Origin of the sequence: Micromonospora sp. WMMD882 (assembly GCF_027497255.1) — a bacterium.
Classification (GTDB): Bacteria; Actinomycetota; Actinomycetes; order Mycobacteriales; family Micromonosporaceae; genus Micromonospora.
On the sequence record NZ_CP114903.1, the window covers coordinates 2,876,292 to 2,990,044 of the forward strand.

At 74.2% G+C, this 113,753-nt stretch carries 102 protein-coding genes, 3 tRNA genes and 5 pseudogenes (2 of these 110 cut by a window edge); 36 read left to right on the top strand and 74 right to left on the bottom strand.

The annotated features are described in order from the left end of the window. Positions 1–621: the 3' end of an alkaline phosphatase D family protein gene (locus O7606_RS11675; RefSeq protein WP_281599082.1), read on the top strand. The gene continues 1,140 nt to the left of window position 1, outside the view; only the last 621 of its 1,761 coding nucleotides appear in the window; the start codon falls outside the window, past its left edge; it ends in the stop codon at positions 619–621. A gap of 35 nt (positions 622–656) precedes the next feature. On the opposite strand, the gene O7606_RS11680 is transcribed toward O7606_RS11675, so the two are convergent. From O7606_RS11680 to O7606_RS11690, 3 genes are all read right to left on the bottom strand, one after another. Then, positions 657–1,280: an HAD-IA family hydrolase gene (locus O7606_RS11680; protein ID WP_281599083.1), complete on the bottom strand. Its 624-nt coding sequence runs from the start codon at positions 1,278–1,280 to the stop codon at positions 657–659. Then, positions 1,280–4,864, bottom strand: a complete 3,585-nt coding sequence (smc, locus tag O7606_RS11685; RefSeq protein WP_281599084.1) for a chromosome segregation protein SMC — start codon at positions 4,862–4,864, stop codon at positions 1,280–1,282. The genes O7606_RS11680 and smc overlap by 1 nt, the downstream gene beginning before the upstream one ends. A gap of 347 nt (positions 4,865–5,211) precedes the next feature. Next, the gene (locus O7606_RS11690) at positions 5,212–5,406 is read right to left on the bottom strand and encodes a hypothetical protein (protein WP_281599086.1); all 195 of its coding nucleotides are present in this window, start codon (positions 5,404–5,406) and stop codon (positions 5,212–5,214) included. A gap of 373 nt (positions 5,407–5,779) precedes the next feature. Between O7606_RS11690 and O7606_RS11695 the strand changes: the two genes are divergently transcribed. Further along, complete coding sequence (locus O7606_RS11695; protein WP_281599088.1) at positions 5,780–7,009, top strand: CAP domain-containing protein; 1,230 nt, start codon at positions 5,780–5,782, stop codon at positions 7,007–7,009. 61 nt (positions 7,010–7,070) lie between these two features. Here the strand turns inward: O7606_RS11695 and mutM are convergent, their stop codons facing one another. From mutM to rsmD, 8 genes are all read right to left on the bottom strand, one after another. Next, a complete protein-coding gene (gene mutM / locus O7606_RS11700) occupies positions 7,071–7,928 on the bottom strand; it encodes a bifunctional DNA-formamidopyrimidine glycosylase/DNA-(apurinic or apyrimidinic site) lyase (protein ID WP_281599089.1) in 858 nt (285 codons plus the stop codon). Beyond that, positions 7,921–8,802, bottom strand: coding sequence for a ribonuclease III (gene rnc / locus O7606_RS11705; RefSeq protein ID WP_281599090.1), 882 nt, complete (start codon positions 8,800–8,802; stop codon positions 7,921–7,923). The genes mutM and rnc overlap by 8 nt, the downstream gene beginning before the upstream one ends. Beyond that, positions 8,799–9,785 (bottom strand): phosphate acyltransferase PlsX, encoded by a 987-nt coding sequence (locus O7606_RS11710; protein WP_281599624.1) that lies wholly within the window; start codon positions 9,783–9,785, stop codon positions 8,799–8,801. Before O7606_RS11710 ends, rnc begins: the two co-directional genes overlap by 4 nt. A gap of 114 nt (positions 9,786–9,899) precedes the next feature. Further along, positions 9,900–10,073 carry a 50S ribosomal protein L32 gene (gene rpmF, locus O7606_RS11715; RefSeq protein WP_281599091.1) on the bottom strand — a complete coding sequence of 58 codons (174 nt, stop codon included), beginning with the start codon at positions 10,071–10,073 and terminating at the stop codon, positions 9,900–9,902. Between the two features lie 5 nt (positions 10,074–10,078). Beyond that, a complete protein-coding gene (locus tag O7606_RS11720) occupies positions 10,079–10,642 on the bottom strand; it encodes a YceD family protein (protein WP_281599092.1) in 564 nt (187 codons plus the stop codon). A gap of 109 nt (positions 10,643–10,751) precedes the next feature. Beyond that, a complete protein-coding gene (locus O7606_RS11725; protein ID WP_281599093.1) occupies positions 10,752–11,249 on the bottom strand; it encodes a hypothetical protein in 498 nt (165 codons plus the stop codon). A 153-nt stretch (positions 11,250–11,402) separates the two neighbouring features. Next, positions 11,403–11,891, bottom strand: a complete 489-nt coding sequence (gene coaD, locus O7606_RS11730) for a pantetheine-phosphate adenylyltransferase (protein ID WP_281599094.1) — start codon at positions 11,889–11,891, stop codon at positions 11,403–11,405. Beyond that, positions 11,888–12,451, bottom strand: a complete 564-nt coding sequence (rsmD, locus tag O7606_RS11735; RefSeq protein ID WP_281599096.1) for a 16S rRNA (guanine(966)-N(2))-methyltransferase RsmD — start codon at positions 12,449–12,451, stop codon at positions 11,888–11,890. The genes coaD and rsmD overlap by 4 nt, the downstream gene beginning before the upstream one ends. Before the next feature lie 307 nt (positions 12,452–12,758). Between rsmD and O7606_RS11740 the strand changes: the two genes are divergently transcribed. Further along, positions 12,759–14,009, top strand: a complete 1,251-nt coding sequence (locus tag O7606_RS11740; RefSeq protein WP_281599097.1) for a hypothetical protein — start codon at positions 12,759–12,761, stop codon at positions 14,007–14,009. A gap of 101 nt (positions 14,010–14,110) precedes the next feature. Here the strand turns inward: O7606_RS11740 and recG are convergent, their stop codons facing one another. Both recG and O7606_RS11750 read right to left on the bottom strand, forming a co-directional pair. Continuing rightward, positions 14,111–16,309: an ATP-dependent DNA helicase RecG gene (recG, locus tag O7606_RS11745; RefSeq protein WP_281599098.1), complete on the bottom strand. Its 2,199-nt coding sequence runs from the start codon at positions 16,307–16,309 to the stop codon at positions 14,111–14,113. Further along, positions 16,306–17,955: a DAK2 domain-containing protein gene (locus O7606_RS11750; protein ID WP_281599099.1), complete on the bottom strand. Its 1,650-nt coding sequence runs from the start codon at positions 17,953–17,955 to the stop codon at positions 16,306–16,308. The genes recG and O7606_RS11750 overlap by 4 nt, the downstream gene beginning before the upstream one ends. A 177-nt stretch (positions 17,956–18,132) precedes the next feature. Between O7606_RS11750 and rpmB the strand changes: the two genes are divergently transcribed. Continuing rightward, positions 18,133–18,324, top strand: coding sequence for a 50S ribosomal protein L28 (rpmB, locus tag O7606_RS11755; RefSeq protein WP_011905179.1), 192 nt, complete (start codon positions 18,133–18,135; stop codon positions 18,322–18,324). Positions 18,325–18,433: 109 nt separating this feature from the next. Here the strand turns inward: rpmB and O7606_RS11760 are convergent, their stop codons facing one another. The 4 genes from O7606_RS11760 to O7606_RS11775 form a co-directional block, all read right to left on the bottom strand. Further along, a complete protein-coding gene (locus O7606_RS11760) occupies positions 18,434–18,901 on the bottom strand; it encodes a GNAT family N-acetyltransferase (RefSeq protein WP_281599100.1) in 468 nt (155 codons plus the stop codon). Positions 18,902–19,025: 124 nt separating this feature from the next. Further along, positions 19,026–20,024: a hypothetical protein gene (locus O7606_RS11765; RefSeq protein WP_281599101.1), complete on the bottom strand. Its 999-nt coding sequence runs from the start codon at positions 20,022–20,024 to the stop codon at positions 19,026–19,028. Beyond that, positions 20,024–20,560, bottom strand: coding sequence for an RNA polymerase sigma factor (locus tag O7606_RS11770; RefSeq protein ID WP_281599102.1), 537 nt, complete (start codon positions 20,558–20,560; stop codon positions 20,024–20,026). Before O7606_RS11770 ends, O7606_RS11765 begins: the two co-directional genes overlap by 1 nt. A gap of 83 nt (positions 20,561–20,643) precedes the next feature. Beyond that, positions 20,644–21,582, bottom strand: a complete 939-nt coding sequence (locus O7606_RS11775) for a thiamine-phosphate kinase (protein WP_281599103.1) — start codon at positions 21,580–21,582, stop codon at positions 20,644–20,646. Positions 21,583–21,775: 193 nt separating this feature from the next. On the opposite strand from O7606_RS11775, the gene O7606_RS11780 reads away from it, so the two are divergent. Both O7606_RS11780 and O7606_RS11785 read left to right on the top strand, forming a co-directional pair. After that, on the top strand, positions 21,776–22,009 hold the full coding sequence (locus O7606_RS11780) for an Lrp/AsnC ligand binding domain-containing protein (RefSeq protein ID WP_275034338.1): 234 nt from the start codon (positions 21,776–21,778) through the stop codon (positions 22,007–22,009). Beyond that, complete coding sequence (locus O7606_RS11785; RefSeq protein ID WP_281599104.1) at positions 22,010–22,723, top strand: DUF3515 family protein; 714 nt, start codon at positions 22,010–22,012, stop codon at positions 22,721–22,723. Between the two features lie 74 nt (positions 22,724–22,797). Here the strand turns inward: O7606_RS11785 and O7606_RS11790 are convergent, their stop codons facing one another. Together O7606_RS11790 and O7606_RS11795 are read right to left on the bottom strand one after the other, a co-directional pair. Beyond that, positions 22,798–23,892, bottom strand: coding sequence for a D-alanine--D-alanine ligase family protein (locus tag O7606_RS11790; protein ID WP_281599105.1), 1,095 nt, complete (start codon positions 23,890–23,892; stop codon positions 22,798–22,800). A gap of 248 nt (positions 23,893–24,140) precedes the next feature. After that, positions 24,141–24,359: a hypothetical protein gene (locus O7606_RS11795; RefSeq protein WP_281599107.1), complete on the bottom strand. Its 219-nt coding sequence runs from the start codon at positions 24,357–24,359 to the stop codon at positions 24,141–24,143. Between the two features lie 675 nt (positions 24,360–25,034). On the opposite strand from O7606_RS11795, the gene O7606_RS11800 reads away from it, so the two are divergent. Next, a complete protein-coding gene (locus tag O7606_RS11800; RefSeq protein ID WP_281599108.1) occupies positions 25,035–25,886 on the top strand; it encodes a helix-turn-helix transcriptional regulator in 852 nt (283 codons plus the stop codon). After that, positions 25,883–26,095, top strand: coding sequence for a DUF397 domain-containing protein (locus O7606_RS11805; RefSeq protein WP_281599109.1), 213 nt, complete (start codon positions 25,883–25,885; stop codon positions 26,093–26,095). The genes O7606_RS11800 and O7606_RS11805 overlap by 4 nt, the downstream gene beginning before the upstream one ends. 160 nt (positions 26,096–26,255) lie before the next feature. Here O7606_RS11805 and O7606_RS11810 read toward each other — a convergent pair whose 3' ends face one another. The 4 genes from O7606_RS11810 to O7606_RS11825 form a co-directional block, all read right to left on the bottom strand. Beyond that, complete coding sequence (locus tag O7606_RS11810) at positions 26,256–27,176, bottom strand: putative protein N(5)-glutamine methyltransferase (protein WP_281599110.1); 921 nt, start codon at positions 27,174–27,176, stop codon at positions 26,256–26,258. Positions 27,177–27,282: 106 nt separating this feature from the next. Next, positions 27,283–28,446 (bottom strand): cystathionine gamma-lyase, encoded by a 1,164-nt coding sequence (locus O7606_RS11815; protein ID WP_281599111.1) that lies wholly within the window; start codon positions 28,444–28,446, stop codon positions 27,283–27,285. 11 nt (positions 28,447–28,457) lie between these two features. Further along, positions 28,458–29,456, bottom strand: coding sequence for an NAD(P)H-dependent glycerol-3-phosphate dehydrogenase (locus O7606_RS11820; RefSeq protein WP_281599113.1), 999 nt, complete (start codon positions 29,454–29,456; stop codon positions 28,458–28,460). After that, positions 29,453–30,232, bottom strand: a complete 780-nt coding sequence (locus O7606_RS11825; protein WP_281599115.1) for a lysophospholipid acyltransferase family protein — start codon at positions 30,230–30,232, stop codon at positions 29,453–29,455. Before O7606_RS11825 ends, O7606_RS11820 begins: the two co-directional genes overlap by 4 nt. Positions 30,233–30,343: 111 nt before the next feature. Between O7606_RS11825 and cofC the strand changes: the two are divergent. From cofC to O7606_RS11850, 5 genes and pseudogenes are all read left to right on the top strand, one after another. Beyond that, positions 30,344–30,940, top strand: a pseudogene (gene cofC, locus O7606_RS11830) (2-phospho-L-lactate guanylyltransferase); the annotation flags it as partial. A gap of 174 nt (positions 30,941–31,114) precedes the next feature. Then, on the top strand, positions 31,115–31,315 hold the full coding sequence (locus O7606_RS11835) for a cold-shock protein (protein ID WP_281599117.1): 201 nt from the start codon (positions 31,115–31,117) through the stop codon (positions 31,313–31,315). A 314-nt stretch (positions 31,316–31,629) separates the two neighbouring features. After that, positions 31,630–33,906 (top strand): RNA degradosome polyphosphate kinase, encoded by a 2,277-nt coding sequence (locus O7606_RS11840; RefSeq protein WP_281599626.1) that lies wholly within the window; start codon positions 31,630–31,632, stop codon positions 33,904–33,906. Positions 33,907–33,930: 24 nt separating this feature from the next. Continuing rightward, positions 33,931–35,484, top strand: coding sequence for a CYTH and CHAD domain-containing protein (locus O7606_RS11845; RefSeq protein WP_281599119.1), 1,554 nt, complete (start codon positions 33,931–33,933; stop codon positions 35,482–35,484). Continuing rightward, entirely contained in the window at positions 35,472–36,353 is an 882-nt protein-coding gene (locus O7606_RS11850; RefSeq protein ID WP_281599628.1) for an NUDIX hydrolase, read from the top strand. Before O7606_RS11845 ends, O7606_RS11850 begins: the two co-directional genes overlap by 13 nt. 72 nt (positions 36,354–36,425) lie before the next feature. Here the strand turns inward: O7606_RS11850 and O7606_RS11855 are convergent, their stop codons facing one another. The 3 genes from O7606_RS11855 to leuC all read right to left on the bottom strand — a co-directional run bounded on the left by O7606_RS11855 (position 36,426) and on the right by leuC (position 39,408). After that, positions 36,426–37,184: an HU family DNA-binding protein gene (locus O7606_RS11855; RefSeq protein WP_348651165.1), complete on the bottom strand. Its 759-nt coding sequence runs from the start codon at positions 37,182–37,184 to the stop codon at positions 36,426–36,428. Positions 37,185–37,357: 173 nt separating this feature from the next. Then, positions 37,358–37,945, bottom strand: a complete 588-nt coding sequence (leuD, locus tag O7606_RS11860) for a 3-isopropylmalate dehydratase small subunit (protein WP_281599121.1) — start codon at positions 37,943–37,945, stop codon at positions 37,358–37,360. 17 nt (positions 37,946–37,962) lie between these two features. Then, the gene (gene leuC, locus O7606_RS11865; protein ID WP_281599122.1) at positions 37,963–39,408 is read right to left on the bottom strand and encodes a 3-isopropylmalate dehydratase large subunit; all 1,446 of its coding nucleotides are present in this window, start codon (positions 39,406–39,408) and stop codon (positions 37,963–37,965) included. Positions 39,409–39,457: 49 nt separating this feature from the next. On the opposite strand from leuC, the gene O7606_RS11870 reads away from it, so the two are divergent. Next, the gene (locus O7606_RS11870; RefSeq protein WP_091458257.1) at positions 39,458–40,144 is read left to right on the top strand and encodes an IclR family transcriptional regulator; all 687 of its coding nucleotides are present in this window, start codon (positions 39,458–39,460) and stop codon (positions 40,142–40,144) included. A 69-nt stretch (positions 40,145–40,213) separates the two neighbouring features. On the opposite strand, the gene O7606_RS11875 is transcribed toward O7606_RS11870, so the two are convergent. The 4 genes from O7606_RS11875 to O7606_RS11890 form a co-directional block, all read right to left on the bottom strand. Continuing rightward, a tRNA-Glu gene (locus tag O7606_RS11875) sits at positions 40,214–40,289 on the bottom strand. A gap of 149 nt (positions 40,290–40,438) precedes the next feature. Further along, positions 40,439–40,511 (bottom strand) — tRNA-Glu (locus O7606_RS11880). A 138-nt stretch (positions 40,512–40,649) separates the two neighbouring features. Next, positions 40,650–40,721 (bottom strand) — tRNA-Gln (locus O7606_RS11885). A 129-nt stretch (positions 40,722–40,850) separates the two neighbouring features. Then, positions 40,851–41,651: a fumarylacetoacetate hydrolase family protein gene (locus tag O7606_RS11890; protein ID WP_281599125.1), complete on the bottom strand. Its 801-nt coding sequence runs from the start codon at positions 41,649–41,651 to the stop codon at positions 40,851–40,853. Positions 41,652–41,801: 150 nt separating this feature from the next. On the opposite strand from O7606_RS11890, the gene O7606_RS11895 reads away from it, so the two are divergent. Both O7606_RS11895 and O7606_RS11900 read left to right on the top strand, forming a co-directional pair. Then, entirely contained in the window at positions 41,802–42,998 is a 1,197-nt protein-coding gene (locus tag O7606_RS11895; RefSeq protein WP_281599126.1) for a hypothetical protein, read from the top strand. A 145-nt stretch (positions 42,999–43,143) separates the two neighbouring features. Continuing rightward, positions 43,144–43,983: a 3-methyladenine DNA glycosylase gene (locus O7606_RS11900; protein WP_281599630.1), complete on the top strand. Its 840-nt coding sequence runs from the start codon at positions 43,144–43,146 to the stop codon at positions 43,981–43,983. A 47-nt stretch (positions 43,984–44,030) separates the two neighbouring features. On the opposite strand, the gene O7606_RS11905 is transcribed toward O7606_RS11900, so the two are convergent. The 7 genes from O7606_RS11905 to O7606_RS11935 form a co-directional block, all read right to left on the bottom strand. Continuing rightward, positions 44,031–44,525, bottom strand: coding sequence for a cellulose binding domain-containing protein (locus O7606_RS11905; RefSeq protein WP_281599127.1), 495 nt, complete (start codon positions 44,523–44,525; stop codon positions 44,031–44,033). 339 nt (positions 44,526–44,864) lie between these two features. Further along, positions 44,865–45,290, bottom strand: coding sequence for an alternative ribosome rescue aminoacyl-tRNA hydrolase ArfB (gene arfB / locus O7606_RS11910; RefSeq protein ID WP_281599129.1), 426 nt, complete (start codon positions 45,288–45,290; stop codon positions 44,865–44,867). Between the two features lie 46 nt (positions 45,291–45,336). Beyond that, positions 45,337–46,206: a trypsin-like peptidase domain-containing protein gene (locus O7606_RS11915; protein ID WP_281599131.1), complete on the bottom strand. Its 870-nt coding sequence runs from the start codon at positions 46,204–46,206 to the stop codon at positions 45,337–45,339. Between the two features lie 45 nt (positions 46,207–46,251). Further along, entirely contained in the window at positions 46,252–47,211 is a 960-nt protein-coding gene (locus O7606_RS11920) for a VWA domain-containing protein (protein ID WP_281599132.1), read from the bottom strand. Beyond that, positions 47,208–48,380 (bottom strand): DUF58 domain-containing protein, encoded by a 1,173-nt coding sequence (locus O7606_RS11925; RefSeq protein ID WP_281599133.1) that lies wholly within the window; start codon positions 48,378–48,380, stop codon positions 47,208–47,210. The genes O7606_RS11920 and O7606_RS11925 overlap by 4 nt, the downstream gene beginning before the upstream one ends. Next, positions 48,377–49,417: an AAA family ATPase gene (locus tag O7606_RS11930; protein ID WP_281599134.1), complete on the bottom strand. Its 1,041-nt coding sequence runs from the start codon at positions 49,415–49,417 to the stop codon at positions 48,377–48,379. Before O7606_RS11930 ends, O7606_RS11925 begins: the two co-directional genes overlap by 4 nt. Before the next feature lie 163 nt (positions 49,418–49,580). Further along, complete coding sequence (locus O7606_RS11935) at positions 49,581–50,147, bottom strand: hypothetical protein (protein WP_281599135.1); 567 nt, start codon at positions 50,145–50,147, stop codon at positions 49,581–49,583. A 685-nt stretch (positions 50,148–50,832) separates the two neighbouring features. Between O7606_RS11935 and O7606_RS11940 the strand changes: the two are divergent. Then, positions 50,833–51,503: pseudogene (locus O7606_RS11940) on the top strand (endonuclease/exonuclease/phosphatase family protein). A 54-nt stretch (positions 51,504–51,557) separates the two neighbouring features. Here O7606_RS11940 and cimA read toward each other — a convergent pair. Further along, positions 51,558–53,138 (bottom strand): citramalate synthase, encoded by a 1,581-nt coding sequence (cimA, locus tag O7606_RS11945; protein WP_281599136.1) that lies wholly within the window; start codon positions 53,136–53,138, stop codon positions 51,558–51,560. A 347-nt stretch (positions 53,139–53,485) separates the two neighbouring features. Here cimA and O7606_RS11950 point away from each other — a divergent pair, with 347 nt between their 5' ends. Both O7606_RS11950 and O7606_RS11955 read left to right on the top strand, forming a co-directional pair. Then, entirely contained in the window at positions 53,486–53,938 is a 453-nt protein-coding gene (locus O7606_RS11950; RefSeq protein ID WP_281599138.1) for a PRC-barrel domain containing protein, read from the top strand. A gap of 58 nt (positions 53,939–53,996) precedes the next feature. Then, entirely contained in the window at positions 53,997–54,737 is a 741-nt protein-coding gene (locus tag O7606_RS11955; RefSeq protein ID WP_281599139.1) for a tyrosine-protein phosphatase, read from the top strand. Positions 54,738–54,900: 163 nt separating this feature from the next. Here the strand turns inward: O7606_RS11955 and O7606_RS11960 are convergent, their stop codons facing one another. Then, positions 54,901–55,998: a branched-chain amino acid aminotransferase gene (locus O7606_RS11960; protein WP_281599140.1), complete on the bottom strand. Its 1,098-nt coding sequence runs from the start codon at positions 55,996–55,998 to the stop codon at positions 54,901–54,903. A gap of 174 nt (positions 55,999–56,172) precedes the next feature. Beyond that, positions 56,173–57,204: a 3-isopropylmalate dehydrogenase gene (locus O7606_RS11965; RefSeq protein WP_281599141.1), complete on the bottom strand. Its 1,032-nt coding sequence runs from the start codon at positions 57,202–57,204 to the stop codon at positions 56,173–56,175. A gap of 220 nt (positions 57,205–57,424) precedes the next feature. Between O7606_RS11965 and O7606_RS11970 the strand changes: the two genes are divergently transcribed. Together O7606_RS11970 and O7606_RS11975 are read left to right on the top strand one after the other, a co-directional pair. Then, a complete protein-coding gene (locus O7606_RS11970; protein ID WP_281599142.1) occupies positions 57,425–58,270 on the top strand; it encodes an FAD:protein FMN transferase in 846 nt (281 codons plus the stop codon). A gap of 594 nt (positions 58,271–58,864) precedes the next feature. Continuing rightward, entirely contained in the window at positions 58,865–59,227 is a 363-nt protein-coding gene (locus O7606_RS11975) for a hypothetical protein (protein WP_281599143.1), read from the top strand. A 124-nt stretch (positions 59,228–59,351) separates the two neighbouring features. Here the strand turns inward: O7606_RS11975 and serA are convergent, their stop codons facing one another. The 5 genes from serA to O7606_RS12000 all read right to left on the bottom strand — a co-directional run bounded on the left by serA (position 59,352) and on the right by O7606_RS12000 (position 67,553). Next, complete coding sequence (serA, locus tag O7606_RS11980; RefSeq protein ID WP_281599144.1) at positions 59,352–60,950, bottom strand: phosphoglycerate dehydrogenase; 1,599 nt, start codon at positions 60,948–60,950, stop codon at positions 59,352–59,354. Positions 60,951–61,300: 350 nt separating this feature from the next. Further along, on the bottom strand, positions 61,301–62,314 hold the full coding sequence (gene ilvC, locus O7606_RS11985; protein WP_281599145.1) for a ketol-acid reductoisomerase: 1,014 nt from the start codon (positions 62,312–62,314) through the stop codon (positions 61,301–61,303). A gap of 101 nt (positions 62,315–62,415) precedes the next feature. Further along, positions 62,416–62,931: an acetolactate synthase small subunit gene (gene ilvN / locus O7606_RS11990; protein WP_281599146.1), complete on the bottom strand. Its 516-nt coding sequence runs from the start codon at positions 62,929–62,931 to the stop codon at positions 62,416–62,418. After that, positions 62,931–64,784, bottom strand: coding sequence for an acetolactate synthase large subunit (locus O7606_RS11995; protein WP_281599148.1), 1,854 nt, complete (start codon positions 64,782–64,784; stop codon positions 62,931–62,933). Before O7606_RS11995 ends, ilvN begins: the two co-directional genes overlap by 1 nt. A gap of 306 nt (positions 64,785–65,090) precedes the next feature. After that, positions 65,091–67,553 carry a bifunctional diguanylate cyclase/phosphodiesterase gene (locus O7606_RS12000; RefSeq protein ID WP_281599632.1) on the bottom strand — a complete coding sequence of 821 codons (2,463 nt, stop codon included), beginning with the start codon at positions 67,551–67,553 and terminating at the stop codon, positions 65,091–65,093. A gap of 180 nt (positions 67,554–67,733) precedes the next feature. Here O7606_RS12000 and ilvD point away from each other — a divergent pair, with 180 nt between their 5' ends. Beyond that, complete coding sequence (gene ilvD / locus O7606_RS12005) at positions 67,734–69,581, top strand: dihydroxy-acid dehydratase (protein ID WP_281599149.1); 1,848 nt, start codon at positions 67,734–67,736, stop codon at positions 69,579–69,581. Between the two features lie 96 nt (positions 69,582–69,677). On the opposite strand, the gene O7606_RS12010 is transcribed toward ilvD, so the two are convergent. From O7606_RS12010 to O7606_RS12020, 3 genes are read right to left on the bottom strand one after another with little or no spacing between them, the layout of a single operon-like run. Next, the gene (locus O7606_RS12010) at positions 69,678–71,486 is read right to left on the bottom strand and encodes a hypothetical protein (protein WP_281599150.1); all 1,809 of its coding nucleotides are present in this window, start codon (positions 71,484–71,486) and stop codon (positions 69,678–69,680) included. Then, complete coding sequence (locus O7606_RS12015; RefSeq protein ID WP_281599152.1) at positions 71,483–71,734, bottom strand: hypothetical protein; 252 nt, start codon at positions 71,732–71,734, stop codon at positions 71,483–71,485. Before O7606_RS12015 ends, O7606_RS12010 begins: the two co-directional genes overlap by 4 nt. Then, positions 71,731–72,042 carry a DivIVA domain-containing protein gene (locus O7606_RS12020; protein ID WP_281599634.1) on the bottom strand — a complete coding sequence of 104 codons (312 nt, stop codon included), beginning with the start codon at positions 72,040–72,042 and terminating at the stop codon, positions 71,731–71,733. The genes O7606_RS12015 and O7606_RS12020 overlap by 4 nt, the downstream gene beginning before the upstream one ends. Before the next feature lie 291 nt (positions 72,043–72,333). On the opposite strand from O7606_RS12020, the gene O7606_RS12025 reads away from it, so the two are divergent. The 5 genes and pseudogenes from O7606_RS12025 to O7606_RS12045 all read left to right on the top strand — a co-directional run bounded on the left by O7606_RS12025 (position 72,334) and on the right by O7606_RS12045 (position 75,735). Continuing rightward, complete coding sequence (locus tag O7606_RS12025) at positions 72,334–73,215, top strand: helix-turn-helix transcriptional regulator (protein WP_281599153.1); 882 nt, start codon at positions 72,334–72,336, stop codon at positions 73,213–73,215. Further along, positions 73,208–73,402 carry a DUF397 domain-containing protein gene (locus O7606_RS12030; RefSeq protein ID WP_281599154.1) on the top strand — a complete coding sequence of 65 codons (195 nt, stop codon included), beginning with the start codon at positions 73,208–73,210 and terminating at the stop codon, positions 73,400–73,402. The genes O7606_RS12025 and O7606_RS12030 overlap by 8 nt, the downstream gene beginning before the upstream one ends. A 163-nt stretch (positions 73,403–73,565) precedes the next feature. Further along, a pseudogene (locus O7606_RS12035) lies at positions 73,566–73,617 on the top strand (hypothetical protein); the annotation flags it as partial. A gap of 227 nt (positions 73,618–73,844) precedes the next feature. Continuing rightward, the gene (locus O7606_RS12040; RefSeq protein WP_281599155.1) at positions 73,845–75,161 is read left to right on the top strand and encodes an AAA family ATPase; all 1,317 of its coding nucleotides are present in this window, start codon (positions 73,845–73,847) and stop codon (positions 75,159–75,161) included. Continuing rightward, positions 75,142–75,735: an RloB family protein gene (locus O7606_RS12045; protein WP_281599156.1), complete on the top strand. Its 594-nt coding sequence runs from the start codon at positions 75,142–75,144 to the stop codon at positions 75,733–75,735. The genes O7606_RS12040 and O7606_RS12045 overlap by 20 nt, the downstream gene beginning before the upstream one ends. Before the next feature lie 176 nt (positions 75,736–75,911). Here the strand turns inward: O7606_RS12045 and O7606_RS12050 are convergent, their stop codons facing one another. The 7 genes from O7606_RS12050 to O7606_RS12080 form a co-directional block, all read right to left on the bottom strand. Further along, complete coding sequence (locus tag O7606_RS12050) at positions 75,912–76,280, bottom strand: nucleotide pyrophosphohydrolase (RefSeq protein WP_281599157.1); 369 nt, start codon at positions 76,278–76,280, stop codon at positions 75,912–75,914. Between the two features lie 58 nt (positions 76,281–76,338). Next, on the bottom strand, positions 76,339–76,998 hold the full coding sequence (locus tag O7606_RS12055; protein WP_281599158.1) for a hypothetical protein: 660 nt from the start codon (positions 76,996–76,998) through the stop codon (positions 76,339–76,341). After that, positions 76,973–77,374, bottom strand: a complete 402-nt coding sequence (locus tag O7606_RS12060; protein WP_281599160.1) for a PadR family transcriptional regulator — start codon at positions 77,372–77,374, stop codon at positions 76,973–76,975. The genes O7606_RS12055 and O7606_RS12060 overlap by 26 nt, the downstream gene beginning before the upstream one ends. Positions 77,375–77,477: 103 nt before the next feature. Then, complete coding sequence (locus tag O7606_RS12065; protein WP_281599162.1) at positions 77,478–79,937, bottom strand: glycoside hydrolase family 2 protein; 2,460 nt, start codon at positions 79,935–79,937, stop codon at positions 77,478–77,480. Next, positions 79,934–80,818 carry a carbohydrate ABC transporter permease gene (locus O7606_RS12070; RefSeq protein ID WP_281599163.1) on the bottom strand — a complete coding sequence of 295 codons (885 nt, stop codon included), beginning with the start codon at positions 80,816–80,818 and terminating at the stop codon, positions 79,934–79,936. The genes O7606_RS12065 and O7606_RS12070 overlap by 4 nt, the downstream gene beginning before the upstream one ends. Further along, complete coding sequence (locus tag O7606_RS12075) at positions 80,815–81,816, bottom strand: sugar ABC transporter permease (protein ID WP_281599164.1); 1,002 nt, start codon at positions 81,814–81,816, stop codon at positions 80,815–80,817. Before O7606_RS12075 ends, O7606_RS12070 begins: the two co-directional genes overlap by 4 nt. Positions 81,817–81,897: 81 nt before the next feature. Next, the gene (locus O7606_RS12080) at positions 81,898–83,190 is read right to left on the bottom strand and encodes an extracellular solute-binding protein (protein ID WP_281599165.1); all 1,293 of its coding nucleotides are present in this window, start codon (positions 83,188–83,190) and stop codon (positions 81,898–81,900) included. A gap of 315 nt (positions 83,191–83,505) precedes the next feature. Here O7606_RS12080 and O7606_RS12085 point away from each other — a divergent pair, with 315 nt between their 5' ends. Further along, positions 83,506–84,525, top strand: coding sequence for a LacI family DNA-binding transcriptional regulator (locus O7606_RS12085; protein ID WP_281599166.1), 1,020 nt, complete (start codon positions 83,506–83,508; stop codon positions 84,523–84,525). 24 nt (positions 84,526–84,549) lie between these two features. Beyond that, positions 84,550–84,918 (top strand): annotated as a pseudogene (locus tag O7606_RS12090) (PH domain-containing protein); the annotation flags it as partial. Positions 84,919–85,019: 101 nt separating this feature from the next. Here O7606_RS12090 and O7606_RS12095 read toward each other — a convergent pair. Beyond that, positions 85,020–85,943 (bottom strand): 2-hydroxyacid dehydrogenase, encoded by a 924-nt coding sequence (locus O7606_RS12095; RefSeq protein ID WP_281599168.1) that lies wholly within the window; start codon positions 85,941–85,943, stop codon positions 85,020–85,022. An 18-nt stretch (positions 85,944–85,961) separates the two neighbouring features. After that, entirely contained in the window at positions 85,962–87,665 is a 1,704-nt protein-coding gene (locus tag O7606_RS12100; RefSeq protein WP_281599169.1) for a hypothetical protein, read from the bottom strand. Positions 87,666–87,832: 167 nt separating this feature from the next. Between O7606_RS12100 and O7606_RS12105 the strand changes: the two genes are divergently transcribed. Both O7606_RS12105 and O7606_RS12110 read left to right on the top strand, forming a co-directional pair. After that, entirely contained in the window at positions 87,833–89,005 is a 1,173-nt protein-coding gene (locus O7606_RS12105; protein WP_281599170.1) for a PQQ-dependent sugar dehydrogenase, read from the top strand. A gap of 53 nt (positions 89,006–89,058) precedes the next feature. After that, positions 89,059–90,591 (top strand): metallophosphoesterase, encoded by a 1,533-nt coding sequence (locus tag O7606_RS12110; protein ID WP_281599171.1) that lies wholly within the window; start codon positions 89,059–89,061, stop codon positions 90,589–90,591. 622 nt (positions 90,592–91,213) lie between these two features. Here O7606_RS12110 and gatB read toward each other — a convergent pair. The 6 genes and pseudogenes from gatB to ligA form a co-directional block, all read right to left on the bottom strand. After that, entirely contained in the window at positions 91,214–92,710 is a 1,497-nt protein-coding gene (gene gatB, locus O7606_RS12115) for an Asp-tRNA(Asn)/Glu-tRNA(Gln) amidotransferase subunit GatB (RefSeq protein ID WP_281599172.1), read from the bottom strand. A gap of 197 nt (positions 92,711–92,907) precedes the next feature. Beyond that, positions 92,908–93,081, bottom strand: a pseudogene (locus O7606_RS12120) (DUF397 domain-containing protein); the annotation flags it as partial. Positions 93,082–93,138: 57 nt separating this feature from the next. Next, on the bottom strand, positions 93,139–94,614 hold the full coding sequence (gene gatA / locus O7606_RS12125; protein WP_281599173.1) for an Asp-tRNA(Asn)/Glu-tRNA(Gln) amidotransferase subunit GatA: 1,476 nt from the start codon (positions 94,612–94,614) through the stop codon (positions 93,139–93,141). Then, positions 94,611–94,916 (bottom strand): Asp-tRNA(Asn)/Glu-tRNA(Gln) amidotransferase subunit GatC, encoded by a 306-nt coding sequence (gene gatC, locus O7606_RS12130; RefSeq protein ID WP_281599174.1) that lies wholly within the window; start codon positions 94,914–94,916, stop codon positions 94,611–94,613. Before gatC ends, gatA begins: the two co-directional genes overlap by 4 nt. A gap of 100 nt (positions 94,917–95,016) precedes the next feature. After that, positions 95,017–97,935 (bottom strand): bifunctional diguanylate cyclase/phosphodiesterase, encoded by a 2,919-nt coding sequence (locus tag O7606_RS12135; RefSeq protein ID WP_281599175.1) that lies wholly within the window; start codon positions 97,933–97,935, stop codon positions 95,017–95,019. A gap of 198 nt (positions 97,936–98,133) precedes the next feature. Further along, positions 98,134–100,269: an NAD-dependent DNA ligase LigA gene (gene ligA / locus O7606_RS12140; RefSeq protein WP_281599176.1), complete on the bottom strand. Its 2,136-nt coding sequence runs from the start codon at positions 100,267–100,269 to the stop codon at positions 98,134–98,136. Positions 100,270–100,405: 136 nt separating this feature from the next. Here ligA and O7606_RS12145 point away from each other — a divergent pair, with 136 nt between their 5' ends. Beyond that, on the top strand, positions 100,406–100,912 hold the full coding sequence (locus O7606_RS12145; protein WP_281599178.1) for a type II toxin-antitoxin system PemK/MazF family toxin: 507 nt from the start codon (positions 100,406–100,408) through the stop codon (positions 100,910–100,912). Between the two features lie 62 nt (positions 100,913–100,974). Here O7606_RS12145 and O7606_RS12150 read toward each other — a convergent pair whose 3' ends face one another. From O7606_RS12150 to O7606_RS12180, 7 genes are all read right to left on the bottom strand, one after another. Then, entirely contained in the window at positions 100,975–101,976 is a 1,002-nt protein-coding gene (locus O7606_RS12150; protein ID WP_281599179.1) for an ADP-ribosylglycohydrolase family protein, read from the bottom strand. A 97-nt stretch (positions 101,977–102,073) separates the two neighbouring features. Next, on the bottom strand, positions 102,074–102,439 hold the full coding sequence (locus O7606_RS12155; RefSeq protein WP_281599180.1) for a VOC family protein: 366 nt from the start codon (positions 102,437–102,439) through the stop codon (positions 102,074–102,076). A gap of 35 nt (positions 102,440–102,474) precedes the next feature. Then, positions 102,475–103,482 carry a methionine synthase gene (locus O7606_RS12160; protein ID WP_281599181.1) on the bottom strand — a complete coding sequence of 336 codons (1,008 nt, stop codon included), beginning with the start codon at positions 103,480–103,482 and terminating at the stop codon, positions 102,475–102,477. Positions 103,483–103,558: 76 nt separating this feature from the next. Continuing rightward, a complete protein-coding gene (gene mnmA / locus O7606_RS12165) occupies positions 103,559–104,632 on the bottom strand; it encodes a tRNA 2-thiouridine(34) synthase MnmA (RefSeq protein ID WP_281599182.1) in 1,074 nt (357 codons plus the stop codon). Positions 104,633–104,718: 86 nt separating this feature from the next. After that, positions 104,719–105,891: a cysteine desulfurase family protein gene (locus O7606_RS12170; protein ID WP_281599183.1), complete on the bottom strand. Its 1,173-nt coding sequence runs from the start codon at positions 105,889–105,891 to the stop codon at positions 104,719–104,721. A 92-nt stretch (positions 105,892–105,983) separates the two neighbouring features. Continuing rightward, the gene (locus O7606_RS12175) at positions 105,984–106,646 is read right to left on the bottom strand and encodes a class F sortase (protein WP_281599184.1); all 663 of its coding nucleotides are present in this window, start codon (positions 106,644–106,646) and stop codon (positions 105,984–105,986) included. Further along, positions 106,643–107,473 (bottom strand): DUF4397 domain-containing protein, encoded by an 831-nt coding sequence (locus O7606_RS12180; RefSeq protein ID WP_281599185.1) that lies wholly within the window; start codon positions 107,471–107,473, stop codon positions 106,643–106,645. Before O7606_RS12180 ends, O7606_RS12175 begins: the two co-directional genes overlap by 4 nt. Before the next feature lie 413 nt (positions 107,474–107,886). On the opposite strand from O7606_RS12180, the gene O7606_RS12185 reads away from it, so the two are divergent. Together O7606_RS12185 and O7606_RS12190 are read left to right on the top strand one after the other, a co-directional pair. Next, positions 107,887–108,495 carry a sigma-70 family RNA polymerase sigma factor gene (locus O7606_RS12185; RefSeq protein ID WP_281599187.1) on the top strand — a complete coding sequence of 203 codons (609 nt, stop codon included), beginning with the start codon at positions 107,887–107,889 and terminating at the stop codon, positions 108,493–108,495. Beyond that, complete coding sequence (locus O7606_RS12190; protein ID WP_281599189.1) at positions 108,446–109,369, top strand: anti-sigma factor; 924 nt, start codon at positions 108,446–108,448, stop codon at positions 109,367–109,369. Before O7606_RS12185 ends, O7606_RS12190 begins: the two co-directional genes overlap by 50 nt. Positions 109,370–109,508: 139 nt before the next feature. Here O7606_RS12190 and O7606_RS12195 read toward each other — a convergent pair whose 3' ends face one another. From O7606_RS12195 to O7606_RS12210, 4 genes are all read right to left on the bottom strand, one after another. Continuing rightward, a complete protein-coding gene (locus O7606_RS12195) occupies positions 109,509–110,468 on the bottom strand; it encodes an electron transfer flavoprotein subunit alpha/FixB family protein (protein WP_281599190.1) in 960 nt (319 codons plus the stop codon). A gap of 11 nt (positions 110,469–110,479) precedes the next feature. Further along, positions 110,480–111,259, bottom strand: a complete 780-nt coding sequence (locus O7606_RS12200) for an electron transfer flavoprotein subunit beta/FixA family protein (protein WP_281599191.1) — start codon at positions 111,257–111,259, stop codon at positions 110,480–110,482. A 721-nt stretch (positions 111,260–111,980) separates the two neighbouring features. After that, complete coding sequence (locus O7606_RS12205) at positions 111,981–112,388, bottom strand: hypothetical protein (RefSeq protein ID WP_281599192.1); 408 nt, start codon at positions 112,386–112,388, stop codon at positions 111,981–111,983. A gap of 2 nt (positions 112,389–112,390) precedes the next feature. Next, positions 112,391–113,188, bottom strand: a complete 798-nt coding sequence (locus tag O7606_RS12210) for a GNAT family N-acetyltransferase (protein ID WP_281599193.1) — start codon at positions 113,186–113,188, stop codon at positions 112,391–112,393. Between the two features lie 40 nt (positions 113,189–113,228). On the opposite strand from O7606_RS12210, the gene O7606_RS12215 reads away from it, so the two are divergent. After that, entirely contained in the window at positions 113,229–113,621 is a 393-nt protein-coding gene (locus O7606_RS12215) for a DUF202 domain-containing protein (RefSeq protein WP_281599195.1), read from the top strand. An 82-nt stretch (positions 113,622–113,703) separates the two neighbouring features. Continuing rightward, positions 113,704–113,753: the 5' portion of a DUF202 domain-containing protein gene (locus O7606_RS12220; RefSeq protein ID WP_281599196.1), read on the top strand. 253 nt of this gene lie beyond the right edge of the window; only the first 50 of its 303 coding nucleotides appear in the window; it begins with the start codon at positions 113,704–113,706; the stop codon falls past the right edge of the window.

Here is a 113,753-nt window from a genome sequence, read left to right on the forward strand (position 1 = left end):
AACGAGAAGCTCGCCGGATCCCGCCGCCCCTGGGTGGCCGGCGTCTCGGAGAAGCTGCGCCGGGCGCTCGACCTGGAGCACTGGGCCGCCTTCCAGCGGTCCTTCGACGCGCTCGGGGCGCTGTTCGCCCGGATCGGCGCCGGGTCGCCCGGCCAGCCCGGCGACCGGGTCGGAGCCGGCCCGGCGTACGCGCCACCGGCCTCGATCAGCGTGCTCGGCGGGGACGTGCACCACTCGTACGTCGCGCGGGCCCGCCTCGGGGCCGACGTGACGACCCCGGTGCACCAGTTGACCTGCTCGCCGATCCACAACCAGGTGCCGGCCGGGATGCGTCCGCTGATGCGGCTCGGCTGGTCACCGGGGCCGGCGGCGGCGGTCCGGGCGCTGGCCCGCTCGGCGGGGGTGCGCCGTCCGACGGTGCGCTGGAAGAAGCTGGACGGGCCGTACTTCGGCAACGCGGTGGGCATCCTGCTGCACCGGGGCCGGGCCGCCGAGGTGACCATCGAGGGCACCACCAGCGACGGGCGGCTGCGTCCGGTGGCGCGCCAACGGCTGACCGCCCCACCGACCGGCCGGCCGGCCGCCGCCACGGCCAGCGCGACCAGCGCCGCCGGGGGCTGAGCCGTACCGTCGGGGTGGGCGCGGCGTGGTCCGCGTCAGTACGCCAGCGCGGCGCGCACGTAGCGCAGCCCCTCCGGCCCGCTCCACCGGTACGCCGGCAGCCCGGCCACCCGGGCCCCACTGACCATGCGGTCGTCGTCGTCGACGAAGAGCACCCGGTCCGGCGGGGTACGCAGCGCCCGGCAGGCCGCCCGGAAGTACTCCTTCGACGGCTTGTGCACGCCGACGACGGAGGAGTTGACCACCACGTCCAACTCGTCGGTGAGGCCCAGCGCGGCCAGGTCCGCGTCGAGCAGGTCGGTGGCGTTGGTGGCCAGGCCGACCGGGAGCCCGGCGGCCCGCACCTCGCGGACCAGGGAGAGCACGTCCGGGTCCACCTCGCCGCGGTACGCCTGCCACTCGTCCACCGCCGCCCGGGCCCGCTCCCGGTCGTCGCCGGCCGGACCGGCCAGCGCGTCCGCCACGCTGGTCATCCAGTCGGCGTGACTGACCTGGCCGACCAGCACCGGCTGGAGCCGCCCCCAGTGCATGGCGATGTCGGTGAGCACCCCCGGGGTGAGCCCGTGCCGCTGCTCCACCCCGGCCGCGACCGCCGGGTCGAAGCGCCGCAGGACGCCGTCGAGATCCACCAGGAGCGCCGTCGCGCGTTCCCGAGCCACTATCGATTCTCCTCGGTCCGGTTGAGCCGTTGACTGATCACCTGGGTCACGCCGTTGCGCATGGTCACCCCGTAGAGGGCGTCGGCGACCTCCATGGTGCGTTTCTGGTGGGTGATCACGATGAGCTGGCTCTTCTCCCGCAACTGGGCCAGCAACGTGATCAACCGGCCCAGGTTGACGTCGTCCAGGGCCGCCTCGACCTCGTCCATGATGTAGAACGGGCTGGGCCGGGCCCGGAAGATCGCCACCAGCATCGCCACCGCGGTCAGCGACCGCTCCCCGCCGGAGAGCAGCGAGAGCCGCTTGATCTTCTTGCCCGGCGGCCGGGCCTCCACCTCGACGCCGGTGGTGAGCAGGTCGTCCGGCTCGGTGAGCACCAGCCGCCCCTCGCCACCGGGGAAGAGCACCTCGAAGACCTGCTGGAACTCCCGGGCGGTGTCGGCGAACGCGCTGGCGAAGACCTCCAGGATCCGCTCGTCGACGTCCTTGACCACGGTGAGCAGGTCACGCCGGGTGGCCTTGAGGTCCTCCAACTGCTCGGAGAGGAACTTGTACCGCTCCTCCAGCGCCGCGAACTCCTCCAGCGCCAGCGGGTTGACCTTGCCGAGCAGGGCCAGCTCGCGTTCCGCCTTGGCGGCCCGCTTCTCCTGCGCCGGGCGTTCGTAGCGGACCGGTCCGGGCACCGGCGTGCCGTCCCGCTCGGCCGCCGCCACGTCCGCCTGGGTGGGCGGCACCGGCTGGTCCGGGCCGTACTCGCCGATCAGCGCCGCCACGTCCAGGCCGAAGTCCTCGGCGGCCTTCAGCTCCAACTGCTCGATACGCAGCCGCTGCTCGGCGCGGGCCACCTCGTCCCGGTGCACCTGGCTGGTCAGCCGCTCCAGCTCCGCGCCGAACCGCTTCGCCGCGCCGCGCACCTCCTGCAACTCGGCCTCCCGGGCGGCGCGTTCGGCCGCCACGGCGTCCCGGCGCTGCGCGGCCTGCGCGATCGAGGCGGTCAGCCGGTCGAGCGCGGCCCGCGCGCCGCCGGCCACCGCCCGGGCGATCGCCGCCCCCCGGGTACGCGCCGCCCGGCGGGCCGCCGCGCGTTCCCGGGCGGCCCGCTCGGCGGTGGCCTGCCGGCGCAGCGAGTCGGCCCGGCCGGCGATCGAGGAGACCCGCTCCTCGGCGGTACGCACCGCGAGCCGCACCTCCATCTCGTTCTGCCGGGCCTGCGGCGCCATCGCGGCCAACTGGTCACGTTCCTCGGTCGACGGCTCCGCGTCGATCGGGGTGGCCTCCGCCGACCGGAGCCGCTCCGTCAGCTCGGCGAGGGTGGCGAGGTCCCGTTCCCGGGCGGCCCGGGCCCGGGCCAGCGACTCGCCGAGGCGGTCGGTCTCGCCCCGCGCGGACCGGGCGGCGGCCCCGAGCTCGGCCAGCCGCCGGGCGGCGGCGTTGCGGTGGCTCTCCGCCTCCCGCTTGGCGGCGGCGGCGTGCTGCGCCGCCTCCTTGGCGGCGGCCACCTCGGCGCGCGCCGCCACGAGCTGGTCGCGCAGGTCCGCGCTGGCGCGCTCGGCGGCGAGCCGGTGCGAGCGGGCCTCCTCCACGGCCGCCTGCACCTCGATGAAGCTGGGCGCCTTGGCCGAGCCGCCGGCCGCCGCGTACGCGCCGACCACGTCGCCGTCCGGGGTGACCGCGCGCAGCTCCGGGTTGGTGGTGACGACCTCGGTGGCGGCGGTGAGGTCGTCGACACAGACCACGTCGCGCAGCGCCCGGTGCACCGCCGGGCGCACCTGGTCGGCGCACTCGACCAGGTCGGGCGCCCAGCGGGCGCCGTCGGGGAGCTTCGGGCGCAGCGCGTCGGCGGGACCGTCCATGCCGGGCCCGGCGGGGCTGCCGACCAGCAACCCGGCCCGGCCGGCGTCGGAGATCTTCAGCAGCCGCATCGCCTCGACCGCCTCGTCGACGCCGGCGACGGCCACCGCGTCGGCCAGGCCACCGAGCGCGGCGGCCAGCGCCGCCTCGTGGCCGGGGGCCACGGTGAGCAGCCCGGCCAGGCTGCCCAGCACGCCGGGCACCTCGCCAGCACGGGCCAGCAGCGCGCCCGCGCCGTCCTTGCGGCGCAGGCCGATGGCCAGCGCCTCCTCCCGGGCCTTCCAGGTCGCGGCGTCCTTCTCCGCGGCCCGCTCGGCCTCGGACAACGCGCGGACGGCCGCCTGCGTCCGCTCGTGGACGGCGACCGCCTCGGCGTGCCGGGCGTCCAACTCGACGTTGTCCCGGTCCGCCTCGGTGGACTGTTCGGCCACCGCGTCCAGGTCGGCCTGCGCCCGGTCGGCCCGGCTGGACGCGTCGGCGTGCGCGGCGGCCAGCCGGTCGATCTCCTCGCCCGCGCTGGTGGCGCGGGCCTGGGCGGAGTTCACCTGACCGGTGAGCCGGGCCAGCCCCTCCCGCCGGTCGGCGATCGCCTTGGCGGCGGCCACCAGCTCCCGTTCCGCGGCGGCGAGCTGCCGTTCCAGCTCCTGCCGGCGCTCCACCGCCTCGGCGAGCCGGACCTGGTCGTCGGTGAGCGCCTCGCGCAGCTCCTCCTCCTGCTCACGGACCCGCTCGGCCTCGGCGTCCAACTGGTCCGGGTCCCGGCCGGGACGTTCGTCGTCCCCGGTGGCGCTGAGGTGACGCAGCCGTTCCCGGGCCAACTGCTCGATGGAACGGAACCGCTCGGCGAGGGCGGAGAGCTGGTACCAGGTGTCCTGGGCGGCGGCGAGCTGCGGGGCGTCCTCGGCCAGGGCCGCCTCCAGCTCACCGAGTCGCCCCTGCACCTGGGTGTGCTCCTGTTCCACCTGCTCGCGCCGCTCCCGCAGGGCCGCCTCGTCGGCGATCTCCCGGTCCAGCGTGGTCCGCAGGGTGGCCAGGTCGTCGGCGAGCAGCCGCAGCCGGGCGTCGCGCAGGTTGGCCTGGATGGCGGCGGCCCGCCGGGCCACCTCGGCCTGCCGGCCCAGCGGCTTGAGCTGCCGGCGCAGCTCGGCGGTGAGGTCGGTGAGACGGTTGAGATTGGTCTGCATCGCGTCGAGCTTCCGCAGCGCCTTCTCCTTGCGCTTGCGGTGCTTCAGGACGCCGGCCGCCTCCTCGATGAACGACCTGCGGTCCTCCGGCTTGGCGTGCAGCATGCCGTCGAGCCGGCCCTGACCGACGATGATGTGCATCTCCCGGCCGATGCCCGAGTCGGAGAGCAGCTCCTGGATGTCGAGCAGCCGGCAGGTGTCGCCGTTGATCTCGTACTCGCTCTCGCCGGAGCGGAACATCCGCCGGGTGATGGAGACCTCGGTGTACTCGATCGGCAACGCGCCATCGGTGTTGTCGATGGTCAGGGTCACCTCGGCCCGGCCGAGCGGGGCGCGGCCGGCCGTGCCGGCGAAGATGACGTCCTCCATCTTGCCGCCGCGCAGCGCCTTCGCGCCCTGCTCACCCAGCACCCAGGCGATGGCGTCGACGACGTTGGACTTGCCGGAGCCGTTCGGCCCCACCACGCAGGTGATGCCCGGCTCCAGCCTGAGCGTGGTGGCGGAGGCGAAGGACTTGAAACCCTTCACCGTCAGGCTCTTGAGATGCACCTTCTCGATCCTCGTCCCTGCTCGCCCGCCGGGACGGCGGCCCACGGCGTGGCCGCCGTCGGTGACCCGGCCCGCGACCGGGCCGCCCTGGGAGGCCGCGGCCCGGCGACCCCGGCCGTCGTGGGTGACGCCACCTGGTCGGCTGCCGTCCGGTGGGCCGCGCGAGCGTGGTCAGTCCGCAGACTAACCCGTCGCCGGGCGGAGCCGGGCACGCGACCCGCCTCATTCGCCGAGGTGGGAGAGGGACAGGCGGAACAGAGGAGCACACAGAGCAGCGCGCCGGCACAGAATGTGTCGGCGCGCGTTTTCTTTGCTGCTGCGGTGCGGTTTTCGGTGCGACCTGGAGATCAGGTCAGCGCGGGCTCGGCCAGTCGGAGCAGGTCGTCCGCCTCCGCCGCTGCCGCCGCGAGCCGATCGTTCTCGGCACGCAGCCGCGTGATCTCGAACTCCAGAGTCTGAACCCTGGCACGCAGCCGGGTGACCTCGTCGAGCAGACGCCGGTCGGGCGCCGCGCCAACGTGGCCGTACAGGGCCTTCGCCATTCTAAACTCCTTGATATGCGCTGCCGGAAAGGCCGGCCAACGCGCGCCCACTGTTTCGCGGCTGCCACCCCGAAGATAAATTCGGGCATGACCGGGCGCGACTGGCGACACCTATATATTGGGCCGCCAACCCCCCGTTCGTCAAGTTGACGCAGGTCATAGATCATCAAGGCGCCCACCCGCGTGTGCTCAGCGGGTTGCCGAACAGGCACGGACAGTCAGTGTCCGGATGCATCACTCTAACTGCGTACCGTTCCGAAACGGTTACACCACGAGTCTGGTTCGGCTTAACTCTTCCTTAGCCGGATTGCTGCCCCGTCCGCTGCCCACGTAGCGTCACCTCGGCCCGCAACCGACGACCTGGAGGCCAGGAGTGCACGGCTGGACCGACCCGATCGAACCCGAGCCCGCCGCCCGGCGCGCCGAGCCACCGACGGACGAGCCGCCGTACTGGGACAACGGGCGTCCGATGCCCCGCTCGACGTACCTGTTCGGTGACCCGGCGGAGCCGGCGGACGGGTGGACCGACGCCGGCGCGACGCACGACCGCTACCGCCAGCCGGTCGCCGACGAGTGGCGCCCGGAGGACCAGCCACCCGGTCCGCCCGCCCGGCCCGTCACCGGCCCCGGCCACCACCAGCCCTTCGCCCGCCCCGGCCACCACCAGCCGTACGACCAGCCGTTCACCGGGTCGGGCGATGGTCGGCCCCGCGGCCGGGCCGGCTACGACCAGCCGTTCACCGACGGTCACCCGCACCGGTCCCCGGCCGGCCCCGGGCCGGCGGTGAAGACGCCGGGACGGGGCGCCCGACCGGCGGCCCCCGGTGACGGGCGGCACCGCTCCCGTCGGCGGCTGCCCCGACCGCTGCTGATCACCGGCGCCGCGGCGACGGCCACCCTCGTGGTGGCCGTGGGGGTCGGCGCGGCGCTGCTGCCCGGCGGCGACGAGACCGGCGTCACCAGCACGGCCACCTCGACCGGGGACGTGCCGCCGGCCCCACCGCTGCCCGGCGTCGAGCCGCTGCCGAGCGGGTCACCGAGCCCCGGCCCGTCACCCACCACGGCCACGCCGACCCCGTCGCCGAGCCGTACCGCCAAACCCACCCCCGCGCCGAGCCGCGCCACCGCGCCGTCACGCCGCGCCGCCGAGCGGAGCGCCGCGCCGGCGCCCCGCCGCGCCACGACGGCCGCCACCACCGCCGCCGCGGCCCCGGTCACCGGCGGCACCGAGCAGGCGCAGATCGTCGCTCTGGTCAACGCCGAACGGGCCAAGGCCGGCTGCGGCGCGCTGACCGTCGACGACAAGCTGACCACCGCCGCCCAGCGGCACAGCGAGGACCAGGCCGCCACCCGGAAGATGTCGCACACCGGCAGCGACGGCAGCAACGTCGGCGACCGGCTGGCCCGGGTCGGCTACGCCTGGCGGGGGTACGGGGAGAACGTGGCCTGGAACCAGTCCACCCCGGCCGCCGTCATGGACGCCTGGATGAACAGCTCCGGGCACCGCGCCAACATCCTCAACTGCTCCGTCACCGAGATCGGTGTCGGGGTGGCCCGCAGCAACGGCCCGTACTGGACGCAGGTCTTCGGCACCCCCCGCTGACCCGGATCGGCGCCGGGGCAACGGCGCACCGGGTCGGCGGCGGATCAGCGAGCGGCGGGGATCAGGCTCGTGGGACGCCCCGGGGACGCGGCTGGCAGCGGGGGCAACTGTAGGACGAGCGGTTCATGAACGGCTCCCGCCGGATCGGCGTCCCGCACCGCCGGCACGGCTCGCCCTCCCGTCCGTACACGTTCAGCGCGCGGTCGAAGTAGCCGCTCTCACCGTTGACGTTGACGTAGAGCGCGTCGAAGCTGGTGCCGCCCTGCGTGGTCGCCTCGCCCAGCACGTCCCGGACGTGGCCCAGCAGCCGACCGGCCGCCGGCCCGGTCAGCGCGTCGGTGGGCCGCACGCCGTGCAGGCCCGCCCGCCAGAGCGCCTCGTCGGCGTAGATGTTGCCGACCCCCGAGATCAGTGTCTGGTCGAGCAGCGCCCGTTTCACCTCGGTACGTCGCCGACGCAGCGCCGTGACGAACGCGGTGTCGGAGAACTCCGGGTCCATCGGGTCCCGGGCGATGTGCGCGATCTCGGCGGGCAGGTCGGCCCCGCCGGCGGAGACCGCGACACCACCGAACGTACGCTGGTCGACGAAACGCAGCTCCGGGCCGTCGTCGGCGAACGTGAACCGGACCCGCAGGTGGAGCTCGTCGGGGGCGTCGGCCGGCTGGACGAGCAGTTGACCGGACATGCCGAGGTGCCCGACCAGCGCGTCCCCGCTGTCCAGGGGCAGCCAGAGGTACTTGCCGCGACGCCGCGCGTCCCGGATCGTCCGGCCGGTCAGCACGTCGGCGAAGTGCGTCGCGCCGGGCAGGTGCCGGCGGATCGCGCGGGGGTGCCGCACCTCGACCGCGCCGATCCGCCGACCGGTCACCCAGCGGGCCAGGCCCTGCCGGACCGTCTCCACCTCGGGCAGCTCAGGCACGCCGCAGCTCCGCCGCGCCGTCGGGGGCGGGCTCCACCACCGGGCCGACGGCGTCCGCGTCCGACCCGGGAGCCGCCCCGCCGCCGTTCCGCTCGACGTCGCCCTGCTCGACGGCGGTCTGTTCGACGCCGGTCTGCTCGGCGGCGGTCTGCTCGACGGCGTCGGCCTGCGCGGTGAGGGTCCGCCAGGCCGACTCGGCGGCCCGCTGTTCGGCTTCCTTCTTGCTGCGCCCCTCGGCGCCGCCGTAGCGGTTGCCGGCCACCACCACCCAGGCGGTGAAGGTCTTGAGATGATCCGGGCCGGTCCCCTCGATGCGGTACTCCGGCACGCCCAGCCCGAGCGCGGCGGTCAGCTCCTGGAGGCTGGTCTTCCAGTCCAACGCCGCGCCCCGCCCGGCCGACTCCGCCATCAGCGGGTCGAACAGCCGGTGGATGACGATCGCGGCGGTGTCCAGGCCGTACTGGAGGTAGATCGCGCCGAGCAACGCCTCCAGGGTGTCGGCCAGGATGCTCGCCTTGTCCCGGCCGCCGGTGGCCTCCTCGCCCTTGCCGAGGAGGAGGTACTCGCCGAGGCCGCCCGGCCCCAGTCCACGGGCCACGTCGGCGAGGGCGCGCATGTTGACCACGCTGGCCCGCAGCTTGGCGAGCTGCCCTTCGGGCAGGTCGGGATGGTTGCGGAAGAGCGCCGTGGTGATCACCACACCGAGCACCGAGTCACCGAGGAACTCCAGCCGCTCGTTGGTGGGCAGGCCGCCGTTCTCGTACGCGAAGGAGCGGTGGGTCAGCGCCCGTTCCAGCAGCTCCGGGTCGAGCGAGACGCCGAACGCCGCCTCCAGATGACCCACCGGGGCCCGGCGGCGCTTGTCGTTGGTCATGGGATCACCTCGGTGTGGGTGGTGCGGTCGGAGCAGCCGGCCGACGGACCGACGGCGAGCAACGTGGCGACCCGGGCGACGACGGCCCGCCGCCAGAGATGAGCGGCCAACGCGATGCCCGAGGCGACGTCCTCGCCGGCGGCGGCGCCGTGGCACACCACGACCGTCCCGTCCACCCCGAGCAGCGCCGCGGCCCGGGGCACGGCTCCGCTGGTCGGCGGGCCACCGGCCAGCGCGTACGCGCCCTCGATCGCCTTGAGCAGGACGTTACCGGTGAAGCCGTCGGTGACCACCACGTCGGCCCGCGCGCCGAGGGTGACGTCGTGCCCCTCGACCAGGCCGACGTAGCTGGCTTCGGCGGGCAGCGGGAGCGCGGCGAGCAACGGGTCGGCGGCGCGGCGCAGCCGGTCGCCCTTGCCGGCTTCGGCGCCCACCGACAGCAACCCGACCCGGGGGGCGGAAAGCGCCTGACCCACCACCGCGTAGGCGGCGCCCAGCAGGGCGTGCCGGGCGAGGGTGGTGGCCCGGGGTTCGAGGGAGCCGCCGACGTCGAGCAGGATCACCGGACCGGACGCCGCCGGCAGGGTGGCGACCAGCGCCGGACGGCGGACCGCCGGCCACCGACCGAGCGCGAGCACGGCGGCGGTGACGGTGGCGCCGGTCGAGCCGGCGGAGACCACCGCGTCCGCGCTGCCCTCGGCGACGGCCTGGGCAGCCACCCGGACGGTCGTCGCGGCCCGGGGGGCGCGGGTGGGCAGGTCGGCCATCGGGACGGCGGCCCGGACCGGCCGCACGACCACCCGGGCCCGTTGGTCCGGGGTGAGGGCGTCGACCAGCCCGCCGGCCACCTCGGGTGGACCGACGAGCAGCAGGTGCAGGTGCGGGTCGGCGCGCATGGCCCGCAGAGCGCCGTCAACCACGACGGCGGGTGCGTCGTCCCCGCCGAGGAGGTCAACGGCGATCCGCGCGACGCCCGGCTCCACCGGTACGCCGACCGGGTCGGGCCGGTCGGCGACGGGAGAAGCCGGGGCGTCGGGCGACAGCCAGGACGCGCGCGCCACCCGACCAGGGGTCGGGAGCGTCACTCGGCGTCCAGGTCAGACCTCAAGAACCTGACGGCCGTTGTACGTGCCGCAGACCGAGCAGGCCGCGTGCGGCAGCTTGGCGGACTTGCACTGCGGGCAGGCCACGGTCGCGACCACGGTCGCCTTCCAGTTCGCCCGGCGGGACCGGGTGTTGCTGCGCGACATCTTGCGCTTCGGGACGGCCACGGTTCCTACTCCTCTGTACGGGTCAGTTGCGACAGGCCCGCCCAACGCGGGTCGATCTCCTGGTGACTGTGGTCGGCCGGCAGATCGTCCCGGTGCACCCCACACTCGGGGCACAACCCTGGGCAGTCCTCCCGGCAACGCGGGTTGGTCGGCAGCGTGAGCACCACCGCGTCCCGCAGCGCCGGCTCCAGGTCGATCAGATCTCCCTGCATCCGGCCCACCTCGTCCTCTTCGGTCGTGACGTCCGTGGTGCTGTTCTCGTACGCGTACAGCTCCTGGACCGTCACGGCCATCGAGTCGTCGATCTCGCGCAGGCAGCGGCCGCACTCGCCCCGTACCGGACCGGAGATGGTCCCCGAGACGAGCACGCCCTCGGACACCGACTCCAACCTCAGGTCGAGGTCGAGGTCCGCGCCCTCCGGCACGCCGATCAACTCCACGCCGAGGTCCGTCGGTGCCGGGGCCACCCGCTTGACCGTACGCAGAGCACCAGGCCGACGCGGCAGGTCTCTCGTGTCGAGGACCAGCGGCGACCTGGGGTCGAGGTGCGATGGCGTGTGTTTGGGCATAGTCAGACTCCGGCCGTGGTAGGCCGACAAACGAGGTTACCTGGGCGACCGCCGGACCGTCGAACCGGGGGCGACGCCCGCCCCGCCCTGCCGGCTGCTGAGGTGCCGCTCAGAAGGGTAGCGGGCGTTCCGTCTCGTCACCGCCGAAGGTGCCGATCTCCCGCAGCGCGTGCATCTTGTCCCGGCCGCGCTCGATGGAGGCGAGCGCCCGGGTGAGGAACTGCTCGAAGTTGGCCAGCGCGGTGTCGACGTAGTCGTCGACCTCCTCGCGCAGCCGCTGGGCCTCGGCCCGGGCCTCGGCGACGATCCGGGCCCCCTCGTGCTCGGCGGAGACGGTGATCTCGTTCACCGAGACCAGCCGGGCGTGCTCGGCCTCGCCCTCGCTGATGATCCGGTCGGCCTCCCGCTTGCCGGCATCCATGATCTTGTCCCGCTCCTCCAGCAGCGCCGCGGCCCGGCGCAGGTCGGCGGGGAGCTCGGCACGCAGCTCGTCGAGCGCCGCGATCATCTCCCCCCGGTCGACCATGCAGTTGTTGCGGGACATCGGGACGGATCGGGCCGTCTCCACCATGGCGATCAGTTCGTCGATGCGGTCGAGCGGGTCCACCGGTACCTCACTCCTGTCGTCGTCGGCCGACCTCCATGATGCGGGCCACGGCCGGGTTCCTGCTGCACCCAATGATGCTGCTGCCGGCAAGCGCCGGCCGATCCCACCCACCCGGCGCGTCGCGGGCGGTCAACCCTCCCGCGTCGCGGACGGTCAGGTCCGCCGTTCCGGGGCCAGCCGGACCCGCAACTGCTCACGGACCAGGTCGGGCACGTGCGGCGAGACGTCGCCGCCCCACTTCGCGACGTCCTTGACCAGGCTGGAGGAGAGGAACGAGTAGAGCGGGTTGGTCGGCATGAACAGCGTCTCCACGCCGGCCAGGCCGATGTTCATCTGGGCCATCTGCAACTCGTAGTCGAAGTCGCTGACCGCCCGCAGGCCCTTGACCAGCACGCTCGCCTGCTGCTGCCGGCAGAAGTCCACCAGCAGCCCCTGGAAGGACTCCACCCGGACGTTGTCGTACGAGCCGGTCACCTCGCGGAGCATGGCGAGTCGCTCGTCGACCGTGAACAGGCCGCTCTTGGACTGGTTGATCAACACTCCGACGATCACCTCGTCGAAGAGTCGGCTGGCCCGACCGATGATGTCGAGGTGTCCGTTGGTGACCGGATCGAACGAGCCCGGACAGACCGCACGTCTCATGATCGGCGACCGTACCAAAGGGTGGTCTCGCCGTAGCGCCTACCGCGCTCACCGGTGACGCCTTCCACCCAGCCGACCGGCCCGGAGCGGGTGGACCGCTCCACCACCACCAGGGCGTCCGGGGCCAGCCAGCCGCCGTCGACCAGCGCGGCCAGCATCGCGGTCACCTCCGCGTCGGGCGCCGCGTACGGCGGATCGGCGAAGACCAGGTCGTACGGGTCGCCCTCGGGGCCGACGGCGAGCACCGTGGCGACCTTCCCGGTGACCAGGCGGACGGCGGGCGCGGCCCGCAGGGCGGCGACGTTCTCCCGGACCACCCGGGCGGCGCGCGGATCGGACTCGACCAGCAGCACGTGCTCCGCGCCCCGGGAGAACGCCTCCAGCCCGATCGCCCCGGACCCGGCGTACAGGTCGGCCACCCGTGCGCCGGCCAGCCCCAGGGTCGCCTCGACGGCGCTGAACAGCGCCTCGCGTACCCGGTCGGAGGTGGGTCGGGTGCCGGCGCCGGGCGGCGCGGCGATCCGCCGTCCGCCGAGCGTCCCGGCCACGATCCGGGTCACCGTCGCTCCCTGTCCATGGCTCTGACGCTACGCGCCCCGGGCGTCGCGCCGCCCGCCCGGGTCGGCGACGGTACGCGTCGACCGGATCACCGTACGCTGACGTTTGATCTCACCTCGGTAACTTCGTCCTCAGTGGTCACCGGCGGCTGTGCCGTCGATGGCGATGCCGCTAGGGTCACCCCGGCGTCGGCAGTTCCCCGCCGACCGACGGCGTCGGGGCGGCCCGGGACGGGACGCGCCACGACCGGCAGCGACCGTCCGCCACCCCACGCCGTGCCCCTCACGTCACGCACCCCCGGGAGTACGTGTGATCCGTACCAAGCTGTCGCCGCGGCGACCGTTCGCCGTGGCCGCCGCCGGGCTGGCCGGCCTCGCCACGGCGTTCGCGCTCGTCACGCCGGCGACCGCCACCCCCTCCCCCGCGCCGACGGCGACGGTGACCGCCTCGCCCACCGCGACGGCCACCCCGCCGGCGTCGGTCTGCGTCGACGCGGACGAGGCCCGCTACCGGCACACGTTCGACGGGCCCGCCGGCACGGCGTCGATCGCCCTGACCAACGGGCCGCTCTGCGCGGGCGAGGAGCAGGAGTTCGCGCTGGTCTCCTACCTCGCGCCGTCGGCGACCTTCGCGGTGCCGCAGTACGCGTTCGACCGGTCGGTGAAGAAGTTCACCAGCGTGGCCGAGGGCGAGATCGGCGCGGTCACCAAGCTGGAGTTCGCGGTCGAGGTGCCGGTCTGCCACACCCAGGTCGACTTCGTCTTCGGTAGCGAGATCATCGACCCGATCGTCGAGGACGGCAAGCGCTACGGGGACCGCAAGGTCGGCAGCAGGAACGGCATCGGCTCCCGCTCGAAGGGCAAGGCCGCCTGGTACAACGGCGGCAAGGAGAGCTGCGTCGAGGCCCCGGCCGTCGAGGCCACCTCGGACTGCCTGGGCAACCTCGAACTGACCCTGACCAACCGGGGCAACGTCCCGGCGACCTTCACCGTGCGGGGCAGCGGCGGGCACGAGGACTCCGCGACCGTCCCGGCCAGCAGCAGCGTCACCCGCAAGCTCACCGCCGAGCAGGGCAAGGACGTCACCGTCCAGGCCCGGGGCATGGAAACCTGGAAGGGCGGCTGGACCAAGCCGGAGGACTGCCAGGAGCCCACCGTCGGCGAGCCGGAGACCAGCTACGAGGCCACCTGTGACGAGCTGATCCTGGAGGTCGTCAACCCGGCGGACGGCATCGCCCTCACCTCCACCTTCACCCCGAACGTCGGCGCGCCGAAGACGGTGACCTTCGAGCCGGGCGCCACCCGGCAGGTCACCTTCCCCGCCGCCGAGGGGCTGAGCGTGGTCGTCACCGGCGACCTGGCCTCCGCCGAGCCGATCACCTGGGACGCGCCGGAGGACTGCGACAACGGCGGCGCCGGTGGCGGTGACGGCGACCAGGGCGGCCTGCCGGTGACCGGCGCGGCGGCCGGCGGCATCGCGGCCGGCGCGCTGGCCCTGCTCGCGATCGGCGCGGCGCTGTTCGTCGTGGCCCGGCGTCGGCGGGTCCGCTTCACCGCCTGAGCGGCCTGAGCGTCCAGGCGGGTCCGTTGCACCGCCGCAAGTGACCTGAGCGTCCCGGTGGGGGCGTGCCCACGAACCGCGGGCACGCCCCCACCGCCGTCTCAGCCCTTCTCCAGGTACTCCGCGCGCTCGGCGTCGACCAGGGCGGCCACCGAGGCGGCCAGCGCCGGATGCCGGGCCAGCTCCGGATCCGTCTCGACCAGGGCGATCGCCTCGGCGCGGGCGTCGCGGATCAGGTCCGCGTCGCGGAGCAGGGACAGCAGCCGCAGGTGCGAGCGCCGGCCGGACTGCGTCGCGCCCAGCACGTCCCCCTCCCGTCGCTGCTCCAGATCCAGCTCGGCGAGCGTGAACCCGTCGGTGGTGGAGGCGACCGCGTCCAGCCGGGCCCGGGCCGAGGCGCCGTCGGTCGCCTCGGTGACCAGCAGGCAGAGGCCGGCGGCGGCGCCCCGACCGACCCGGCCACGCAACTGGTGGAGCTGGGAGACGCCGAACCGGTCGGCGTCCAGCACGATCATGACGGTGGCGTTCGGCACGTTCACGCCGACCTCGACGACCGTGGTGGCGACCAGCACGTCCAGCCCGCCGTCGGCGAAGGCGCGCATCACCGCGTCCTTCTCGTCGGCCGGCAGCTTCCCGTGCAGCACCCCGATCCGCAGCCCGTGCAGCGGCCCCTCGGCCAGCAACGGAGCCACCTCGGTCACCGCCAACGGCGGTCGCCGCCCGGTGTCGTCCTCCTTCGGGGCCTCCTCCTCCGAGCGGGGACCCTCCCCGATCCGTGGGCAGACCACGTACGCCTGGTGGCCGGCGGCGACCTCCTCGCGCAGCCGACGCCAGGCCCGGTCCAGGTAGGCGGGTTTCTCGGCGGCCGGCACCACGTGCGAGACGATCGGCGAGCGGCCCTGCGGCAACTGGGCGAGGGTGGAGACCTCCAGGTCGCCGTAGACGGTCATGGCGACCGTACGGGGGATCGGGGTGGCCGTCATCACCAGCACGTGCGGCGGCTGGTCGGCCTTGGCGCGCAGCGCGTCCCGCTGCTCCACGCCGAACCGGTGCTGCTCGTCCACCACGACCAGCCCCAGGTCGGCGAAGTCGACACCCTCGTACAGCAGGGCGTGGGTGCCCAGCACGATGCCGGCCCGACCCTCGGCCACCTCGGCGAGCGCCCGGCGGCGGGCCGCCGCGCCGAGCGAGCCGGTGACCAGCTCCACCCGGGTGGCGTGCTCGGCCGCCCCCAGCTCGCCGGCCTGCGCCAACGGGCCGAGCAGCTCGGCGATGCCCCGGCTGTGCTGGGCGGCGAGCACCTCGGTCGGGGCGAGCAGGGCGGCCTGCCCGCCAGCGTCGACCACCTGGAGCATGGCCCGCAACGCGACGAGGGTCTTTCCGGAGCCCACCTCGCCCTGCAACAGCCGGTGCATCGGGTGCGCGGCGGCCAGGTCGGCGGCGATCTCCCGGCCGACGTCCCGCTGGCCGTCGGTCAGCTCGTACGGCAGCCGGGCGTCGAACGCGGCGAGCAGGCCGTCCGGGCGCGGCGGCCGGGGCCGGGCCGGCGAGTCGGCCGCCCGGAGCTTGCGCTGCACCAGGGTGACCTGCACGGCGAACGCCTCGTCCCACTTGAGCCGCCGCCGGGCCCGGTAGAGGGCCTCCTTGCTGGACGGCCGGTGGATCTCGCGCAGCGCCCCGGCCAGCCCGGTGAGGCTCCGGGTGGCGCGGACCGTCGCCGGCAGCGGGTCCTCCGGCGGGGTGAACGTGTCGAGCACCACCCGCACGCAGCGGGCGATCACCCAGGTGGGCACCGCCGCGGCGGCCGGGTAGACCGGGATCAGCGCCCCGGCGAACTCCTCGACCTCCTCGTTCGCCGCCGCCTCGCCCTCACCGCCGGCGCCGAGCAGGACGTACTCGGGGCCGTTGAGCTGGCGTTTCCCCCGGAACTCGGTGACCTTGCCGGCGAACAGGCCCCACCGGCCGGGCCGCAGCTCGCGTTCCCGCCACGCCTGGTTGCCGAAGAACGTGCAGGTGAGCGTGCCGCCGGAGTCGTCGCCGACGGTCACCTCCAGCAGGTTGCCCCGGCGCTGGCGCATCGGGCGCACCGCCGTGCGCTGCACCTGGGCCAGCACGGTCACCTGCTCCCCCACGTCCAGCGAGCGGATGTCGGTGTGCTCGCCCCGCTCGTCGTACCGGCGGGGGAAGTGGTAGACCAGGTCACCGGCGGTGTGCAGGTCGAGGTGACCGGCCAGGGCCTTGGCGGTCTTCTCCCCGACCAGCTTCCGCAGCGGCGTGTCCACCGTGCACGGCTCGGTCATTCGACCCCCACCAGGAGCGGATGATTCGGCTGGCCCCCCACGTACGCGTGGACCTCGACGAACGGCCAACGGTCGGCGACGTGCGCGCGGACCGCCTCGGTCAACCCGGGCGGCGCGTCCGCGCCCGCCAGCAGGGTGACCAGCTCGCCGCCGCCGCCGAGCATCCGGTCCACCAGGGCGGCGCAGGTGTCGACCAGGTCCCGCCCGATCAGGTGCACCTCCCCCTCGACCAGGGCCAGCACGTCACCGGGCCGGCACGGGCCGGCCACGGTGAGCGCCTCCCGGCTGGCGTGGCACACCTCGGCGTACCGGCAGGCCCCGGCCGCCTCGGCCATCGCGATCACGTCGTCCTCGAAGGCGCGCCGCGGGTCGCGGACGGCGAGGGCGGCCAGCGCCTGCACCGGGGACCGGGTCGGCACCACGCTGACCTTGACGCCGTCCGCCTGCGCCCGGTGCGCCACCGTGCCCGCGACCGCCTGGGTGGCCGGGCCGGTGGGCAGCACCACCACCTGGGCCGCGCCGGTGGCCCGGACCGCGTCGAGCAGCTCGCCGACCGACGGGTCGCCGGAGACCACGGCCGCGCCCTCTCCGGCGAGCAGCTCGGCGAGGCCCGCGCCGGAGGCGACCACCACGGCCGCCCGGCCGTCCTCCGCCGGACCGGGCGGCGGCGGGGCCGGCGCGACCTGGTCGGCGAAGCGGGTCACCGAGATCCGGTACGGCCGGCCGGCCACCACCCCGGCCTCGACGGCCGCGCCCACGTCGTCGACGTGCACGTGCACGTTCCAGGTGGTCGACCGCCCCGGCGGGCCGCCGTCGCCGACCACGACCAGCGAGTCGCCCAGCGCGTCCAGGGTGGCCCGCAACCGGGCCACCGCCTCGGGCGTGGCGTCGAGGAGGTACTGCACCTCGTAGGCGTACGGGCCGGAGCCGGCCTCCCGAACGGCGGTGGCCTCCCGAACGGCGGTGGCCTCCCGGACGGCGGTGGCCGGCGGGCGCGCCGGCCGGGTCGACGGCTCACCGCTGACCACCTCGACCAGGGCGTCCAGCAGCAGGCAGAGCCCCCGGCCGCCGGCGTCGACCACGCCGGCGTGGGCCAGCGTGATCAACTGCTCGGGGGTACGGGCCAGCGCCCGGGCCGCCGCGCCGGCCGCCGCCCGGGCCACCGCGCAGAGGTCGTCGCCGCCCGCCGCCTCCTCCGCCCCGCCCGCCGCGGCGGCGGCCACGCTGAGCAGCGTGCCCTCCACCGGGTGGGCGACCGCGCCGTAGGCGGTGTCGGCGGCGGCCCGCAACGCCTCGGCCAGCGCCCGGCCCCGCACGGCCGGGACGCCGGCGAGGACCTCGGCGAGGCCCCGGAGGAGCTGCGCGAGGATCACCCCGGAGTTGCCCCGCGCGCCGAGCAGCGCCCCGCGCGCCATCAACCGCAACGCGTGCCCGTGCGGGGTGGCCCCGCCCTCGGGCGAGGTGTCCAGATCCATCGCCAGGGCCTGCTGGGCGGAGGTGAGGGTGAGCACGAGGTTGGTGCCGGTGTCGCCGTCGGGGACCGGGTAGACGTTGAGGTCGTCGATCTCGCCCTGGTGCCGGCGGAGCGCGGCGAGCCCGCCCGCGCACCAGCGGCGCACCGCGTCGGCGTCCAGCGTCTCCAGCACGGCGGAAAGCCTACTGGCGGGCACCGACACCCCGCCGGACGACACCGTCGGGCGGGGCCCGCGTCGGGGTGTCGGGTGCCGGTTCGCTGCTCCCCGGTGGTATCGGGTAACCTGGCCAGGTTGCCCGGGCAGCACCTGCCGGCGACCCTCGTGAACGAACAATCCCAGGAGTATCCCGTGGCTAGCGTGTGCGACGTCTGTGGCAAGGGGCCGGGCTTCGGCCACAACGTGTCCCACTCGCACCGGCGGACCAACCGCCGCTGGAACCCGAACATCCAGTCGGTGCGGACCCCGGCCGGTGGCGGCAACACCAAGAAGCTCAAGGTCTGCACCTCGTGCATCAAGGCCGGCAAGGTCACCCGCGCCTGACGCGGTAACCTCCCGCCGCACCGACGTCACTGCCGGTGGACCCTCGCGGTCCACCGGCACTGTCGTGTCCGCCGCCGGCCGACGACCCCGAGGTCACCGGCGCCGTCGGTCAGAGGTCGCGGGCGAAGGAGATGCAGCCGGGCGCGTCGCGGTAGAAGCCGAAGTTCGGGATGCGTTCGTAGCCGGCCGAGTGGTACATCCCGATCGCCTCCGGCTGCCGGTCACCGCACTCCAGGAGGAGCCGTCGGCGGCCCTGCTCCCGGGCCGACCGCTCGACCGCCGCCAGCACCGCGCGGGCCACCCCCCGGCCCCGGGCCGCCGGGGCGGTGTACATCCGCTTCAGCTCGGCCACCTCGCCGGTGTCGCCGTGGCTGCGCCAACCTCCGCAGCCGACCGGCTCCCCGTCGAGGTACGCCACCAGGAACGCCCCGTGCGGCGGCGCGAACTCGGTCGCGTCCACCGGGGTCTCGTCGCCACTGCCGCCGTACCGGGCCCCCAGGTCGGCCAGGGCCGCCCGGATCAACCGCTGCGCCTGCGCGGAGTCGAACCGCAGCGGACGAATCTCGATCTCACTCACCGGGGCAGGGTACGACCGTGGCCGGCCCGGGACCGGGCCGGCCATCCCCGATCGGTCATACGTCACGTCCGGCCGCCGTCGCGCGCCCCCGGGTGGGCGTACGCGCGCCGGCCGGGGGCGCACGTCATCCCGTCCGGTCGACGCCGGTGACCGCGGCGAACGTCCAGATCAGGTGGCTGCCGGAGACCGCCGCCCCGACGGGGGCCGGCCCCGACGGCAGCGGACGGCCGTCCGCGTCGACCCGGACGTCGTGGTACTCGCCGACCACCCGGCCGCTGACCGGGTCGAACAGCAGGGCGAGCAGGATCCTCGACGACGGCTCACGCTGGCCGACCGCCTGGTACCGGTGGCCGGCGACGGTCACCTCCCGGACCTCCAGCCCGTCCAGGTCGGCGATGACCTGGTAGAGGGCCACCCGCAACGGCGCGGACAGGCGCGGCTCGGCCCGGGCGAGCAGCCCCAGCAGGTGACCGGTCAGGTTCTCCGGCGGCGGTCGCTCGTCCGGCGACGCGGGCCGGGCCTCGATCTCCCGGTCCAGCCGCTCGCGCAGCGCCGCCGGGTCGGTGGGCAGGCCGGCCAGCCATCCGGGGGTGGGGTAGCGCCAGTCGCCGCCGGCGGCGACGGCCCGGGCGTTCTCCTCGGCGGTGTCGCCCGGACGTCGGGGCGGCGCGTCGATCGGCTGGTCGACGCCGTCCACCCGCCGCCGCAGCGGCAGCAGGGTCTCCGGGTCGTACCAGGCCTCCCGGGTCTCGTGCCAGCCCTGCGGGCCCTCGGCCCGCAGGTAGAGCAGCCGCCCGGCGGGCACCGGCACGGCCGGCACCCGCCCGGCCCGCTCGATCAACCGGGCCATCACCTCGTCCGGACCCGGCGCAGCCGGGCCCGGGATCGGCCGGTCCGGGGTGAGCAGGACCGCCCCACCGACGGCGAGCGCGACGACGGTCGCGGCGGCGGCGACCGGCGCCAGCCAGCGGACCCGACGCGGCGGCCGGGCGACCGCCCCGCCGGCGGGGTGGAGGCCACGGGTGACCGTGTGCCAGGTACGGGCGACCGACTCGTCGGTCGGCTCGGGTCGGCCGGGCGGCAGCTCCCGGACGGCGACCAGGTCGGGTTCGTGACGGCTCATCAGGCGGCTCCCTCGGCGGCCAGGGCGGCCCGGATCTTGCTCCGAGCCCGGTGCAGGGCGGACTGGACCGAGCCCAACGGGATGTCCAGGGCGGCGGCGATCTCGGCGTACTCCAGCTCGGCGACGGCGTACAGGAACAGCACGTCACGCTGCCGCCGGGGCAGCCCGGCGAGGACGGCGGAGAGCCGGGCGACGGCACGTTCGGCGTCCACCCGTTCGGCGGCGCGGCGTGCCGGGCCCTCGATTTCCGGGCCGGCCCGCGCGGCCAGCCGCAGGGCGCGCAGCTCCACCCGCCGGTGCCGGCGCAGCAGGTTGGTGGCGATGCCGTACAGCCACGGCAGCAGGTCGCCCCGCGCGCTGTCGTACCGGTGCCGGCGCTCGTGGGCGATCAGGAACGTCTCCGCCACCACGTCCTCGGCGAGCTGCTCACCGACCCGTCGGGCGCAGTAGCGCAGCAGATCGCGGGCGTACCGCTCGAACATGCCGGCCAGGTCGGCGGGATCCGCCCCGGCCGGCGTGCGGGTGGGCGTCGTCATACCCCTTCTTGCCGCTCGCCGGCCGTCGTGTTCCCCGGCCGTCGTGTTCCCCGGCCGTCCTGGTCGCCGGTCGGGGTCCCCGGTCAGCGGAAGTGGTCCCAGCCGGCCGGGCCCTCCCAGGCACGTCCGTCCACCGTCACCCCGCTCCCCTCGCCGACCCGGCCGACCAGCCGCCACGGCGACGGCAGCGCCACCGCCGGCGGGAAGGTCGCGGCCAGCGCGTGGTCGTCACCGCCGCCGAGGATCCAGGCGTACGGGTCGACGCCGAGCGCCCGCGCGGCGTCGGCCATCTGCCGGGGCACCTCGAACGCGTCCCGCCGCAGGTCGACGGCGACGCCGCTGGCCCGGGCCACGTGCCCCAGGTCGGCCAGCAGCCCGTCCGACACGTCGATCATGGCGGTGGCCCCGAGCCGGGCGGCGTGCGGACCGGCCGGGTACGGCACCTCCGGTCGCCGGTACGCCTCGACCAGCGCCTTCGGCGTCCGGAAGCCCCGGGAGAGCACGGTGTAGCCGGCTGCCGCGTACCCGGTCCGCCCGGCCAGGGCGACCACGTCACCGGGCCGGGCGCCGGCGCGGACCACCGGCGGGCGTCCGCCCAGGTCGCCCAGGGCGGTGACCGCGACGGTCAGGGTCGGGCTGGCCGAGGTGTCCCCGCCGACCACGCTCGCCCCCACCGTGGCCGCCTCGGCGGCCAGCCCGTCGGTGAGCTCCTCGACCCAGCTCACCGCCAGGTCCGGCGGCACGCAGAGGGCCACCAGCAGGGCGGTGGGGGTGGCCCCCATGGCGGCGATGTCGGCGAGGTTGGCCGCCGCCGCCCGGTGGCCGACGTCCACCGCCCCGGACCAGTCCCGCCGGAAGTGCCGCCCCTCGACCAGCACGTCGGTCGACGCGACGACCCGGCTGTCCGGGGCGGCCACCACCGCCGCGTCGTCGCCGGGGCCGAGCAGGCACGCCGGCCCGTACGACAGCCGGGCGGTCACCCGGTCGATCAACCCGAACTCGCCGGGACCCGTGACGTTCATGCCGGCCGTCCCGGGGCGTTTCCCGCGTCCGGGCCGGCTGTCCGTCGCCACCGGACCGCCACGCCGTCACCGGCGGGACTGCCGCCGCTCTGCTCGCTCACCGCTTCTCCTTGGCCACCGATCGGGATCGGACCTGGTCGGTAGGGTAGTTTCACTCGGGCCGCCCCTGGTGGCGGCGGACGGAGGTCGAGTCGTGGTTCAGGCGTACATCCTCATCCAGACAGAGGTCGGCCGGGCACGTGACGTGGCCGGCGTGATCGCGGACCTGGCCGGCGTGGTGCGGGTCGACGCCGTCACCGGCCCGTACGACGTGGTCGTGCTCACCGAGGCGAACACCGTCGACGAGCTCGGCAAACTGATCGTCAGCAAGGTGCAGATGGTGCCCGGCATCACCCGTACCCTGACCTGTTCGGTGGTGCGACTGTAAGTGGACAGCGAGAAGACCTCCCACACCGACCCCGGCGCGACCCCACCGGGCAGCGCCGCGCCCCCGCCCGACGACGCCACAGGCACGCCTGACGACGCCGCGACCACGCCCGGCGACGCCCGGACCGTCCGGCCGAAGCGGCGCGGCTGGGACCGGTCGACCCGGAACGCGGCCCTGGTCGCCGCGCTGGTCGCGGTGCCGGTGACCGTGGCGGTGGCCGGGGTCACCTTCGCCGCGCTGGCCCCGGAGGGCCCGGCCGACCCCGACCCGGGCCCGAGCGTCACGGCGGTCCGACCGCAGGCCACCACTGCCGTGGAGATGGCCGCCGCGCCGCTGGCCGAGCGTCCCGCCACGGTCTGCCGGGCGCTGCTGTCCCAACTTCCGCCGGCCGTCCGGGAGCTCACCCAGCGGCCGGTCACCGCCGGGGCCGAGCAGAACGCCGCGTACGGCGACCCGGCCCTCACCGTGGCCTGCGGCGTCCCCGAGCCGACCGTCCCGGCGGCCGACACCGTCTGGGTGGCGGGGAAGGTCTGCTGGTACGTCCGCGAGGAGGCCGCGGCCACCGTGCTCACCAGCGTCGACCGGGAGACCGGCGTCCAGGTCACCGTGCCCCGCGCGTACGAGCAGCCGTTGCAGTGGATCACGCCGGTCGCGGACGCGGTGGTCGCCTCGGTGCCCAGCGCCGACCCGGTCCCGACCGGCTGCCGGAGCTGACCGCCGGAACGTGGCTGCCTAGCTGCCGGGGCCGGCCGCTCGGCGGGTCCCGCGCCCGGCCCGGCCGGGGCGGGTCAGCTCCGGCGCAGGGCGGTGCGGATCAGCCGGCGCACCAGCTTCGGGTACTCCAGCCCGGAGGCCGCCCACATCCGGGGGAACATCGACGACGGGGTGAAGCCCGGCATGGTGTTCACCTCGTTGAGGTAGACGTCCAGCCCGGGGGTGACGAAGAAGTCGACCCGGGCCAGCCCGGAGCAGTCCAGCGCGGTGAAGGCGCGGTTGGCGTACTCGCGCACCTGCCGGGCCACCTGCTCGGGCAGCTCGGCCGGGACGTCGTACTCGCAGACCTGGTCGGCGTCGATGTACTTCGCCTCGAAGTCGTAGAAGTCGTGGTCGGCGACCACCCGCACCTCGGCCAGCACGGACGCCTCGGGCGCGCCGCCCGCCTCGCCCTCCAGCACGCCGCACTCGATCTCCCGGCCGACGATCGCCGCCTCCACCAGCACCTTGGAGTCGATCTCCCGGGCGGCGGCCACCGCCGCGTCGAGGCGGGACCAGTCGCTGACCTTGCTGATGCCGAACGAGGAGCCGGCCCGGGACGGCTTGACGAACACCGGCAGGCCCAGGCGCTCCTTGTCCGCCTCGCTGAGGGTGGCCCCGCTGCGCAGCACCGCGTACGGGCCGACCGGGAGGCCCTCGACGGCGCAGAGCTTCTTGGTGAACTCCTTGTCCATCGCGGCGGCGGAGGCGAACACGTTCGCCCCGACGTACGGGATGCCGGCCATCTCCAGCATGCCCTGGATGGTGCCGTCCTCCCCGTACGCGCCGTGCAGCACCGGGAAGACCACGTCCACGCCGGCCAGCGCGCGGGGCCCCTCGGTGGGGTCGAGGACGATCAGGCCGTTGGCGGTGGGGTCGGCGCGCAGGACGACCTCGGCCCCGGTGGCGGAGGTGATCTCCGGCAGCCGACGGTCGGTGATCGCCAGGCGGCCGGGGTCGCCGTCGGCCAGCACCCACTGCCCGGCCCGGGTGATCCCGACCGGGACCACGTCGAACTCGTCCGGGTCGAGCGCGCCGAGCACGCTGCCGGCGCTGACGCAGGAGATGCCGTGTTCGGGGCTACGGCCGCCGAAGACGATGGCGACTCGGGTCTTGCCTGGGGTGGTCACTGGCTTCATCTCCGGTTCGCGACTGCGGTGGCCCGCGAGCCCGTGGCGGCGCTCGCCGGACTGACCCTACTGTGGGTGGCGACGCCCCGGACCGATACCCGGACCGCCCGACCTCATCCCCGCAATCAGTCAACCCGACATATACGGCGCGTAACCGCAGATGATCGGGATGTCGGCCGCGCGCCACGCGCGCAGGGGCCGGACGGGCCGTCACCGGACAAGCCCGCCGCATCACCCCGGAGGGACGGTCAACAGCCGCCGTAGCGGCGTCCGACGGCGATCACCTTGACCCGTTGCCGGCCGGCGCGGACCATGCCGAGCGCCGTGAAGGCGTGGGCGATCCGGTCGGCGGCGGCCCGGCTGCTCGCCCCGACCACCTGCCGTCGACGCTCCGGCATGGTCCGTTCGTTGCGGACCGCGCCGTCGAGCGGACGCACGTCGGTGAGCACCACCAGGAACCGGGTCATCGTGATCCCCCACCGCGCCGCCCGCGCCCACCGGTCCGCCCGCGCCCGACTGCGTCCGGCCGGCGGCCGGACGCGGAGGCGCCGCCGGACCCCGGCGGTCGGACCGCCTGCGCGCCGGGCGGCGCGTGCCGCGCCATGCCACCCCTAGCATGACGCGGCACGCCGTGCCGGACGGCCGCTCCAGTCGTCCGGCACGCCCCGGGTCGCCGCGCGCTCCGCTGCCCGGGCCAGCAGCGGGCGCTCCGGCGGCGACCCGGCACACAGTGGTCAGGAGGCACGCCGAACCTCCTCCGGCTCGGCCGTGGTGGCGGCCAGCGCCCCCGACCGGTCCCGGCACACGTACGCGAGGTTGGCGTGGATCCAGGTGCCGTCGTTGTCCCGCAGCACGGGGTACGCACACCAACGACAGCGCGACACCCGAGGCCAGTAACGGCTCGCTGCCATGCGGTCCCCTCTCCGACGCCTCCTGGTGGCGGGACACGTGGTGATCGGGCGGGGGAGTGGTAACCCGACCACCACGCGTCTCCTTCCCCTCCCGTCACTCACCATCACCGTCGCCACGACCACCGATGGTGAGGACGCCATGACAGATTGCCATTGCGACACGCGTGAATGCAACTCTCATCCGATTTCTCTCATGCACGCTATCCCACAGAAGTGTGCGACGATCGATGCATGGCACCGAAGACCGCCCGGGCCCGACGGCTCGGCATCGCCCTGCGCGCCCACCGGGAGGCCGCCGGCCTGACCCTGGAGGCCGCCGCCGACGAGATCAACAGCACCCGCAGCACCCTGTCCCGGTACGAGAACGCGCAGACCCTGGTCACCCCGGCGACCGTACGGGCGCTGCTCACCCTCTACCGGGCCCGCGCGGAGGAGGTCGAAGCCGCCGTCACGCTCGCCAAGGACGCCCGCAAACCCGGCTGGTGGGTCTCGTACTCGTACCTGCTGGACCGGCGCACCATCGACTTCATCGCCCTGGAGGCCGAGGCGAGCGCCATCGCCAACTTCGAGCCGTCGGTCGTCCCCGGCCTCCTCCAGACCGCCGACTACATCCGGGCGGTGATGCGGGGCGGCCCGCACACGCTCAGCGACGAGCAGGTCGAGCAACGGGTCCAGGTCCGCCTGGACCGCCAGCAGCGGCTCGCCGGCGACGAGCCGCCCATCTTCGACGCGATCATCGACGAGGGGGCGCTGCTCCGACCGGTAGGTGACGAGGGCGTGATGGCGGCGCAACTGCACCACCTGCTCAAGATGATCGAGCTGCCCAACATCACCGTGCAGGTCATCCCGCTGGTGGCCGGGTACCACCGGGGCACCCGGGGGTCGCTGCACATGCTGGAGTTCCCCGACCCGGAGGACCCGATCATCGCCTCGGTGGAGACGGTGGCCGGGCAGATGATCCTCGACCGGCCGGGTGACCTGCGCACCTGCACCAAGATCATGGAACACCTGCGAAGCGTCGCGCTCAGCCCGGCGGAGAGTCGCGAGCAGCTTGTCCGAACCCTGGAGGGACGTAACCGATGACACCGACGATCAGCGCGGCGCTGGCCACAGCCAGGTGGCGCAAGAGCAGTCACAGCGGGGACGAGGGCGCGTGCGTGGAGATGGCCGCCATCCCGCGTACGGTCGCCGTCCGCGACTCGAAGGACCCGGACGGCCCGGCGCTGCTGTTCTCCCGGGCCGCGTGGGCCGCCTTCACCGTCGCCCCACCCGCCCCGCCGCCCGGGGCCTGAGCCCGTCCGCGCCGCGCGTAGCCGTACGCCCGGCGTGGGACCCCCGTACGCCCGGCGTGGGACCGTCCGCCCCGGGCGCGTGAGCAGCGGCCCCTTCCCACCCACCGGGGCGGGAAGGGGCCCTCGCGCCGGGCCGACGACGCGACCGCCGCAACCGGGCTCAGTCGTCGACCCGGCGGGCGACGACCGCGGTGGCGTCCAGGTCGGGTGACCGGCGCACCGTCGGCCGCAGCCCGCCACCGGCCAGCTCCGCGCAGAGCGACCCCGCCTGGCGCTCGCTGATCTCCACCACCAGGTGCCCGCCCGGGGCGAGCCAGCGCACCGCCTCCACGGCCAGCCGGCGCAGCACGGCGAGCCCGTCCGAACCGCCGTCGAGCGCCACGCCCGGCTCGTACCGGCGCGCCTCGGGCGGCATCAGCGCCACCGCCTCCGTCGGCACGTACGGGGCGTTGGCGACGACCAGGTCCAGCCGCCCCCGCCAGCGCGCCGGCAGCGGGTCGAACAGGTCACCCTGGTACACCGGCACGCCGAGCGCCGCCAGGTTGCGTCGGGCACAGCCGACGGCGGCCGGCTCCAGGTCGGCGGCGGCGTGCCAGCGGGGCCGCAGCCGGGCGGCCAGGGCCAGCGAGATCGCGCCGGAGCCGCAGCACAGCTCCACCAGCGCCGGCGCCGGCCCGGCGACCGCCTCGGCCACCGCCACCAGCAGGGCGGTACGTCGACGGGGCACGAACACCCCCGGGTCGACGGGCACCCGGATCCCGCAGAACTCGGCCCAGCCGAGCAGTTGCTCCAACGGGTCACCGGCCACCCGACGGTCGACCAGCGCGGCCAGCCCGGCGGGCGAGTCGGCGGCCTCGACGAGCAGCCCCGCCTCGTCCTCGGCGAAGACGCAGCCGGCGGCCCGGAGCCGGGCCACCAGAGCCGCCCGGTCCGGCCACGCCGACCCGTCCGGCGCAGGGATCCTGGGCCGCGACGACGCGGCCGGGGTGGAACAGCCGGACGACGACGCGGCGGGCGCGGACACCACCGACCGCGACGGCGCGGCCGGGGTGGGACGGTCGGAGTAGGACGACGATGCCATGCGGGGCCTTCCGGGAACGCTCGCCGGCGCTCCCCCACGGCCGTCTAGCGCGCGGACGCCACCGGGACGGGAGGGAGCACCGGTCCTGCCAGTCGGGGAATCGGACTCACCTCCTCCGGTCGGGGCCCGTTGTGGGCGTCCCACACGATAACCCGGCGGCGTCCAGCGCGGCGGTCAGGTCGGCCACCACGTCGGCCGGGTCCTCCACCCCGCAGGAGAGCCTGACGAAACCCGGGGTGACCTCGTCGCCCCACTGGGCCCGCCGGTCGACGGTGGTGTGCAGCCCGCCGAACGAGGTGGCGGCGGCCACCAGCCGGGACGCGGCCACGAACCGGGCCACCCGGTCGGCGTCCCCCAGGTCGAACGAGACGAGCCCCGGCAGCCGGCGCATCTGCGCCGCGGCCACCGGGTGGGCGGGGTCGTCGGGCAGTCCCGGCCACCGCACCCCGGCCACGTCGGGGCGCGCGACCAGCGTCCGCGCCACCGCCTCGGCGTTCGCGGTCTGGCGGGCCAGCCGCAGGTCCAGGGTGGCCAGGGAACGGTGCGCCAGCCAGGCGTCGAACGCGCCGGGGACCGCGCCGGTGGTCTTCCGCCAGTCGGTGACCGCGGTCAGCAGCTCCGCCGACCGGGTCGCCACGTACCCGAGCAGCAGGTCCGAGTGGCCGGTCAGCGCCTTGGTGCCGGAGGCGACCACCACGTCCGCGCCCAGGTCCAGCGGGCGCTGCCCGAGCGGGGTGGCGGTGGTGTTGTCCACCGCGACCAGCGCCCCGGCGGCGTGCGCCCGCGCCGCCAGCGCGGCGATGTCACAGACGTCCAGGCCGGGGTTGGCCGGGGACTCCAACAGCACCAGGCGGACGCCGTCCAGCTCCGGGTACGGGCCGGCGGTCGGCGCGAAGCGCACGTCCACCCCGATCCCGGCGAGGGTCCGGGTGGCGAACGACCGGACCGCGTAGTACCCGTCGGCGGGCAGCAGCACGACGTCCCCGGGACGCAGCACGGCCAGCAGCAGCCCGGTGATGGCGGCCTGACCGCTGGCGAACACCCGGCAGTCGCCGCCCTCCAGCTCCCCGACCGCCGACTCGAGCAGCCGCCGGGTGGGGTTGTCCGGCCGCCCGTACCCGTTGGGGCTGGCCGACGGCCCCTCCCACGGGTCGAGGTGGTACGGCGCGGCGAACACCGGGCCGGGCAGGAACGGCTCACCGGGCGCGGGCTCGGGCAGCCCGGCGTGCACACAGCGGGTCCCGTCCCGCCAGTCCTGTTCCCCCGTCACCGTCATCTCCCTCACTCCGGTTTGGTCGTCCGGCTCATCAACGCCTGCACCGCGAAGCGCGGGTCGACACCCTCGTGGCAGACCCGCTCGACCTGCTCGGTGATCGGCATCTCCACCCCGTGCGCGCGGGCCAGGTCACGGATCGCCAGGCAGCTCTTGACGCCCTCGGCGGTCTGCCGGGTGGCCGCCTGCGCCTGTTCCAGGCTCTCGCCCCGGCCCAGGTGCTCCCCGAACGTACGGTTTCGCGACAGCGGCGACGAGCAGGTGCCGACCAGGTCGCCCATGCCGGCCAGCCCGGCGAAGGTGAGCGGGTCCGCGCCGAGCGCCACGCCCAGCCGGGCCGTCTCGGCCAGCCCCCGGGTGATCAGCGAGGCCCTGGTGTTGTCCCCGAAACCCATCGCGATGGCGATGCCGTACGCGAGGGCGATCACGTTCTTGACCGCGCCACCGAGCTCCGCGCCGATCACGTCGTCGTTGGTGTACGGCCGGAAGTACGGCGTGGTGACCGCCCGCTGCACCAGCGTGGCCCGGCCGACGTCGGTGCCGGCGACCACGGTCGCCGCCGGCTGCTCGGCGACGATCTCCGGGGCCAGGTTGGGGCCGGAGACCACCACCACCCGGTCCGCCGCCACCTTGGCGGTCTCCACGATCACCTCGCTCATCCGCTTGGTGGTCCCCAGCTCGATCCCCTTCATCAGGGAGACCAGGGTGGCGTCCGGCGCGAGGTGACCGGCCCACTCGGCCAGGTTGCCGCGCAACGTCTGGGAGGGCACCGCGAGCACCACCACCTCCGCGTCGACGATCGCCTCGGCCGCCACGTCGGTGGCCGTCACCCGCTCCGGCAACCGCAGGTTCGTCAGGTACTCGGGGTTCTGCCGGCGGGTCCGGATCGCGTCGGCCACCGCCGCCCGCCGTGCCCACACCGTGACGTCCCGGCCGGCGTCGGCGAGGATCTTGGCGAACGCGGTGCCCCAGGAGCCCGCCCCGAGCACCGCCACGTGCCCGCTCACCGACGCTCCCCCGGCCCGCCGTCGCCGCTCGGCACGCCATCGCCGCTCGGCACGCCGTCGCCGCTCGGCACGTCCGGTCGGGCCGGGCGCTCCGCCAGCGGCGGCGGTGTGCCGCCCCGCAGGTCGGCCAGCAGGTCACGGATCCGGAGCATGATCTCGTCGGTCATCTCTTCCAGCGTCGCCTTCGTCGGGGTCGCGCCCGCCCAGCGGCTCAGGTCGACCGGCGGGCCGGCGGCCACGCTGACCGGGATCCGCGGACGCAGGCTGAGCCGCCGGCCCCGGGGGTCGAAGATCTTCTCCGGCCCCCACATGGCGATCGGGACCACCGGCGCGCCGGTGGCCAGGGCGAGCCGGGCCGCGCCGGTCTTACCGCGCATCGGCCACAGGTCGGGTTCCCGGGTCAGCGTCCCCTCCGGGTAGATGATCACCGCGCCGTCGTCGTGCAGCGCGGCGACCAGGGCGTCCAGCGACCGGGCGGCGTCGACGCTGCCCCGCTCGACCGGGATCTGCCGGCAGCGGTGCAGGATCCAACCCACCACCGGCACCCGGAACACGCTGGCCTTGCCGAGGTACCGGGGCCAGCGGCCGGCGTCGTAGACGAAGTGCGCGGACACCAGCGGGTCGGCGTACGAGAGGTGGTTCGGGACGATGATCACGCCCCCGGTACGCGGGATGTGCTCCCGGCCGGTCCAGGTGCGGCGGGTCCAGACGGTCATCAGGGGCTTCACCACCACCACGGCGAACCACTGCCAGAATCCCAGCCTGCGCCGTGCCACCCTGCCTCCTCGTTCCCGCCCACGCCCACCGGCGACGCCCGTAGCGAATCATGCCTGCTGCCCCCGGACGTGACCAGCGAGGGTGCCGCCGAACGGTGGCAGGATGGGCCCGTGAGCGAGCCGAACTGGACCGTGGTGGTGCCGGTGAAGCGTCTTGAGGGGGCGAAGAGCAGACTACGTGGCGCGCTGCCGGCCGTACCCCACGAGTCCCTGGCCCTGGCTCTGGCGTTGGACACCCTCGACGCGGTGCTGGCCTGCGACGCGGTCGCCGGGGTGCTGGTGGTGACCGACGACACCCGGGTCGCCGCGGCGGCCCGCGCGGCCGGCGCGCGGGTGCTGCCGGACGCCCCGGACGCCGGCCTCAACGCGGCGTTGCGCCACGGCGCGGCCACCGCCGGCGGCTGGGTGGCCGGGCTCACCGCCGACCTGCCCGCGCTGCGTCCGGCGGACCTGGGCGCGGCGCTGCGGGCGGCCGGCCGACGTCCGGTGGCCCGGCGTTTCGTCGCGGACGCGCCGGGTGACGGCACCGTGCTGCTGACCGCGCCGGCCGGCGTGCCGCTGACGCCACGGTTCGGGGTGGGCTCGGCCGCCGCGCACGCGGCCAGCGGTGCGCTGCCGCTGACCGGCGGCTGGCCGACCCTGCGCCGGGACGTGGACACTCCCGCCGACCTGACGGCGGCAGCCCGGCTCGGGCTGGGACCACGGACGACCGCGCTGACCGACCCCCGTGCCACGACCACCCCCCGCGACGGCGGCGCCCACGCCGGAACGACCCCTCGGGGCGGGACCTCCGTCGGCCGCCGGGGCGTCGGCCGGGACGGCAGCGCCGGCCGGCACGCGACCGTGGCCCCACGCTGAGCCGACCGGTGTACGGTGCTGGGCATGCAGGGCACCGTGGCGACCTTCGACGGCGTGACCCGGACCGGCGTGCTGCTCCTCGACGACGGCACCGAGTTGGCGTTCCCGGCCCGCGCGTTCGACGCCTCCGGGTTGCGGCTGCTCCGGCTCGGCCAACGGGTGAGGATCGACCGGGATGCGGCCGGTGAGATCGTCCGGGTGACCCTGCCGACCATGGGCGGCTGACCCGCCACCAGGCAAAGTTCATTTTACGTTCACCCTGGTCGGGTCATGATGACTGGGTGAGCACCCCGCCCCGCCGCCGCCCGGTCCGTCCGCGCCGACCCGCCGCAGCCGAGCTGCCCGAGCCGGTCGGCAGTGACCCGCCCGCACGGCCCCGCGCCCGCCGTTCCACAGCCACCCGGGCCGCCACCGAACCGGCCACCACCACCGAACCGGCCACCACCACCACCGAACCGGCCACCCCTGAACCGCCCACCACCGAGCCGCCCACCGCCGGTCCCCCCGACGCCGGGCCGGACGACGCCGGGCGCGGACCCATGGGCACGCCGGACGACGCCGGCTCCGAACCCGAGCCCATGGGCACCGTGGACGACGGCCAGCCCGGTCCGGGCGCGGGCGGCGCCGCCTCCGCCGGGGTCGACGAGGTGACCGACCCCGGCGGGTACGGGTCGCCCGGCGGGACCGGCCCGGAGCAGGTCGGCCCCGGCGGGCCCCGACCGCCCGACGACGACGAGCCGGCGACGCCGGAGCCGCTGCCCGAGGACCGCTTCCTCAACCGGGAGCTGTCCTGGCTCGACTTCAACGCCCGGGTGCTCACCCTGGCCGAGGATCCGCGCACCCCGCTGCTGGAACGGGCGAAGTTCCTGGCCATCTTCGCCAGCAACCTGGACGAGTTCTACATGGTGCGGGTCGCCGGGCTGCAACGCCGGCTCTCCGCCGGGCTGCCGGTACGCGGCGGCGACCGGATGCCGCTGCGCACCCAGCTCGAACTGATCGCGGAGAAGTCCGCCGACCTGGTGGCCCGGCACGCCGCCTGCTTCGTCGACGACGTCCGGCCGAAACTGGCCGCCGAGGACATCCACCTGCTGGGCTGGTCGGATCTCGGCGATCCGGAACGGGAACGGCTGCGCACCTACTTCCGGGACCAGATCTTCCCGGTGCTCACCCCGCTCGCCGTGGACCCGGCGCACCCGTTCCCGTACATCTCCGGACGGTCGTTGAACCTGGCGGTGACGGTCCGCGACCCGCACGGCGGGACGGAGCTGTTCGCCCGGGTCAAGGTGCCGAACAACGTGCCCCGGTTCGTACGGGTCTGTCGTGACCTGCCCGGCGTCCGGTTCCTGCCGGTCGAGGAGCTGATCTCCGTACACCTGGGGCAGCTCTTCTCCGGCATGCAGGTGGTCGAGTGCCACCTGTTCCGGGTCACCCGCAACGCCGAGCTGGAGGTCGACGAGGACCGGGACGAGGACCTGCTCCAGGCGCTGGAACGCGAGCTGGCCCGCCGCCGCTTCGGCCCGCCGGTCCGGCTGGAGGTCGCCGCGTCCATCTCCGACCACATGCTGGAGCTGCTCGTCCGTGAGCTGGACATGGACGCCCACGACGTGCTGCGGGTGCCCGGCCTGCTGGACCTCTCCGCGCTGTGGCAGGTGTACGGCGCGGCGGACCGCCCGGACCTGAAGGACCCGCCGTTCGTGCCGGCCACCCACCCCCGGCTGACCGAGGGCGAGGTGCCACGCAGCGTCTTCGCCACCCTGCGCGACGGCGACATCCTGGTGCACCACCCTTACCACTCGTTCGCGACGAGCGTGCAGCGGTTCGTCGAGCAGGCCGCCGCCGACCCGCACGTGCTGGCCATCAAGCAGACCCTCTACCGCACCAGCGGCGACTCCCCCATCGTGGACGCCCTGGTCGACGCGGCCGAGGCCGGCAAGCAGGTGGTGGTGCTGGTCGAGCTGAAGGCCCGGTTCGACGAGGTGGCCAACATCGGTTGGGCCCGCACCCTGGAGCGGGCCGGCTGCCACGTCGTCTACGGCCTGGTGGGCCTGAAGACCCACTGCAAGACCTCCCTCGTCGTCCGGCAGGAGGGCAACCAGATCCGGCGGTACTGCCACATCGGCACCGGCAACTACCACCCGAAGACCGCCCGGCTGTACGAGGACTTCGGCATGCTCACCGCCGACCCCGAGATCGGGGCGGACCTCACCGACCTGTTCAACGTGCTCACCGGGTACAGCCGGCAGACCGCGTACCGGCGGCTGCTGGTCGCCCCGCAGGGCATCCGGCGGGGCCTGGTCGAGCGGATCGACCGGGAGATCGCGCACACCCGGCTCGGCACGCCCGGCCTGGTGCAGATCAAGGTGAACTCCCTGGTGGACGAGGAGATCACCGACGCGCTCTACCGGGCGTCCCGGGCCGGGGTGCATGTCGACCTGCTCATCCGGGGCATGTGCACGCTGCGGCCGGGGGTGCCGGGCCTGTCGGAGAACATCCGGGTCCGCTCGATCCTGGGTCGGTTCCTGGAACACTCCCGCGTCTTCCGCTTCGGCAACGACGGGGCCACCGAGTTCTGGATGGGCTCGGCCGACCTGATGCACCGCAACCTGGACCGTCGGGTCGAGGCGTTGGTGCAGGTGAGCGATCCGGTCGCGCGCGCCGAGCTGGATCACGTGCTGACCGCCGCGATGAGCCCGGAGGTGGACGCCTTCGAGCTGGCCCCGGACGGCACGTGGCGACGCCGGGTCGGCACCCCGGAGACGCCGCTGACCGACCTCCAGGAGCTGCTGCTGCGCCGCGTCGGCGGCACGGCCGGCTGAGCGCCGTCGGCATAGGGTGTGACGATGATCGAGGAGGAGCGCAAGTACGCGGTGCCGGACGGTTTCCGTCTGCCGGACCTGTCCGCCGCCCTGCCCGACGGCGGGCGGACGCGGACCCGGCGGTCGGTCACCCTGGTCGCCACCTACTTCGACACCGCCGATCTGCGGCTGGCCCGGGCCGGGGTGTCGCTGCGTCACCGCAAGGGCGAGAAGCGGCCCTGGACGGTGAAGTTGCCGACCGGCGTCCCCGGCGCCCGGCACGAGATCTCCCGTCCGGGTCGGGCCGCGACCGCTCCGGCGGAGCTGGTCGCGCTGGTCACCGCGTACCACCGGGGCGAGCCGTTGCGTCCGGTCGCCCGGGTGCGGACCGTCCGGCGACGGCGTGAGCTGCTCGACGGCGACGGCGCCCCGCTCGCCGAGGTGGTCGACGACGAGGTGACCACCGACGTCCTGCCCGGCGCCGACCGGGACGGGTCGAGCGGGGCCGCCGGGGGCACGTTCCGGGAGCTGGAGGTGGAACGCCTCGCGGGCGGCGACGACACGGTGCTCGACCGGGTGGAGGACATCCTGCGCGCGGCGGGCGCGCGACGCGGGACGTTCGTCCCGAAGCACGTCCGGGCGCTCGGCCCGGCCGCCGGACGCGCCCCGGACCGGGTCGACCCGGTCGGCCTGCCGGACCGGCCGACCGCCGGTGACGTCGTCACCGAGGCGGTCCGGCGTGGAGTCCGTCGCGTGCTGCGGCACGATCCGCTGGTCCGGCTCGGCGACGAGGCCGGCGACGTGGACGCCGTCCGTCGGATGCGGGTCGGCGCCCGACGGCTGCGCAGCGACCTGCGGACGTTCGGTCCGCTTGTCGACCCCGACTGGGCGCGTCCGCTGCGCGCCGAGCTGGCCTGGCTGGGCGGGGTGCTGGGCGCGGTCCGCGACGTGGAGGTGCTGCGCGGGCGGCTGCGGTCCACGGCCGCCGCCGACCCGGTCAGCGCGCTCGACCCGGACGCGGTGGACCGGTTGGACGCCGCGCTCGTCGCCCGCCACGAGCGGGCCCGGACCGCCGTGGACGAGGCGTTGCGCTCGCCCCGCTACCTCGCCCTGGTCGAGTCGCTGGTGGCGGCGACCCGCGCGCCCCGGCTCACCGGGCGGGCCGACCGGCCGGCGAAGAAGACGCTGCGCCGGCTGGTCGCCAAGCCGTGGCGGCGGTTGACGTCCGGCACGAAGCGGCACGACGGGGTGGACGCCCTCGACCCGATCGGCCCCGACGAGACCTGGCACGAGATCCGCAAGGAGGGCAAGCGGGCCCGGTACGCGTTGGAGGCCGTCGCCCCGGTCGCCGGCGGCGGCGCGGCGAAGCTGGTGCTGGCGATGAAGGAGACGCAGGCGTTGCTCGGCGCGCACCAGGACGCGGCGGTGGCCGCCGAGGTCTGGACCGAGCTCGCCCTGGCCCATCCGGACGATCCGGCGCTGGCGGTCACCGCCGGCCGACTGGCCGAACGGGAACGCGCGGCGGTGCGCCGGGCCCGGGCCGGGTTCCCGGGTCGCTGGCGGCAGGTGGCCCGGCTCCGGAAGGGCTGGTTGCGGTGAACGTGATCCGGGCCGCCGGCGGGGTGGCCTGGCGGCCGGCGCCGGGCGGCGGGGTCGAGGTCTGCCTGGTGCACCGGCCCCGCTACGGGGACTGGTCGCTGCCGAAGGGCAAGGTGGAGCCGGGCGAGCATCCGCTGCTCGCCGCGGTCCGCGAGGTCGCCGAGGAGAGCGACGTGCGGGGGGTGCCGCAGGTACGGCTGCCCAGCGTGTCGTACCGCAGCGCCGGGCAGCCGAAGGTGGTGGACTTCTGGTCGATGCGGGCGGTGGGTCAGGGCGGCTTCGAGGCGGGCACCGAGGTCGACGACGTGCGCTGGCTGCCGGTCGAGGCGGCGGCGGACCTCGTCTCGTACCCGCACGACGCCGAGGTGCTGCGCACGTTCGCGGCCCTGCCGCCGGTGACCGGCACGGTGGCCCTGGTCCGGCACGCGCACGCCGGCGCCCGGGCCACCTGGTCGGGGCCGGACACCGCCCGCCCGCTCGACGGGACCGGCCGGGCGCAGGCCCGTACGCTCGCCGACCTGCTGGCCGTGCTCCGGCCGGCCCGGCTGTTCTCCGCCTCGCCCCGCCGCTGCGTACAGACCCTCGACCCGTTGGCGGACCTGCTGGACCTGCCGATCGAGGTGGACCGTGACCTGGACGAGCCGGAGCCGGGCCAGCAACGGCAGGAGCGGGCGCTGGCCGCGGCGGCCCGGCTGACCGAGCTGGCCGCCGCGGGCGCCCCGGTGGTGGCGTGCAGCCAGGGCAAGGTGATCCCGTTCGCGCTGGAACGGCTGACCGGTCGGTCCGGTGACTTCACCACCGCCAAGGGCGGCGGCTGGCTGCTGGCGTTCACCCCCGGCGGCGTGCTCCCGCCCGATCTTCTCCGCTGAGCCGGACAGGGAGGGTCCGGCACGACGAGGGGCGCCCACCTCGACGGTGGACGCCCCTGCGGGTACGACCGGTCAGCGGGTGGCGGCCTTCTTCGCCGGCGCCTTCCGGGCCGGCGACTTCTTCGCCGTGGTGGCCTTCGCCGTGGTCGACTTGGCCGCCGTTGCGCCGGACTTCTTCGCCGCGGTCGTCTTCTTGGCGGCGGTCTTGGTCGCCGCGCTCTTCTTGGCCGGAGCGGCCTTCGCTCCGGCGGCCTTCGTACCGGTCGCCTTCGCCCCGGTGGCCTTGCTGCCGGTCGCCTTCGTACCAGCGGCCTTCGTCGCGGCCTTGGTGGCCGTCGCCGAGGTGGCCTTCGCGGCGGCCGTGGTCTTGCGGGCGCCGGTCGCCTTCGTACCAGCGGCCTTCGTACCAGCAGCCTTCGTGCCGGTCGCCTTCGCGCCGGTCGCCTTGCTGCCGGTGGCCTTGCTGCCGGTGGCCTTCGTGCCGGTCGTCTTGGCCGCCGCCGTCGTCTTGGCGGCGCTGGTGGTCTTCTTCGCGGCGGTCGTGGCCTTCGGCGGCTTGCCGCTGGCCACCATCTCCTTGAAGCCCGCGCCCGGCCGGAAGGTCGGCACGGACGTCTTCTTGACCTTCACCGCCTCTCCGGTACGCGGGTTCCGGGCTGTTCGGGCGGCGCGTACGCGCTTCTCGAACGCTCCGAAGCCGGTGATGGACACCTTCTCGCCCTTCGCGACCGCCGCCTGGACCTCAGCGAGGACCGCGTCGAGCGCCGCAGTCGCCGCCTTCCGGTCTCCCAGGCGAGCGGCGAGCGCCTCGATGAGCTCGGCCTTGTTCACGACTTCCTCCCAATTGTGCAACTGACTCGACGCGAGCCATTCTGCGCGCACGGTATGCCCTCCGCTGCCCGGACACAAACATTCGGCGGAAAAAAGCCCTTGTGTCGTAACGGATTCGCCCCCGCCGGGGACCCGGCGGGGGCGAGAACTCAAGCCGTGGACGGCCGAACGGGCTATGCCAGCACCGGAAGGAAGGGTGACCGGCGGGCCTCGTACGCGGTGATGTCGGCCTCGTGCCGGAGGGTCAGTCCAATGTCGTCCAAGCCCTCCATCAACCGCCAGCGGCTGAAGTCGTCAAGCGGGAAGGGCCAGGTGTCCGCGCCGACCCGGACCAGCCGCTCGGCGAGGTCGACGGTGACCGCCGTCGTCGGGTCGGCCTCCAGGCGATCCCAGATCTCCTCGACGGTCTTCAATTCCAGCTCGACCGGGAGGAGGCCCTCCTTCAACGCGTTGCCGCGGAAGATGTCACCGAAGCGCGGTGAGATCACCGCGCGGAAGCCCCAGTCCCGCAGCGCCCACACGGCGTGCTCGCGCGACGACCCCGTGCCGAACTCGGGACCGGCGACGAGAATCGACGCCCCGGAATACGAGGAATCGTTGAGCACGAATCCCGGGTCCTCCCGCCACGCGCTGAAGAGCCCGTCGGCGAAACCGGTCCGGGTCACCCGCTTGAGGTACACGGCGGGGATGATCTGATCCGTGTCCACATTGGAACGGCGCAGCGGCACGGCGGTGCCGGTGTGCGTGGTGAACCTGTCCATCGTCTCGGGTCGTCCCTTCAGAGATCGGCCGGCGCGGCCAGCTTGCCGACCACGGCGGTGGCGGCGGCGACCGGGGGCGACACCAGATGGGTACGCCCGCCCCGGCCCTGCCGGCCCTCGAAGTTGCGGTTGGAGGTGGAGGCGGAACGCTGCCCCGGCGAGAGGGTGTCCGGGTTCATGCCCAGACACATGGAACAGCCGGCGAACCGCCACTCCGCCCCGGAGTCGATGAAGATCTTGTCCAACCCCTCGGCCTCGGCGGCCAGGCGCACCGCGGCGGAGCCGGGCACGACAAGCATCCGCACGCCCTCGGCGACGCGGCGGCCACGCAGCACGTCCGCCGCCGCGCGCAGGTCCTCCAGCCGGCCGTTGGTGCACGAGCCGACGAAGACCACGTCCACGGCGAGGTCACGCAGCGCGGTGCCGGGCCGCAGGTCCATGTACTCCAGGGCCCGTCGGGCGGCGGTCCGCTCGGCCTCGCCGGCGAACTCCTCCGGGTCCGGCACCGCCGCGCCCAGCGGCGCGCCCTGCCCCGGGTTGGTGCCCCAGGTGACGAACGGGGTGACCTGCGTGGCGTCCAGGGTCACCTCGGAGTCGAAGACCGCGCCGTCGTCGGTGGGCAGGCTCCGCCAGTAGGCCACGGCGGCGTCCCAGGCGTCCCCCTGCGGCGCGTTCGGCCGTCCCTTGAGGTACGCGAAGGTGGTCTCGTCCGGCGCGATCATGCCGGCCTTGGCGCCCCACTCGATGGACATGTTGGCGATGGTCATCCGGCCCTCCATGGACAGGGCCCGGATCGCCTCGCCCCGGTACTCCACCACGTGCCCGCGACCGCCGCCGGTGCCGACCTGGGCGATCAGCGCCAGCACCAGGTCCTTGGCGGTCACCCCCGGTCCGAGCTGACCGGTCACGTTCACCGCCATCGTCCTCGGCCGGGCCTGCGGCAGGGTCTGGGTGGCCAGCACGTGCTCGACCTCGCTGGTGCCGATGCCGAAGGCCAGCGCGCCGAACGCGCCGTGCGTGGCGGTGTGCGAATCGCCACAGACGATCGTCATGCCGGGCTGGGTGAGGCCGAGCTGCGGCCCGATGACGTGCACGATGCCCTGGTTCTCGTCCCCCAGCGGGTGCAGCCGTACGCCGAACTCGGCGCAGTTGCGGCGCAACGTCTCGATCTGGGTACGCGAGGTCGGGTCGGCGATGGTGAGCAGGTCGCCGCGTCGCTCGCGGAAGGCCGGGTCCGCGTACCCGGTGGGGGTGTTGTGGTCCTCGGTCGCGATCGTCAGGTCGGTACGGCGGACCGGACGGCCGGCCAGCCGGAGACCGTCGAAGGCCTGCGGGCTGGTGACCTCGTGCAGCAGGTGCAGGTCGATGTAGAGCAGATCCGGTTCACCCGCGGCGGATCGCACGACGTGCGCGTCCCAGACCTTCTCGGCCAAGGTCCTTGGCTTCGGAGTGACTCCCACCATCTGGACATCCTAAATTCTGGGAGGTAAGTTTCGGCTTGTGGGACACAGTATGAGCGGTGTCGGCGTTCTCGACAAGGCGGTGGTCATCCTGGCCGCCTGTGTCGACGGCGCCAGCCTGGCCGAACTCGTTGATCGCACCAAGCTGCCGAGGGCGACCGCCCACCGGTTGGCGCAGGCGCTGGAGATCCACCGGATGCTGGTCCGGGACACCCAGGGACGGTGGCGTCCCGGCCCGCGCCTCGGTGAGCTGGCCAACGCGGCCCCGGACGTGCTGCTGACCGCGGCGGAGCCGCTGCTGGCCGCCCTGCGCGACGCCACCGGGGAGAGCGCCCAGCTCTACCTGCGCCGGGCCGACGAGCGGGTCTGCGTGGCCGCCGCCGAGCGGGCCAGCGGCCTGCGGGACACCGTGCCGGTCGGTTCGGTGCTGCCGATGACCGCCGGCTCGGCGGCGCAGATCCTGCTGGCCTGGGAGCCGCCGGAGGCGGTGATGCCGCTGCTGCCCCGCTCGAAGTTCACCGGCCGCACCCTCGCCGAGGTCCGTCGGCGCGGCTGGGCGCAGAGCGTCGCCGAACGGGAGGCGGGTGTGGCAAGCGTCTCCGCCCCGATCCGGGACCGCACCGGCCGGGTCATCGCCGCGATCAGCATCTCCGGCCCCATCGAGCGCCTGGGTCGCCGCCCCGGCGAACGCCACGCCATGGCCGTCGTCCGGGCCGGCCAGCGCCTCTCCGGCCTGTGACGACGGGGGACGGACACCGGAAAAGCCGGGTGGCCCGGCTCGTCGAGACGAGCCGGGCCACCCGGCAACTGGTAGCCCCGACCGGATTCGAACCGGCGCTACCGCCTTGAGAGGGCGGCGTCCTGGGCCGCTAGACGACGGGGCCAAGACTTTTCCTGCTTCACCGCCCCTGGGAGGCGGCGCCGCCGTAGTCTAACCACGTCCCCCGACCCCGGCGTGGACCGGGTGGGGGCCGGCAGACCCGGCGGAACGAAACAGCCCGCCCCGCTGAGACGGGACGGACCGGTGACGCTGTAGCCCCGACCGGATTCGAACCGGCGCTACCGCCTTGAGAGGGCGGCGTCCTGGGCCGCTAGACGACGGGGCCAGAACTTCGTGTGCGTCGTCACCCTTGTCGGGTGACGACGCTGGACTCTATCAGAGATCGTTTGGGTGCCTCCGCTTGGCGGCGGAGACCGAACTCCTTCAGAACCAGCGACCGAGACGCTCACGCGCCTCGACTGCGCTGGGGTACCAGGACTCGAACCTAGACTAACTGAACCAGAATCAGTCGGGCTGCCAATTACCCCATACCCCATTGGTGCCTCGCGGCACCGGATCGGCACCTTGCGGCACCGGGGAGAAACTTTACTCCACCGGTGCCGGCAGGCCAAATCGGGTTACCGAAACCGCCCCTGAGCTGCGACTTCGTCCCCCGGGAGCGGATTCAGGCGGCCACCACCGGATTGGTCAACTCCCCGATCCCCTCGACACGCACGGTGACGGTATCCCCGTCCGTGAGCGGGCTAACCCCGGCCGGCGTGCCGGTCAGCACCACGTCCCCCGGCAGCAACGTCATGACGTGCGAGATGTACGACACCAGTGACGGCACGTCGAAGACCATGTCCTTGGTCCGGCCGAGCTGACGGACCTCCATCTCCTCCGGGTCCCGTCCCACCTCGCAGCGGACCTCCAGGTCACCGACGTCCAGCCCGGTGGTGATCCACGGCCCGATCGGGCAGAACGAGTCGAAGCCCTTGGCCCGGGTCCACTGGCCGTCGGCGCGTTGCAGGTCCCGGGCGGTCACGTCGTTGGCGCAGGTGTAGCCGAAGATGGCCCGCTCGGCGGCGGCCCGGTCGGCCCGGCGCGCCCCGGGTGGCCCGATCACCACCGCCAGCTCGGCCTCGTGCTCCACCTGACGGGAGAAGAGCGGCAACCGGATCGCGTCCCGGGGACCGATCACGCTGGTGGAGGGTTTGAGGAACAGCAGCGGCTCCTTCGGCACCTCGCTGCCGTGCTCGGCGGCGTGGTCGGCGTAGTTGCGGCCCACGCAGACCACCTTGCTGGGCAGGATCGGCGAGAGCAGCCGGACGTCCGACAGCGCCCACCGGGCGCCACTGAACTGGAGCTGCCCGAACGGATGTCCGTCGATCTCGGCGACGGTGAGCCCCTGCGGCCCCACCCCCGGCTCCCCCTCGACGGCACCGAACGACATTCCCTTGGCATGAGCGAAACGAGCGATACGCACCCCGCCAATCTAGCCCGCCGGCCCGGCGGGCAGCCGTCGCCACGGGGCCGGCATCCTACCCACGCCGCTGGTCACGGGGGTCGGCTTCGCCGGTTGCCACCCACCCGGGACGGCGACGCGCCTAGCGTCGGCCGCGGGAGGTGCGAACGGATGTCTGCATCGACACGACCCCACCGGAAACTGGCGGTGCTCGTCCACTGCCTGGGCGCGCTCACCGCGCTGCCGGCGCTGGTGACGCCCGGACCGCCGCCGCAGGCGCAGGCGGACCCCGGGACCACCCGGCCGGCGCGGGTCCGGGTCAGCGTCACGCCGGCGGACACCCCGACCCCGGCCTACCGGATCGAGGTGCGCAACGACGGCGGCGGCCCGGTCGACACCACCGTCCGGCAGGAGCTGCCGCCGGGCTCGTCGGCCACCACGATCACCGCCGGCGGCCGGGCCGACCGCGCCGATCCACCCGAGATCACCTGGCGGCTCCGGCTGCCCGCGCACAGCAGCACGACCCTGAACACCGCGCTGGCCGCCGGTCCCACCGACCAGCCGCTGACCGCGCCGGCCTGCGCCTTCTCCACCGGCGGCGACCGCCCGTACGACTGCGGGACGGCCACCTGGCGGCGGACGGCGAGCCGCGGCGACGAACCCGAGCCGACGCCGCTGTGGCGACGACCCACCACCGGGCTGGGCGCGCTCGGGGCGCTGCTGTTCGCCGGGACGGGCTGGTGGGCGCTACGTCGGCGGACCGGCCGGAACGGCGGGCCTACCGCCACGCCGACCGCCCGGGGCACCCTCTACCCGCGACCGGCGGTACCGCCGCCGGCGTACCGACGGCGCACGCCGCCGGTCTGGCTGGTGGTCGGCACGTCCGCGGCGGTGCTGACCGGAGTGGTGGGCGCGGCTGCCTGGACGGCCACGTCCCGGGTCGCCGCCGTCGACACCGGACAGCGGCCGACCAGCGGCGCGTGGACCGGGCAGGGGGCCACCGGGACGGTCGGCACGCCGCTGCGGGAGGCGGCGTTCGAGTTCACCGTCTACCGGGTCGCCTGTGCCGGCCCGGCCCAGCGACGACGCTGCCAGGCCGCGGTCGGGGTGCGCAACCTCACGCCGGAGCAACAGGTCTGGCACGGCGAGTTGCAACGGGCGTACCTGCCGGACGGCGGCTGGGTCAACGCCGACGAGGTGGCCACCCGGGGCGTCAACCAGGGACGGGACGTCTTCGCCGAGCCGGTGGGGGCCGGGCAGCGGATGGTGCTGCCGCTGGTCTTCACCATCCAGGACGCCCACGCGCCCCGACAGCTGGAGCTGCGCAGCGGGGTCTTCTCCGCCGGGGTACGGGTGGACGTGCCCTGACCGGGGCACGGACGGCGGTCGTACCCTGGGGGCCGTGACCGCCGTCGGACCACCCGCGCCCGGCCGATCCCCCGTGCCCGGCGGCGCTGCCGTGCCCGGCGGCGCTGCCGTGCCCGGCGGCGCTGCCGTGCCCGGCGGCGCTGCCGTGCTCGACGCGCCGCGGTGGCGGGCCCGGCGGCAGGCCCACCAGGACCGGGTCGACGCCTGGCTGGCCCCGCACCTGGCCCGGCGACAGGCCGGGGAGCGGCACCCGGTGGAGGACTTCCTCTTCACCTACTACTCGCACCGGCCGGCGCAGTTACGCCGGTGGCATCCGGGGGCCGGGGTGACGTTGCGCGACGCGGAGCCGGCCGAGTTCGGCCCCGACTACCGCGCCACCGCCACCGGGGTCACCCTCGACACCGGCCGGGTACGCGCCCGGCGCGCCGAGTCGGTCACCTGGATCCGGGGCCTGCTGGCGGCCACCGCCGCCCGACCGGCGCACCTCGGCTGCTTCGGCATGCACGAGTGGGCGATGGTCTACCGGCAGACCCAGGACGAGATACGCCACGACGCGTGGCCGCTGCGGCTGAGCCCGGACCGGACCGCCGAGGTGGTGGAGGAGCGGGGCGTACGGTGCAGTCACTTCGACGCGTACCGCTTCTTCACCGCCCCGGCGCGGCCGTTGAACGTGCTCCGCCCGACCCGGGACAGCCAGCACGCCCTGGAGCAGCCGGGCTGTCTACACGCCAACATGGATCTCTACAAGTGGGCGTACAAGCTCTCCCCGCTGGTCGCCTCGGAGCTGGTCGCGGACTGCTTCGCGCTGGCCCGGGAGATCCGGACCCTGGACATGCGGGCGTCCCCGTACGACCTGGCGGCGCTCGGCCATCCACCGGTGCGGGTGGAGACGCCGGAGGGCCGGGCCGAGTACGCCGCCGCCCAACGGGGTTTCGCCGGGCGGGCCGCCGTGCTGCGCGCCCGCCTGTTGGCCGCCCTCGACTGACCGGGGCGGGCCCGGCCCGCCGGGCGGACGGGCCGGGCCCGGACGGCTCAGTCCGCCGTGCAGGTGAGGGTGGGTTCGGTCGGGGCGCTGGTGGCGGTGGCCAGGAATCCGAAGACGGCCTCCTCCCCGTGGAACAGCGCGCCGTTGTGATCCGTGTTCGCGGCGGTGACCGTCGTGCCGGACTGGGTCAGTCGGGTGTGCCAGGCATGACGGACGCGGTGGCCGTCGGGCAGCGTGAAGGTGACCGTCCAGCTCCGGCTGGGGGCGAGGCCGACGTTCCGGACGGTCACCCGGCCCTGGAAGCCGCCCGGCCACCGCCCGACGGTCTGGTGGAAGGCGTAGCAGTGCGTCTCGTCCGGTGGCGGCGACGTGGGGGGCGGGGTCAACGGGACGCTCGGGGTGGTCGGGGTGGCGGCGGCGGGTCGGTCGGCCGCCGGGGCGGCGGGCGCAGTGGTGACGACACCGACCAGCAGGGCCAGGGGGACGGCGACGGCGGCGACGGGCGCGGTCAGCCGGGTGGGACGGAACAGCCTTCGGCGCATGGTGACGGGGCTCCTGTCACGTGACGTGATGCGATGCGGTCGAGGACGGCCCGTGTGCTCCCGGAGCCATTCCACCAGAAAGCCCTGCCCCGCTCAACGCCCCCCGGCGCCACTGTCGCAGGACGCCCGCCCTCCCGACCCCACCCAGCCCGGTCACCCACGGTGAAGAACCACCGCAACGCCCCCCATCCTTCCGCTCCCTTTGCTCTGCACCCAGGTATGCGCCAGTCACCTGCGGGTGTTGGTGCGTCCGGGGGTGCAGAGCAAAGGGAGCGGAGTGGTGTGTGTGGGCTGGCGACGCCGGGTCACGAGAGCCCTGTGCGGCGGGATGGGCGATTGTCAGTCGTCGTCCGCCCGGCGGTTGCGTTTGACCTGCGACCGACGTTTCTTGTCGTCCAGTCGGCGCTGCTTGGCCGCCCGGGACGGCCGGGTCGGTCGGCGGGGCGGCGGCGGCGCGGCGACCGCCTCGCGCAGCAGCGCGGCCATCCGTTCCCGGGCCGCCTCCCGGTTGGCGAGCTGCGCCCGGTGCTCGCTGGCGGCGACGGTGAGCACCCCGTCGACCAGCCGGCCGGCCAGCCGCTCCAGCGCCCGGTCCCGCAGGTGCGACGGCAGGCTCGGCGAGGCGGCCAGGTCGAAGCTCAGCTCGACCCGCGAGTCGGCGGTGTTGACGCCCTGCCCACCCGGCCCGGAGGACCGGGAGAACCGTTCCCGCAGCTCCGCCTCGGGGACGAAGAGCCGGTCGGTCACCCGCAGTCCGTCGTCCATGCGCCGAGGCTAACCGGCCGTCGGCCGGGGCGGCCGACCGGTCTGCTCAACCACCCCGGCCGATGATGGTGTCGGCGGTCTGCTGGACCTGCTCGATGGGGATGGCGAAGCCGATGCCGATCGATCCGTTGCCGTCGATGGTGGCGATCGCGGTGTTCACGCCGACCACCTCGCCCCGGGCGTTGACCAGCGGGCCGCCGGAGTTGCCCGGGTTGATCGAGGCGTCGGTCTGCACCGCCGTGTGCCGGTTGTCGCCGAGCCGGACCTGCCGGTCCAGCGCGCTGACGATGCCGGCGGTCACCGTGCCGGGCAGGCCGAGCGGCGAGCCCACCGCCAGCACCGGCTCGCCGACCCGGGTGGCGCCCGGTCTGGCCAGCGGCAGCGGGGCCAGCCCGGCCGACGGCGGCACCCGCAGCACCGCCAGATCGCTGCGGGGTTCCCGGCCCACCACCTCGGCCGGCAACCGACGGCCGTCCGGCAGCTCCACGGTGACCGCCCCGCCGGTGCCACGGGCCAGGATGTGGTCGTTGGTGATGATGTGCTGCTGGTCGTCCACGGCGAAACCCGAACCGGTGGCGCTGCGACCCCGACCGGCGCCGACCAGCACCGAGACCACCCCCGGCACGGTGCGCTCGGCGGCGGTGACCAGCTCGGCCGGCACCGGCGCGGCCGAGGCCGCCGGCGGTCCCACCGGATCGTCCAGACCGGCCACCCAGCCGCCGGCCACCGCGCCCGAGGCGGTGGAGAGCGCCACCACCGCCGCCGCCGCGGCGAGCGTCCGACCGGGCCACCCGCCCCGGGGGCGCTGCGGCCCGTCCCCGGACGGCCGGCCGCGCGGCCATCCGCCGTCCGGCACTGGTCCAGGTGAGACGAACCACGGTCCCCGTGGCTCACCGAGTCCGGTCCGCACCACCATCCGTCCACTCCTTCACGTCACGTCCGCTCCTGCCGGCTGGGTCCGTCAGGGCAGGCGGGAGAACCAGCGCAGCGAGCCGGCCGCCGCGCCCAGGGCGAAAACCAGTCCGAGACCGATGAACCGGGCCGAGACGTCCTGCCGTACGTTCCGGTAGCCGACCGAGGTGCCGATGTCCTCGTAGACGGCACGCAGCTCCTCGCTGCTGGTGGCCTCGTGGAAACCACCCCCGGTCTCCTCGGCGACCGCCCGCAGGGTCTGGCCGTCGACCGGCACCTGGATCGGCCGGCCGCCCCGGTCCACGAACCCCGCCGGGGTGCCGAACGAGATGGTGTGCACCGGCACCTTCGCCGACACCGCGTCACCGGCCGCCTCGATCGGGTCCCTGCCGGAGGTGTTCGCCCCGTCGGACAGCAGGATGACGCGGGCCGGCGGGGGCTCCGTGGCGGCCTGGTCGTCCAGGGCTCTGACCGCGCCCAGCGAGGTGTTGATCGCCTCCCCGATCGCGGTGCCCTGGACCCCGGTGACCCCCTCGGCGAGCCGGTCGATCCCGTCGTGCAGGGCCTCCCGGTCGGTGCCCGGCGGCACCAGCACGGCGGCGCTGCCGGCGAAGGCGACCAGCCCGACGTTGAACTCCTCGGGCAGGCCGTCGACGAACCGGCGGGCGGCCTGCTTCGCGGCGGTCAACCGGTCCGGGTCGACGTCGGTGGCGAGCATCGAGGTGGAGACGTCCACCGCCACCATCACGGTGGCCCGCTCGCGCGGCACCCGCACCTCGGCGGTGGGTCGGGCGAACCCGACCACCAGCAGCGCCAGCATGGCCAGGAACAACCCCGCCGGCAGGTGCCGCCGCCAGGTCGGCCGGCGCGGCGCGACCCGGTCGAGCAGCCGCAGGTTCGTGAAGCGTACGGCGTGCCGGCTGGGCCGGCGCTGCGCCAGCGCGTACGCGACGACCAGGGCGAGCACGCCGAGCAGCAGCCAGAGGCGGAACGGGGACTGCCAGGTCACGCGCCACCTCCCCGGCCGTCGCCGGGGGCGCCCACCGACGGCGCGAGCCCGCCGGGGGCGCCCCGGGACGGCGCGAGCGCCGACCGGCGCTGGGCGTGCACGTGCCGGACGATGTCGGCGGTCCAGTCCCGGTCGGTGCGCAGGGCCAGGTGCGCCACGCCGCAGCGACGCAGCAGACGCCGTACCTGGTCGCGTTGGTCGGCCGCCGCCCGGGCGTACGCCTCGCGCAGGGCCGGGTCGCCGGTCCACACCTCACGGCGTCGGCCGGTCTCCGGGTCGACGAGCGTGACCAGCCCGACGTCGGGCAGCTCCCACTCCCGTGGGTCGGTCACCTCGACCGCGAGCACCTGGTGGCGGACGGCGAGCCGGCGCAGCTCGCGGGCCCACGGCGGCTCGGCCCGGGGGTTGTCGGGCAGGGCGTCGAGGAAGTCGGAGACCACCACGACCACGCCCCGTCGGGCGGTGAGGCGGCGCAGCGCGGCCAGCGCCCCGGCCAGGTCCACCGGCTCCGCGACGCCGGCCGGCGGGACGCGGCCGGGGCCCGGCGGCGGGACGGAGCCGCCGCCGGGAGGCGGACCAGGGCCGTCACCGGCCGGCGGGCCGGCGCGGGGTGGCGCGGGGCGGGTCGGGTCGGCGGCGCGGGGGGCGGCGAGCAGCGTACGCAGCAGGTTCAGCAGGTGACGGCGACCGCTGCGGGCGGGGAAGCGCCACAGGCCGGTGGCGGTGAGTACCTGCGCGCCGAGCCGGTTGCCGGTCCCGGCGGTGAGGAAGCCGACCGCCGCGACCGCCGCGACGGCCAGCTCCCGCTTGTCCAGGTCACCGGTGCCGAACTCCATGCTCGGGCTGGCGTCCACCAGCAGCCAGGTGGTGAGTTCCCGGTCGGCGTCGACCTCGCGTACGTGGGCGACGGCGGTGCGCGCGGTGACCGCCCAGTCCATCCGGCGGACCTCGTCCTCGCCGGGCCGGTACTCCCGGCTGCCGGCGATCTCGCTGCCCGATCCCGGCAGCAGGCCCCGGTGCTGGCCGTGCAGCAGGCCGTCCAGTCGCCGGGTCACGGTCAGCTCCAGCCGGCGCAGCTTCCGCTCGGGCGCCAGGTCGGCCAGCCCGGGCGCGGCAGCCGGGTCGGCGGGTGGGCGACGGACGGTCCCGGCCGGCCGGCGCCCGCTCACGCCGCCGCCAGGTCGGGCGTGAGCGGGCGGCGGTCCGGCGCGATCCGGGGTGGCGCCACCACCGCGACGATCTGGTGGACCAGCGCCTCGGCGGACACCCCGTCGGCGATGGCGTCGAAGGTGAGCACCAGGCGGTGGGCGAGCACGTCGACCGCCAGGTCGCGGACGTCCTGCGGCAGGACGTGGTCCCGGCCGCGCAGCAGGGCCTGGGCCCGGGCCGCGGCGACCAGCCCGAGGGTGGCCCGGGGGCTCGCCCCGTACGCGAGCAGTGGCGCGAGGCCGGGCAGGCCGAACCGGGCGGGGTCGCGGGTGGCGAGGATGAGGCGGACGACGTACTCGGCGACGGCGTGGTGCACGAAGACGTTGCCGGCCCGGGCCTGGAGGGCGCGCAGCCGCTGGGGGTCGAGCACCCGGCGGGGGCGGGGCCGGTCGCTGCTCATCCGGTAGAGGATGGCGAGTTCGTCGGCGTCGCCGGGGTAGTCGACGAGCACCTTCATGAGGAACCGGTCCCGTTGCGCCTCGGGCAGTTGGTAGACGCCCTCGGATTCGACCGGGTTCTGGGTGGCGAGCACCAGGAACGGCTCGGGTACGGCGAAGCTGCGCCCGCCGATCGACACCTGCCGTTCGGCCATCGCCTCCAGCAGGGCCGACTGCACCTTGGCCGGGGCCCGGTTGATCTCGTCGGCGAGGACCAGGTTGGCCATGATCGGCCCGAGCTCGATGTCGAAGCTCTCCCGGGAGGCCCGGTAGATGCGGGTGCCGACGATGTCGGAGGGCACCAGGTCGGGGGTGAACTGGATCCGGGAGAAGCTGCCTCCGACCACGGTGGCGAGGGTCTGCGCGGCAAGTGTCTTGGCCACCCCGGGCACGCCTTCGAGCAGACAGTGCCCGTCGGCGAGGAGCGCGGTGAGGAGGCGTTCGACGAGCCGGTCCTGCCCGACGATCACGCGTCTGACCTCGAAGAGGGTCTGTTCCAACTCGACGCCGGCAGCGGCGGGACCGGCGGGGCCGGCCAGGGTGTCCGAGATGTCCGTCACGGTGCTTGCTTCCCCGGCCGCCGGACGGCAAACGTCGGACATCGGGCGCCGGCCGACCCGGACGGGACGCTCCGGCACGGACCGCCCGCCCCGACGCAGCGCCGACCGGCGTGGGGCCCGGGCCGGCCTCCGTGGTGCGCGGAAGGCCGGCCCGGGGGTGGGGTCAGCCCTGCGGATTGCCGGGGCTGGTCGGCGGGGCCAGGGGCGGAGCGGTCACCACCGGGTCGGCCACGACCAGGTGGAAGCCCCGGTCGGCGGGGCTGCCGGCGGAGTTGCGGGTCTGCACGAAGACCCCGTTCGGGGTGGCGAGCCGGGGCGCCACCCCGATCTCGCCGGACGGCGGGATGCAGCAGTCGACCGCGATGCCGATCGTCGCCACGTACCCGGAACGGCTCACGTCGTGGTTGAAGACGACCTGGTACTGGCCGGCGCCGTACTTGGTCACCGACACCGCGTCCCAGCCCCGGGCGAGGGTGCCGTTGGCGTTGACCACGGCGAAGGAGACGGAGCCGGGGACGGCGTTCGCCGACGGGCCGGCTCTCATCGCCTGCCGCGCGGCGCGGGCGTCCTCCGGCGAGATCTGCGGCTGCCCGACCGCCTGGCCGACCCGGTCGGCGGCGGGCGCCGAGCCGGCGTCGGGTTGGGCGGCGGCGATCCCTCCGCCGGCCAGGGTGAGCCCCAGTACGGCGAACGTCACCGTGAGCGCCTTACGTGAAAACAGTTTGGCCATGACAGGTCTCCCTTGCGTTGAGCGAGGCGAGCAGGGCCGGCCCGCAATTAGCGAGTCGGATTCTTGCCGAATCATGCTGGCCGACCAGCAGGCGAACAGACGACCCGACCAATGCGTTTGTGGACAGCTTTACACCCACTCTGGGCAGGTAAAACTACAGAGAGTTGCGGCCCCAACCACTCTGGAACCTAGCACCACAAAAAGCTTCCAGTCAATGCTTGATCATGCGCCGAACAGCAGCTTTATTGATCCGATTCGTTTTCGGGAAATACTCGCGTAACACGCCGTCGCCGGGCGCCCCCCAACCGGACGGAAGGCCGTCGGGGCGCAGGCTGCCGAGGCGGCGGCACGGGACGCTAGCGTGACGCCGGTGACCGTACGCGACGAGGACCGACCGGTGACCCGGAGCGCCACCGGGACCCTGCTCTGCTGGCTCGCCGTCGCCCCAGCGGCGGCGTGGGCCGTCGTCCGGCTGACCGGCGTGGAACGTGGCGCGTTGGTGCTGGCGGTGGCGTTCACGCCGTACGTGGCGGTGGGTGGCCTGCTGCCGCTGGCGCTGGCGCTCGCCCTGCGACGCTGGTGGCCGGCGGTGGTCGCGGCCCTGACCGTGACGGCCCTGGTCGGCGTCGTCGCGCCCCGGGCGCTGCCCGACGACCGACCGGCCGCCGACGGGCCGGCGCTGCGGGTGCTCACCGCGAACCTGCTGGCCGGCGCGGGGGACGCCGCGACGCTGGTCCGGTTGGTTCGCGTCGAACGGGTCGACGTGCTGGCGGTGCAGGAGTTCACCCCCGACGCCGGGGCCGAGCTGGACCGGCTCGGGCTGGCCGCGCTGCTGCCCCACCGGCAGCTCAACCCGGAGATCGGCACCACCGGCTCCGGGCTCTACGCCCGCTTCCCGCTGACCGAGGTCGGGATCCGCCGCAACGCCGGCTTCGCCTTCACCCAGGCGTACGGGACGCTGACCGTCCCGGGGCGCCGCCGGTGCGGATCGAGTCGGCGCACCCGGCGGCCCCGCACCACCCGTCGGTGGTCCCCGACTGGCGGACCGACCTCGCGGCGCAGCCCCCGGCGACCCCCGACGGACGGCCGGGCATCCTCGCCGGGGACTTCAACGCCACCCTGGACCACGCCCTGCTGCGGGACCTGCTGGCGACCGGGTACGTCGACGCCGCGGACGCGGTCGGGGCCGGGCTGGTCGGCACCTGGGGCCCGTACGACGGCGACCTGATCCCGCCGGTCACCATCGACCACGTGCTGGTGGACCGCCGGATCGCGGTCCGGGCGGTGACGGCGCACCGGCTGCCCGGCAGCGACCACCGCCCCGTCCTCGCCGACCTGCGCCTCCCCCGGGCCTGAGCCGAGGGTGGGGAAGGGACCGCACGGTGGGGCGGGCCCCCTCCGGACGTCCCGTCACACGTGGGCGCGCGCCAGGCCGTAGGTGAGGGCGTCGACCAGGGCGTGCCAGCTCGCCTCGACGACGTTGGGGTGCACGCCGACCGTGGTCCAGTCCCGGCCCGTCCCGGCGGTCTCGACGAGCACCCGGGTCACCGCGCCGGTGCCGTGGCTGCCCTCCAGGATCCGCACCTTGTAGTCGGCCAGCTCGAACTCGCGCAGCTCCGGGTAGTGCCGGGCCAGACCGACCCGCAGCGCCTCGTCGAGGGCGTTGACCGGGCCGTTGCCCTCGGCGGTGGCGATCACCCGCTCACCCCGTACCCGGATCTTGACGGTCGCCTCGGAGACCACCGCGCCGTCCTCGCGGTGCTCGACCAGCACCCGGTACGACTCCAGCGCGAACGGCTTGGTCGGCGCGTTGCCCGCCATCTCGGCGCGGACCAGCAGCTCGAACGAGGCGTCGGCGGCCTCGAACGACCAGCCGCCGGCCTCCAGCTCCTTGACCCGGCGGGTGACCCGGGACAGCGTCTCCGGCTGGCCGGCCAGGTCCAGTCCCAGCTCGCGGCTCTTCAGCTCGATGCTGGCCCGACCGGCCATCTCGGTGACCAGGATCCGCATGTCGTTGCCCACCACCGTCGGGTCGACGTGGTTGTAGAGCAGCGGATCCACCTTGATCGCGCTCGCGTGCAGCCCGGCCTTGTGGGCGAAGGCGGCGGCCCCGACGTACGCCTGGTGGGTGTCGGGGGCGATGTTGGCGATCTCGGCGATGGCGTGCGACACCCGCACCATCTGCTCCAGGCAGCCCTCCGGCAGGACGGGGATGCCCAGTTTGAGCTGGAGGTTCGCCACGATGGCGAAGAGGTCGGCGTTGCCGGGCCGTTCGCCGTACCCGTTGGCGGTGCCCTGGAAGTGCCGGACCCCGGCCTCGACGGCGGCGATGGTGTTGGCGACCGCGCAGGCGGTGTCGTTCTGGCAGTGGATGCCGAGCCGTTCCGGGCCGACGCCGATCCGGCCGGTGAGGTCGTCGATCGCGGCGGTGACCTGCGACGGGAGCATGCCGCCGTTGGTGTCGCAGAGCACCATCCGCTCGGCGCCCGCGGCGAGCGCGGTCTCCACCACCGCCGCCCCGTACGCCGGGTCGGCGCGGTAGCCGTCGAAGAAGTGCTCCCCGTCGACGAAGACCCGGCGTCCCTGCGCGACCAGGTGCGACACGGTGTCGTGGATCATGGCGAGGTTCTCGGCCGACGTGGTGCGCAGCGCCCGCTCGACGTGCCGCAGGTCCGCCTTGGCGACCAGCGCGATCGCCGGGGTCTCGGCGTCGAGCAGGGCGCGGACCTGGGGGTCGTCGGTGACCGCGACCCCGGCCCGGCGGGTGGCGCCGAACGCGACGAGCACCGCGTGACGCAGGTCGAGCTCGGCGCGGGCGCGACGGAAGAACTCGGTGTCCTTGGGCACCGCGCCGGGCCAGCCGCCCTCGATGAAGCCGACGCCGAACTCGTCGAGCAGCCGGGCCACCGCGAGCTTGTCGACCACCGAGTAGCTGATGCCCTCGCGTTGGGCACCGTCGCGCAACGTCGTGTCGTATACCTGGTACGTCATGGTGGTGGGACCTTTCGGGAACCAACAAAAAGACCCCCCGCGGCTGCGGGAGGTCTGCGCGCTCGGCGGAGGGGCTGCCGGCGCGCTAGGTGCCAATGATCAGGACGGTGCTGGTCACGATCCGTACTTTGCCACTCGCCCCCCGGATCTGGGAGGCACAATCCACATACCGGGACGACAGTGCCGGCACGATCGGGCGGATCCGCTGGTCAGGGGCAGGGGGTACGGGCCAGGTGTGCGCCGGCCCCGGGAGGGTACGACTTCCCCGGACCGGATCCACCCGGACCGGAGCGGCCGGAGCGGTCCGGCCGGAGACAACAGCAGGACCAGGCAGGAGGGTGGTCGGGATGGAGCTCGATCCTCGGGCGGCGCACGCCTCGCCCGAACCCGTGACCGACGACGGTCAGGGCGCCTTCGTGGGCAACGCGCCCGCCGGCGTCTTCGACCCGTGGAGCTACCGCGACGAGGCCGGCGTCGCCGGCGCCGACCTGGTCGGCTACAAGGTCGAGGCGACCGACGGCTCGATCGGCCAGATCGACGAGGCCAGCCACGAGGTGAACGCCAGCTACCTGGTGGTGGACACCGGCCCGTGGATCTTCGGCCGGAAGGTGATGCTGCCCGCCGGCACCGTCAGCCACGTCGACCACGAGGCCCAGCAGGTGCACGTCGACCGGAGCCGGGACCAGATCAAGGCCGCCCCCGAGTTCGACGAGACCGACCGTGACCCGGCCTTCCGGGAACGGCTCGGCGGCTACTACGACGACACGTACGCCCCGGTGCCGCCGGGCACCGCCCGGTAGCCGGAAACCGACGTGACGGCCGGTGAGGTTCCGCCTCACCGGCCGTTACCGTGTCCACGTGGACGCCATCGAGACGAATCGACGAATCGCTTTCTCCGCCCTGTTCAACTTCCGGGACGTCGGCGGCTACCGGGGGCACGACGGCCGCGCCGTACGGTGGGGACGCCTCTACCGCTCCGACTCCCTGCACCGCGTCGACGGCGCCGACCGGGAGGCGTTCGCCGCCCTCGGCGTCCGGACGGTGATCGACCTGCGCCGCCCCACCGAGGTGACCCGGGACGGCCGGGTGCCCACGTACGACGGGCTCGTCTACCGGCACATCCACCCGGAGCACCGGGACTGGACCGAGCAGCCGTACGACCCGGAGACCAGCCTGGTCGACTACCTCGCCGACCGGTACGCCGAGCTGGCCGAGACCGGCGCGGCGGGCATCGGCGCGGCGGTCGGGCTGATCGCCGACGCCGACAACGCCCCGGTGGTGGTGCACTGCGTGGCCGGCAAGGACCGCACCGGCATCGTCTGCGCGTTGACCCTCGCGGCGCTCGGCGTCGACGACGCCGACGTCACCGCCGACTACGCGCTGAGCGCCGAGGCGTCCGCCCGGTTCGTCGCCTGGCTGGCCAGCACCGTGCCGCACGCGGCGGAGCTGCCCCGGCCGTTCCTGGAGTCACCGGCCGAGACGATGGCGCTCTTCCTCGACCGGCTGCGGGAGCGGCACGGCTCGGTGGAGGGCTACCTCCGGCACGCCGGGGTGACCGACGGTCAGTTGGCGGCTCTCCGCGCCCACCTGCTCGCCTGAGCCACCGGCCCGGCGTGCGCTGGGCTGTCCAGCCGCGGCGACCCGACCGGCCCGCCGACCTGCCCGGTCCGGTCGCCGGGCGGGTCGACGCGGCGCGTGCTGCCGGGCGGGTCGACGCGGCGCGTGCGCCGCCGGGCGGGTCGACGCGGCAGACCCCTGGGGATCAGAGCACCCGGCGCACCCAGCCGTGCGGGTCGGCGGCCACCCCGCGTTGCAGGTCGACCAGTTGCTGACGCAGGCCCATCGTGACCCGACCCGACTGACCGGCCCCGACGGCGAACTCCCTGTCGGGGAACCGGACGTGCCCGATCGGCGTGATCACGGCGGCGGTGCCGCAGGCGAAGACCTCACGCAGCCGCCCGGATTCCGCGTCGGCCTGCCAGTCGGCGAAGCTGACCGGCCGCTCGACCACGGTCAGCCCGGCCGCGCCGGCCAGGGTCAGCACCGACTCACGGGTGATTCCGGGCAGGATGGTGCCGGTCAACGGCGGGGTGACCAGGGTGTCGTCGTCGTAGACGAAGAAGACGTTCATGCCGCCCAACTCGTCGACGAAGCGCCGCTCCACGGCGTCCAGGAAGACCACCTGGTCACAGCCGTGCTCGATCGCCTCGGCCTGGGCGACCAGCGAGGCCGCGTAGTTGCCGCCGCACTTGGCCGCGCCGGTGCCGCCGGGCGCGGCCCGGGTGTAGTCCGGGGAGACCCAGACCCGGACCGGCTGCACCCCACTGCTGAAGTACGACCCGACCGGCGAGGCGATCAGGACGTAGAGGTACTCCATCGCCGGCCGGACACCGAGGAAGACCTCACTGGCGAACATGAACGGCCGCAGGTAGAGACTGCCGTCCACACCGGAGGGAACCCACTCCTGGTCGATCTCGATCAGCTTGTGCAGCGAGTCGAGGAACACCTCCGGCGGCAGCGGCGGCATGGCCAGCCGTCGCGCCGAGGCGACGAACCGGGCGGCGTTGGCGTCCGGCCGGAACAGCGTCACCCCGCCGTCGGCCGTCCGGTACGCCTTGAGCCCCTCGAAGATCTCCTGCGCGTAGTGCAGCACCGCGCTGGCCGGGTCCATCGGGATCGGCGCGCGCGCCTCGACCCGGGCGTCGTACCAGCCCTTGCCGTCGGCGTAGCGGATCGTGACCATGTGGTCGGTGAACACCCGGCCGAACCCGGGATCGGCCAGCAGGGCGGCCCGGTCGGCGGCGGCTACCGGCGCGGGGTTCCGACGGATCTCGAATTCGAGCTTGTCACCACCGCTCATCGCGCTGACCTCCCTGCGGAAAGACGGCATACCGAAACGCACGCCGACGGACTGGTGTCGTGAAACTTACCCCGAACGGTCGTTCAGCGGAAAGACCGACGGGCGCCCCGAAACTACCGACCGTGACACCGGCGCGGGACGTGACATGCGGTCGGCCGGACCGGCCGACCGGGCTCAGGAGGAAGCGTGCCCGGCGAGCCGGTCGCCTACCTCCTCGGTGCGCAGCGGTACGCCCGGAGCGCGGTTGGCCAGCTCGGTGGCGACGGCCTCGGTGACCCGTACGGCGGCGTCGGCGTGGCCGAGCTGCTCCAGCAGCAGGGCGGCGGAGAGGACGGCGGCCACCGGGTCGGCGACCCCCTTGCCGGCGATGTCCGGCGCGGAGCCGTGCACCGGCTCGAACATCGACGGGTAGCGCCCGTCGGGGTTGATGGAGCCGCTGGCGGCCAGCCCGATCCCGCCGGTGACGGCGGCGGCGATGTCGGTCAGGATGTCGCCGAAGAGGTTGTCGGTGACCACCACGTCGTACCGCTGGGGCTGGGTGACCAGGAACATCGCGGCGGCGTCGACGTGCTGGTACTCGGTGGTCACGTCGGGGTGCTCGGCGGCGACCGCCTCGAACGCCCGGGCCCACAGCGAGCCGGCGTGGGTGAGCACGTTGGTCTTGTGCACCAGGGTCACCTTGCGCCGCTCACGCCGGGCGGCGCGGGCGAAGGCGTCCCGGATCACCCGCTCCACCCCGTGCCGGGTGTTCAGGCTCTCCTCGGTGGCGATCTCGGCGGGGGTGTCGCGGTGCAGCGAGCCGCCCGCGCCCGCGTACAGCCCCTCGGTGCCCTCCCGGACGACCACCAGGTCGACCTCGCCGGGCTTGACGGTGGCCAGCGGGCCGGTGGTGCCCGGCCAGAGCCGCGACGGGCGGAGGTTGACGTACTGGTCGAAGGCGAACCGCAGCTTGAGCAGCAGGCCGCGCTCCAGCACGCCCGGCGGGACGGTCGGGTCGCCGACCGCGCCGAGCAGGATGGCGTCGTGCCCGGCCAGCTCGGTCAGCACCGAGTCGGGCAGCACCTCGCCGGTGCGGTGGTAACGGGCCGCGCCGAGGTCGTACTCCGTGGCCTGCACGCCGGGGACGACAGCGTCGATGACCTTACGGGCCTGCGCGACCACCTCGGGTCCGATCCCGTCGCCGGCCACCACCGCGATCCGCGCCACGTCGCACTCCTCACGCTCACGTTGAACCAGTACGGTACGTCGCCGTCCCGGGTCCCGGTACAGCATGCTCAAGATGTGGGAAAGAGGGATGCACAGCTCCTTTCCAGGTGAGATTCATGGTGCGGTCAACTCCGCCCCATAGGGTGGACGACGAGCGGGTCACGGGGCCCGTGGCGGGTGGTCGGCGACGGCGGCGGCACCCTCCGGAGGGAGCATTGACATGCGGATCGAGGACCGGACCCGGGCCCGGACCCGGTGGGTGGACCAGCCCGCCCACGTCAGCCGGCGTCCCGACCTGCGGCTCGGCGCGCGTCAGCTCCTCGACCGGTGGGGCGCGGTCGCCAGCGACCGGCTCACCGTCACCCACACCGTGCGCACCAGCGGCGCCGAGTACACCCTGGTCCTGAACGCCCCGGACTGGCTGGGCCGGCGGGGCGTGGGCGAGGCCCTGGCCGATGCCGTCGCGGAGCTGCGCGCCCTCGACCTCACCTACGGCCCCGCCCGGCCGGAGAGTCTGGTCTCCCGGCTGCGCCGGGGAGAGATCGGCGCCGACTCGTACGCGCCCCTGGCCGACCTGGTGAACCGCTGCGCCGCCATGCGGGCAGCCACCGACGGCTGGTTCGACGCCTGGGCGGTGCCCGGCGGTTTCGACCCGGGCGGCCTGCTCAACGGGTGGGCGGTGGAGCGGGCCGCCGCCCGGCTGCGCGCCGCCGGGGTGCACGACTACGCGGTGGTCAGCGGCGCCGACCTGGTCGTCCGGGGGCACGCCCCGCACGGGGGCCCGTGGCGGATCGCGGTGCACCACCCGGACGGCGGGACCACGCCGCTGGTGCTGGAGATGACCGCCGGCGCGATCGGCACCTCCGGGGTCTCCGGTCGCCGGGACCACGTGGTCGACCCGCACACCGGGGAACCGGCCCGGCAGTTGGCCGCCGCCACCGTGGTGGGGCCGGACCTGTCGGTGGCCGACGCCTACGCCACGGCCCTCTACGCCGCCGGCCCGGTCGGGCTGACCTGGTTCACCGACCAGTCGCGCTACCACCCGCTCTTCGCCGGAGCGCGCTGACCACGTCGCCGCGCCCGCGCCGACCCCGCGTGCCCGCTGGCCGTGATCCGCGCACGCGACGGACGCCATGCTCCCCGCCGCCGGGAACCGACCCGAGGGCCGCGCTCCCGCCGCCGCCGCGGGGCCTCCGGGGGACCGCGATCGGCCCCCACGGTCTCGGCAACAACCGTGGAGGCCGGTCAGCGACGAGTGCGCGTGGCTCGCGCATCCGAGGGGTGCGGAACCAACCGGCCGGACGCCGGACGCCGCCACCCGAAGACGGGTCGACACCGTGAGTTCGGTCAGTAACCGCACGTGTACGCTAGCGAACCTTCGCATCTCACCGCAAGGGTCTACGCCGTCGGCCGTCGGCGACCCGGCCACGGTGGAGCCGTCGGCCGTCGGCGACCCGGCCACGGTGGAGCCGCCGGCCCGGCCACGGTGGACGGGTCACGGTGGAACGATCCGCGCGCCCGCCGGGGACGAGCCCGCGCCCCCGCCGGAACGCTCCGGACCGGCCATCGTGGACCGTCCGGTCCCGCGCCACGGGCACGGACCGGACGGGCCAGCGGGGTCGGTGACAGGGCCGACCGGCCGGATGGCACGCTGTGCGCCGTGAGCTTCGATCTGAGCGTGTGGGCCCTACCGGAAGGGGCGACCCCCGCGGACGTGCGGGCGGCGGTGCAGCGGTGCCGACAGGGGCAGCACGTGGACAGCTACCCCGACCCCCGGGTGGTCGCCTTCTACCGGGCGATCACCGCCAGCTACCCGGACCGACCGCCCCGGCCGGGATCCCCCTGGGAGGTGGCGCCGCTGCACGCCGCCGCCGACCACATCCTGATGTGTCTCTTCCCGAGCTGCGAGGACCAGGTGCTGCTCGACATCGAGCGGCTCGCCGCCGAGAACGGCCTGATGCTGTTCGACCCGCAGGACGGCTCCGTCTACCCGCCACCCGCCCGCCACTCCGCCACCCGCTGACCGGTTCGCGGGGCGGGGCCTCTGCCGGCGCGCCGCGCGCGCCCCGGGGGCCCCGCCCCGCGCCGAGACGGGCGAGGGGCCCGGCCGACCGGCCGGACCCCTCGTACGTCGTGGTGCGTTCTGGTCACTCGTCGCGGAGGTCGGCGGCGCTGGCGGCGGTCGCGCCGATCGACTCGGCGGCGGAGGTGAGCAGGTCCGCGCCGAGCGCCTGGTCGACGGTGAGCGTCATCAGCGTCTCGCCGCCCGCCTCCCGGCGGGCCACCTGCATGGCGGCGATGTTGATGCCGGCCTCGCCGAGCAGGGTGCCGACCGTGCCGACCACGCCGGGACGGTCGACGTAGCGGAGGAAGAGCAGGATGCCCTCCGCGCCGATCTCGACGTCGAAGCCGTCGACCTCGGTCAGCTTGAGGACCTCGCGGCCGGCGGCGCCGACGGCGGTGCCCGAGACGCTCACCGTACGGCCGTCGGGCAGCGCCCCGCGCACGGTGACCAGGTTCGGCTGGTCCACCCCGTCGGCCTGGCTGGTCAGGGTCACCTCGACGCCGCGCTCGGCGGCCAGGTGCGGGGCGTTGACGTAGGTGACCTGCTCCTCGACGACCGAGCTGAACAGCCCCTTGGTGGCGGCGAGCTTGAGCACCGAGACGTCGTGGTTGGCGATCTCGCCCTTGACCTCGACGGTGACGCTGGCGGCCACCCCGCCGGCCACCGCGGTGAACGCCCGGCCCAGCTTCTCGGCCAGCGGCAGCAGCGGCCGGACGTCCTCGGCGACCACGCCGCCGGCCTGCACGTTCACCGCGTCCGGCACGAACTCGCCCTGGAGCGCGAGCTTGACGCTCTTCGCCACGGCCAGGCCGGCCTTGTCCTGCGCCTCGTGGGTGGACGCGCCCAGGTGCGGGGTGGCCACCACGTTGTCGAAGGCGAACAGCGGCGAGGAGGTGCACGGCTCCTTGGCGTACACGTCGACGCCGGCGCCGGCCACCCGGCCCTCGGCGATGGCGTCGGCGAGGGCCTGCTCGTCGACCAGGCCGCCGCGGGCGGCGTTGACGATCCGCACGCCGGGCTTGACCAGCGACAGCTCCTTCTCGCCGATCAGGCCGACCGTCTCCGGGGTCTTCGGCAGGTGGATCGAGATGAAGTCGCTCTCCCGCAGCAGCTCCTCCAGGCCGACCAGACGCACCCCGAGCTGGGCCGCGCGGGCCGGCTGGATGTAGGGGTCGTACGCGATCAGCCGGGTGCCGAAGGCGGCGATCCGCTGGGCGAACAGCACGCCGATGCGGCCGAGGCCGACCACGCCCACGGTCTTGCCCTGGATCTCGACGCCGGTGTACTTCGACCGCTTCCACTCCCCCGCCTTGAGCGCGGCGCTGGCGCTGGCGGTGTTGCGGGCCACGGCCAGCAGCAGCGCGACGGCCTGCTCGGCGGCGGAGACGATGTTCGAGGTGGGGGCGTTGACCACCATGACGCCCCGGGCGGTGGCGGCCGGCACCTCGACGTTGTCGAGACCGACGCCCGCCCGGGCGACCACCTTCAGCCGGGGCGCGGCGGCGACGGCCTCCGCGTCGATCTGGGTGGCGCTGCGCACGATCACCGCGTCGGCCTCGGCGAGGGCGGACAGCAGCGCCGGACGGTCGGTGCCGTCGACGTGACGTACGTCGAAGTCGTGGGCGAGCACCTCGATGGCGGCGGGAGCGAGCTCTTCGGCGATCAGTACGACAGGATTCATCGGTCCTCGTAGATATTGTGCGGGCGGTCGGCTGCCTCGACGGGACGCCGCACTGCGCCCTGTGCTGAACCGGGCCATGGCCGTTCGGGTGCCGGAAGCACCTCCCGCCGATGGTAGGCGGCAGGCTACCGGCGGTGTCCGCTGGCACGGGGTGTTTGCCCTCACACACCCCCGCCCCGCCACCCGCCCTCGACCACCCGCCCACCCCGCCACGAGCCCCGCACCGGCACGCCACGAGCCCCGCCCCGCTCCCGTCGATCAAGAGCTCCGCGCGCGCTCGGATCCCGGCGTGCCGGTGACGCGAACCTCTTGATCGACAGGGCGGGGTGGGGCGGTTGGCGGGTGGGGGGTCAGGCGGTCTCGGTGAGGGGGCGGTCGACCCAGCTCATCATGCCGCGCAGCTTCTGGCCGGTCTCCTCGATCGGGTGCGCCGCGCCCTCGGCCTGCCACTTGCGGTAGTTCGGCCGGCCGGCGTCGTCCTCGGCGATCCACTCGCGGGCGAACTCACCGGACTGCACCTCGGCGAGGATCTTGCGCATCTCCTCCTTGACCCGGCCGTCGACCACCCGCGGGCCCCGGGACAGGTCGCCGTACTCGGCGGTGTCGGAGATGCTGTAGCGCATCCGGGCGATGCCGCCCTCGTACATCAGGTCGACGATCAGCTTGAGCTCGTGCAGGCACTCGAAGTAGGCCACCTCGGGGGCGTAACCGGCCTCGGTGAGCACCTCGAAACCGGTCTGCACCAGCGCGGACGCGCCACCGCAGAGGACCGCCTGCTCACCGAACAGGTCGGTCTCGGTCTCCTCCTTGAAGGTCGTCCGGATCACGCCGGCCCGGGTGCCGCCGATGCCCTTGGCGTACGACAGGGCCAGCGCGAGCGCGCCGCCGGAGGCGTCCTGCTCGACGGCGACCAGGCAGGGCACGCCCTTGCCGTCGACGTACTGGCGGCGGACCAGGTGACCCGGGCCCTTCGGGGCGACCATCGCCACGTCCACGTCGGCCGGGGGCTTGATCAGCCCGTACCGGATGTTGAAGCCGTGGCCGAAGAAGAGCGCCTTGCCGGGGGTCAGGTTCGGGGCGACCGACTCGGTGTAGAGCTTGCGCTGCGCCGTGTCCGGCGCGAGGATCATGATCACGTCGGCCGCGGCCGACGCCTCCGCCGGGGTGAGCACCCGCAGCCCCTGCTCCTCGGCCTTGGCCCGGCTCTTCGAGCCCTCCGGCAGACCGATCACCACGTCGACGCCCGAGTCGCGCAGCGACAGCGCGTGGGCGTGGCCCTGGCTGCCGTAGCCGATCACGGCGACCGTCCGACCCTGGATCAGGCCCAGGTCGGCGTCGTCGTCGTAGAACACCTCAACGCTCATCAGAACTTCCCTTTCGTACGACGGCCGGGTCGGCCCGTCGTGGTCTGGTACGGATGCGGGTGGATGCGGTCGGCGTCGGGGAGGAACGCCTCACCGGCGTCTCAGGCGGCGCGCAGGGACGGGCCGGCGGTGATGGAGCGCGAGCCGCGCCCGATCGCCACCGTGCCCGACTGGACCATCTCCTTGATGCCGAAGGGTTCGAGGTCGCGCAGCAGCGCGTCCAGCTTGTCCGGGGTGCCGGTCGCCTCGACGGTCAACGTGTCCGGGGCGACGTCGACCACCCGGGCGCGGAACAGCGCGACCGTCTCCAGCACCTGGCTGCGGGCGTTACGGTCCGCGCGGACCTTCACCAGCAGCAGCTCCCGGGCCACCGAGACCTGCGGGTCCAACTCGACGATCTTGAGTACGTTGACCAGCTTGTTGAGCTGCTTGGTGACCTGCTCCAGCGGGGAGGACTCGGCGTTGACCACGATGGTGATCCGGGAGACGTCCGGGTTCTCCGTCTCGCCGACGGCCAGGCTGTCGATGTTGAACCCGCGCCGGGAGAACAGCCCGGAGACCCGGGCCAGGACGCCCGGCTTGTTCTCCACCAGCACGGACAGGGTGTGCAGAGTCATCAGACATCGTCCTCGTCGAAGACCGGGCGGACGCCACGGGCGAACATGATCTCGTCGTTGCTGGTGCCGGCGGCCACCATCGGCCAGACCATCGCGTCCTTGCCGACCACGAAGTCGATCACCACCGGCGCGTCGTCGATCGCCATCGCCGCCTCGATGGTCTTGTCCACGTCGGCGGCGTTCTCGCAGCGCAGGCCGATACAGCCGAGCGCCTCGGCGAGCTTGACGAAATCCGGGATGCGGTGCTTGTGGGTGCCCAGCTCGGTGTTGGAGTAGCGGGCGTCGTAGAACAGGGTCTGCCACTGCCGGACCATGCCCAGGTTGCCGTTGTTGATGACGGCGATCTTGACCGGGATGCCCTCCAGGGCGCAGGTCGCCAGCTCCTGGTTGGTCATCTGGAAGCAGCCGTCGCCGTCCACCGCCCAGACCACCGTGTCCGGCTTGCCGACCTTCGCGCCCATCGCGGCCGGGACCGCGTACCCCATGGTGCCGGCGCCGCCGGAGTTCAGCCAGGTGTACGGCTGCTCGTACGAGATGAACTGCGCCGCCCACATCTGGTGCTGCCCGACGCCGGCCACGTAGATCGCGTCCGGGCCGACGATCTCGCCCAACCGCTTGATCACGTACTGCGGGGCGAGGGTGCCGTCGGCCGGCTCGTCGTACCCGAGCGGGTAGCGCGCCCGCAGGTCACCGAGCTGCGCCCACCAGTCGGTCAGCTCGGCGACCCGACCGGCGGCGTGTTCCACGGTGACCGCGCCGATCAGCTCGTCGATGACGTGCCGGGCGTCACCGACGATCGGCACGTCCGCCGTCCGGTTCTTGCCGATCTCGGCCGGGTCGATGTCGGCGTGCACGATGGTCGCGCCCGGGGCGAACGAGTCGAGCTTGCCGGTCACCCGGTCGTCGAACCGGGCGCCCAACGCGACGATCAGGTCGGACTTCTGGAGGGCGTAGACCGCGGCGACCGTGCCGTGCATGCCCGGCATGCCGAGGTGCTGGTCGTGCGAGTCGGGGAACGCGCCGCGCGCCATCAGCGTGGTGACCACCGGGATGCCGGTCTGCTCGGCCAGCCGGCGCAGCCCCTCGGTGGCCCCGGCCTTGAGCACGCCGCCGCCGACGTAGAGCACCGGGCGGCGGGCGGTGGTCATCAGCCGGGCCGCCTCGCGGATCTGCTTGCCGTGCGGGTGCAGGGTCGGGCGGTACCCGGGCAGGTCCAGGGTGGGCGGCCAGGTGAAGGTGGTCTGCGCCTGGAGGACGTCCTTGGGGATGTCGACGAGCACCGGGCCGGGCCGGCCGGTGGACGCCAGGTGGAACGCCTCGGCCAGGACCTGCGGGATCTCCTCCGGGGTCTGCACCAGGAAGTTGTGCTTGGTGATCGGCAGGGTGATGCCCTGGATGTCCGCCTCCTGGAAGGCGTCCGTGCCGATCGCCGGCCGCGCCACCTGGCCGGTGATCGCCACCATCGGCACCGAGTCCATGTACGCGTCGGCGATCGGGGTGACCAGGTTCGTCGCGCCGGGGCCGGAGGTGGCGATGCACACCCCGACCCGGCCGGTGGCCTGCGCGTACCCGGTGGCGGCGTGGCCGGCGCCCTGCTCGTGCCGGACCAGGATGTGCCGCACCCGGGAGTCGTAGAGCGGGTCGTACGCCGGCAGGATCGCCCCGCCCGGGATGCCGAAGACCACGTCGACGCCGAGCGCTTCGAGCGAACGCACCAGGGAGCCGGCGCCGGAGACCTGGTCGCCGACGGCGGATACCGCCGGGGCGGCCGGGCCGGGGGCCCCGGCGGGCTCGGTGGCCGTCCGGGCTCGCCGGGCGGAATGGGCGAGGGTCTCTGGCGTGGGTCTCGTCATGACGGTTCTGGCCTTCGGCTCGGGTGAGTGGCTCGGACGGCTCGGGTGAGCGGTCGAGCGGCTCGGGTGAGTGGCTCGAGATGACCGGCGCGTCGAGGTGACGCGCTCGTCACGTGGTGCAACGCGGGCAGGGCCCGCCCCGACTGGTCCAACGGCAATAAAAACGGCCCTCGTGCAGATGCACGGGGCCAGCGCACTCTCGACGGGGGAGAGTGCGCTCAGATAAGTACTCGCGGGAAGCGGAACGACGGCATGGGGACAGCCTGACGTATCTCACGCGATGAGTCAACTGATCCCACATGTTGGTCAACGGGAGTTGGCGCAGCCCGAACCGTCCCGGGAAGATGCCCCTCCCACCTGCGCGGACGGCGCGCCGCCCGGCGGAACGCCCGTCCCGTCCGGTGGGACCACGCCGACCGGCACGTCGGACAGCGCCGCCCGGGAGGCCGTCGGCGCACCGGGCGACGCCGGCCGGGGGACGGCCGGCGCGTCGGACAGCGCCGGACGCGGGGCGGCGGGCAACGCCGGCCGGGGAACAGCCGGCGGGCCGGGCAACGCCGCCCGGGGAACGACCGGGGGGCGGGCGCCCGGCGAGGTCGCCGCGTCCAGCATCGCCTCCAGGTGCTCCGCCGGCACGCCCCAGCCGAACAGCGCGCCCTGGCCGAACCGGCAGCCGGCGGCGACCACCGCCGCCAGCTCGGTGGGCGAGGTCACCCCCTCGGCGATCACCTCCAGCCCCAACTGGTGCCCGAGCCGCATCACGATGTCGACCATCGGGGCGAACGGCGGGCCGTCCCGGTCGACCGGCCGGACCGGCTCGTGCTCGGCGACCAGCCCGTGGTCGATCTTGAGGATGTCGATCGGCAGCCGGCGGAGCTGACCCAACGAGGAGTAGCCCGCCCCGAAGTCGTCCAGGGCGATCCGCACCCCGGTCCGGCGCAGCGCCGCCAACCGGCGGATCAACGCGTCCAGGTCGGTCGCCACGGCGTGCTCGGTGACCTCCAGCACCAGCCGCTGCGGCGGCACCCGGTGGATACGCAACGCCTCGGCGACCTGCGTCACGTACTGCTCGGCGTGCAACTCCCGGGGCGAGACGTTCACCGACACCCAGACGTCGTGGCCGTCGGCCAGCCACCGGGAGAGCTGCCGGCACGCCTCGTCCAGCACCCACGCGCCGAGCGTGGCGATCATGCCGCACTCCTCGGCGAGCGGGATGAACTCGTCCGGCCGCACGTTGCCCAACTCCGGGTGACGCCAGCGGAGCAGCGCCTCCGCCCCGACCGGACGCACCGACGGCAACGAGGCCACCGGCTGGAAGACCAACCGCAGCTCGTCGCGCCCGATCGCGCCCCGCAGCTCGTGCTCCACCGTCGTCCGGCGGCGCAGCCGCTGCTCGTACCCGACGTCGTACCGCTCGGTGCGGTTCTTGCCCTGCTGCTTGGCGTGCCGCAGCGCCAGGTCGGCGTGGCGCAGCAGCACCTCGACGTCCGGCTCGTCGGCGCGGCGCGGGGCCGCCGCGGACTCGTCGGCCCGACCGGCCACCCCGATGCTCACCGACAGCAGGACCGGCCCGGCCGGCTGCTCGTACGCCCGACCCAACTCGGCCAGCAACCGCTGCGCGACCCGGTCGGCGTCCACCGCCCGCCCGCCCCGCAACAGCACGGCGAACTCGTCCCCGCCGAGCCGGGCCGCCAGGTAGCCGGGCTCCTGGTGGGCGCGCAGCCGCCGGCCGACCTCGGCCAGCACCGCGTCCCCGACGTCGTGCCCGCGCATGTCGTTGACGTGCTTGAAACCGTCCAGGTCCAGCCCGAGCAGCGCCACCGGCTCCTGGCTGTCGGCGGCGGCCGACAGGGCGCGCAGCAGCTCCCGTCGGTTCGCCAGGCCGGTCAGCGGGTCGGTGTGCGCCAGCTTCCGGAAGTGCGCCTCCCGCTCGACCAGCCGGGCCGCGTACCCGCGCATGTCGTGCAGCGTCAGGTACTGCCGGGTGACCAGCGCGAACCCCTCCAGGCTGCCGGCGGTGATCCCGTACGCGTCGAACCGTCCGTCCTGGAGGAGGTGGTACCCGGCCGAGGCGGCCATGGCGATCATCGGCAGGAAGGCGTAGCCGCTGTCCCGGCGGATCAGGTCGGCCTGCACCTGGCCGGGCGGGTCCGCGGTGTGCACCGCCGACGCCGCGCCGAGCAGACCCACGGCGAGCAGCGTCGCGCCGGCAAGCGCCAGCGTCGTACCGGCCTGGCAGAGGCCGCCGGCCAGGCCCAGCCCGCCGACGATCGTGGCGGTGATGCCGCAGCACAGCCCGGCCAGCCGGAGCCGGGGACGGGGGGCGCGCGCCGCGACCACCGCGTTCAGCCCGGCGGCCAGGGCGGCGCTGACCGTGGCGAGCAGGATCGGCACGCAGGCCATCGGGGTGGCGTCGCCGAGCAGCCGGGTCGGCTCGGAGAAGAGCACCCAGCCGACGAACCACAACGCCGTCGCCACGCTGACCCCGTCGAGGACCAGCCGGACCCCGCCGGACCTCGACCCGACCACCCCGGGCATCCGCAGCAGGCCGGCGCAGCCGAGCAGGCCGCTGACCGCGATCCCGACCGCGACCACCGTCGCCCAGCCGGTGCGTTCGGCCTGCTGGTGCGTCGGGGTGACGGCCACGCCGGCCAGCCCCACCGCGAGGCTGAGCAGCGCGACCAGCGCGCCGGCGGCGAGCAGCAGGTGCGCCTGCCGGTACGCCCCGCGTCGCCGCCGGGCGGAGCCGAGCAGCAGCCCGGTGGCCACGGCCGCCAGCAGCCCGGCCGCCACCGCGACGGCGATCAGGGCGGGGACCGGGGCCGGGGTGTGATGCACGGGGTCAACTCTGCCGGAAGACATCGACGGGCGGGGCCCCGGGTGCGCATCTGGTGGGACGTGTCGCGCGCGCCGCCGCGCGGGTCGGCCGGTGGTGCCATGCTGGGGGGCATGCCTGAGCTGCGGTCGAAGACCTCCACGCACGGTCGGACGATGGCCGGCGCCCGGGCCCTCTGGCGGGCCACCGGGATGACCGACGACGACTTCGGTAAGCCGATCGTCGCCATCGCCAACAGTTTCACCCAGTTCGTCCCCGGTCACGTCCATCTCAAGGATCTCGGCGGCCTGGTCGCCGACGCGGTGGCCGACGCCGGCGGGGTGGGACGGGAGTTCAACACCATCGCCGTCGACGACGGCATCGCCATGGGCCACGGCGGCATGCTCTACTCCCTGCCCAGCCGGGAGCTGATCGCCGACGCGGTCGAGTACATGGTCAACGCGCACTGCGCGGACGCCCTGGTCTGCATCTCCAACTGCGACAAGATCACCCCGGGGATGCTGCTGGCCGCGTTGCGGCTGAACATCCCGACCGTCTTCGTCTCCGGCGGCCCGATGGAGGCCGGCAAGACGGTGGCGATCGAGGGCGTCGTGCACTCCAAGATCGACCTGATCGACGCGATGATCGCCTCCTCCAACGAGGCGGTCACCGAGGACCAGCTCGGCGAGATCGAGCGGTCCGCCTGCCCGACCTGCGGCTCCTGCTCCGGCATGTTCACCGCCAACTCGATGAACTGCCTCACCGAGGCCATCGGCCTGGCGCTGCCCGGCAACGGCTCCACCCTCGCCACCCACGCCGCGCGCCGGTCGCTGTTCGTCGAGGCCGGCCGCACCGTCGTCGAGATCGCCAAGCGGTGGTACGAGCAGGACGACGACTCGGTGCTGCCCCGGGTGGTCGCCGACCGGCACGCCTTCGAGAACGCCGTCGCCCTGGACGTGGCGATGGGCGGCTCCACCAACACGATCCTGCACCTGCTGGCCGCCGCCCGCGAGGCGGAGCTGGACTTCGACGTGGCCGCCATCGACGCGGTCTCCCGGCGGGTGCCCTGCCTGGCCAAGGTCGCCCCGAACTCCCCGCAGTACCACATGGAGGACGTGCACCGGGCCGGCGGCATCCCGGCCATCCTCGGCGAGCTGGACCGCGCCGGCCTGCTGCACCGGGACGTACGCTCGGTGCACTCCCCCTCGCTGGAGCGCTGGCTGGCCGACTGGGACGTGCGCGGCGGATCCCCGAAGCCGGAGGCGGTCGAGCTGTTCCACGCCGCGCCGGGCGGGGTCCGCACCACCGAGCCGTTCTCCACCACCAACCGCTGGTCCACCCTGGACACCGACGCCGCCGCCGGGTGCATCCGGGACGGCGCGCACGCCTACTCCGCCGACGGCGGGCTGGCCATCCTGTACGGCAACCTGGCCCCGGAAGGCTGTGTGGTGAAGACCGCCGGGGTGCCGGAGGAGTGCCTGACCTTCCGCGGCCCGGCCAAGGTCTACGAGTCGCAGGACGACGCGGTCACCGCGATCCTGGCCAAGGAGATCGTCGCCGGGGACGTGGTGGTCATCCGGTACGAGGGCCCGAAGGGTGGCCCCGGCATGCAGGAGATGCTCTACCCCACCTCGTTCCTCAAGGGGCGGGGTCTGGGGCGGGCCTGTGCGCTGCTCACCGACGGCCGGTTCTCCGGCGGCACCTCCGGGCTGTCCATCGGGCACGCCTCCCCGGAGGCCGCCTCCGGTGGGCTGATCGCCCTGGTCGAGCCGGGTGACCAGATCGTCATCGACATCCCGAACCGGTCGATCGAGCTGGACGTCCCGGCCGACGTGCTGGAGGCCCGGCGGATCGCCCAGGAGAAGCGCGACCGCCCGTACACCCCCGTCGACCGGCAGCGCCCCGTCTCCGCCGCCCTGCGCGCGTACGCCTCCATGGCCACCTCCGCCAGCGACGGCGCCTACCGCCGAGTCCCCGAATAGGGGCCCTTCCTAACACAGCGGCGTTCTGACGCAGCGGAAGCCGCATGGACCCCGACCGGTCCACGCGGCTTCTCTCGCATCGACAGGCGAACCGTCTCAGTAGTTGATCGTCCGGCTGCCGTCGCTCCCGACCGGCGGTGGCAGCCGGCACACCCCGTCCTCGTGATGCCGGTAAACGAGGTCACCGGCGCGGGTCAGTCGGAGCGTCACCGCGCGGCCGGCGTGCTCGGCGGCGAGCCGCAGCAGCGCCGACGCCGGGTCGGGAAGCGAAGCGCGCGGCGGGGCGCAGGGCGCCGGCAGCGGGGCCTCCGGGTCGGCCGGGACCAGCGCGGACAGGTCGTCGGCGAGGTGGGTCACGCAGTCGTCGAGCGCCGCCGCCAGGCTCGGCCGGGTCGGCAGATCCGCCGGATCCACCGGGGCGTCCCGGGGCCGTACCTGCACCGACCAGTAGCGCCCGTCGGCCCGCGACGGGTGACCGGCATGCCGCCCCAGATCCAGCAGGCTGACCTGCAACGCCAGGTCCAGCCCGGTCACCAGCCGCGCCAACTCGGCCAGCGGCGGCACGTCGGGGCGTACGGCGGTGACGATCAGCCGCCCGCCGGGCAGCCCCCGGCCCACCGCACGCACGTACTCCCCCACCGGGTCGGCGTCCGCCGAGGGCAGGGTCACGTACCCGTCGCGCAGCTCACGCGGGATGCCGTGGCCGCCGTCGGCCTCCGCCAGCTCCTCCGGCGGTACGCCGAACGCGTGCGCCCACGCGCCGAGCCGGTACCGCTGCGGGAGCTGCACGACCGGCCGCCCACCGGGCCCGGTGGCCACCTCGCAGACCTCTTCCGGCGCGCCGGCCGTCCACGCCACGTGCGCCACCCGCCGCCGCAGGTCGGTGATCGTGACCAGCACCGTCGCCGACGGCTCCGTGGTCGTGGGGTCGGGGTGGTCGAGCGGGGCGATCCGCCAGGCGTCGTCCCGCCAGCGGGCCTGGGCGGCCACCCGGTCGCCGAGCGCGGCCAGGAGCCGACCGGCCAACCGGTCCACCCGGGGGACGGCCGTCGCCGGCCCACCGGGGACGGGCAGTGGGCGCGATGGTGACGCCGCGCGCGACAGGTCGGCTCTGATGACGCTGGGCGGGGCGTGCCGTCCCCGGGCGGTGAGGCCGGTCAGGGCCGCCCGCGCGTCGGTCTCGGCCAGGGCGGTGGCCAGGTCGGGGCTGCCCTCCGCCGGCACGTGCCGCGCCGGTGAGCCGGGCACCTCGTACCGGACCGTCCAACGCCACCGCTCACCCTGCCGGCGGCCGTCCTGCCGGCAATCACCCTGCCGGCGGTCGCCCTGCCGGCAGTCGTCCCGCCGGCAGTCGCCCTGGCACCGGTCGTCCTGGCACTGGTCGTCGTGTCGGCGGACCGTCACGACCAGGTCGAGCAGGAGCAGCCCGGCCAGGTCGCAGAGCCGGCCCAGCCGGTCGGCCGGGTCCTCCGGTGGCGGCACTGTCGATCCGCCGAGCCAGAGCCGCCACGGCCGGCGGCGGGCCAGCTCGGCGAGGGCCGCCGCCGCGAGGGCGTGCCGGTCACGCTCGGGCAGGTCGGGCCGCCACTGCGGTGGCAGGCGTACCGCCAGGGGCTCGGGGTCGAGCGGGACGGCGACGGTGGCGGCGAGGTCGCGTACCCGGTGGGTCAGGTCGGCGGCCCAGCCACCCGCCGGGTCCGGGCGGGGGTCGAGGTCGGCGGGCGTGACCCGGGCGGAGGCGACCGCGCCGGTCTCCCGGTTGGCGACGGTGAGCAGGAGCTGGGCGCGGCGACGACCCCGCCAGTGACAACGCGGGCACCCGACGGTCACGCACTCCGGGCAGTCGACGACGTCGCTGGCCCCGCCCACCGGGCCGGTGGTGCCGCTCCCGTGCGCGCCGTTCATCGCGGCGGTTTCGGTGAGCAGGGGCCGTCGTGGTCGACCCGGCGGGCGCAGCGGCGGCGGTCGGGCAGCGGCAGGTCGCAGAAGACCCGGTGCCGTACGCCCTGCTCGTCCTCGAAACTGACGGTGACCTCGGCGGCGTCCACCTCGGACAGGAAGCTCACCGAGCGGGCCAGCGTGCCGGTGAACTGCCGGGCGGCGGGCAGGTCGGTGGCGGTGAACGGCAGGTGCGCCACGAACCGTTCGCTCACCGGATGCCCGCCAGCTCGCGGCGGGCCAGCTCGGACTGCCACTGGCGCAGGGCCGTCTTGATCCGGTCGTTCTCGGCGTGGGCGCGGGCCACCTCGGCGTAGCAGGCGGTCAGGTCGTCGGCGACCCGGTCGAGGAAGTGCCGTACCTCGGCGGCGTCCACCCCGTGCCGGCCGCGTGGGGTGAACAGCTTGCCGCGCACCTGCCAGGGCCGCAGCGGTCCGGGCACAGCGCTGCGGTACGCGGTCCCGCGCGCCTCGGCGGCGTCTGGCCGACCCGATTCGGCGTGGGATTCCCACGGCTCGCCAATAGCGCGGCACAGTATTACCACAACCTGACGCAGAAATGCGCGCACGGAAGCATCCGCTCCTTTCCTATAACGGTGATGACGACCTATGCCCGCAGGTCAGGTCGCCCGAGAAGAGGGCGCGACGATCGGTACCGGGGGAAGCGAAGACCGCCGCGCCACGGCCATACTGCGCTGCGGATCGGCAGCGAAGCAACTTTTTCGGCCCCGATTCTTGACTTATTTATGGACAACGGATAGGCATTCCAGAGAAGGCGTTCCGGATGTTAAAAAAACGGAGAGGAGGCGTGATCGTTGGCCGAGGACATGGGTTCGACGGTGCCGCGACGGCAGCTCGGTCGAGCGCTGCGACAGTTGCGCGCCGAGGCGGGGGTCACCCTGGACGCGGCAGCCGACGCGTTGGAGTGCAGCCGACAGAAGGTGTGGCGGATCGAGAGCGGCCTCGGCTCGGTGCGCGGGGTGGACGTGCGGGCGATGTGCCAGCTCTACGACGCCAACCCGGAGCTGACCGCCGCGCTGACCGCCCTGGCCAGCGAGACCAAGGCGAGAGGCTGGTGGCACGCCTACGGCGACGCCATCCCCGACTGGTTCGAGCTGTACGTGGGCCTGGAGCAGGCCGCCCACCGGCTCAGGTTCTACTACGACGCGATGATTCCAGGGCTTCTGCAAACGAGGGAATATGCGCACGCGGTGTACCAGCACCGCTCCGAGGTCAGCGATGACGAGCGGGAGCGCCTGGTCGAGGTACGACTACAGCGGCAGGCCCTACTGAGCCGCCGCTTGCCGCCGGCTCCTCGTTGCGCAGTCGTCCTCTCCGAAGCGGCGCTACTGCGGGTCGTGGGCAGCCGGGCGACGATGGCGGGGCAACTCCGTCACCTGTTGACGCTGGGCGAACGACCGAACGTCTCGGTGCGGGTGTTGCCGCTCACCGCCGGGCTCCATCGCGGAGTCGAGGCGGGCACGTTCGTGATGCTGGAGTTCCCTCCCGGCACCCGAACAACGCCTGAGCCGCCGGTTGTCTACAGCGAGTCGTGGACTGGCGCGCTGTACCTCGACCGGCCCCAGGAATTCGCCGCATATGAGAACGTCTGGATGAGCATCGATGCGCTTGCCCTCGACCAGGGACAATCGAGGCGGCTCATCGACAAGATCCTTGGGGAGGTACACCATGGCTGACCTGACCGGAGCCCGATGGCGTAAGAGCAGTCGCAGCGGCAGCAACGGCGGGGAATGTGTCGAAGTGGCCGACAACCTGCCTGGTCTCGTCGCCGTACGCGACAGCAAGGACCCGACCGGGCCCGCCCTCACCTTCACCCCCACCGCCTGGACCGCCTTCCTCCACACCACCCGCCCCACCCACTGACCCCAGCCCGCTTGATCCACTCCACTTCACGGATGTAGGGGCATCGGCCCGACTCGAAGCCCCTACATCCGTGAAATGGCGCACAGCAAGATCATCAAGCCGGGGGGCCCACCTGCGGGCTACGACAGCACGGCAAGGACCCGACCGGACCCGCCCTCACCTTCACCCCCACCGCCTGGACCACCTTCCTCCACACCACCCGCCCCACCCACTGACCCCAGCCCACCTGATCCACTCCACGTCACGGATGCAGGGGCATCCCCTCGACTCGAAGCCCCTACATCCGTGAAATGGGGCACGGCAAGATCGGCCAGAGCCGGCCGTGCGGGCGGCGGCCCGACCGGTCAGGCAACCTGGCCCCGGCGAGGTGGATGCTTCAGGGTCTTCTGCGTGGTTTACTCGCAGGGAAGGGCCGGTAGGTCCAGGATCTGAGGGCACAGCCATGTTGTTGAGTTTCCGCTTCGCCAACCACCGGTCCTTCCGGGACGAACAGCAACTCAACCTGACGCCGGCCTACCGCAGCGGAGACGAGCCCGAGCCGGCCGTCCGGGTGGTCGGCATCTTCGGCGCCAACGCCTCCGGCAAGTCCAACTGTCTGCACGCCCTGTCGTTCATGCGCCGGTTGGTGCTCTCCTCCGACCGCGAGGTCGAGCCGGGTTTGGGCATCGTCCGCGAGCCGTTCCGGCTCACGACGGACTCGCTCGAAGAGCCGTCGCACTACGTCGTCGACCTCAACCTGAACGGCGTCCGGCACACCTACGGTTTCGCCGTGGACAATGACGGCGTTGCCGAGGAGTGGCTCTACCACTACCCGCGGAAGCGCCGGCGGCGCGTCTTCGAACGCACCCGCGACTCGTACGCGTGGGGGGAGGACACCGGCCAGCGCATCCTGCTCGAACGGATCGCCGAGGTCACCGCCTCCACCGCTCTGTTCCTCTCCACCGTCGCCCGCTTCGGCCATGGTCCCCCGGCCGCGACCGACGAGCCACCGCACGGCGTCTACCGCTGGTTCCGTGACATCTACGGCCGCGAGAACCCCGGCCTCCGGCCCACCAACGCTCTCGGGTTGGACTGGCCCGACAGCGGACCCAGCAGACGGGTGGTGGTCGAGCTTCTTCGTGCGGCGGACGTCGGGATCGTCGATGTCGTTGCGTCGACGAGCGTTCCCCTGGATGAGCCACCGTGGCCTCCCCCGTCGTCCGTGATCAGGTCCAGCATGCACACCAGGTTGCGTCAGGCCAGCGAGCGAGCGTTACGGAAGAGGCTGAGGTTCGCCCACCAGGGACCAGCAGGGGAAGTGCTCTTCGAGCTTGCCGAGGAGTCGACGGGCACTCAACAGCTACTCGGGCTCGCCATCGAGGCGGCCGAGGTGTTGAGCAGTGGCGGCACCATGTGCGTTGACGAGATCGACGCCAGCCTGCACCCGTTGCTCACCGCGAAGCTCGTCGGGCTCTTCCAGAGCGTGGCGTCGAACCCGCGTCACAGTCAGCTCATCTTCACCAGTCACGACGCCGCCCTGCTCGGCACCATCGACACCGAGGAGATCCTGCGGCGGGACGAGATCTGGTTCACCGAGAAGGACGCCGACGGCGCGTCCACGCTCTACCCGCTGACGGATTTCAAGCCCCGCAAGGATGGCGAGAACCGGCAGCGCCGCTATCTGAACGGCAACTACGGCGCGGTGCCGGACCTGTCGACGTACCTGTTCGAGCAGGCCCTGGCAGCACGGAGACAGGTGGATGACGAAGCGACGAGCTGACCCCTCCAGCACCGGCCGCACCCGCACCGCCCGGGAAACCGATCTCCGCCGCAGGCCCGGCGTCCGGGAACAGCGCAAGACGGTGCTCGCCGTGACCAACGGGGAGTCCACGGAACGCGCCTACCTTGAGGCGCTCCGCCTGGAGCCGTGGCTCCGGCAGCGCCTGGTCGTGGTCGTCGAGAAGGGATCACCCGTCGACGCGGTACGCGCCGCCGCCCGCCGCCGCGACGACAACGACTTCGACCAGGCGTACGTGGTCTGCGACGTGGACCAGTATCCGGTCGCCCCGCCGACGAACGAGGCACGGACGCACGACGTCAGCCTGCTCTGGTCGAACCCCTGCTTCGAGGTGTGGCTGATCCTGCACCACGTCGGCTGTTCCCATCTGGACAACGCCAGGAAGGCCAGGGATCTGTTGCGGCGTCATGTCAAGGACTGGGACAAGACGAAGTTACGATTCGACGACTTCCGCGAAGGCGTCACGGACGCTGTCGGTCGGGCCCAGAAGCTCGGGGCGCCACCGGACGCCAACCCCTCGACCGGCGTCTGGCAACTGGTCGACGCGCTACGTTGACGGGTCAAGGCGGCGCCCCGGTCGCCGTACGCGACCCGACCGGCCCCTGTCCTCACCTTCACCCCCACTTGATCCACTCCACTTCACGGATGTAGGGGCATCAGCCCGACCCGAAACCCCTACATCCGTGAAACGGCGCACGACAAGATCACCCAGCGGTGCGGCGCGGCCTCGCGTCACGCGTGGCGAGCCCTGGTCGCCGTACCCCGGGCGGTTTCCGCCGGGTAGCGGCGGGCGGCCTCGGCGAGCTTGTCGGTGGCCGCCTCGACCAGGTCGACGCCGAGCAGGTCGGCCAGCCGGGTCAGGTAGATCACCACGTCGCCGAGCTCGGCGCGGACCCGGGCCCCGTGCTCCGGGTCGGTCATCACCCGGGCCGACTCGTCCGGGGTCAGCCACTGGAACTCGGCCAGCAGTTCCCCCACCTCGCCGGCCAGCGCCATGGCGAGGTTCTTCGGGGTGTGGAACTGCTGCCAGTCCCGTTCCTCCGCGAAGTGTCGCAGCGTCTCGGCAAGCCCGGCCAACCCGGTGTCACCACCACTCGTCATGGGCTCCGACCCTAGTGCCGTCCGTAGGGCACGCGTTCCGCCGGGCGTCGGGCCGGCGTCACGCCGCCGTCGTCACCGACCAGCGGCGGGCCAGGGCCGTTGCGGCGAGGAACGCCGCGAGGACGAGCGCCGCCTCGGCCCCGATCACCAGCGGGGTGAGCGGGAACTCCAGCGACCAGCCGAGCACGACGGCGGCGGCGACGCCGGCCGCCAGGGCGGGTGGCAGCAGCAGGGCCATCCGGGTCGCGGTGTGCCGGATCCGGGGCGTGTCCCGGAGGGCGACGCGCACGGCGAGGACGGCCCCGGCGACGACGACCGCCGCGACGCCGCCGTAGAAGACGCCGGCGGCGAGCCACACCGGCACGCGGACGTCCGGAGGCAGGTCGAACAGCGCCACGAACGCGTAGTGCAGGCCGCTGGCCAGGACGGAGCCCGCGACGAGGGCGAGCAGCGCGCCGGCGCTGGCGGTGGCGAGCACGTGGCCGTACCGGGGTGGGGTCACGTCCATGCCGGCTTCCTCGGCGACCCGCAGGGCGAACGCGGCGCGGTCGGCGCCGAGCAGCTCGGCGGGGTCGAGCCCGTCGGCGGCTGCCGCCTCCAACTCGGCGCGCAGGTCGGCGACGAGGGTGACCCGGTCGTCGGGGCGGATGCCGAGGGCCCGCCATTCGCGGTCCGCCGTGGTGAGCAGACGGTCAACTGCCTGTGTGGGCGTGCTCATGGTCGTCTCCTGGTTTCGGGGGCCGGGCGGCGAGGGTCCCGTTCACGACGCCCGCGAACTGGAACCACTGCGCACGCCAGGCGCGCAGCCGGTCGTGGCCGGTGTCGGTGAGCCGGTAGACCTTGCGGGGCGGCCCGTTGGGGCTGGGTTGCCGGGCGTTGGCGACCAGCCCCAACCGGTGCAGTCGGGTGATCAGCGGGTAGACGGTGCCGTAGCTGACCGGGCCGAATCCGGCGGTGTCGAGCCGGTGGACCAGCTCGTAGCCGTGCGCCGGCTCGGCGGCGAGCAGCGCCAGCAGGCACATGTCCAGGCAGCCGCGCAGGAGCTGGGCCTGCCGCTCGGCCGAATCGTCCACCCCACCCGCCGTCGCTATCATGCGACACATAATACGGCCGGTACTATGCGCCGTCTAGTAGTGGGAGGTGAAGAAGGGCCTCCTCCTGGGCGCGCAGCGTCCGGAGGAGGCCCTTCCGCGCCACTCAGTTGACCGCGCGCAGCACCGGGCGGGTGGTGAGGGCGTTCGGGTCGAGCGGGCGTCGGGCGTGCACGGTGAAGGTCACCGACTCGCCGGGCAGCAGGGTGACCAGGGCCCGGTCCACCTCGGCGGCCGGGTCCAGGCGGTCCGCCGCCAGCACCAGGTCGCGGAGGATGGTGCGGGCGGTGACCTGGACGCGTACGCCGTCGTCGAACGACGTGACGGTGGCGTCGTAGGCCGACGGCGGCCAGGGGACGTCCCTGTCCTCGGCGAAGAACCACAGGGCCCGCTCGGCGGTGTCGCCGGCCTCGGCGACCAGCAGCTCCCGGGCGGCGTCCCCGGGCGACGCCAGCTCCGGCGGCAACGGCAACTCCACCACCGCGTGCGGCGGCACATTCAGGTCGTACGCCGTCTTCGCCTGGAGGTCGCCGGTGAGGGCGTGCCGGGTGACGGTGGCGGTGGCCCGCCACGGCCTACCGCCGTCGTTGACCGCCACCAGGGCCAGCCCGCCGGCGCGGGGCTGCACGGTCAGCAGCCGGTCGGCGTACGCGTGGCGCAGCGCGTACCACAGGGGTTTGCGCCGGCCGTCGCCGTCCACGGCGGACCAGGAGGTGACCGGCCAGCAGTCGTTGAGCTGCCAGACGATCGTGCCCATGCAGACGCCCCGGTGGGCGCGGAAGTGCTCCACCCCGAGCGCGATGGCCCGCGCCTGGTTGACCTGCGTCAGGTAGTGCCACTCGTCGAAGTCGGCCGGGGCGGGCAGGTGCGCGTCCAGCCCGCGCCGGAGCTTCAGGTCACCGTCGGCGGCCTTCTGGTGGTGGGCCATGCCGGGCGAGTCCGGGGCGAGCGGCTCGTCCGACAACGCCCGACGCAGCGTCGCGTACGCGGGCGGCGCCTGGTAGCCGAACTCGGCCACGAACCGGGGCACGTACTCCCGGTACCTGGTGTAGTCGTCGGTGTTCCAGACGTCCCAGATGTGCGTGGTGCCGTGCGCCAGGTCGTTCGGGTGGATCTCCTCGCGGCCCGACCACGGGCTGCCCGGCCAGTACGGGCGGGTCGGGTCCAGCTCGGCGACGACCGCGGGCAGCAGGTCGAGGTAGTAGCCCCGCCCCCAGGTGCGCCCGGCGAGCGCCTCCTGCCAGTCCCAGTCGTGCCAGCCCCAGATGTTCTCGTTGTTGCCGGTCCACAGCGCCAGCGACGGGTGGCCGGCGAGCCGGGTCACCTGCTCGCGCGCCTCCGCCTCGACCTCGCTCCGGAACGGCGCCTCCTCCGGGTACGCCGCGCAGGCGAAGAGGAAGTCCTGCTGGACGAGGAGACCGTGCTCGTCGGCGAGGTCGTAGAAGTCGTCGGACTCGTACCGGCCGCCGCCCCAAACGCGCAGCAGGTTGACGTTGGCGTCGGTCGCCTGCCCGAACCGGTGGGCCAGCCGGTCCCGGGTGACCCGGTGGGGGAAGACGTCGTCGGGGATCCAGTTGACGCCCCGGACGAAGACCGGCACGTCGTTGACGACCAGGGCGAACGCCGAGCCGTACGGGTCGGGGGTGGTGTCCAGCCGGACCGTCCGGAAGCCGATCCGCCGGGCGTGGCCGTCCAGCGGCGTGCCGTCGGCGTCGAGCAGGGACACGGCCAGGTCGTAGCGGTGCTGGTCGCCGTACCCCCGGGGCCACCACAGCTCGGGGTCGTCGACGGTGACGGTGAGCACGGCCGTGCGCTCCCCGGCCGCGACGACCGCCTCGGCGGTCGAGCCGCCGACGGCGGCCCGCACCACGAGCGGTACGTCGGAGGTCCGTTCGACCGCCACGTGCAGCTCGACGACGCCGACGCCGTCGGCGACGGTGACCAGCGGGCGCGCCTGGGCCAGCCGGGCGGTGGACCAGGCGTGCAGGCCGATGTCCTGCCAGATCCCGGCGGTGACCAGGGTGGGGCCCCAGTCCCAGCCGAAGTTGCAGGCCATCTTGCGGATGAACTGGAACGGCTCCGGGTACGCGTTGGGCCGGTCGCCGAGCCGGTCCCGGTGCGCCTCGGCGTACCGGTAGGCGGAGTCGAACCGGACCGCGAGGTGGTTGCCCTGGTCGCGCAGCAGCGCCCCGACGTCGAACCGGTGGCCGCGGTGCATGTTCTCGGTACGGCCGATCACGACGCCGTTGAGGGTGAGCGTGGCGACCGTGTCCAGCCCGGCGCAGGCCAGGTCGATCCGGTCGGGCGTCCCCGGCGGTCGGTCGAAGGTGGTCTCGTACACCCAGTCGGTCCGGCCGATCCAGGCCAGCCCGGTCTCGTTGTCGTCGAGGTACGGGTCGGGGATCAGACCGGCGGCCAGCAGGTCGGTGTGCACGCAGCCGGGGACGGTGGCGGGGACGGTCGCGCCCGCCACCGTCGCGGGAACCTGCGGGTGGGGTACCACCCGCAGGGTCCAGCCGTCGTGCAGGGCGTTCCAGGTCGAAGCTCCCCCGTGTGGCTCGCTCAAGATTTCACCGCGCCTTCCATGATTCCGCGGACGATCTGTCGGCCGCCGATGACCAGCATCACCAGCAGCGGCAGGGTGGCGACCAGCGCGCCGGCCAGCACCCGCCGGTACAGCACGTAGTTGCCGCTGGCCAGGTCGGACAGGGCGACCATCGAGGTCGGGTAGTCGGTGCCGCCCAGCGTGATCAGCGGCCACTGGAACTCGTTCCAGGTGGCGACGAAGGTGAGCAGGCCGAGCACGGCCATCGCCGGGCGGACCGCCGGCACGACCACGCTCCAGAAGATCCGCATGGTGGTGGCCCCGTCGATCCGGGCCGCCTCGACCAGCTCGTCGGGCACCGCGTCCAGGATGAACTGCCGCATGTAGAACACCCCGAACGCGGTGACCAGACCGGGCACGATCACCGCGAGCAGGGTGCCGTTCCACCCGCCCTCACCGGGCAGGTACCCCATCAGGATGTAGAGGGCGACCACGCCGAGCTGGTTCGGCACGGTCATGGTCAGGATCACCATGATCATCAGCGCGTTGCGGCCCTTGAAGCGCAGCTTGGCGAAGGCGAACCCGGCCAGCGCGCAGAAGAACAGCACCGAGGCGGTCACCACGGACGACACGATCACGCTGTTGCCGAGCGACTGGAGGAAGAAGACGTCCTGCATGGAGAAGACCTCCCGCAGGTTCGTCACCAGCTCCCCGCCGGGCACCACCTGCGGCGGGATCTTCGCCAGCGCCTCGTCGGTGTTCGTCGCGATCACGAACATCCAGTACAGCGGGAACGCCGAGAACGCGATGACCACGCTCAGGAAGAGGTAGTTCCACACGCTGCCGGGGGTGCTCTGCGGCGCCCGCCCCGCCAACGCCGCGTGCCGCCGCGAGCCGCTCATCGCCTGCCTCCGCCCAGGCGGTTGGTGATCAGGGCGTTGACCGCCGCGACGATCAGGATGATCAGGAACAGCGCCCAGGACATCGCCGCCGCGTACCCGAGGTTGAGGTCCCGCCAGCCGACCTTGTAGATGAGCTGGGCGATGGTCTGCCACTCGCCGTCCGCGCCGCCGGTGGCCGCCGCCGAGTTCGCCTCGAAGAGCATCGGCTCGGTGAACAGTTGCAGGCCGCCGATGGTGGACAGCACCACCGTGAAGATCACCACCGGCCGGATCATCGGTACGGTGATCCGCCACAACTGCCGCCACGGGCCGGCCCCGTCGACCGCCGCCGCCTCGTACACGTCACGCGGGATGGCCTGCATCGCGGCCAGGTAGAGCAGGGCGTTGTAGCCGATCCACTTCCAGTTGACCATGGTGGCGATGGCGATCCAGGACGCCCACTTCGTGGCCCGCCAGTCGATCGGCTCGGTCTCGCCGATGCCCAGCAGCGACAGCGCCCAGTTGGCGATGCCGGTGTCCCGGGCGAACACCACCGTGAAGATCAGCGTGGAGGCGGTCACCGGGGTGATGTACGGCAGCAGCACCCCCACCCGGAACCAGGTCTGCGCGCGCAGCTTCCGGTTCAGCAGCGACGCGACCACCAGCGCGAGCAGCAACTGCGGGACGGTGGAGAGCAGGAAGATGCCGAACGTGTTGTAGAGCGCGTTCCAGAAGTCGCCGTCGTCGACCAGGCGGGCGAAGTTGCCCAGCCCGGCCCAGCCGTCCAGGCTCGGGTCGTCGAGCCGCCAGGTGCGCAGCGCGACGACCCCGTTGAACACGATCGGGAACAGCCCGAACACCGCGAAGAGCAGGAAGAACGGGGCGATCAGCAGGTACGGCAGGTAACGCACGTCGAACCGGTACAGCCGGTCGCGCCAGGCCGACGGCGGGCGGGACCGGCCCGGGTCGGGGTCGGCGGCGGGTCGGGGCGCCGTGGGGGCGGCGCGGGTGGGGGACATCGGGGGCACCTCCGGGGCTCGGGGACCGCCGCCGGCCGGTGGGGACGCGCTCGCCCCACCGGCCGGTCCGTCGGCGTACGGTCAGGCGTTCGCGGCCTTCTCGGCTTCCTTGACCGCCTCGGCCCAGGCCTGGTCGGGCTTGCCCTTGAGGTTGCCGGTGGAGAGCCGACCGAGGACGTTCTCCACGGCGACCCGGGTGGGGCCGTTCTTCCTGCCCAGGTACTGCGGGGTCAGGTTCTCCGCCGTCCTGGAGAAGATCTGCCCGACCGGGGCGTTGCTGAAGAACGGGTTGGTGAAGTCCCGGATCGCCGGGTCCTGGTAGAGCGCCGGCTGGGACGGCAGGTTGCCGACCTGCTTGAAGATCTCGATCTGCTGCTCCGGCTGGATCAGCCACTCCAGGAACTTGTACGCCTCGTCGACGTTCCTGCCCTGCTTGGGGATGGTCAGGAAGGAGCCGCCCCAGTTGCCGCCGCCGCCGGGGATCGCGGCCACGTCCCACTTGCCCTCGGTCTGCGGTGCGGTGTTCTTGATGTGCCCCTGCATCCAGGCCGGGCAGGCCAGGACGGCGAAGTTGCCCTTGACGAAGCCGGCGTTCCACTCGGGCGAGAACGCGGTCAGGTTGGCCGAGAGGTTCGCGGCGATGGCCTTGGCGGCGACGTCGAACGCGACCTTCGGGCCGCCGTCCATCCTCAGCGTGTCGGACTCGTCGTAGAGGCCGACCGGCTGCTGCCCGAGGACCGGGTTGAAGATGTTGGTGGCCGCGTCGACGAACTTCTTGCCGTCGCTGTTGGCCACGTACCGCTGGCCGGTCTCGATGAACTTGTCCCAGGTGGGCCAGAGGGCGGAGACCTGGTCGCGTTCGGTGGGCAGGCCGGCGGCGGCGAACAGGTCGGTGCGGTAGCACATGGCCAGGCCGCCGACGTCGGTGCCGAGGCCGATCTGGGTCTTCCCGTCCGCGGTGAGCGTCTGCTTCCACTTCCACGGCAGGTACTTCTGCTCGTACGTGCCGGCGCCCTTGTCGAGCAGGTTGACGAACTTGTCGGCCTGCCCCCGGAACTGGACGACGAAGCCCTCGTCGATGGCGGCGATGTCGGGCGCGCCGCTGCCGGCGATCAGCTTCTTCTGGAGGTCCTCGTGCTGGGCGTTGTACTCACCCGTGTTGAGCACGATCTTGACGTTGGGGTTGGCGGCCTCGTACGTCGACTTCAGCTCGTCGAGGCCGAAGTCACCCCAGAAGTTGATTTTGAGGGTGACCGTGCCACCGGCCTCCCCGGAGCTGTCACCACCGCTGTTGCCGCTGCACGCCGTCACCAGCACCAGGCTGACCGCGCCCACCGAGAGCACTCGGGCGAAGCGGGACCAGGACGCTCTCATGCCTTCCTCCGCGCACTATGGGAACGCTCCCGACATCGAGAGACGTTGACTGAACCGGATAAGTGAAGCCACCGTACGGGCCGGTTTCCGGCCTGTCAACGAAGCGTAAAGATCAGGTTTTACCTGCGCTTAACCGAGCAAGTAACCGGTGCCGGACCGGATCGTCGACCACGTGCAGTAGCGTGAGTGCGCCGACCGGTCCGCCCGGCCCCCTCCCCCGGGTCCGACGGCCGCCGGTCCCGGGCCCGGCCGACCGGCCCCGGCAGCGGCGAGAGAGGACCGCCCGTGAGGGCCTGGAAGCGGAGGAGCACGCCGGTGAAGCGGCCGACCATCGCCGACGTCGCCCGGCGGGCCGGGGTCTCCAAGGGCGCGGTGTCCTACGCGCTCAACGGTCAACGCGGCGTCTCCGAGGCCACCCGGCAGCGCATCATCGCCATCGCCGAGGAGATCGGCTTCCGGCCCAGCAGCGCCGCCCGCGCGCTGTCCGGGGCCACCGCCAGGGCGGTCGGGCTGGCCCTGTGCCGGCCCGCCCGGATCCTCGGCCTGGAACCCTTCTTCATGGAGCTGATCAGCGGCGTCGAGGCCGAGCTCTCCGCCCGCTCGTACGCGCTGACCCTCCAGGTGGTCGCCGACCAGGCCGCCGAGATCGCCGTCTACCGGCGCTGGTGGGCCGAACGGCGGGTCGACGGGGTGCTCGTCTGCGACCTGCGGCTCGACGACGGGCGGGTCCCGGCGCTGGAGGAGCTGCGGCTGCCCGCGGTGGTGATCGGCGGCCCGGGGCACACCGGCGACCTGGCCAGCGTCTGGTCCGACGAGTCCGCCGCGCTGGTGGAGGCGGTGGAGTACCTGGTCGCCCTCGGGCACCGCCGGATCGCCCGGGTCGGCGGTCTGCCCGACCTGCTGCACACCCGGATCCGCGCCGAGGCGTTCGAGCGGGTGTGCCGCCGGCTCGACCTGGTCGACGCGGTGACCGCCTCCGCCGACTACTCCGGCGAGGAGGGGGCCCGCGTCACCCGACGCCTGCTCAGCTCCGCCAACCGGCCCACCGCGGTGATCTACGACAACGACGTGATGGCGATCGCCGGTCTGTCGGTGGCGCAGGAGATGGGCCTCACCGTCCCCGGCGACCTCTCCATCGTGGCGTGGGACGACTCCCCGCTCTGCCAGCTCGTGCACCCGCCGCTGACCGCGCTCAGCCGGGACATCCCCGCGTACGGGTCACACGCCGCCCGACGCCTGCTGGCCGCCATCGCCGGCGAGACGGTCACCGCCTTCCAGGACGAGACCGCGCACCTGACCCCCCGCGGCAGCACCGCCCCGCCCCGGGGCCGGTGACCCGGCGGGTGGGATCATCGGGGGGTGAGCCGCACCGAAACCCTCCGTTTCCGGCACAGCCAGGCCATCGTGGCCGCGGCGATCGTCGCCGCCATCGGCGCGATCCCGGTCGCGAACGCCAGGTGGTACCTCGCCCCGGTGCTGCTCGTCCCGCTGGCGGTGCTCGTCTGGGCCTGGCGGGCCGGCACCGACGTCGACCCGCGCGAGATCCGCGTCCGCGCCCTGCTCGGGCAACGCCGGCTGCCCTGGACCCGGATCGTCGCGTTGGCCGCCGACCCGGCGGGCCGGGCCGTCGCCCGGCTGGACGACGGCGGGCAGGTGCTCCTGCCGGCGGTGCGCCGCGCCGACCTGCCCCGGCTGGTCGCGGTCACCGGTCACCCCCTGCCGGGCGCCGACGACCCGGACCGGCCCCGGGCCGCCACCGACGACCCGGACCGGCCCCGACCCGCCTCAGCCGGGCCGGACCGGCCCCCGTCGGGCACCGACCACCCGGATCAGTAGCCGTCGGTCACCACGTTCCGCAGCGGCTCACCCGCCGTGAACCGGGCCAGTTGCGCGCCCACCAGCCGGTACGCCCGGGGCAGCAGCCCGCGCACCGAGCCGGCCACGTGCGGGGTGAGCAGCACGTTCGGCAGCCCCCAGAGAGGGTGGTCGGCCGGCAACGGCTCCGGGTCGGTGACGTCCAGCGCGGCGGAGATCCGCCCGGTGCGCAGCTCCGCCACCAGCGCGTCCGTCCGGGCCACCGGCCCACGGGCCGCGTTGACCAGCAACGCGCCGTCCGACAGCGCGGCGAGGAAGGCCGCGTCGACAAGTCCCCGGGTCGCCCCGGTCAACGGCACCAGCAGCACCACCACGTCCGCGTCGGGCAGCAGCGCGGGCAACTCGTCGACGCCGTGCACGCCCTCGTCGGGCCGGGCGGTCCGGGCGACCATGGTGAAGCCCACCTCGAACGGGGCGAGCCGGGCCCGCAGCGCCGCCCCGATCGAGCCGGCGCCGACGATCAGCACCCGCTTGCCGGCCAGCTCGTCGGTGGGTACCACCTCGTCGTACGCCCACTCGCTCCGGCCCTGCGCGCGGGCCAGGGTGTCGAACCCGCGCAGCCGGGACAGGATCGCGGTGACCACCCACTCGGCGGTGGCCGAGTCGTGCACCCCCCGGGCGTCACAGAGGGTCACCCCGGCCGGCAGCCGGCCGACCCAGGCGTCCGCCCCCGCGCTGAGCAACTGCACCACGGCCAGGTCGGGCAGTTTGCCGGCCAGCCCGGTGACGTCACCGGCGGACAGGAACGGCGGCACCCAGAACCGCACCCCGGCGGGGTCGGAGGGCAGCCGGTCCGGGCTCTCGGCCACCTCGACGGTCAGCCCGGGCAGGTCACCCAGGAGAGCGCGGCCGGTCTCGTGCGGGATCCATACCTTCACGTCCGCCGACGATAGCCCTCACCGCAGCGGCGGACGGACCGGGGCGGCGGGCAGGTAGACGTCGTACCCGGGCACGGCCGTCCGGTCCACCGGCACGCCGGTGGCGGCCAGCCGGTCGGCGACCCGCCGGCTCAGCGGCGTGCCGGCCGGCAGCGCGTACGCCACCCGGTCGGCGCGGGCCACCCGCTGCGGGTACGCCGGGTAGCGGTCCCACCCGGGACGCAGGTCGTCCCGGATCACCGCGCAGACCAGCCGTTCCCGGGTGGCGAAGACGATGGGGTTGCACGTCCAGTACTCGGCGTAGAAGTGGGTCACGCCGAGCCGTTCCAGGGCCACCGCCAGGTCACGCCGCTGCTGGTCGGCGCGGGTCAGGGTGGGCGCCTCGGCGATCAGCGCCCCGGTGGCGACCACGCCGCTGGCGGCCACCGCCGCCAGCCCGCCCCGCCCGGCGAGCCGCAGCACGCCGTCCCACGCCAGCGAGCGGTCGCGTCCGGTGGCCGCCGCCCAGAGCGGCCAGAGCAGCGCCGGCAGCGAGATGAGCAGGCAGGACAGGTAGCGGGCGCTCTCCACCGGGGTACGGCCGGCGGCGGCGCTGACCGCGTACGCGCCGAGGCTCACCGCCGCCGCGACGAGCAGCGCGAGCCGACCGCCCTGGCGGATCCGCCCGCGGCCGTCGGCCGGGCCGAGCCGCAGCGCGCGTACGGCGAGCAGCGCCGCCACCGCCAGCAGCAGCGGAGCGGCCACCCCCCACCAGAGCTGCCAGCCGGCGCACCGGCCCGGGTCGCAGAACCCGGCGCCCATCGGCAGCCCGAACAGGACGCCACCGTGCAGCCGTTCCGCCCAGCCGCCGGGCGTCCCCCCGCCGAGCTGCCGGTACGCGGCGAGCGACCGGTGGGCCGGCTCGGCGGTGAGGTTGTGCGCCACGACCGGCAGCAGCCCGACGGCGAGCCCGGCGAGCAGCGCCCCACCGTCCCGCCTGCCGAGCAGGAACAGCCCGGCCCCCCTGCGGAGCAGGAGCAGCCCGGAACCCCCGCGGAGCGGGAGCGGCCCGGCCCGCCGGCGGTGGCCGCCGGCGAGCAGCAGCGCCCCGGCGGCGGCCACGTACGGCAGGACCAGCCAGTCGTCCCACAGGGTGAGCCCGGCGACCAGGCCGAACCCGGCGAACGCCAGCCGTCGCCGTCGGGTCACGCCGAGACCGAGGCTGACCGCGAGCAGCATCAGCAGCGCGCCGGCCGGGTTCATCTCCGGGTAGCCGCCGCCGGCGATCAACTGGTTCTTCAGGGTCCGGTCCGAGCCGAGGGCGAGCAGACCGACCACGGCGGTGGCGAACCACGGCCGGTACAGCCGGCGGGTGAGGTGCCACATCACGGTCAGGAACAGCGCGTACAGCGCCAGGTTCGGCAGCCGCAGGGCGAGCAGTCCCGGACCGGCGAGGGCGAACAGCGGCGCCGCCAGGTAGGACTCCAACGCGCCCATGTAGTACTGGCCGTAGAAGTAGAGCGGGAACTCCCGGCCCTCGGCGACGTGCGCGGCGACCAGGCCGCTGACCGCCTCGTCGCTGTTGGTGGGGGGCAGGTCGGCCAGGAGCATCGCCAGCCGGTAGCCCACCCCGAGCAGACCGAGCAGGACCGCGACCCGCCCCGCCGACCACCACCGCCACCGGCGGGCCGGCGCGGTGTCGGCGGGCACCGGAACGCGGGGCGGCTGCTCGGTGCTCACCATGGCTGGCAGTCTCGCACGGTGATTCGCCTCCGTCGGGTGACCCGCGCCCCGCACGGGCGTGTTTCCCGGTGACCGGCCGGTCGACGCGCCGCAGCCGCCCGGGCGGCCCAGGCCGAGGCGGAACGGCGTGGCGGGCGGACGGGAGACGAGCGGCTAGTCTGGTCCGGATGAGCGCCCGTGCCCCGTACCCACGCATCGGCCGCCTCCGCGCGACGGCGGCGGCCTCCACCGCCGCCCTGCTGCTGGCCGCCGCCGGGTGCAGCCTCGGCGAGCCGGAGCCCGATCCGGCCGGCGAGCCACCGAACCTGCCCACCCCGTCGGCCAGCGCGTCCTCCGACGCCGGGCAGCAGGTGGTGACCACGGTGCTGGCCAAGGGGCTGCGGGTGCCGTGGGCGATCGCCTTCCTGCCCGACGGCGGCGCGCTGGTCACCGAGCGGGACAACGGCCGGATCCTCCAGGTCGGCCCGGAGTCCGGCCCCGACGGCCTCACGGTCACCCCGGTGCAGACCATCGCGGACGTCGAGGCGTCCGGCGAGGGTGGGCTGCTCGGCGTCGCGGTCTCCCCCGGCTACGCCACCGACAAGACGGTGTACGCGTACTACTCCACCGAGCGGGACAACCGCATCGTCAGGTTCACCCTCGGCGGCGCCCCCACCCCGGTGCTGACCGGCATCCCGGTCGCCGGCATCCACAACGGCGGCGGGCTGGCCTTCGGCCCGGACTGGTTCCTCTACGCCAGCACCGGTGACGGCGGCAACCGTCCGCTGTCGCAGGACACGAAGAGCCTCGGCGGCAAGATCCTGCGGATCACCCCGGACGGGAAACCGGCCCCCGGCAACCCCTTCCCGGATTCCCCCATCTGGTCGTACGGGCACCGCAACGTGCAGGGCATCGCCTGGGACGCCGGCAAACGGATGTACGGGGTGGAGTTCGGCCAGAACACCTGGGACGAGGTCAACCTGATCGTCAAGGGCGGCAACTACGGCTGGCCGGAGGTCGAGGGGCGGGCCGACAACCGCCGCTACCGCGACCCCATGGTGCAGTGGGGCACCGGTGAGGCGTCCTGCTCGGGCGCGGCGGTGGTGGAACGGCTGCTGGTCGCCGCCTGCCTGCGCGGGGAGCGGCTCTGGCTGGTCGAGCTGACCGACGAAGGCGCCGTCCTCGGCCAGCCCCGGGAGCTGCTCACCGGCCAGTACGGTCGGTTGCGGGCGGTGGCCGCCGCGCCGGACGGCTCGCTCTGGGTGAGCACCTCCAACCACGACGGGCGGGGTGACCCGGACCCGGAGGACGACCGCCTGCTCCGGATCGTCTTCGCCGGGGGCGGCGCCGGAAAGAGCTGACCGGCGGAGCCAGGTTTGTCAGGATCCCTCGTTGGGCAGGTCAGAATCTCACCATGGACGACGGGCACGAGAACGCGCAACCGGACACCGGCCACGACGGTCCCCGCGGCACGGGGTGGATCGGCCGACTCCGCCGGATCGGGGTCGTCCTGGCGATCCTGGCGATCGGGGTGGGCGGCTCCCTCCTCGGCGTCCTCGCCGGCGGCCAGGTCGACACCGACATCGGGCCGTTCCGGGCGAAGATGGTGTTGACCCCGGCGCTGGACGGCGGCACCACCATCGACATCCCCCCGCTGGGGGCGCTCCTGCTGGACAGTCACGACGGCCCGGCCCACCTGAACGTGGAGCTGGGCGCGCTGGACCAGGGGCGGGTCGAGGCGTTGATCGATGACCCGGCGAGCATCAACCGGGCCAGCGAGTCCGCCGTCGAGGACGTCCGGGAGGGCGCGCTGCGCCTCGGTCTGCGTACGGTCGGGGCCACGCTGTTGATCACGCTGGTCCTGGCCGGTCTGGTCTTCCGCGACGCCCGCCGGACGGCGTGGGCCGGCGGGCTGGCCCTGGTGGTCACCGCGAGCAGCCTCGGCCTGGCCGCGTCCACCATCCGCCCGCAGTCGATCGAGGAGCCCCGGTACGAGGGTCTGCTGGTCAACGCGCCGGCCATCGTCGGTGACGTCCGGCAGATCGCCAACGACTACACCAAGTACGCCGAGCAGCTCAAGCGGCTGGTCGGCAACGTCAGCAAGCTCTACACCACGGTCTCGGCGCTGCCGGTGTACGAGCCGGCGCCGAACACCACCCGGGTGCTGCACGTGTCCGACATGCACCTCAACCCGACGGGCTGGCAGCTCATCCGCACGGTCGTCGAGCAGTTCGAGATCGACGTGGTGATCGACACCGGCGACATCACCGACTGGGGCAGCGAGCCGGAGGCGAACTTCGTCGGCTCGATCGGCCTGCTGGAGAAGCCGTACGTCTACATCCGGGGCAACCACGACTCGGGTCGGACCGCCGCCGCGGTGGCCCGGCAGCCGAACGCGATCGTGCTGGACAACGCCACCACCACGGTCGCCGGGCTGACCATCGCCGGCATCGGCGACCCCCGGTTCACCCCGGACAAGAGCACCGCGCCGGCCGCCGGTGGGCTCGACCAGCCCACCGCGAACCAGGTGATCACCGTCGGCGAGCAGCTCGCCGCCACCGTACGGAAGTCGCCGACCCCGGTGAACATCGCGCTGGTGCACGACCCGGCCTCGGCGGGGCCGCTCTCCGGCGCGTGTCCGCTGGTGCTCGCCGGACACACCCACGACCGGCAGGTGTCCAGGCTGCCGCAGCAGGACGGGCAACCGCCGACCCAGCTCATGGTGCAGGGCTCCACCGGCGGGGCGGGTCTGCGCGGGCTGGAGACCGAGGACCCGACCCCGCTGTCGATGAGCGTGCTCTACTTCGACCAGGACAAACTGCTCCAGGCGTACGACGACATCACGGTGGGCGGCACCGGCCAGGCGCAGGTGAACCTGGAGCGCCGGGTGGTGCCGAACCCGAAGGAGGGCGCCGAGGCGCCGGTCACCCCCACCCCCACCCGCTGACCACTCCCAGGCCCGCGCCCCGCCGACACGTCCGGGCATGCCCCCCCCGCACCCGCCGACACCTCCGGGGTTATGCCCGTGCCCCGGCTGACCACCCGGTGGCGTGCTCGCTGGCCGCTTTCCTGGGCCCGCGATGACGCCCGGTCGCCGGGTCGGTCACATCAACACCGCCGATCGGGACGGTCGGGACAGCACGGGGCGATCACCCGGCCGTCACCCTAGGTGATCTCACGCCGAGAGCTGCCAACAATTCTCGACACTTTGCTCTGCACTCACGAACGCGCCAGACACGTTCCGTAGTAGCCGGTTGGCACTTTCCCCGGCGGCACCGTAGCCGACTGAGCTGCTCAGCCCACCTGGTGCCGATACGGGTGCAGAGCAAAGCCTGCGGGAGGCTGCAGCTACCTGCCCCCTGTCCACACGCTGAGTTATCCCTGAGCACGCAGACCAGTCGGCCACCGTCAGTAATGAACAGGCGCACGGGGAACGGGAAACGGGAAACGGGGGCACGGGGAACGGCAGCGGCGTTCGTCGGTCGAGCGGGCGGGCGCCGAGCAGGAAGGGGCCGCGCCGACCTCGGTCGGCGCGGCCCCTTCCTGGCGAGCGTGGAGTGGATCGGGGGTTACGACGCCCCGAGGCGGGCCAGGATCAGCTCCCGGACGGTCTTGGCGTCGGCCTGGCCACGGGTGGTCTTCATGACCGCCCCGACGAGCGCGCCCGCGGCGGCGACCTTGCCGCTGCGGATCTTCTCCGCGACGTCCGGGTTGGCGGCGATCGCCTCGTCCACGGCGGCGGTCAACGCGCCGGTGTCCGAGACGACCTCCAGGCCCCGGTTGGTCATGATCTCGGTCGGCGCGCCCTCGCCGGCCACCACGCCCTCCAGGACCGTCCGCGCCAGCTTGTCGTTCAGCTTGCCCGCGTCGACCAGCCCTTGGAGCTCGGCGACCTGCGCCGGGGTGACCCCGACGTCGGCCAACTCCACGCCGACCTCGTTGGCCCGTCGGGACAGCTCGCCCAGCCACCACTTGCGGGCGGCGGCCGGGGTGGCCCCGGCGGCCACGGTCGCCTCGATCAGCTCGACCGCGCCGGCGTTGAGCACCGACTGCATGTCGTGGTCGGTCAGGCCCCACTCCTGCTGCAGCCGGCGGCGGTGCAGCCGGGGCAGCTCCGGCAGGGCGGCCTTCAGCTCGGCCACCCAGGCAGCGTCCGGCGCGAGCGGCACCAGGTCGGGCTCCGGGAAGTACCGGTAGTCGGTGGCGGTTTCCTTGGACCGACCGGAGGTGGTCTCGCCGGTGTCCTCGTGGAAGTGCCGGGTCTCCTGCACGATCCGGCCGCCCGAGTCCAGGACCATCGCCTGGCGCAGCATCTCGGAACGGACCGCCCGCTCCACCGACCGCAGCGAGTTGACGTTCTTCGTCTCGGTGCGGGTGCCCCACTCCTCGCCCGGCAGGTTCAGCGAGGTGTTGACGTCGCAGCGCAGCGAGCCCTCCTCCATCCGCACGTCGGAGACGCCCAGCGAGCGGATCACGTCCCGCAGCTCGGTGACGTACGCGCGAGCCACCTCGGGGGCGAGCGCCCCGGCCCCGGGCACCGGCTTGGTGACGATCTCCACCAGCGGGATGCCGGCCCGGTTGTAGTCGACGAGCGACTCCGTCGCGCCGTGGATCCGGCCGGTGGCCCCGCCCACGTGCAGGGTCTTGCCGGTGTCCTCCTCCAGGTGCACCCGCTCGATGCCGATCCGCACCAGCTCGCCGTTCACCTCGACGTCGAGGTAGCCGTCCACGCAGAGCGGCTCGTCGTACTGGCTGATCTGGAAGTTCTTCGGCATGTCCGGGTAGAAGTAGTTCTTCCGGGCGAACCGGCACCAGGACGCGATCGAGCAGTTCAGCGCCAGGCCGATCCGGATGGTCGCCTCGATGGCGGCCTTGTTCGCCACCGGCAGCGAGCCGGGCAGCCCCAGGCAGACCGGGCAGACCCGGGTGTTCGGCTCGCCGCCGAAGTCGGTCGGGCAGCCGCAGAACATCTTGGTGTTCGTGCCCAGCTCGACGTGGGTCTCCAGGCCGATCACCGGCTCGTAACGCGCGACGACCTCGTCGTACGCGGGCAGGGTCGTGGTCATCTGACGCTCCAGTCGCGCTCCGGACAGAACCCGTCCAGCCTAGTGGGGCTACCCACCCCCACCCCCACCTCCCCCGGGTTTGCGCCGCCCGTCCGCGTCCCGCCCCGCCGGGGTCGGGCACCGTGCACGGGAAAGGGAGCCCGACGATCGGGCTCCCTTCGGCGCGTTCGGACGCAGATCAGCGCTTGAGGCGGCGTGAAGGCGGACCAGGCCGCCGGAGGGAAGCCCAGCACCCGCCCGGACGGGTCCTTGCTGTCTCGCACCGCCACCACACCGGGAAGATTCCCCGCCAATGCACCGACACCGTTTCGGCGATGTCGGGGGGGGGCGCGCCAGCCGCGATAGCCCGATATCACCGAAACGGAGTGGATCAACCCGGGCTGGAGCACCCGGCGGGGTCGATCCGCGTCAGCATCCCGCCCCCTCGATCACAGCGCCGGTGGGGTGAAGGTGCCGAGGGTGGACTCCAGGGCGGCGGCGACCCGGTACATCCGGTCGTCGGCCATGGTGGGGGCCATCACCTGGAAGCCGACCGGCAGCCCGTCGGACAGACCGCACGGCACCGAGATGCCCGGCCCGCCGTACAGGTTCGTCGGGATGGTGAACAGGTCCGCCAGGTACATCTGGTACGGGTCGGCGGTCCGCGAGCCCAGCGGGAACGCCACGAACGGGGTGGTCGGCGAGATCAGCGCGTCGACCTGCTCGAAGGCGGTGGTGAAGTCCCGGGTGATCAGGGTGCGGACCTTCTGCGCCTGCCCGTAGTAGGCGTCGTAGTAGCCGGACGACAGCGCGTACGTGCCGAGCATGATCCGGCGCTTGACCTCGGGGCCGAAGCCGGCGTCCCGGGTCAGCGACATGACCTCCTCCAGCGACCGGTTGCCGTCGTCGCCGACCCGCAGGCCGAACCGCACCCCGTCGAACCGGGCCAGGTTGGAGGAGCACTCGCTCGGCGCGATCAGGTAGTACGCCGGCAGCGCGTACCGGAAGTTCGGGCAGGACACCTCGACGATCTCCGCGCCGAGCTTGGTCAGCGCGTCGACGGCGTCCCGGAACGCGGCGACCACGCCAGGCTCCGCGCCCTCGCCGGAGAACTCGGTCACGACGCCGAGCTTCACGCCGGTCAGGTCGCCGGTCGCGCCCAGCTTCGCGGCGGCCACCACGTCGGGCACCGGCTGCGGGATGGAGGTGGAGTCGCGCGGGTCGTGTCCGCCGATCACCGCGTGCAGCAGGGCCGCGTCCAGCACGGTACGGGCACACGGGCCGGGCGTGTCCAGCGAGGACGAGAACGCGACCAGCCCGTACCGGGAGGTGCCGCCGTAGGTCGGCTTCGCGCCGACGGTGCCGGTGACCGCGCCCGGCTGGCGGATCGAGCCGCCGGTGTCCGAGCCGATCGACAGCGGGGCCTCGTACGCGGCCAGCGCGGCGGCGCTGCCGCCACCCGAGCCGCCCGGGATCCGGTCCAGGTCCCACGGGTTGCGGGTCGCGCCGTACGCGGAGTATTCGGTGGAGGAGCCCATCGCGAACTCGTCCATGTTGGTCTTGCCGAGCATCACCGTGCCGGCGGCGCGGAGCCGTTCGACGATCGTCGAGTCGTACGGCGGACGCCAGCCCTCCAGGATCTTCGAGCCGACGGTGGTCGGCACGCCCTTCGTGGTGAGCACGTCCTTGACCGCGACCGGCACCCCGGCCAGCGGGCCCAACTCCTCACCGGCGGCCCGGCGGGCGTCGACGTCGCGGGCGGCGGCCAGCGCGCCCTCGGTGTCCACGTGCAGGAAGGCGTGCACCCGGTCGTCGACGGCGGCGATCCGGTCCAGGTGGGCCCGGGTGACCTCGACGGCGGAGGTCTCCCCGCCGGCCACCAGGGCGGCCAGCTCCACGGCGGTGAGCCGGGTCAGGTCGGTCATGACGCCACATCCTCGTCCAGGATCCGCGGGACGCGGAACCGCTGCTCCTCGGCGTCGGGGGCGCCCGACAGCGCTTCGGCGGGGGTCAGGCCGGGCCGTACCACGTCCTCGCGGAGGACGTTCGTCAGCGGCACCGAGTGCGAGGTCGGCGGGATGTCCGCCGCGGCGACCTCGCCGACCTGGGCGACCGCCTGGAGGATCACGTCGAGCTGGCCGGCGAACGTGTCCAGCTCCTCCTCGGTGACGGCGAGCCGCGACAGGCGCGCCAGGTGCGCGACCTCCTCGCGGGAGATGGCGGCCATCGGTGCCCCCTTCGTGACGGTGCGGCTGATGCGGGCGGTGCGCCGACCGGCGAGCTGACGACCCCGTACGGCGACCCGAGCGAGTCTATTGGCACGCACGTCAGCCGCGCTCCCGACTCCCCCTCCGCGCGCCGCCGGTGGGGCGGACCGGCCGGTACCTGGCCAGCCAGGCGGTCAGCTCCTCCGCCGGCATCGGGCGGGCGAAGAACCAGCCCTGCGCCACGTCGCAGCCGGCCGCGTGCAGCAGCCGCCAGGTCCGTTCGTCCTCCACCCCCTCGGCGACGACCCGCAGGCCGAGCGCCCCGGCCAGTTCGATCATCGACCGTACGATCGCCGCGTCGTCGGGGTCCTCGCCCATGCCGAGGACGAACGACCGGTCCACCTTCACCTCGGACAACGGCAGCCGCCGCAGGTGCTGCATCGACGAGTACCCGGTGCCGAAGTCGTCCAGCGCGATCGCCACCCCGATCCGGTGCAGCTTGGTGATGGTGTCGAGGACCCGGCGCGGATCGGCCATCAACGCGCCCTCGGTGATCTCCAGTTGCAGCCGCTCGGGGCGTACCCCGTGCCGGGTGAGCCGCTCGCCGATCTGCTCGACGATCTCCCCGGTGTGCAGGTCCCGGACGCTGACGTTGAGCGCGGCCCGCAGCGTGCTGCCGGCCGCCGACCAGCGGGCGAGCTGGGCCACCACGTCGTCGACCACCCGACGGGTCAGCAGCCGCATCACCGCGCTCTGCTCCGCGACCCGGATCAGCTCCTCCGGGTCGACCATGCCCCGCCGTGGGTGCCGCCAGCGCAGCAGCGCCTCCACCCCGACCACCTCACCGGTGTCGATGCAGACCTGCGGCTGGTAGTACATGGTGATCACGCCGGGGTCGGTGACCTCGATCCGTGGGTCGAGGTCACCCGGGTCGATCATCCCGTGGGCCCGTTCGAGCCCGTGCCGGCCGCCGGGGCCGCCACGCGCCGGGGCGAGGTCGTCCGCGCCGACGGCCAGGCCGGCCGGGCGGACCAGGGCGGGAACGTCCGCGCCACCGAACGCGGGGGCGTCCGCGACACCGAACGCAGGGCCGTCCACGACGGTCGGGGCGGGGCCGTCCACGACGGTCGGGGCGGGGCCGTCCAAGACGGTCGGGGCGGGGCCGTCCACGACGGTCGGGGCGGGGCCGTCCACGACGGTCGGGGCGGGGGCGTCCGCGCCACCGGAGGTGGCCGTCAGGGCGGCCGGGGTGACGGCGGGCAGGCCGCCCCGACGACGGACCGGGTCGGCGCCGGTGATGATCTGGTTGATCAGCTCGTCCGGGTGGGCCACCGCCGCGTCCCGCCGCCGTCGACCCCACCAGCGCCAGCCCCGGCGTCCGCCTTCACCGCCCCGGCGTCCGCCTCCACCGCCTCCACCGCCCCGGCCGCCGGGGTCGCCGGGGTCGTCGGCCTCGCGCTCGACGTCACCGGCCACGCGCCCGTCGCCAGCCTCGTGCTCGACGTCACCGGCCACGCGCCCGCCGTCAGCATGACCCCCGTCGCCGGCACGGGGCTCCTTGTCGCCGGTCTGGCGCTCGTCGCCGTCGGCGGACGGCGCTCCACCACCGGACGGCGCTCCGCCCAGCGCCGCGCCGTCGCCGCCCCGGGTCACCCCGGGCGGGCCAGCGGGCGGGACAGCGGCGGGTGAGACGGCGGCGGGCGGGGCCACAGCGGGTGAGACGGCGGCGGGCGGGGCGGCCTCCAGGACCCGGCGCAGGTCGGCCAGCAGGCTGAGCCGCTCGGCGGAGTTGTGGTCCGACTCGGCGGCGTACACGGCGACGGTGTCGTTGCGGTGTTTGGCGTCGTACATGGCCACGTCGGCGTGGCGCATCAGGGTGGCGAAGTCCTCCCCGTGCTCGGGGAAGAGGGCGATCCCGATGGAGCCGCCGACGTCCAGCGGCAGCCCGTCCAGCGGGACCGGCTCGGCGAGCGCCCGGGCCACCCGGTCGGCGACCCGGCGCGCGTCCTCCACGCCGGTCAGGCCGGTCGTCACCACCGCGAACTCGTCACCGCCGAGCCGGGCCACCAGGTCGCGGGACCCCAACGCCGACGTCAGCCGGGCGCTCACCGCCACCAGCAGCCGGTCCCCGACGGCGTGACCGAGGGCGTCGTTGACGTTCTTGAAGCGGTCGAGGTCGATCAGCAGCAGGGCGAGCTGCGCGTCGGGGGCCCCGTCGGCGGCGCGTTCGGCGTGCCGGCGCACCTGGTCGGCGACCTCCATCAGCAGCGCCTTGCGGTTCGGTAGCCCGGTCAGCGGGTCGAGCGCGGCGAGGCGTTCCTGGTCGGCGGAGAGGCGGGCCATCCGGTAGACCGCGAACAGCGGCACCAGCACCAGCGGGATCAGTGCCGCGCTGGCCCGCGCGGCGGCCACCAGCACCGGGGCGAGCAGCAGCAACGAGCCGGTGGCGAGCAGCTCGAAGCCGAGTCCGCGCCGTACGGTGGGCCACCACGGGTCGCCGAAGCGCAGCCGTACGGCCGTGACGACCAGGCCGTAGCTGACCACGAACCAGGCCACCGCCGCCCCGGCCAGCGCCACCGCGCCGCTCCAGTGCAGACGGTCGTCGTCGAACGCCGCGCCGGGGCCGAGCCGGGTGACCGCGTACGCGGCGGCCAACGCGCAGGCGTACTGGGCGGCGTTGAAGCTGCTCCGCCAGGCGGCGTGGCGCATCCGCCAGCCGGAGACGACCACGGCGGCGGTCTGCACCGCCACCGCCGCGCCGAGCCCCCAGGCGATCAGGATGGCGAAGGTGAAGCAGGTCGACGGGAACACCGCCGAGGTGTGCCGCTGCCCCGGCGGCACGAACGGACGCGCGTCGCAGACCACGGCCAGCAGCGCCATGATCCAGAACGCGCCGGGCAGCTCGGGGAGGTCACCGGTGAACGCGCCGAGCGGCTGGACGGCCAGCACGACGGCCAGCACGACGGTCGCGCAGACGAACCCGAAGAACGGCCCCACCCGTGCGGGGGGCACGGCGTTCCGCAGGTCCGCGGCGTCCATCGCACCTCCCAGGGGTGTCGGTCCGGGTGACTCGGCGGGGCCGCTGCCCCGACGTGCCCGGCGTGGCCCGGTGCCGCGCCGTGCTCACCATGTAACGCCTCCGGTGCGGAGTTTCCCGGTAGGACGACCGCGAATCGGTCGTAGTCGTAATTAAGTTGGTATACGCCACCAGCCGGCCGCAAGCCCCAGCGGCATGGATCACTCCTCCTGGCGTGCTGCCTGCCGGGCGGCGTCCGGACCGGCGTCGAGCAGCACCCGGAAGCCGTCCTCGTCGAGGACCGGCACCTTCAGGCTGGCCGCCTTCTCCGCCTTCGACCCCGGGTTCTCGCCGACCACCACGAAGCCGGTCTTCTTCGAGACCGCCCCGCTGACCTTGCCGCCCCGCGACTGGACCGCCTCGGCGGCCTGGTCGCGGGAGAATCCGGCGAGGGTGCCGGTGACCACCACGGTGACCCCCTCCAGCGGGCGGGGCCCGTCGTCGCCGGTGGTCTCGGCCATCCGTACCCCGGCGGTGGCCCACTTGTCGACGAGCGCGACGTGCCAGTCGACGGCGAACCACTCGACCAGGCTCGCCGCGATGGTCGGCCCGACCCCCTCGACCGACGAGAGCTCCTCCTCGCTCGCCGCGCGGATCTTCTCCATCGAGCCGAAGTGCCGGGCCAGGGCCTGCGCGGCGGTCGGGCCGACGTGCCGGACGGAGAGCGCCACCAGCACCCGCCAGAGCGGACGCTGCCGCGCCTCGGCCAGACTGGCCAGGAAGCGGGCCGCGTTGCTGCCCAGGCTGCCGTCCTTGTTGACGAAGAACGGCACCCGGGCGAGCCGGTCCGCGTCGAGGTCGAACAGGTCGCCCTCGTCGGTGAGCACGTCCGAGTCGAGCAGGGCCGCCGCGGCCTTCTCGCCGAGGACCTCAATGTCCAGCACCTTGCGGCTGGCGAGGTAGGTCAGCCGCTCCCGCAACTGCCCGGGGCAGGTGCGCGAGTTGGGGCAGCGGATGTCGACGTCGCCCTCCTTGGCGGGGGCGAGCGGCGAGCCGCACTTGGGGCAGTGGTCGGGCATGACGAAGTCCTCGGCGTCCTCCGGGCGCAGCTCGATCACCGGGCCGAGCACCTCGGGGATGACGTCGCCGGCCTTGCGCAGCACCACCGTGTCGCCGATCTTCACGCCCTTGCGCGCCACCTCACGGGCGTTGTGCAGGGTGGCCTGGGCCACCGTCGACCCGGCCACCAGGACCGGGGCGAGGACCGCGTACGGGGTGACCCGGCCGGTGCGCCCGACGTCGACCCTGATGTCGAGGAGCTTGGTGTTGACCTCCTCCGGCGGGTACTTGAAGGCGATCGCCCAGCGTGGGGCGCGGCTGGTCGAGCCGAGCCGGCCCTGGATGGCGACCGGGTCGACCTTCACCACCACCCCGTCGATCTCGTGCTCGACATCGTGCCGGTGCTCGGCGTAGTGGGCGACGTAGTCGGTGACGCCGGCCAGGTCGGGCACCACCCGCCAGCGGTCGCTGGTCGGCAGGCCCCAGGAGCGCAGGGCCGCGTACGCCTCGGACTGGGCGGTGGGCTGGAAGCCGCGCCGCGCGCCGATGCCGTGCGCCACCAGCCGCAGCGGGCGGGACGCGGTGACCCGGGGGTCCTTCTGGCGGAGGCTGCCGGCGGCGGCGTTACGCGGGTTGGCGAACGGCGCTTTGCCCTGCTCGACCAGGCCGGCGTTGAGGTCGGCGAAGCCGGTGACCGGGAAGTAGATCTCGCCGCGCACCTCCAGCAGGGCCGGCGGCGGACCGAACTCGGCGGATTCGACCAGCTCGGACGGCACGTCCCGGATGCTGCGGACGTTGGCGGTGACGTCCTCGCCGGTGCGCCCGTCGCCCCGGGTGGCCGCCCGGACCAGCCGGCCGCGCTCGTAGGTGAGGTTGATCGCCAGACCGTCGACCTTCAGCTCGCACAGGTACGGGGCCGGACCGCCCGCGTCCCGCACGACGCGCTCGTGCCAGGCGGCCAGCTCCTCGTCGGCGAAGGCGTTGTCCAACGAGAGCATCCGCTCGGCGTGGGTGACCGGGGCGAAGTCGGTGGAGAACGTGCCGCCGACCCGCTGGGTGGGTGAGTCCGGGGTGCGCAGCGCCGGGTACTCGTCCTCCAGCGACTCCAGCTCGCGCAGCAGCTTGTCGAACTCGGCGTCGCTGACGGTCGGCGCGTCCAGCACGTAGTAGCGGTACTGGTGGTCGGTGAGCTCCTGGGCGAGGGTGGCGTGTCGTTGACTGACGTCGGCCGGCGGCTCACCCCCCGCTGCCGCCGCCTGTGCCGGGCTGACCTGCTGGGGGATGGCTTCCTCGGACACCTGCGACCCTCCACGCCGTGAGCCCGCGGACACCCCGCGACCTCGCCGATCACGCTACCCCGGCACCGTATCGGGCGGGTGGGACAATCAGCGCCGGTGGCCCGGTGGGTGACCAGCGGGAAGGCGGGGTGATCCGATGCCGGAGTGGCTGCTCTGGACGGTGGCGGTGCTGGCGGCCGTGGCGGCCGGCTGGGCGTGGAGCGGTTGGCGACACCGCGTCGGGCACGGCCCGGACGCCGGCCGCCCCGACCGCCGCCGCCCCGGTCGCGGTCGGCCCGACCGCCGCCGCCCCGGCCGCCCGGACGTCGCGCCGCGTCCGCGGGACCGTCGCTCCACCGACGCCGGTACGCCCCGCCGGGGCGACATCTGGTGGGCGGAGGTGCCGTACGCGGACGGCACCGGCGCGAAGGTGCGCCCCTGCCTGGTGCTGCGGGCCGACCGCCGGGGCGCGGACGTCCTCAGGATCACCAGCCAGGACAAGAGCCACCGGGACGACCACGTGCGCATCCCGACCCGGGACTGGGACCCCCGAGCCGACCACGACAGTTTCCTCGACCTGTCCGAGCCGGTCCGGATCGACGCCGACGCGTTCCGTACCCGGGCCGGCGTCTGCGACCCCGCCCTCCACGCCCTCCTCCCCTGACACCGCCCCGCTGATCAGGAGGTTTCCGCGCCCGGACCCGGCCCCGGAAACCTCCTGGTCGCCTACCTGGTGGAGAGGAGGGCGAGCTGGTCGGCGTACTCGATGCGGGTGGCCCAGTCGGCGGGCCAGGCGGCCATGCCGTGCGCCGCGCCCAGGAACGCGCCGGCCAACGCGGCGATCGAGTCGGAGTCACCGGCGGTGGTCGCGCCCCGGGCCAGCCCGGCCACCGGGTCGTCGGCGTGCCGTACGGCGCAGAACAGGGCGGTGGCCAGCGCCTCCTCGGCGATCCACCCCTCCCCGGTGAGCCGGCACGGGTCGCCGCCGTCGTCCGGGCCGGCGAGCGCCCGGGTCAACCGGGCCAGCACGGCCAGGCACTCGTCCCAGCCGCGGGCGATGAACTCGGCCGGGTCGGTCGCCCCCGGGCGCTGCCACAGGTCACCCAGCCAGTCGTGCCGGTAGACCCGGCGCTGCCGGCGGGCGTGCCCGACCAGCTCGTCCGGCAGCTCCGCCAGGGGCACGCCGGCGCGCAGCGCCCGGACGGCGTACGCGGTCAGCTCGCTGGCGGCCAGCCCGGTCGGGTGGCCGTGGGTCAGCCCGGCCTGCAACTGGGCCAGCCCGGCGAACGTGTCGTCGTCGACGTCGAGCAGGCCGACCGGGGTGACCCGCATGTTCGCGCCGCAGCCCTTCGAGCCGGCCTGGGTCGCCTCCTGCCAGCGCAGCCCCCGGGCCAGCCCGTCGCAGGCCCGCAGGCAGGTCATGCCGGGGGCGCGGTCGTTCTCCGGGCTGACCGACCAGTCGACGAACCGTCGCCGCAGCAGCGGCTCGACCGCCTCCGGGGTCAGCGTCGGCGCGTCCCGCAGCGCCCAGGCGACCGCCAGCGCCATCTGGGTGTCGTCGGTGACCAGGGCGGGGTCACCGGTCAGCGCCCGGGGACCGCCCGGGCCGTAGCGGCGGACGATCTCGTCGACGGTCAGGAACTCGGTGGGTTTGCCCAGCGCGTCCCCGTAGGCCAGTCCGTACAGGGAGCCGGCCCGGCGGGCGGTGGTGTCGATCACGACGACCATCCTGCCCGCCCGACGCAAACGCCCGGCGCGAGCGCCCGCCGCCCGAACGGCGCGGTCGTCGCCGCCGCGAGGGGCCGCCCCCGCCAGGTCGGGGCGACTACTGGTAGACCAGGCAGAACGGGTGACCGGCCGGGTCGGCGTACACCCGGAAGTCGTCGCCCTCACCCGGCAGCCGCCGGGCGCCCAACGCGAGCACCTGCCGCTCGGCGACCTCGATGTCGTCCACCTGGACGTCCAGGTGGAACTGCTGGGGGCGCTCCGGGTCCGGCCAGGCCGGCGGGCGCAGGTCGGGCGCGTGCTGGAAGGCGATCCGGGGATGCCGGCCGGGCGGGCCGCCGAGCGTCACCCAACCGTCGTCCGACTCGTCCTCGGCGACCGTCAGGCCGGTCAGCTCGGCGTAGAAGCCGGCCAGGGCCCGCGGGTCGGGGCAGTCGACGACGACGGTGCGAAGGTGTCCGATCATGCCGGGCATCCTGCCCGCCGGGTACGACAGGAAAACTACTCCTCGGCGAGTCGCCGGGCGGCGTCCCGGCAGGCGGTCATCGTGTCCCGCGCGTACCCGGGGGTCGCCCCGGCCAGGCCGCACGCCGGGGTGACCACCACCTGCTCCGGCAGTCGGGCGCGGGGGAAGCCGAGGCGGTCCCAGAGCTGACGTACCCGGTCGGCGACCTGCGCCGACGACGGCGCGCGACCGGCCGGCGGGGGCAGCGTCGGCGCGGCCCCGGCCAGCAGCCCCAGGCCGGCGTCGATCGCCTCGCCGAGCGGGTCCAGGTCGGTGACCAGGGCGAGGTCCAACGCGACGCCGGCCGCCCCGGCCGTGCGGATCAGCTCCAGCGGCACGTCGGGCGCGCAGCAGTGCACGACGGTCGGCACGCCGACCGCCCCGAGCACCGTCCGCAGCGTCGACCTGGCGACCTCCGGCTCCACCGCCCGGTACGTGCCGAGCCCGCTCTCCGTGCGGACCCGACCGGCCAGCGCCGCCGGCAGGGACGGCTCGTCGAGCTGGAGCAGCACGGTGGCCCGGGGCAGCCGCCGGGTGACCGCCTCGACGTGCCCGCGCAGCCCCTCGGCGAGCGAGCCGGTGAGGTCCCGGACCGCGCCCGGGTCCCGCAGCAGCCGGCCGCCGATCGGCAGCTCCAGGGCGGCGGCCAGGGTGAACGGGCCGGCCGCCTGCACCTTGACCGGCCCGGCGTACTCCTCGGCCTGCTCGGCGAGCTGGTCGAGGTCCCGCTCCATCAGGTCCCGGGCGCGGCGCAGGTCCCGCCCCGGGCGCGGGGCGATCCGCCAGCGGGCCGCGTACAGCTCGACCGGCAGCTCGACCAGCAGCCCGGCGCCCCGGCCGATCAGGTCCGCGCCGGGGCCCCGGGCCGGCAGCTCGGGCAGGTGGGGCAGGGCGGGCAGCTCACCGAGGACGATGCGCTGCGCCTCGGCGACGTCGACGCCGGGCAGCGAGCCGATCCCGGTCGCCGCGCCACGGGGCCAGGGCCACACCTGCTGATCAGTCACGGCCGACAGGGTAACCCGAGCCGTCCGGGAGAAACCCCTCCGACGGGTACGCGGGCCCGTCGGGCAGCGCGGACGCTCAGGATCGTACGGTCGCCGAGCCGAGCACGACGTCGCCGGCCGGGTCGGGGCGGTACGCCACGACGGCCTGACCGGCGGCGACGCCCCGCACCGGGCGGCGCAGGGTGGCCCGCAGCCGGTCGACGGTGACGGTGACGGTGGCGGGCGCCACGTTGCCGTGCGCGCGGAGCTGCACCTCGCACTCGATCGGGTGGTCGGGGCGCGGACCGGCGGTCCACACCGGCCGCTCGGCGTCCACCTCGTCGACCTCCAGCGCCTCGGCGGGGCCGACGGTGACCGTGTTGGTCACCGGGGTGATGGAGAGCACGTAGCGGGGACGACCGTCCGGGGCGGGCCGGTCCAGGCGCAGGCCACGCCGCTGGCCGACGGTGTACGCGTACGCGCCGGCGTGGCTGCCGACGACCGCGCCGGTGACCGCGTCGACCACGTCGCCGGGCGTCTCGCCGAGCCGCTCCGCGAGGAAGCCCCGGGTGTCGCCGTCGGCGATGAAGCAGATGTCGTGCGAGTCGGGCTTGTCGGCCACGGCCAGCCCCCGCCGGGCCGCCTCGGCGCGCACCTGCGCCTTGGTGGAGTCGCCGAGCGGGAACATCGACCGGTCGAGCTGCGCGCGGGTGAGCACGGCCAGCACGTACGACTGGTCCTTGGCCAGGTCGACGCTGCGCCGCAGCAGCCCGTCCGGGCCGAGTCGGGCATGGTGGCCGGTGACCACGGCGTCGAACCCGAGGGCTACCGCGCGGTCCAGCACCGCCGCGAACTTGATCTTCTCGTTGCAGCGCAGGCACGGGTTCGGGGTACGACCGGCCGCGTACTCGGCCACGAAGTCGTCGACCACGTGCTCCTGGAACCGGTCGGCCATGTCCCACACGTAGAACGGGATGCCGAGCACGTCGGCGGCGCGGCGGGCGTCCCGCGAATCCTCCAGGGTGCAGCAGCCGCGCGCCCCGGTGCGGTGGGTCTGCGGGTTACGGGCCAGCGCCAGGTGCACGCCGGTGACGTCGTGCCCCGCCTCCACCGCCCGCGCGGCGGCCACCGCCGAGTCGACCCCGCCGGACATCGCTGCCAAGACCCTCACCGGCACACTCCCTTCCCCTCGTCGAGGGTAGCCGCTGCCGGTACGCCGGGCGGGCGGCGGCGGGTCAGCCCGGGGCGGGCGGCGGGTCAGCCGCGGGCGGAGCGGATCGCGCCGGCCCGACGCGCCCGCTCCACGGCGGCCGGCAGCGCGGCGACCAGCGCGTCCACGTCGGCGGCGGTCGAGGTGTGACCGAGCGAGAAACGCAGGGACGAGCGGGCCCGGTCGTTGTCCGCGCCCATCGCCAGCAGGACGTGCGAAGGTTGGGCCACCCCGGCCGAGCAGGCCGACCCGGTCGAGCAGGCGATGCCCTGGGCGTCCAGCAGCAGCAGCAGCGCGTCCCCCTCGCAACCCGGGAACGAGAAGTGCGCGTTGCCGGGCAGCCGGTCGGACCGGTCGCCGTTGTGCACCGCCTCGGGGACCGCCCGCCGGACCCGTTCCACCAGGTCGTCGCGGAGGGCGGCCACCCGGGCGGCGTACTCCTGCTGGTTCTTCACCGCGGTCTCCACCGCGACCGCGAACGCGACGATGCCGGCCGTGTCGAGCGTGCCGGAGCGGACGTCCCGCTCCTGGCCGCCGCCGTGCAGCAACGGCGTGGCCGAGACGTCCCGGGCGAGCAGCAGCGCGCCCACCCCGGTCGGGCCGCCGAGCTTGTGGCCGGTGACGGTCAGCGCGGCCACCCCGCTGGCGGCGAAGTCCACCGGGACCTGCCCGACGGCCTGGACCGCGTCGGTGTGGAACGGCACCCCGTGCTCGGCGGCGACCGCGGCCAGCTCGGCGACCGGTTGGACGGTGCCGACCTCGTTGTTCGCCCACATCGCCGTCACCAGGGCCACCCGGTCGGGGTGCTCGGCCAGTTCGGCGCGCAGCCGTTCCGGGTCGAGCCGCCCGGCCTGGTCGACCGGCAGCCAGCCCACCCCGGCCCGCTCGTGGCCGACCAGCCAGTCCACCGCGTCGAGCACGGCGTGGTGCTCGACGGCGCTGGAGACGACCCGGTCCCGGCCGGCGTCCCGGCGGGCCCAGAAGATCCCCTTGACCGCGAGGTTGTCGCTCTCCGTCCCGCCGGCCGTGAAGACCACCTCGGACGGGCGGGAGCCGAGCGCGGCGGCCACCCGTTCCCGGGACTCCTCCACCCGACGGCGGGCCCGCCGTCCCGCCGCGTGCAGGGACGACGGGTTGCCGACGTCACGGGCCGCGGCGGTGTACGCCGCCAGCGCCTCGTCGAGCATCGGGGTGGTCGCCGCGTGATCCAGGTATGCCATCGCGTTCAGCGTATCCGTCCCTGTGCCTGCGTCCCTGGCCGAGGCCGGCGCGGGCCCGGCCCGCGTCCCTGGCCGGGGCCGGCGCGGGCGGGTCAGGCCGGTACGGCGGTGACCACGACGTTGTCCCGGTAGCGGCGGGCCTCGGCGTCGAACGGGCCACCGCAGGTGATCAGGGTGAGCCGGACCTCGCCGTCGCGGGCGAAGTACCGCTCCAGCGGAATCCTCGTCTTGTCGTACTCCTCGCGGGCCACCACCCGGTACGCGCGGTCCGTCCCGTCCCGGCCGGTGAGCGTGACGGTGTCGCCCCGGTCCAGCTCCCGGAGCCGGTGGAACGCCCCTCGACCCTGGGTGGCGCTGTCCACGTGCCCGGCGACGACGATGGAGCCGCGCCCGGCCTCCAGACCGGGGCCGTACCGGTACCAGCCGACCTCGTCCACGCTGGGCGGCACGGCGAACTCGCCGGTGCCCGCGTCCACGCCCACCGGGTCCACGGTGGCGGTGACGTCGATCGCCGGGATGCGCAGCCGGACCGGCGGGACGGTGGCGGCGGCGACGCTCGGCAGGTCACCGGTGGCCACCGGGATCCGGGGGGCTGCCGGGGCGGGCGCCGTCGACGTGGGGCTCGCCAGCCGTTCGACGTCCGCGCCGCCGACGTTCTCCGCCGGTCGGGCGCGGCAGGCGACCACCGTGGCGACGGTGAGCGCGGCAGCGCCGGCGGCCATCGCCGCCAGCGCGCCGCGGTTGCGCACCGTCACCGGCGGCCGACCCGGACGGCGACCGTCCGCGCGCCGCCGCCGACCAGCAGCAGCACGCCGGCCCCGGCGAGCAGGTACCACCAGGCGGCCGGGCCGGTGGCCGCGAGGCCGCCGTCACCGCTGGGCACCCCGTTCGGCGCGGAGTGCAACCCCTCGATGGTCTGCGCGACCAGTTCCAGGTTGTCGCCCTCGGCCGAGCCGATCGCGAACACGACGGTGGCGGTGCCCTCGGCCAGGTTCAGCTCGGCCGGGCCGATCGCCACGGTGTCGGTGCCGGCGAGCACCACGTCCGCCGAGACGGCGCCGGCGTCGACGTCCGCCTTGGCCTCGTTCGGGTTGGTCAGGTCCTCGAACACCGGCTCGCCGCCGGCCCGGACGTCCACCGCCGGGGCGGCGGCGGTGTGCCGGACGATCAGCCGGGCCTTGCCCGCGTCGACCTTGGCGGTGTCGTTGACGAACGGGGTGATCTTCGGTTGACCGTTGGCGTCGAGGTGGGCGGCGATGCTGATGTTCGCCCCGCCCGGCACCTGCGCGTCGTCCACGCTGAGGATCGCGCTGCCGACCGGCTGACCCGGCCTGGTCAGGGCGATGTCGTAGGCGCCCTCGGCGAGGTCCAGCGGGCCCGCCACGTCACCGGGCTGGAAGTTGTCGAGCGTCTTCTCGCCGTTGACGTAGACGTCGACCGGGGTGTCCGGGATGCCGTGCACCACGGAGACCTGGGAGGTGGCGGCGTACGCGGGCGTGGCGGTGACGGCGCTGACGCCGGCGAACGTCGCCACGGCCACCGCGGCGCCCGCGGTGACCCGACGGAAGTACGTGACCTGCATGGCTGTTCCTCCTGATGGTGGGAACCGATCTCGCTACGGAAAGTGCCGATCTCGCCAGGCCTGGCTTGTACGACGGGTTACGACGACGCCGCGCCGGCCGGATGCGGGCAGGTCGGTTTTCTTTTTCTCCGCCCGGTCCGCATCCGGCGGGCGGTCCGGCGTCGAACAACCCGGGTGAGCGCGGGAACGCCGGCGCCCGACCGGAGGGTGGTGCGATGGCCACGGGCACGGACGCGATCGCCTGCGGCACGGGCCACCGCGCCGCAGGCACGGACGCGATCGCCCCGGGCACGGGCCACCGCGCCGCAGGCACGGGCCGCCGGGTCGCGGGCACGGGACCGGCAGGCGCAGGCGTCGACCGCACAGGAGCGGGGGTTACAGTCGGGCATGCCCCACGTAAGGTTTCCCGCCCGGTGACGGCGGAGACATCCGACACCGGGCCTCCCCGGCACGACGACCTGGCCGAACGGTTCCGCGCCGGCGACGAGGCCGCGCTGCGGGAGGCGTACGACAGGTACGGCCGGTCGGTGTTCCACCTGGCCACCAGCACGCTGGTCAACCGGGCCGACGCCGAGGACGTCACCCAGGCGGCGTTCGTCGCGGCCTGGCTGGGCCGGGAGACGTTCGACCCGACGAAGGGCTCGCTGGTCGGCTGGCTGCTCGGGATCACCCGGCGCAAGGTGGTGGACCGGTTGCGGGTGGCGGCCCGGGAGACCAGAGCGGTCGAGACCGTACGGCAGTTACCCGAACCGGAGTCGACCGGACCGGACCCGGACCGGGTGGTGGACCGGCTGGTGATCGCCGACGAGCTGGCCCGCCTCCCCGCCGACCAGCGCCGCATGCTCGAACTGGCGTTCTTCGACGACCTGACCCACCAGCAGATAGCGACGGTGACCGGAGTGCCGCTGGGCACGGTCAAGAGCCACATCCGCCGTGGCATGGCGACCCTGAAACGTCGATGGGAGGTGGACGGTGCGACAGCACCTGGAGCACGACCGGCTGGTATTTCTGGCGCTCGGTGAGCACGAGTCGGACGCCGGCGAGAACCACCACCTCGATACCTGCGCGCGGTGCCGGGCCGAGCTGGACGCGCTGCGGCACGTCGCCGGGATCGGCGCGGAGACGCAGGCGCTGCGCGACCTGCCCGCGCCGCCCGCGCCGGTCTGGGACGCCATCGCCGCCGAGGTGGCCGCCGCGCAGGCGCTGCCGTCGCTGACCCGGGCCCACGACGACGCCCCGGCGACGGCAGCCGCTCCCGGGCCGGTCGACCCACGACCCGCCGACCCGGGCTCCGTCGACCCGGGCTCCGTCGGCCCGGGCTCCATCGGCGCACGACCCGCCGAACCACGACCCACCGACCCACGCCCCGTCGGCCCAGAGCCGGTCGACCCGCCCGACGCGCGACCCGGCTCCCTGGGCGCACGGCCGGTGCGGTCTCGGGCCGCGCGGCGACCGCGCCGGGTCTCCCGTTGGGTGGGCACGGCGTTGACCGCCGCCGCCGCCGCGGCGGTCGGCGTCGTCGGCACCCTGACCGTGGTACGCCCCGACGCCCCCGAACCGCCGCCCCGGGTGCTGGCCAGCGCGCCGTTGTCCGCGTACGGGCCGACGCCGCCGGAGGCCAGCGGGGACGCCCGGGTGTTCGCCGACGGCCGGTTGCACCTGCACGTGTCGAACCTGCCCGAGGCCCCCGGCTACCACGAGGTGTGGCTGATCGACCCGCAGACCATGGAGATGTTCTCGGTGGGCGTTCTCGGCGAGGGGCCCGACGCGCTGTTACCGTTGCCTCCGAACGTCGACCTCGACCGGTACTCGGTGGTGGACGTCTCCGCCGAGCAGTACGACAACGACACCGCCCACTCCGGTGACAGCCTGTTGCGGGGCACCCTGACGGGCTGATCGGCGGGCCGGATCAGCTCCCCGGCCCGCCGATCAGCTCCCTTCCCGTACGGCCGGGACGACACGACGGGGGTCGCGGAACGACGTTCCGCGACCCCCGTCCGGTTCTCCGCCGACCCGCTCGGGGCGGCGGTGGGACTCACTTGCGCTTGCGGATCTCCTCGGCGCTCTGCGGAACGATCTTGAACAGGTCGCCGACCACGCCGAAGTCGGCCAGCTCGAAGATCGGCGCCTCGCCGTCCTTGTTCACCGCGACGATGGTCTTCGAGGTCTGCATGCCGGCCCGGTGCTGGATGGCGCCGGAGATGCCCAGCGCGACGTAGAGCTGCGGGGAGACCGTCTTGCCGGTCTGGCCCACCTGGAACTGGTGCGGGTAGTAGCCGGAGTCGACGGCGGCCCGGGACGCCCCTACCGCGCCGCCGAGCAGGTCGGCCAGCTCCTCGACCAGCTTGAAGTTGTCGGCGTTGCCGACTCCCCGGCCGCCGGAGACGACGACCGACGCCTCGGTCAGCTCGGGGCGGGAGCCCTTCTGCTCGGCGACCCGGTCGACGACCTTCGCGAGCTTGTCGGTGTCGGTCACCGCCACGGTGAGCTGCTCGACCGCCGGCGTCGCCGCGGCGGGCGCCGGGTTGACCGAGTTCGGCCGGACGGTGACCAGCGGCAGCCCCCGGGTCACCCGGGACGTGACGATGGTCGAGCCGGCGAAGGCGACCTGGGTGGCGGTGCCGTCGGCGGCGAGGGCCACCACGTCGGTGAGGATGCCGTTGTCCAGCTTGACCGCCAGCCGGGCCGCGATCTCCTTGCCCTCCTGGCTGGACGCCAGCAGGACGGCGGCCGGCTGCGTCCGCCGGACCAGCTCGGCGACGACGGTGGCCTTCGGGGCCACCAGGTAGCCGTCGATCTCCTCGCTCTCGGCCGCGTAGACCTTCTCCGCGCCGTACTCGCCGAGCGTGGCGGTCAGCGCCTCGGCCGCGCCGGGGCCACCCAGCACCACCGCGGCGGGCGTGCCCAGCTCGCGGGCGAGGGTGAGCATCTCCAGGGTGACCTTCTTGACGCCGAACTCCCGGGTGGCTTCGACGACGACGAGAACCTCAGACATGTCCGGACCCCTCACACGAACTTCTCGGTGGCGAGGAACTCGACGAGCTTCACGCCGCCGTCCCCCTCGTCGGTGATCTTCGCGCCGCCGGAGCGCGGCGGACGCTTGCTGTGCTCCACCACGGCGCTGGTCGCGCCGTCGAAGCCGACCTCGCTCGGCGCGACCCCCAGGTCGGCCAGGGAGAGCGTCTGCACCGGCTTCTTCTTGGCCGCCATGATGCCCTTGAACGACGGGTAGCGCGGCTCGTTGATGGTGTCCCACACCGAGACCACGGCCGGGGTCGAGGCGGTGACCACCTCGTAGCCCTCCTCGGTCTGCCGCTCGACGGTCAGCGTGCCGCCGTCGACGGTCAGCTTCCGCGCGCCGGTCAGCGCGGCCACGCCCAGCCGTTCGGCGAGCATGTGCGGCAGGACCTGGACCCGGCCGTCGGTCGACTCCGCGCCGCAGAGGACCAGGTCGGCGGCGAGCGTGCCCAGGGCGGCGGCGAGCACCTTGGAGGTGGCGACCGCGCAGGAGCCGTGCAGGGCGTCGTCCAACACGTGGACGGCCTTGTCCGGCCCCATGGACAGCGCCTTGCGGATCGACTCGGTCGCCCGGTCCGGCCCCATGGTCAGGATGGTGACCTCGCCACCGTGCGCTTCCTTGATCTTCAGCGCCTCTTCGATGGCGTACTCGTCCATCTCGTTGATGACGTTGTTCGCCGAGCCGCGGTCGACGGTGTTGTCGTCACTGCGCAGGTTGCGGTCCGCGCCCGAGTCGGGCACCTGCTTGACGAGTACGACGATGTTCATCGCGCTTCGACGACCCCTCCTGTGGTGGTGATGGCTCTGCCCGCCCGGTGTCGGGCGAGGCGGGCCCCGCCCGGTGTCGGGCGCGACCTTCGCCCCATTCTGGCCGGAGCCCCGCCTGATCTCTGGACGTGGCCCCGCCCGGCCCTTCGGGCGCAGCCTCGCGCCTTCCGGGACGCCGGTCAACCGCAGGCTGTGTAGCAGTTGCCCGTACCGCCATGTTACCTGTCAGTAGCATTCCCCTTCGGGGGGCTCAGCGTGACTCAGCTCACTCGAATGATGATCACCGGTTACCGTCTCAAGCCGGGAGGTGTCATGACATGTCAGGTCAGCCGGACGACGCGCGCCCGCGTGACCTTCACGCGGCGGCCCGCCCTGCCTGGGGCCTACCGGCCGACCGGGCCCGGCGCGCCGACCCCGGGCGGGTCGGGTGGCCGTGCCTGGGAACACCCCCGACGGGGCACCGGTGCGCCTGCGGTGGGCTGCGCGAAGCCTGCGTCCGGCGCGCCGTCCGGACCCTCTGGGCGTCAGCCGGACGACCGCCGTCCCCGGCCCCCGCCCCCGAGGAACGCCCTCGGCGGGCATGACCGCCCCCGGTTTCGGCGATATCGCGGCATCCGGCGGCCAGGACAGGCCCACTTCCACGAAACAACAAGGCGGGACGGGCGGGACGGGCGCGGGGCGGGGCGAGGCGGGGCGGGGCGGGGCGAGGCGGGGCTCGTGTTCAGGGCGCGCTGTCGAGCACCGTTCTGACCCGCTCGATCGCCGCCTGCTCGGCGGGGTCCACGCCCCGGTGCGCGCGGGCCACCCGGTCCGCGGCGGTCAGCACCACCGAGCGGTACGCGGCCACCTCGGCCGGGGCCTTCGCCCGCAGGATCGCCAGCGCCTGCCCCAGCGTCGTCAGCACAGCCGACTCGACCTGTGCCGCCGGACCCTGCGGCAACCTGGGCAGCGGACCGGAGGTGAGCGCCTGCCGCACCACCCCCTGCGCGTCCATGATCACGCCGGACGCGGCGAAACTCTCCCGGATCATGCCCAGCAGTCCCGGATCGGCGTTCGACACCAGGTAGACCGCGCCGAACGCGCCGGCCCTGAGGATCAGCCTCTCCTCGGCGGTCAGCGACTCCCCCATGATCACGGAGTGTAGACGTACGGCGTGGTGGTGGTGACCGGGACGAAGCCGAGCCGCTCCAGGATCGGCCGGCTCGTCGGAAGGGCGTCCACCTGCGCCAGGGTGCGGTCCCGCTGGGCCGCCAGCCGCGCCCGGTGGGTCACCAGGGCCCGGTAGACGCCACGTCGCCGCCACTGCGGCCGGGTCGAGCCACCCCAGAAGGTGGCGAAGCCGGTGTCGGGCACGTACCGCACCCAGCCGGCGGCGACCACCGTCTCCCCGGCCTCGGCCAGCACCACGGTGACCGACTGCGGGTCGGCGGCGATCTCCCGGGCCAGCCCGTCGGCCAGGTGGCTGCGGTCCGCGCCGGAGACCTCGGTCAGCATGGCCGCGATCCGGTCCAGGTCGGCTCGGTCGGCGACCTCACGCAGGCGTACCCCGTCGGGCAGCACCGGGACGGCGGCGGCGAGCGGGGCGATCGCGCCGACCACGACGGTCTCCGGGTCCTCCGGCACGAACCCGGCGGCCCGGAGCCGGTCGGCCAGGTCGGCCGGCTGGTCGTGGCCGAAGAGCTTCCACTCGACCGCTTCGCCGCGGGCGCGGAACAGCTCCCGCTGGCGGACGATCAGGGCGTCCAGCTCGTCCCCGGTCAACCCGCCCAGGTCACGGTAGGTGAGGAAGCCCCGGTGGTCGAGGCCGACGATCCGGGTCAACGGGCCGTCCCGCTCGACGGTCACCCCGTCCGGAACCGGGTTCGGGACGTCCGGCCGGAGCTGCCTGTCGTACGCGTCGCGCAGGGTGGTGGCGTCAAGATCCGTCATCGGTCCAGGCTACGTCCGGCGTCGACCTGATAATGACGATGTGTGGCAGGCGATCAGGCGGTGGTTCGACCCGCAGGAGATCCGGACGGTGGGTACCCGTCCCGACTACCGGTTCTCGCTGGCCAACGAGCGCACCTTCCTGGCCTGGCTGCGCACCGGGCTGGCGCTGATCGCGGGTGGGCTCGCCGCCGCCCAGTTCCTGCCGCCGCTGCCCCTGGACCACCTGCGCGAGGTGATCGCGATCGCGCTGCTGCTGCTCGGTGGGACGGTGGCCGTCCGGGCGGTGGACCACTGGGCGCGTACCGAACGGGCCATCCGGCTGGGCGAGGAGCTGCCCGCGTCCCGGTTCCCGGCCGTCCTCGCGCTGCTGGTCGGGCTCGGCGCGACGCTGCTGGTGGTGGCGGTCCTGGTCCGCGCGGTCGGCCGCTCGTGACCGGCCCGGCGCGGGCGACGGCGCTGGCGGGCGGCCGGCGGCCGGTGGGAAGCCGCCGCGCGGGGCAAGGAGCGGCGTTCCGGTGAGCGCCGACCCTGGGCTGCAACCCGAGCGGACCCGGCTCGCCTGGCG

Excerpts from the sequence above, each read along its gene's own strand:
- gatB (WP_281599172.1), bottom strand. The coding sequence starts at position 92,710 with ATGACCACGACCCTGCCCGCGTACGACGAGGTCGTCGCGCGTTACGAG.
- O7606_RS12200 (WP_281599191.1), bottom strand. The coding sequence starts at position 111,259 with ATGAACATCGTCGTACTCGTCAAGCAGGTGCCCGACTCGGGCGCGGAC.
- O7606_RS11905 (WP_281599127.1), bottom strand. The coding sequence starts at position 44,525 with ATGCGCCGAAGGCTGTTCCGTCCCACCCGGCTGACCGCGCCCGTCGCC.
- O7606_RS11915 (WP_281599131.1), bottom strand. The coding sequence starts at position 46,206 with ATGGTGGTGCGGACCGGACTCGGTGAGCCACGGGGACCGTGGTTCGTC.
- O7606_RS11840 (WP_281599626.1), top strand. The coding sequence starts at position 31,630 with ATGGGCACGCCGGACGACGCCGGCTCCGAACCCGAGCCCATGGGCACC.
- O7606_RS12030 (WP_281599154.1), top strand. The coding sequence starts at position 73,208 with ATGGCTGACCTGACCGGAGCCCGATGGCGTAAGAGCAGTCGCAGCGGC.
- gatA (WP_281599173.1), bottom strand. The coding sequence starts at position 94,614 with ATGACCGACCTGACCCGGCTCACCGCCGTGGAGCTGGCCGCCCTGGTG.
- ilvC (WP_281599145.1), bottom strand. The coding sequence starts at position 62,314 with ATGAGCGTTGAGGTGTTCTACGACGACGACGCCGACCTGGGCCTGATC.
- O7606_RS11810 (WP_281599110.1), bottom strand. The coding sequence starts at position 27,176 with ATGGCATCGTCGTCCTACTCCGACCGTCCCACCCCGGCCGCGCCGTCG.
- O7606_RS11775 (WP_281599103.1), bottom strand. The coding sequence starts at position 21,582 with ATGAACGTCACGGGTCCCGGCGAGTTCGGGTTGATCGACCGGGTGACC.
- arfB (WP_281599129.1), bottom strand. The coding sequence starts at position 45,290 with ATGGACGACGGACTGCGGGTGACCGACCGGCTCTTCGTCCCCGAGGCG.
- O7606_RS11690 (WP_281599086.1), bottom strand. The coding sequence starts at position 5,406 with ATGGCGAAGGCCCTGTACGGCCACGTTGGCGCGGCGCCCGACCGGCGT.
- cimA (WP_281599136.1), bottom strand. The coding sequence starts at position 53,138 with ATGACGTACCAGGTATACGACACGACGTTGCGCGACGGTGCCCAACGC.
- O7606_RS12075 (WP_281599164.1), bottom strand. The coding sequence starts at position 81,816 with ATGTCCCCCACCCGCGCCGCCCCCACGGCGCCCCGACCCGCCGCCGAC.
- leuC (WP_281599122.1), bottom strand. The coding sequence starts at position 39,408 with ATGGTGGGAGTCACTCCGAAGCCAAGGACCTTGGCCGAGAAGGTCTGG.
- serA (WP_281599144.1), bottom strand. The coding sequence starts at position 60,950 with ATGAATCCTGTCGTACTGATCGCCGAAGAGCTCGCTCCCGCCGCCATC.
- O7606_RS11950 (WP_281599138.1), top strand. The coding sequence starts at position 53,486 with ATGGAGCTCGATCCTCGGGCGGCGCACGCCTCGCCCGAACCCGTGACC.
- ilvN (WP_281599146.1), bottom strand. The coding sequence starts at position 62,931 with ATGACTCTGCACACCCTGTCCGTGCTGGTGGAGAACAAGCCGGGCGTC.
- O7606_RS12105 (WP_281599170.1), top strand. The coding sequence starts at position 87,833 with ATGAGCGCCCGTGCCCCGTACCCACGCATCGGCCGCCTCCGCGCGACG.
- O7606_RS12050 (WP_281599157.1), bottom strand. The coding sequence starts at position 76,280 with ATGACGAGTGGTGGTGACACCGGGTTGGCCGGGCTTGCCGAGACGCTG.
- O7606_RS11720 (WP_281599092.1), bottom strand. The coding sequence starts at position 10,642 with ATGCCCAAACACACGCCATCGCACCTCGACCCCAGGTCGCCGCTGGTC.
- O7606_RS11800 (WP_281599108.1), top strand. The coding sequence starts at position 25,035 with ATGGCACCGAAGACCGCCCGGGCCCGACGGCTCGGCATCGCCCTGCGC.
- O7606_RS11960 (WP_281599140.1), bottom strand. The coding sequence starts at position 55,998 with ATGAGCGGTGGTGACAAGCTCGAATTCGAGATCCGTCGGAACCCCGCG.
- gatC (WP_281599174.1), bottom strand. The coding sequence starts at position 94,916 with ATGGCCGCCATCTCCCGCGAGGAGGTCGCGCACCTGGCGCGCCTGTCG.
- O7606_RS12080 (WP_281599165.1), bottom strand. The coding sequence starts at position 83,190 with ATGAGAGCGTCCTGGTCCCGCTTCGCCCGAGTGCTCTCGGTGGGCGCG.
- O7606_RS12060 (WP_281599160.1), bottom strand. The coding sequence starts at position 77,374 with ATGATAGCGACGGCGGGTGGGGTGGACGATTCGGCCGAGCGGCAGGCC.
- O7606_RS12100 (WP_281599169.1), bottom strand. The coding sequence starts at position 87,665 with ATGGTGAGCACCGAGCAGCCGCCCCGCGTTCCGGTGCCCGCCGACACC.
- O7606_RS12195 (WP_281599190.1), bottom strand. The coding sequence starts at position 110,468 with ATGTCTGAGGTTCTCGTCGTCGTCGAAGCCACCCGGGAGTTCGGCGTC.
- O7606_RS11795 (WP_281599107.1), bottom strand. The coding sequence starts at position 24,359 with ATGACCCGGTTCCTGGTGGTGCTCACCGACGTGCGTCCGCTCGACGGC.
- ilvD (WP_281599149.1), top strand. The coding sequence starts at position 67,734 with ATGCCTGAGCTGCGGTCGAAGACCTCCACGCACGGTCGGACGATGGCC.
- O7606_RS11835 (WP_281599117.1), top strand. The coding sequence starts at position 31,115 with ATGCAGGGCACCGTGGCGACCTTCGACGGCGTGACCCGGACCGGCGTG.
- O7606_RS11895 (WP_281599126.1), top strand. The coding sequence starts at position 41,802 with ATGTCTGCATCGACACGACCCCACCGGAAACTGGCGGTGCTCGTCCAC.
- O7606_RS12145 (WP_281599178.1), top strand. The coding sequence starts at position 100,406 with ATGCCGGAGTGGCTGCTCTGGACGGTGGCGGTGCTGGCGGCCGTGGCG.
- O7606_RS12210 (WP_281599193.1), bottom strand. The coding sequence starts at position 113,188 with ATGACGGATCTTGACGCCACCACCCTGCGCGACGCGTACGACAGGCAG.
- recG (WP_281599098.1), bottom strand. The coding sequence starts at position 16,309 with ATGACCGAGCCGTGCACGGTGGACACGCCGCTGCGGAAGCTGGTCGGG.
- O7606_RS12010 (WP_281599150.1), bottom strand. The coding sequence starts at position 71,486 with ATGAACGGCGCGCACGGGAGCGGCACCACCGGCCCGGTGGGCGGGGCC.
- O7606_RS12150 (WP_281599179.1), bottom strand. The coding sequence starts at position 101,976 with ATGGTCGTCGTGATCGACACCACCGCCCGCCGGGCCGGCTCCCTGTAC.
- O7606_RS12055 (WP_281599158.1), bottom strand. The coding sequence starts at position 76,998 with ATGAGCACGCCCACACAGGCAGTTGACCGTCTGCTCACCACGGCGGAC.
- O7606_RS12040 (WP_281599155.1), top strand. The coding sequence starts at position 73,845 with ATGTTGTTGAGTTTCCGCTTCGCCAACCACCGGTCCTTCCGGGACGAA.
- O7606_RS11765 (WP_281599101.1), bottom strand. The coding sequence starts at position 20,024 with ATGAGCCGTCACGAACCCGACCTGGTCGCCGTCCGGGAGCTGCCGCCC.
- O7606_RS11870 (WP_091458257.1), top strand. The coding sequence starts at position 39,458 with ATGAGCGGTGTCGGCGTTCTCGACAAGGCGGTGGTCATCCTGGCCGCC.
- O7606_RS11770 (WP_281599102.1), bottom strand. The coding sequence starts at position 20,560 with ATGACGACGCCCACCCGCACGCCGGCCGGGGCGGATCCCGCCGACCTG.
- O7606_RS12110 (WP_281599171.1), top strand. The coding sequence starts at position 89,059 with ATGGACGACGGGCACGAGAACGCGCAACCGGACACCGGCCACGACGGT.
- O7606_RS12135 (WP_281599175.1), bottom strand. The coding sequence starts at position 97,935 with ATGGACGCCGCGGACCTGCGGAACGCCGTGCCCCCCGCACGGGTGGGG.
- O7606_RS12045 (WP_281599156.1), top strand. The coding sequence starts at position 75,142 with ATGACGAAGCGACGAGCTGACCCCTCCAGCACCGGCCGCACCCGCACC.
- O7606_RS11935 (WP_281599135.1), bottom strand. The coding sequence starts at position 50,147 with ATGGCCAAACTGTTTTCACGTAAGGCGCTCACGGTGACGTTCGCCGTA.
- O7606_RS11805 (WP_281599109.1), top strand. The coding sequence starts at position 25,883 with ATGACACCGACGATCAGCGCGGCGCTGGCCACAGCCAGGTGGCGCAAG.
- O7606_RS12170 (WP_281599183.1), bottom strand. The coding sequence starts at position 105,891 with ATGGCATACCTGGATCACGCGGCGACCACCCCGATGCTCGACGAGGCG.
- O7606_RS12180 (WP_281599185.1), bottom strand. The coding sequence starts at position 107,473 with ATGCAGGTCACGTACTTCCGTCGGGTCACCGCGGGCGCCGCGGTGGCC.
- O7606_RS12070 (WP_281599163.1), bottom strand. The coding sequence starts at position 80,818 with ATGAGCGGCTCGCGGCGGCACGCGGCGTTGGCGGGGCGGGCGCCGCAG.
- O7606_RS12205 (WP_281599192.1), bottom strand. The coding sequence starts at position 112,388 with ATGGGGGAGTCGCTGACCGCCGAGGAGAGGCTGATCCTCAGGGCCGGC.
- rnc (WP_281599090.1), bottom strand. The coding sequence starts at position 8,802 with ATGACCAACGACAAGCGCCGCCGGGCCCCGGTGGGTCATCTGGAGGCG.
- coaD (WP_281599094.1), bottom strand. The coding sequence starts at position 11,891 with ATGAGACGTGCGGTCTGTCCGGGCTCGTTCGATCCGGTCACCAACGGA.
- O7606_RS11970 (WP_281599142.1), top strand. The coding sequence starts at position 57,425 with ATGCGGATCGAGGACCGGACCCGGGCCCGGACCCGGTGGGTGGACCAG.
- O7606_RS11995 (WP_281599148.1), bottom strand. The coding sequence starts at position 64,784 with ATGACGAGACCCACGCCAGAGACCCTCGCCCATTCCGCCCGGCGAGCC.
- O7606_RS11845 (WP_281599119.1), top strand. The coding sequence starts at position 33,931 with ATGATCGAGGAGGAGCGCAAGTACGCGGTGCCGGACGGTTTCCGTCTG.
- O7606_RS12155 (WP_281599180.1), bottom strand. The coding sequence starts at position 102,439 with ATGATCGGACACCTTCGCACCGTCGTCGTCGACTGCCCCGACCCGCGG.
- leuD (WP_281599121.1), bottom strand. The coding sequence starts at position 37,945 with ATGGACAGGTTCACCACGCACACCGGCACCGCCGTGCCGCTGCGCCGT.